General features: G+C 70.5%; 111 protein-coding genes and 2 pseudogenes (2 of these 113 cut by a window edge). 54 read left to right on the forward strand and 59 right to left on the reverse strand.

Annotated features, from left to right (window positions below):
* The 4 genes and pseudogenes from OHT76_RS37510 to OHT76_RS37525 all read right to left on the reverse strand — a co-directional run.
* A pseudogene (locus OHT76_RS37510) lies at positions 1-187 on the reverse strand (PP2C family protein-serine/threonine phosphatase); it reaches 996 nt to the left of the window's first position.
* A gap of 95 nt (positions 188-282) precedes the next feature.
* Complete coding sequence (locus OHT76_RS37515) at positions 283-936, reverse strand: zf-HC2 domain-containing protein (protein WP_328875323.1); 654 nt, start codon at positions 934-936, stop codon at positions 283-285.
* 183 nt (positions 937-1,119) lie between these two features.
* On the reverse strand, positions 1,120-1,635 hold the full coding sequence (locus tag OHT76_RS37520; RefSeq protein ID WP_328875324.1) for a hypothetical protein: 516 nt from the start codon (positions 1,633-1,635) through the stop codon (positions 1,120-1,122).
* 146 nt (positions 1,636-1,781) lie between these two features.
* Complete coding sequence (locus OHT76_RS37525) at positions 1,782-2,327, reverse strand: sigma-70 family RNA polymerase sigma factor (RefSeq protein WP_328875325.1); 546 nt, start codon at positions 2,325-2,327, stop codon at positions 1,782-1,784.
* Between the two features lie 211 nt (positions 2,328-2,538).
* On the opposite strand from OHT76_RS37525, the gene OHT76_RS37530 reads away from it, so the two are divergent.
* Positions 2,539-3,687: a CapA family protein gene (locus OHT76_RS37530; RefSeq protein ID WP_328875326.1), complete on the forward strand. Its 1,149-nt coding sequence runs from the start codon at positions 2,539-2,541 to the stop codon at positions 3,685-3,687.
* 17 nt (positions 3,688-3,704) lie between these two features.
* Here OHT76_RS37530 and OHT76_RS37535 read toward each other — a convergent pair whose 3' ends face one another.
* Positions 3,705-4,178 carry a MarR family winged helix-turn-helix transcriptional regulator gene (locus OHT76_RS37535; protein ID WP_328875327.1) on the reverse strand — a complete coding sequence of 158 codons (474 nt, stop codon included), beginning with the start codon at positions 4,176-4,178 and terminating at the stop codon, positions 3,705-3,707.
* A 57-nt stretch (positions 4,179-4,235) separates the two neighbouring features.
* On the opposite strand from OHT76_RS37535, the gene OHT76_RS37540 reads away from it, so the two are divergent.
* Complete coding sequence (locus OHT76_RS37540) at positions 4,236-5,051, forward strand: alpha/beta fold hydrolase (RefSeq protein ID WP_328875328.1); 816 nt, start codon at positions 4,236-4,238, stop codon at positions 5,049-5,051.
* Positions 5,052-5,083: 32 nt separating this feature from the next.
* Here OHT76_RS37540 and OHT76_RS37545 read toward each other — a convergent pair whose 3' ends face one another.
* Positions 5,084-5,476: a VOC family protein gene (locus tag OHT76_RS37545; protein ID WP_328875329.1), complete on the reverse strand. Its 393-nt coding sequence runs from the start codon at positions 5,474-5,476 to the stop codon at positions 5,084-5,086.
* A gap of 25 nt (positions 5,477-5,501) precedes the next feature.
* On the reverse strand, positions 5,502-5,963 hold the full coding sequence (locus OHT76_RS37550) for a universal stress protein (protein WP_328875330.1): 462 nt from the start codon (positions 5,961-5,963) through the stop codon (positions 5,502-5,504).
* Between the two features lie 175 nt (positions 5,964-6,138).
* On the opposite strand from OHT76_RS37550, the gene OHT76_RS37555 reads away from it, so the two are divergent.
* Positions 6,139-6,987, forward strand: coding sequence for a polysaccharide deacetylase family protein (locus tag OHT76_RS37555; protein ID WP_328875331.1), 849 nt, complete (start codon positions 6,139-6,141; stop codon positions 6,985-6,987).
* Positions 6,988-7,017: 30 nt separating this feature from the next.
* On the opposite strand, the gene OHT76_RS37560 is transcribed toward OHT76_RS37555, so the two are convergent.
* Positions 7,018-7,680, reverse strand: a complete 663-nt coding sequence (locus tag OHT76_RS37560; protein ID WP_328875332.1) for a class F sortase — start codon at positions 7,678-7,680, stop codon at positions 7,018-7,020.
* Positions 7,681-8,022: 342 nt separating this feature from the next.
* Here OHT76_RS37560 and OHT76_RS37565 point away from each other — a divergent pair, with 342 nt between their 5' ends.
* Complete coding sequence (locus OHT76_RS37565) at positions 8,023-8,508, forward strand: hypothetical protein (protein WP_328875333.1); 486 nt, start codon at positions 8,023-8,025, stop codon at positions 8,506-8,508.
* Between the two features lie 109 nt (positions 8,509-8,617).
* Here the strand turns inward: OHT76_RS37565 and OHT76_RS37570 are convergent, their stop codons facing one another.
* The 3 genes from OHT76_RS37570 to OHT76_RS37580 all read right to left on the reverse strand — a co-directional run bounded on the left by OHT76_RS37570 (position 8,618) and on the right by OHT76_RS37580 (position 10,290).
* Entirely contained in the window at positions 8,618-9,151 is a 534-nt protein-coding gene (locus tag OHT76_RS37570; RefSeq protein ID WP_328875334.1) for a hypothetical protein, read from the reverse strand.
* A gap of 227 nt (positions 9,152-9,378) precedes the next feature.
* Entirely contained in the window at positions 9,379-10,143 is a 765-nt protein-coding gene (locus OHT76_RS37575) for a bestrophin-like domain (RefSeq protein WP_328875335.1), read from the reverse strand.
* Between the two features lie 18 nt (positions 10,144-10,161).
* A complete protein-coding gene (locus tag OHT76_RS37580) occupies positions 10,162-10,290 on the reverse strand; it encodes a hypothetical protein (RefSeq protein WP_328875336.1) in 129 nt (42 codons plus the stop codon).
* 22 nt (positions 10,291-10,312) lie between these two features.
* Between OHT76_RS37580 and OHT76_RS37585 the strand changes: the two genes are divergently transcribed.
* From OHT76_RS37585 to OHT76_RS37600, 4 genes are all read left to right on the forward strand, one after another.
* Positions 10,313-10,795 carry a hypothetical protein gene (locus OHT76_RS37585; RefSeq protein ID WP_328875337.1) on the forward strand — a complete coding sequence of 161 codons (483 nt, stop codon included), beginning with the start codon at positions 10,313-10,315 and terminating at the stop codon, positions 10,793-10,795.
* 249 nt (positions 10,796-11,044) lie between these two features.
* Positions 11,045-12,013, forward strand: coding sequence for an SCO0930 family lipoprotein (locus tag OHT76_RS37590; RefSeq protein ID WP_328875338.1), 969 nt, complete (start codon positions 11,045-11,047; stop codon positions 12,011-12,013).
* 277 nt (positions 12,014-12,290) lie between these two features.
* On the forward strand, positions 12,291-13,103 hold the full coding sequence (locus OHT76_RS37595; RefSeq protein ID WP_328875339.1) for an SAM-dependent methyltransferase: 813 nt from the start codon (positions 12,291-12,293) through the stop codon (positions 13,101-13,103).
* On the forward strand, positions 13,100-15,235 hold the full coding sequence (locus tag OHT76_RS37600) for a putative bifunctional diguanylate cyclase/phosphodiesterase (RefSeq protein WP_328875340.1): 2,136 nt from the start codon (positions 13,100-13,102) through the stop codon (positions 15,233-15,235). The genes OHT76_RS37595 and OHT76_RS37600 overlap by 4 nt, the downstream gene beginning before the upstream one ends.
* A gap of 4 nt (positions 15,236-15,239) precedes the next feature.
* Here the strand turns inward: OHT76_RS37600 and OHT76_RS37605 are convergent, their stop codons facing one another.
* Entirely contained in the window at positions 15,240-17,975 is a 2,736-nt protein-coding gene (locus OHT76_RS37605; protein WP_328875341.1) for a hypothetical protein, read from the reverse strand.
* Positions 17,976-18,048: 73 nt separating this feature from the next.
* Entirely contained in the window at positions 18,049-18,933 is an 885-nt protein-coding gene (locus tag OHT76_RS37610; RefSeq protein ID WP_328875342.1) for a LysR family transcriptional regulator, read from the reverse strand.
* Between the two features lie 121 nt (positions 18,934-19,054).
* On the opposite strand from OHT76_RS37610, the gene OHT76_RS37615 reads away from it, so the two are divergent.
* From OHT76_RS37615 to OHT76_RS37640, 6 genes are all read left to right on the forward strand, one after another.
* Positions 19,055-19,726, forward strand: a complete 672-nt coding sequence (locus OHT76_RS37615; RefSeq protein WP_328875343.1) for a succinate dehydrogenase — start codon at positions 19,055-19,057, stop codon at positions 19,724-19,726.
* Between the two features lies 1 nt (position 19,727).
* Positions 19,728-21,674: a fumarate reductase/succinate dehydrogenase flavoprotein subunit gene (locus OHT76_RS37620; protein WP_328875344.1), complete on the forward strand. Its 1,947-nt coding sequence runs from the start codon at positions 19,728-19,730 to the stop codon at positions 21,672-21,674.
* Positions 21,671-22,420, forward strand: coding sequence for a succinate dehydrogenase/fumarate reductase iron-sulfur subunit (locus OHT76_RS37625; RefSeq protein WP_328875345.1), 750 nt, complete (start codon positions 21,671-21,673; stop codon positions 22,418-22,420). Before OHT76_RS37620 ends, OHT76_RS37625 begins: the two co-directional genes overlap by 4 nt.
* Before the next feature lie 101 nt (positions 22,421-22,521).
* Positions 22,522-23,547: a hypothetical protein gene (locus OHT76_RS37630; protein WP_328875346.1), complete on the forward strand. Its 1,026-nt coding sequence runs from the start codon at positions 22,522-22,524 to the stop codon at positions 23,545-23,547.
* Positions 23,548-23,726: 179 nt separating this feature from the next.
* Entirely contained in the window at positions 23,727-24,500 is a 774-nt protein-coding gene (locus OHT76_RS37635; protein ID WP_328875347.1) for a GNAT family N-acetyltransferase, read from the forward strand.
* A gap of 89 nt (positions 24,501-24,589) precedes the next feature.
* On the forward strand, positions 24,590-25,465 hold the full coding sequence (locus OHT76_RS37640) for a lysophospholipid acyltransferase family protein (RefSeq protein WP_328876722.1): 876 nt from the start codon (positions 24,590-24,592) through the stop codon (positions 25,463-25,465).
* A gap of 11 nt (positions 25,466-25,476) precedes the next feature.
* Here OHT76_RS37640 and OHT76_RS37645 read toward each other — a convergent pair whose 3' ends face one another.
* Positions 25,477-25,653, reverse strand: a complete 177-nt coding sequence (locus OHT76_RS37645) for a hypothetical protein (protein ID WP_328875348.1) — start codon at positions 25,651-25,653, stop codon at positions 25,477-25,479.
* Between the two features lie 135 nt (positions 25,654-25,788).
* Here OHT76_RS37645 and OHT76_RS37650 point away from each other — a divergent pair, with 135 nt between their 5' ends.
* Positions 25,789-26,772 (forward strand): BtrH N-terminal domain-containing protein, encoded by a 984-nt coding sequence (locus OHT76_RS37650; RefSeq protein ID WP_328875349.1) that lies wholly within the window; start codon positions 25,789-25,791, stop codon positions 26,770-26,772.
* 13 nt (positions 26,773-26,785) lie between these two features.
* On the opposite strand, the gene OHT76_RS37655 is transcribed toward OHT76_RS37650, so the two are convergent.
* From OHT76_RS37655 to OHT76_RS37675, 5 genes are all read right to left on the reverse strand, one after another.
* Positions 26,786-26,926, reverse strand: coding sequence for a hypothetical protein (locus OHT76_RS37655; RefSeq protein ID WP_328876774.1), 141 nt, complete (start codon positions 26,924-26,926; stop codon positions 26,786-26,788).
* 40 nt (positions 26,927-26,966) lie between these two features.
* A complete protein-coding gene (locus tag OHT76_RS37660; protein ID WP_328875350.1) occupies positions 26,967-28,238 on the reverse strand; it encodes a DUF2716 domain-containing protein in 1,272 nt (423 codons plus the stop codon).
* Positions 28,235-29,239 (reverse strand): LLM class flavin-dependent oxidoreductase, encoded by a 1,005-nt coding sequence (locus tag OHT76_RS37665; RefSeq protein ID WP_328875351.1) that lies wholly within the window; start codon positions 29,237-29,239, stop codon positions 28,235-28,237. Before OHT76_RS37665 ends, OHT76_RS37660 begins: the two co-directional genes overlap by 4 nt.
* Positions 29,240-29,273: 34 nt before the next feature.
* Positions 29,274-30,659 carry an FAD-binding oxidoreductase gene (locus tag OHT76_RS37670; RefSeq protein ID WP_328875352.1) on the reverse strand — a complete coding sequence of 462 codons (1,386 nt, stop codon included), beginning with the start codon at positions 30,657-30,659 and terminating at the stop codon, positions 29,274-29,276.
* A gap of 126 nt (positions 30,660-30,785) precedes the next feature.
* Positions 30,786-32,459: a LuxR C-terminal-related transcriptional regulator gene (locus OHT76_RS37675; RefSeq protein WP_328875353.1), complete on the reverse strand. Its 1,674-nt coding sequence runs from the start codon at positions 32,457-32,459 to the stop codon at positions 30,786-30,788.
* A gap of 404 nt (positions 32,460-32,863) precedes the next feature.
* On the opposite strand from OHT76_RS37675, the gene OHT76_RS37680 reads away from it, so the two are divergent.
* From OHT76_RS37680 to OHT76_RS37700, 5 genes are all read left to right on the forward strand, one after another.
* Positions 32,864-33,661, forward strand: coding sequence for a hypothetical protein (locus OHT76_RS37680; protein ID WP_328875354.1), 798 nt, complete (start codon positions 32,864-32,866; stop codon positions 33,659-33,661).
* Between the two features lie 142 nt (positions 33,662-33,803).
* On the forward strand, positions 33,804-34,565 hold the full coding sequence (locus OHT76_RS37685; RefSeq protein WP_328875355.1) for a DUF5819 family protein: 762 nt from the start codon (positions 33,804-33,806) through the stop codon (positions 34,563-34,565).
* 1 nt (position 34,566) lies between these two features.
* Complete coding sequence (locus OHT76_RS37690; RefSeq protein WP_328875356.1) at positions 34,567-35,745, forward strand: HTTM domain-containing protein; 1,179 nt, start codon at positions 34,567-34,569, stop codon at positions 35,743-35,745.
* 148 nt (positions 35,746-35,893) lie between these two features.
* Positions 35,894-37,117, forward strand: a complete 1,224-nt coding sequence (locus OHT76_RS37695; RefSeq protein WP_328875357.1) for an NAD(P)/FAD-dependent oxidoreductase — start codon at positions 35,894-35,896, stop codon at positions 37,115-37,117.
* A 1-nt stretch (position 37,118) separates the two neighbouring features.
* Positions 37,119-38,081 carry a sigma-70 family RNA polymerase sigma factor gene (locus tag OHT76_RS37700; protein WP_328875358.1) on the forward strand — a complete coding sequence of 321 codons (963 nt, stop codon included), beginning with the start codon at positions 37,119-37,121 and terminating at the stop codon, positions 38,079-38,081.
* 7 nt (positions 38,082-38,088) lie between these two features.
* On the opposite strand, the gene OHT76_RS37705 is transcribed toward OHT76_RS37700, so the two are convergent.
* Positions 38,089-38,706: a TetR/AcrR family transcriptional regulator gene (locus tag OHT76_RS37705; RefSeq protein ID WP_328875359.1), complete on the reverse strand. Its 618-nt coding sequence runs from the start codon at positions 38,704-38,706 to the stop codon at positions 38,089-38,091.
* Between the two features lie 109 nt (positions 38,707-38,815).
* Between OHT76_RS37705 and OHT76_RS37710 the strand changes: the two genes are divergently transcribed.
* Genes OHT76_RS37710 through OHT76_RS37730 form a run of 5 tightly spaced genes read left to right on the forward strand, consistent with a single transcriptional unit; the run spans position 38,816 to position 45,350 of the window.
* Positions 38,816-40,018: an alpha/beta hydrolase family protein gene (locus OHT76_RS37710; RefSeq protein WP_328875360.1), complete on the forward strand. Its 1,203-nt coding sequence runs from the start codon at positions 38,816-38,818 to the stop codon at positions 40,016-40,018.
* Positions 40,015-41,361 carry an MFS transporter gene (locus OHT76_RS37715; protein WP_328875361.1) on the forward strand — a complete coding sequence of 449 codons (1,347 nt, stop codon included), beginning with the start codon at positions 40,015-40,017 and terminating at the stop codon, positions 41,359-41,361. Before OHT76_RS37710 ends, OHT76_RS37715 begins: the two co-directional genes overlap by 4 nt.
* A 5-nt stretch (positions 41,362-41,366) precedes the next feature.
* On the forward strand, positions 41,367-42,542 hold the full coding sequence (locus OHT76_RS37720) for a thiolase family protein (RefSeq protein ID WP_328875362.1): 1,176 nt from the start codon (positions 41,367-41,369) through the stop codon (positions 42,540-42,542).
* Positions 42,539-44,449 carry an AMP-binding protein gene (locus OHT76_RS37725; protein WP_328875363.1) on the forward strand — a complete coding sequence of 637 codons (1,911 nt, stop codon included), beginning with the start codon at positions 42,539-42,541 and terminating at the stop codon, positions 44,447-44,449. The genes OHT76_RS37720 and OHT76_RS37725 overlap by 4 nt, the downstream gene beginning before the upstream one ends.
* Positions 44,450-44,465: 16 nt before the next feature.
* The gene (locus tag OHT76_RS37730; RefSeq protein ID WP_328875364.1) at positions 44,466-45,350 is read left to right on the forward strand and encodes an MBL fold metallo-hydrolase; all 885 of its coding nucleotides are present in this window, start codon (positions 44,466-44,468) and stop codon (positions 45,348-45,350) included.
* Here OHT76_RS37730 and OHT76_RS37735 read toward each other — a convergent pair.
* From OHT76_RS37735 to OHT76_RS37775, 9 genes are read right to left on the reverse strand one after another with little or no spacing between them, the layout of a single operon-like run.
* On the reverse strand, positions 45,283-46,092 hold the full coding sequence (locus tag OHT76_RS37735) for a thioesterase II family protein (RefSeq protein WP_328875365.1): 810 nt from the start codon (positions 46,090-46,092) through the stop codon (positions 45,283-45,285). The two genes, OHT76_RS37730 and OHT76_RS37735, sit on opposite strands and share 68 nt — an antisense overlap.
* The gene (locus OHT76_RS37740) at positions 46,089-47,183 is read right to left on the reverse strand and encodes an alpha/beta fold hydrolase (protein WP_328875366.1); all 1,095 of its coding nucleotides are present in this window, start codon (positions 47,181-47,183) and stop codon (positions 46,089-46,091) included. The genes OHT76_RS37735 and OHT76_RS37740 overlap by 4 nt, the downstream gene beginning before the upstream one ends.
* Positions 47,180-47,395 carry a hypothetical protein gene (locus OHT76_RS37745; RefSeq protein ID WP_328875367.1) on the reverse strand — a complete coding sequence of 72 codons (216 nt, stop codon included), beginning with the start codon at positions 47,393-47,395 and terminating at the stop codon, positions 47,180-47,182. The genes OHT76_RS37740 and OHT76_RS37745 overlap by 4 nt, the downstream gene beginning before the upstream one ends.
* On the reverse strand, positions 47,392-47,631 hold the full coding sequence (locus OHT76_RS37750) for a phosphopantetheine-binding protein (RefSeq protein ID WP_328875368.1): 240 nt from the start codon (positions 47,629-47,631) through the stop codon (positions 47,392-47,394). Before OHT76_RS37750 ends, OHT76_RS37745 begins: the two co-directional genes overlap by 4 nt.
* Positions 47,628-49,568, reverse strand: a complete 1,941-nt coding sequence (locus tag OHT76_RS37755) for an HAD-IIIC family phosphatase (RefSeq protein WP_328875369.1) — start codon at positions 49,566-49,568, stop codon at positions 47,628-47,630. The genes OHT76_RS37750 and OHT76_RS37755 overlap by 4 nt, the downstream gene beginning before the upstream one ends.
* A complete protein-coding gene (locus OHT76_RS37760; protein ID WP_328875370.1) occupies positions 49,565-50,587 on the reverse strand; it encodes a 3-oxoacyl-ACP synthase III family protein in 1,023 nt (340 codons plus the stop codon). The genes OHT76_RS37755 and OHT76_RS37760 overlap by 4 nt, the downstream gene beginning before the upstream one ends.
* Positions 50,587-53,619, reverse strand: coding sequence for a type I polyketide synthase (locus tag OHT76_RS37765; protein WP_328875371.1), 3,033 nt, complete (start codon positions 53,617-53,619; stop codon positions 50,587-50,589). Before OHT76_RS37765 ends, OHT76_RS37760 begins: the two co-directional genes overlap by 1 nt.
* Entirely contained in the window at positions 53,616-53,939 is a 324-nt protein-coding gene (locus OHT76_RS37770) for an acyl carrier protein (protein WP_328875372.1), read from the reverse strand. Before OHT76_RS37770 ends, OHT76_RS37765 begins: the two co-directional genes overlap by 4 nt.
* A 37-nt stretch (positions 53,940-53,976) precedes the next feature.
* Positions 53,977-55,782 (reverse strand): fatty acyl-AMP ligase, encoded by a 1,806-nt coding sequence (locus OHT76_RS37775; RefSeq protein ID WP_328875373.1) that lies wholly within the window; start codon positions 55,780-55,782, stop codon positions 53,977-53,979.
* 214 nt (positions 55,783-55,996) lie between these two features.
* On the opposite strand from OHT76_RS37775, the gene OHT76_RS37780 reads away from it, so the two are divergent.
* The 5 genes from OHT76_RS37780 (at position 55,997) to OHT76_RS37800 (ending at position 61,409) form a co-directional block, all read left to right on the forward strand.
* Positions 55,997-56,641: a 4'-phosphopantetheinyl transferase family protein gene (locus OHT76_RS37780; RefSeq protein ID WP_328875374.1), complete on the forward strand. Its 645-nt coding sequence runs from the start codon at positions 55,997-55,999 to the stop codon at positions 56,639-56,641.
* 140 nt (positions 56,642-56,781) lie between these two features.
* On the forward strand, positions 56,782-58,386 hold the full coding sequence (locus OHT76_RS37785; RefSeq protein ID WP_328875375.1) for a DHA2 family efflux MFS transporter permease subunit: 1,605 nt from the start codon (positions 56,782-56,784) through the stop codon (positions 58,384-58,386).
* 5 nt (positions 58,387-58,391) lie between these two features.
* Entirely contained in the window at positions 58,392-59,075 is a 684-nt protein-coding gene (locus OHT76_RS37790) for a TetR/AcrR family transcriptional regulator (RefSeq protein ID WP_328875376.1), read from the forward strand.
* A complete protein-coding gene (locus OHT76_RS37795; RefSeq protein WP_328875377.1) occupies positions 59,072-60,286 on the forward strand; it encodes an alpha/beta hydrolase family protein in 1,215 nt (404 codons plus the stop codon). Before OHT76_RS37790 ends, OHT76_RS37795 begins: the two co-directional genes overlap by 4 nt.
* 307 nt (positions 60,287-60,593) lie before the next feature.
* Positions 60,594-61,409 (forward strand): AfsR/SARP family transcriptional regulator, encoded by an 816-nt coding sequence (locus OHT76_RS37800; protein WP_328875378.1) that lies wholly within the window; start codon positions 60,594-60,596, stop codon positions 61,407-61,409.
* Positions 61,410-61,577: 168 nt separating this feature from the next.
* Here the strand turns inward: OHT76_RS37800 and OHT76_RS37805 are convergent, their stop codons facing one another.
* The 5 genes from OHT76_RS37805 to OHT76_RS37825 all read right to left on the reverse strand — a co-directional run bounded on the left by OHT76_RS37805 (position 61,578) and on the right by OHT76_RS37825 (position 65,048).
* A complete protein-coding gene (locus OHT76_RS37805) occupies positions 61,578-62,609 on the reverse strand; it encodes an SPFH domain-containing protein (RefSeq protein WP_328875379.1) in 1,032 nt (343 codons plus the stop codon).
* Between the two features lie 4 nt (positions 62,610-62,613).
* Positions 62,614-63,045, reverse strand: coding sequence for an NfeD family protein (locus tag OHT76_RS37810; protein ID WP_328875380.1), 432 nt, complete (start codon positions 63,043-63,045; stop codon positions 62,614-62,616).
* A gap of 179 nt (positions 63,046-63,224) precedes the next feature.
* On the reverse strand, positions 63,225-64,394 hold the full coding sequence (locus tag OHT76_RS37815) for a GTP-binding protein (RefSeq protein WP_328875381.1): 1,170 nt from the start codon (positions 64,392-64,394) through the stop codon (positions 63,225-63,227).
* A 4-nt stretch (positions 64,395-64,398) separates the two neighbouring features.
* The gene (gene rpmF, locus OHT76_RS37820) at positions 64,399-64,569 is read right to left on the reverse strand and encodes a 50S ribosomal protein L32 (protein WP_071384327.1); all 171 of its coding nucleotides are present in this window, start codon (positions 64,567-64,569) and stop codon (positions 64,399-64,401) included.
* Between the two features lie 77 nt (positions 64,570-64,646).
* Positions 64,647-65,048, reverse strand: a complete 402-nt coding sequence (locus OHT76_RS37825) for a (2Fe-2S) ferredoxin domain-containing protein (RefSeq protein ID WP_328875382.1) — start codon at positions 65,046-65,048, stop codon at positions 64,647-64,649.
* Positions 65,049-65,153: 105 nt separating this feature from the next.
* On the opposite strand from OHT76_RS37825, the gene OHT76_RS37830 reads away from it, so the two are divergent.
* Positions 65,154-65,645, forward strand: coding sequence for a phosphatase domain-containing protein (locus tag OHT76_RS37830; RefSeq protein WP_328875383.1), 492 nt, complete (start codon positions 65,154-65,156; stop codon positions 65,643-65,645).
* A gap of 12 nt (positions 65,646-65,657) precedes the next feature.
* Here the strand turns inward: OHT76_RS37830 and OHT76_RS37835 are convergent, their stop codons facing one another.
* The 5 genes from OHT76_RS37835 to egtA all read right to left on the reverse strand — a co-directional run bounded on the left by OHT76_RS37835 (position 65,658) and on the right by egtA (position 70,298).
* Positions 65,658-65,873 (reverse strand): dodecin, encoded by a 216-nt coding sequence (locus OHT76_RS37835; protein ID WP_328875384.1) that lies wholly within the window; start codon positions 65,871-65,873, stop codon positions 65,658-65,660.
* A gap of 66 nt (positions 65,874-65,939) precedes the next feature.
* Entirely contained in the window at positions 65,940-66,902 is a 963-nt protein-coding gene (gene egtD / locus OHT76_RS37840; protein WP_328875385.1) for an L-histidine N(alpha)-methyltransferase, read from the reverse strand.
* Positions 66,899-67,690 (reverse strand): ergothioneine biosynthesis protein EgtC, encoded by a 792-nt coding sequence (egtC, locus tag OHT76_RS37845; RefSeq protein ID WP_328875386.1) that lies wholly within the window; start codon positions 67,688-67,690, stop codon positions 66,899-66,901. The genes egtD and egtC overlap by 4 nt, the downstream gene beginning before the upstream one ends.
* Positions 67,690-69,006: an ergothioneine biosynthesis protein EgtB gene (gene egtB / locus OHT76_RS37850; RefSeq protein WP_328875387.1), complete on the reverse strand. Its 1,317-nt coding sequence runs from the start codon at positions 69,004-69,006 to the stop codon at positions 67,690-67,692. Before egtB ends, egtC begins: the two co-directional genes overlap by 1 nt.
* The gene (gene egtA / locus OHT76_RS37855; protein ID WP_328875388.1) at positions 69,003-70,298 is read right to left on the reverse strand and encodes an ergothioneine biosynthesis glutamate--cysteine ligase EgtA; all 1,296 of its coding nucleotides are present in this window, start codon (positions 70,296-70,298) and stop codon (positions 69,003-69,005) included. The genes egtB and egtA overlap by 4 nt, the downstream gene beginning before the upstream one ends.
* 279 nt (positions 70,299-70,577) lie before the next feature.
* Between egtA and OHT76_RS37860 the strand changes: the two genes are divergently transcribed.
* Positions 70,578-71,402 carry a TIGR02452 family protein gene (locus tag OHT76_RS37860; RefSeq protein ID WP_328875389.1) on the forward strand — a complete coding sequence of 275 codons (825 nt, stop codon included), beginning with the start codon at positions 70,578-70,580 and terminating at the stop codon, positions 71,400-71,402.
* Here OHT76_RS37860 and OHT76_RS37865 read toward each other — a convergent pair.
* Positions 71,387-71,851, reverse strand: a complete 465-nt coding sequence (locus OHT76_RS37865; RefSeq protein WP_443049883.1) for a type II toxin-antitoxin system PemK/MazF family toxin — start codon at positions 71,849-71,851, stop codon at positions 71,387-71,389. The two genes, OHT76_RS37860 and OHT76_RS37865, sit on opposite strands and share 16 nt — an antisense overlap.
* A gap of 49 nt (positions 71,852-71,900) precedes the next feature.
* Positions 71,901-73,316: an amidase gene (locus OHT76_RS37870; protein ID WP_328875391.1), complete on the reverse strand. Its 1,416-nt coding sequence runs from the start codon at positions 73,314-73,316 to the stop codon at positions 71,901-71,903.
* Between the two features lie 223 nt (positions 73,317-73,539).
* Here OHT76_RS37870 and OHT76_RS37875 point away from each other — a divergent pair, with 223 nt between their 5' ends.
* Positions 73,540-74,928 (forward strand): glycoside hydrolase family 43 protein, encoded by a 1,389-nt coding sequence (locus tag OHT76_RS37875; RefSeq protein ID WP_328875392.1) that lies wholly within the window; start codon positions 73,540-73,542, stop codon positions 74,926-74,928.
* Here OHT76_RS37875 and OHT76_RS37880 read toward each other — a convergent pair.
* Together OHT76_RS37880 and OHT76_RS37885 are read right to left on the reverse strand one after the other, a co-directional pair.
* Positions 74,847-75,731: an ABC transporter substrate-binding protein gene (locus tag OHT76_RS37880; RefSeq protein ID WP_328875393.1), complete on the reverse strand. Its 885-nt coding sequence runs from the start codon at positions 75,729-75,731 to the stop codon at positions 74,847-74,849. The two genes, OHT76_RS37875 and OHT76_RS37880, sit on opposite strands and share 82 nt — an antisense overlap.
* Positions 75,728-76,042: a hypothetical protein gene (locus OHT76_RS37885; protein WP_328875394.1), complete on the reverse strand. Its 315-nt coding sequence runs from the start codon at positions 76,040-76,042 to the stop codon at positions 75,728-75,730. The genes OHT76_RS37880 and OHT76_RS37885 overlap by 4 nt, the downstream gene beginning before the upstream one ends.
* Positions 76,043-76,077: 35 nt before the next feature.
* Here OHT76_RS37885 and OHT76_RS37890 point away from each other — a divergent pair, with 35 nt between their 5' ends.
* Positions 76,078-76,341: a fibronectin type III-like domain-contianing protein gene (locus tag OHT76_RS37890; protein WP_328875395.1), complete on the forward strand. Its 264-nt coding sequence runs from the start codon at positions 76,078-76,080 to the stop codon at positions 76,339-76,341.
* Between the two features lie 249 nt (positions 76,342-76,590).
* A pseudogene (locus OHT76_RS37895) lies at positions 76,591-76,882 on the forward strand (CoA-transferase); the annotation flags it as partial.
* A gap of 150 nt (positions 76,883-77,032) precedes the next feature.
* Here the strand turns inward: OHT76_RS37895 and OHT76_RS37900 are convergent.
* From OHT76_RS37900 to OHT76_RS37915, 4 genes are all read right to left on the reverse strand, one after another.
* Positions 77,033-78,082 (reverse strand): LLM class flavin-dependent oxidoreductase, encoded by a 1,050-nt coding sequence (locus tag OHT76_RS37900; protein WP_328875396.1) that lies wholly within the window; start codon positions 78,080-78,082, stop codon positions 77,033-77,035.
* Between the two features lie 10 nt (positions 78,083-78,092).
* A complete protein-coding gene (locus OHT76_RS37905) occupies positions 78,093-78,281 on the reverse strand; it encodes a hypothetical protein (protein WP_328875397.1) in 189 nt (62 codons plus the stop codon).
* 27 nt (positions 78,282-78,308) lie between these two features.
* Positions 78,309-78,950 carry an NAD(P)-dependent oxidoreductase gene (locus OHT76_RS37910; protein WP_328875398.1) on the reverse strand — a complete coding sequence of 214 codons (642 nt, stop codon included), beginning with the start codon at positions 78,948-78,950 and terminating at the stop codon, positions 78,309-78,311.
* Positions 78,951-79,017: 67 nt separating this feature from the next.
* Positions 79,018-79,956: an NADP-dependent oxidoreductase gene (locus OHT76_RS37915; RefSeq protein ID WP_328875399.1), complete on the reverse strand. Its 939-nt coding sequence runs from the start codon at positions 79,954-79,956 to the stop codon at positions 79,018-79,020.
* 100 nt (positions 79,957-80,056) lie between these two features.
* On the opposite strand from OHT76_RS37915, the gene OHT76_RS37920 reads away from it, so the two are divergent.
* On the forward strand, positions 80,057-80,740 hold the full coding sequence (locus OHT76_RS37920) for a TetR/AcrR family transcriptional regulator (RefSeq protein ID WP_328875400.1): 684 nt from the start codon (positions 80,057-80,059) through the stop codon (positions 80,738-80,740).
* A gap of 51 nt (positions 80,741-80,791) precedes the next feature.
* Here OHT76_RS37920 and OHT76_RS37925 read toward each other — a convergent pair whose 3' ends face one another.
* The gene (locus OHT76_RS37925; protein ID WP_328875401.1) at positions 80,792-81,085 is read right to left on the reverse strand and encodes a hypothetical protein; all 294 of its coding nucleotides are present in this window, start codon (positions 81,083-81,085) and stop codon (positions 80,792-80,794) included.
* A complete protein-coding gene (locus OHT76_RS37930) occupies positions 81,046-81,267 on the reverse strand; it encodes a hypothetical protein (protein WP_328875402.1) in 222 nt (73 codons plus the stop codon). Before OHT76_RS37930 ends, OHT76_RS37925 begins: the two co-directional genes overlap by 40 nt.
* A 355-nt stretch (positions 81,268-81,622) precedes the next feature.
* Here OHT76_RS37930 and OHT76_RS37935 point away from each other — a divergent pair, with 355 nt between their 5' ends.
* Positions 81,623-82,618 (forward strand): hypothetical protein, encoded by a 996-nt coding sequence (locus tag OHT76_RS37935; RefSeq protein WP_328875403.1) that lies wholly within the window; start codon positions 81,623-81,625, stop codon positions 82,616-82,618.
* 217 nt (positions 82,619-82,835) lie between these two features.
* Here the strand turns inward: OHT76_RS37935 and OHT76_RS37940 are convergent, their stop codons facing one another.
* From OHT76_RS37940 to OHT76_RS37955, 4 genes are read right to left on the reverse strand one after another with little or no spacing between them, the layout of a single operon-like run.
* Positions 82,836-84,851 (reverse strand): beta-galactosidase, encoded by a 2,016-nt coding sequence (locus tag OHT76_RS37940; protein ID WP_328875404.1) that lies wholly within the window; start codon positions 84,849-84,851, stop codon positions 82,836-82,838.
* 47 nt (positions 84,852-84,898) lie between these two features.
* Positions 84,899-85,783, reverse strand: coding sequence for a carbohydrate ABC transporter permease (locus OHT76_RS37945; protein WP_328875405.1), 885 nt, complete (start codon positions 85,781-85,783; stop codon positions 84,899-84,901).
* Complete coding sequence (locus OHT76_RS37950) at positions 85,780-86,760, reverse strand: carbohydrate ABC transporter permease (RefSeq protein ID WP_328875406.1); 981 nt, start codon at positions 86,758-86,760, stop codon at positions 85,780-85,782. The genes OHT76_RS37945 and OHT76_RS37950 overlap by 4 nt, the downstream gene beginning before the upstream one ends.
* 38 nt (positions 86,761-86,798) lie before the next feature.
* The gene (locus tag OHT76_RS37955; protein WP_443049884.1) at positions 86,799-88,109 is read right to left on the reverse strand and encodes an ABC transporter substrate-binding protein; all 1,311 of its coding nucleotides are present in this window, start codon (positions 88,107-88,109) and stop codon (positions 86,799-86,801) included.
* A gap of 505 nt (positions 88,110-88,614) precedes the next feature.
* Between OHT76_RS37955 and OHT76_RS37960 the strand changes: the two genes are divergently transcribed.
* A complete protein-coding gene (locus OHT76_RS37960) occupies positions 88,615-89,652 on the forward strand; it encodes a LacI family DNA-binding transcriptional regulator (RefSeq protein ID WP_328875408.1) in 1,038 nt (345 codons plus the stop codon).
* A 215-nt stretch (positions 89,653-89,867) separates the two neighbouring features.
* Positions 89,868-91,928 (forward strand): RICIN domain-containing protein, encoded by a 2,061-nt coding sequence (locus OHT76_RS37965; protein ID WP_328875409.1) that lies wholly within the window; start codon positions 89,868-89,870, stop codon positions 91,926-91,928.
* A 24-nt stretch (positions 91,929-91,952) separates the two neighbouring features.
* Here OHT76_RS37965 and OHT76_RS37970 read toward each other — a convergent pair whose 3' ends face one another.
* On the reverse strand, positions 91,953-92,303 hold the full coding sequence (locus OHT76_RS37970; protein WP_328875410.1) for a hypothetical protein: 351 nt from the start codon (positions 92,301-92,303) through the stop codon (positions 91,953-91,955).
* Here OHT76_RS37970 and OHT76_RS37975 point away from each other — a divergent pair.
* From OHT76_RS37975 to OHT76_RS37990, 4 genes are all read left to right on the forward strand, one after another.
* The gene (locus OHT76_RS37975; protein ID WP_328875411.1) at positions 92,200-92,694 is read left to right on the forward strand and encodes a MarR family winged helix-turn-helix transcriptional regulator; all 495 of its coding nucleotides are present in this window, start codon (positions 92,200-92,202) and stop codon (positions 92,692-92,694) included. The two genes, OHT76_RS37970 and OHT76_RS37975, sit on opposite strands and share 104 nt — an antisense overlap.
* 152 nt (positions 92,695-92,846) lie before the next feature.
* Positions 92,847-93,455 (forward strand): DsbA family protein, encoded by a 609-nt coding sequence (locus OHT76_RS37980; RefSeq protein ID WP_328875412.1) that lies wholly within the window; start codon positions 92,847-92,849, stop codon positions 93,453-93,455.
* 46 nt (positions 93,456-93,501) lie between these two features.
* Positions 93,502-94,308, forward strand: coding sequence for an MBL fold metallo-hydrolase (locus tag OHT76_RS37985; RefSeq protein ID WP_328875413.1), 807 nt, complete (start codon positions 93,502-93,504; stop codon positions 94,306-94,308).
* 2 nt (positions 94,309-94,310) lie between these two features.
* Positions 94,311-94,721, forward strand: a complete 411-nt coding sequence (locus tag OHT76_RS37990) for a nuclear transport factor 2 family protein (protein WP_328875414.1) — start codon at positions 94,311-94,313, stop codon at positions 94,719-94,721.
* Between the two features lie 1,076 nt (positions 94,722-95,797).
* Here OHT76_RS37990 and OHT76_RS37995 read toward each other — a convergent pair.
* Positions 95,798-96,511: a TetR/AcrR family transcriptional regulator gene (locus OHT76_RS37995; protein WP_328875415.1), complete on the reverse strand. Its 714-nt coding sequence runs from the start codon at positions 96,509-96,511 to the stop codon at positions 95,798-95,800.
* Between the two features lie 100 nt (positions 96,512-96,611).
* On the opposite strand from OHT76_RS37995, the gene OHT76_RS38000 reads away from it, so the two are divergent.
* The 7 genes from OHT76_RS38000 to OHT76_RS38030 all read left to right on the forward strand — a co-directional run bounded on the left by OHT76_RS38000 (position 96,612) and on the right by OHT76_RS38030 (position 102,091).
* Positions 96,612-97,550 carry an NADP-dependent oxidoreductase gene (locus OHT76_RS38000; RefSeq protein WP_328875416.1) on the forward strand — a complete coding sequence of 313 codons (939 nt, stop codon included), beginning with the start codon at positions 96,612-96,614 and terminating at the stop codon, positions 97,548-97,550.
* A 31-nt stretch (positions 97,551-97,581) separates the two neighbouring features.
* Positions 97,582-98,262 carry an SDR family NAD(P)-dependent oxidoreductase gene (locus tag OHT76_RS38005; protein WP_328875417.1) on the forward strand — a complete coding sequence of 227 codons (681 nt, stop codon included), beginning with the start codon at positions 97,582-97,584 and terminating at the stop codon, positions 98,260-98,262.
* A 77-nt stretch (positions 98,263-98,339) separates the two neighbouring features.
* On the forward strand, positions 98,340-98,711 hold the full coding sequence (locus OHT76_RS38010) for a DoxX family protein (protein ID WP_328875418.1): 372 nt from the start codon (positions 98,340-98,342) through the stop codon (positions 98,709-98,711).
* Positions 98,712-98,752: 41 nt separating this feature from the next.
* Positions 98,753-99,391, forward strand: coding sequence for an NAD(P)-dependent oxidoreductase (locus tag OHT76_RS38015; RefSeq protein ID WP_328875419.1), 639 nt, complete (start codon positions 98,753-98,755; stop codon positions 99,389-99,391).
* A gap of 15 nt (positions 99,392-99,406) precedes the next feature.
* A complete protein-coding gene (locus OHT76_RS38020) occupies positions 99,407-100,447 on the forward strand; it encodes an LLM class flavin-dependent oxidoreductase (RefSeq protein WP_328875420.1) in 1,041 nt (346 codons plus the stop codon).
* Between the two features lie 325 nt (positions 100,448-100,772).
* Positions 100,773-101,660 (forward strand): dioxygenase family protein, encoded by an 888-nt coding sequence (locus OHT76_RS38025; RefSeq protein WP_328875421.1) that lies wholly within the window; start codon positions 100,773-100,775, stop codon positions 101,658-101,660.
* Positions 101,657-102,091 (forward strand): nuclear transport factor 2 family protein, encoded by a 435-nt coding sequence (locus tag OHT76_RS38030; RefSeq protein WP_328875422.1) that lies wholly within the window; start codon positions 101,657-101,659, stop codon positions 102,089-102,091. The genes OHT76_RS38025 and OHT76_RS38030 overlap by 4 nt, the downstream gene beginning before the upstream one ends.
* Positions 102,092-102,558: 467 nt before the next feature.
* On the opposite strand, the gene OHT76_RS38035 is transcribed toward OHT76_RS38030, so the two are convergent.
* A complete protein-coding gene (locus tag OHT76_RS38035; protein ID WP_328875423.1) occupies positions 102,559-103,698 on the reverse strand; it encodes an ABC transporter substrate-binding protein in 1,140 nt (379 codons plus the stop codon).
* A gap of 30 nt (positions 103,699-103,728) precedes the next feature.
* On the opposite strand from OHT76_RS38035, the gene OHT76_RS38040 reads away from it, so the two are divergent.
* A complete protein-coding gene (locus OHT76_RS38040; RefSeq protein ID WP_328875424.1) occupies positions 103,729-104,037 on the forward strand; it encodes a hypothetical protein in 309 nt (102 codons plus the stop codon).
* Positions 104,038-105,037: 1,000 nt separating this feature from the next.
* Here the strand turns inward: OHT76_RS38040 and OHT76_RS38045 are convergent.
* Positions 105,038-105,688: a TetR/AcrR family transcriptional regulator gene (locus OHT76_RS38045; RefSeq protein WP_328875425.1), complete on the reverse strand. Its 651-nt coding sequence runs from the start codon at positions 105,686-105,688 to the stop codon at positions 105,038-105,040.
* A 544-nt stretch (positions 105,689-106,232) separates the two neighbouring features.
* Between OHT76_RS38045 and OHT76_RS38050 the strand changes: the two genes are divergently transcribed.
* The 3 genes from OHT76_RS38050 to OHT76_RS38060 all read left to right on the forward strand — a co-directional run bounded on the left by OHT76_RS38050 (position 106,233) and on the right by OHT76_RS38060 (position 108,443).
* Positions 106,233-106,541: a hypothetical protein gene (locus tag OHT76_RS38050; RefSeq protein WP_328875426.1), complete on the forward strand. Its 309-nt coding sequence runs from the start codon at positions 106,233-106,235 to the stop codon at positions 106,539-106,541.
* Between the two features lie 183 nt (positions 106,542-106,724).
* Positions 106,725-108,143, forward strand: coding sequence for an FAD-binding oxidoreductase (locus OHT76_RS38055; RefSeq protein ID WP_328875427.1), 1,419 nt, complete (start codon positions 106,725-106,727; stop codon positions 108,141-108,143).
* Between the two features lie 102 nt (positions 108,144-108,245).
* Entirely contained in the window at positions 108,246-108,443 is a 198-nt protein-coding gene (locus OHT76_RS38060) for an SDR family oxidoreductase (RefSeq protein ID WP_328875428.1), read from the forward strand.
* Between the two features lie 530 nt (positions 108,444-108,973).
* Here OHT76_RS38060 and OHT76_RS38065 read toward each other — a convergent pair.
* Together OHT76_RS38065 and OHT76_RS38070 are read right to left on the reverse strand one after the other, a co-directional pair.
* Positions 108,974-109,342, reverse strand: coding sequence for a DUF805 domain-containing protein (locus OHT76_RS38065; protein ID WP_328876723.1), 369 nt, complete (start codon positions 109,340-109,342; stop codon positions 108,974-108,976).
* A 296-nt stretch (positions 109,343-109,638) separates the two neighbouring features.
* Positions 109,639-110,290 carry the 3' portion of an NADP-dependent oxidoreductase gene (locus OHT76_RS38070; RefSeq protein ID WP_328875429.1) on the reverse strand. Its footprint extends 266 nt past the window's final position, so 652 of the gene's 918 nt are visible here — the last part of the coding sequence; its start codon lies off the right edge, out of view; the stop codon is at positions 109,639-109,641.

Consider the following 110,290-nt stretch of genomic DNA (forward strand, 5'->3'; position numbering starts at 1 on the left):
GCGCGGAGGCCACGTCGGTGAGCGGGACGAGCTGGTGCTGCTGGAGGTCGGCGAGGTAGACCACGGAGTGCTGCAGGCCCAGCGCCTTGGAGCAGCGGGCCACGGCGGTGGACAGGTCAAGCGCGGCGTTCGCCGGATCGGCGAGGAACTCCTCCAGCGGACCGTCGCCGGCGTCGGGCGTCCCCACCTGCTCTCCCCTCGTCGGGACCACGGCCTGTCGGGTGCGTCCCCAGCAGTGTCACCCCGGGGTGCCCGGCCCGCTCGCCGACAGAGGCCGACGCGTCAGGCGGAGGGAAGCGTCACCAGATGCTCCCCGTCCGAGGTGCGCAGCTCGTAGCGGTCGATCTCGTCGGAGTGGAAGGCGGCGGCGCCCATCATGGTGTTCTCGCGGGCGTCGTGGCGGGCCACCGTCCAGCTGGTGACCATCTGTTCCGAGCCGTCGCGGCCGACGGCGATCAGCCGGCAGGAGCGGGGGCCCGCGCCGTCCTTGACCTTCAGCTCGACCTGGGTGCCCCAGGGCTCGTTCTCGGCCGTCACCTGGGCCCACACCCCGGAGCGTTCGTCGGTGGCCGAGACCCGTCGCGCCGTCGAGCTGTCGTCCGTCGCCATCATCACGGCCCCCGGTGCGGCCAGCGCCACCGCCGCCGAAGCGGCCAGCCCGAACAGCAGCCGCCTGCGGCCCGTACGGTTGCGTCCCGCCACCTCGCCCAGCAGGCGGTCCAGGAGCCGGGGACCCGGCTTGGCCATGGGGTGGACGGAGCGGGGAGTTGCGCGGCGGTACAGCATCAACTGCCGGGTCGCGGGGCCGAATTCCGTCACGTGTGCCGCGCAACTGGGGCACTCCATGAGGTGATCCTCGAAGCGGAAGGCGTCCGCCTCGTCCAGCACGCCGAGCGCGTACGCGGCGACGTCGCGATGCCTCTCCAGGGACCTCATGCGGAATCCTCGTGCCGTTGGGTGCGGGGTGGGTTACTCCTTGCTCCCACCCGTACGCACCGGACCGCCGAATCACTCAAGGCACACACAGAATCGCAACCCAGGGATTCGGAGCGGCCAGGGCGGCGGATTGGTCCCGTTCCGGAAAAAGTTTCCGGACGACGTCTCCCGCGTCAGCTCCGCCTAGAACAGGTGGATCGCCAAGTGCCCCAGCGGCAGCCCGAGCTGCCACGCAGGCGTCCACACCTTCGGGCCCTCGTCCTCACTGCCGAGCGCGCCACCGCCCGGCACCGCGTTCAGATCCGGTGCGAGCAGCTCGGTCTCCTCCAGCCAGCGCCAGGCAGCCTCGGCGAGGTCGAGGTCGGGCGCGGGGGCGCCGGACTCGATCGCCTCGGCGGCCAGCTTCGCCATCCGTTCGCGCACCCAGTCCTGCCAGGGCTGGTCGTACGCCGTCAGCGACAGCCAGGTGTCGAGCTGGGACACGACCCGGATGCCGGACAGCTCACCCCCGGTGTCGGACAGGAAGATCGTCAGCGCCAGCGCGTCCCGTCCCGCGCGGAACTCGAAGGACGTCGGCGGCATCAGATCGCCGGTCCGCAGCAGCTCGTCGGCGATGTACTCGGCGTACAACCACGCCATGGGGACGGTGAGTTCACCGCCGCCGGTGCCGTCCGTGCTCTCTTGGCCTCTGTGCAGCATCCCTTCCTGCCTTCCTCCGGTGCGTACGCGTCGCCCGACCCGGGGCCCAAGCCAGGACCCCATCCGGAACACGGATGAAGACAGCCGATTACTCAACCATGGTCCACGGCAAGGCGCTTTACGGAGGTTTGACTCGGCTTACGGTTTCACCGCAGGTCGGCCGCGTATCCGGGAAGCACCCGGCGCAGGGCGCGCAGCGCGTAGTACGCGCGGGACTTCACGGTACCGGGCGGGATGCCGAGGGCCTGCGCCGCTTCCGCCACACTGGCCCCCTGGAAGTACACCAGCACCAGGACTTCACGGTGCTCCGGAGTGAGTGTCTTCACAGCCTCCCGCACATCGAGGGTCGCCGCCGCCCGTTCGGCATGATCGGCGCACACCCTGGCGTTCTCCAGGATCGCGTCGCCGACCTCGGGGGGCCGCGCCTGCCGGGCCCGCCGCGCATCGATCGCGAGCCGCCGGCCGACGGTGAGCAGCCAGGGCCGTACGGAGTCGAAGTCGTCGGCGCGCAGGGCCTCGGGGTGCTGCCAGGCGCGTACCAGGGTCTCCTGCACCAGATCCTCGGCGCGCTGCCGGTCTCCGTCGCAGAGCCTGAGCAGCAGCGCGAAGAGAGGCCGGCCGTGCTCGCGCTGCAGTGCGGCGAGCTCGTGCTCGGCGGTCGTCCCGTTGATGAGAGTGGTTCCGGCCGTCATGGCCGTATGGCATCGCAGGGCGACGTTCGAGGACAGGCCGCGCACACGGATCTGCGACGGACGGTCGATCGCGTCGACGAACGGTTCGACGAACGGTCCCGGCCACCGTTCGCGCGCGGCCGGACGGGCTAATGGGCGTGTCGGAACCAGGTACCGAAGCGTCGCGATTCTTACCTATTGATGTGTAAATACGACCACATCGGGGTGAGTGATGATCGCACGCAGTCGACAGGTGGCCCTGGCCCTCACGGCCGTCCTCGCCGCGGGCGCGGCCTGCCAGGCCGGCCGGCACGACTCCCCGGGGCATCCCGCCCCGTCCGCCGCCGACTCCCGCGGCTTCACCCTCGTCGCCTCCGGTGACGTCCTCCCGCACAGCTCGGTCATCGACCGCGCCCGCTTCGACGCGGGCGGCACGGGCTACGACTTCGGCCCCATGTTCGCCGGGGTGAAACCCCTCGTCGACCGCGCCGACCTGGCCCTGTGTCACATGGAGACCGTCTACGGCGAGAACGGCGACTACACCGGTTACCCCGCCTTCAAATCCCCGCCCGAGGTCGCCGCGGGCCTCGCCGCCACCGGCTACGACGGCTGCTCCACCGCCTCCAACCACAGCCTGGACGACGGCGCCGACGGCATCCGCCGCACCCTGGACGCCCTCGACCGGGCCGGGGTACGGCACGCCGGATCCGCCCGCACCGAGGGCGAGGCGCGCACCGTGACCGTGCTGCGGGCGGGCCAGGCGCAGGTGGCGCACCTCGCCTACACCTACGACACCAACGGCTATCCGCTCCCGCCCGGACAGCCCTGGGCCGTCAATCTCATCGACGAGGGCCGGATCCTCGCCGACTCCCGGGCCGCTCGCCGGGCGGGCGCCGATGTGGTCGTCGTATCGCTGCACTGGGGCACCGAATGGCAGGACGAGCCCGACCAGCGGCAGCTGACCCTGGCCCGCTCCCTCACCGCCGCCCGCACCGGCGACCGCCCCGCCGTCGACCTGATCCTCGGCACCCACGCGCATGTCCCGCAGGCCTACGAGAAGGTCAACGGCACCTGGGTGATCTACGGCATGGGCGATCAGATCGCCGGCCAGATGTACAACCACGGCGGCGCCCCCGACCCGCGCGGGAACCAGTCCACGATCGGCCGCTTCACCTTCGCCCCGCCGGCACGTCCGGGCGGGCGCTGGCAGGTGACCAAGGCCGAATTCGTGCCCCAGCTGTTCGACATCGACGCCGGGCGGGCCATCAACCTCAGCCAGGCGCTCGAACAGGGCGCCGACCTCATGGGCGTGCGGGACCGGATCCGGGATGTGGTGTTCAGCCGGGGCGCGGACAAGGACGGCCTGGTGATGGGGGAGTAGGAAGCTCCTTGGGGTTGTCAGTCGATGTCGACGTGGTCGAAGGTCTTGAGGATCTCCGTCAACACCTTGACGCACGCCCGCACTTCGGCATCCGTCAGATCGCCCCCGACCTGCCGGTTGAGCTGGTGCTCGCGGGCGAGGACGGCGGTGATGACGTCCCTGCCCCCGTCCGTGAGACGGATCAGCGAGGAGCGCTGATGCGCCGGGTTGGGGGTGACCTCCACCCAGCCGTGCTCCGCCGCCTCGTTGACCATGCGCTGCATGAACTGCCGGCTCAGCGCCAGGATCCGGCCCATCTGCGGCACGGTCAGCGGCCCGTGGCGCCGCAGCAGATCCAGTACCGAGCGCACGCCGATCGACGCCCCCTCGAACTGCTCGCCCTGCTCGACCTTGCGGAAGGCGCGCCGGTAGAGGGGGCCGATGAGGTCGTACACCTCGTTGAGGCGGTGGCCCAGTTCGTCGGGGTCCAGGGGGGCGTCCGTGTCGCTCATACGGCCATCATGACACCTTGGTTGCCAAATCCTGAGCGAGATGACACCTTGGTTGTCATGACTGGTGCTTCGGACCTTTGCTTCTTCCCGTCCTCCGACGGTGACCTCGCCTACCTCGACTCCGGCTCCGGGGACCCGGTGGTCCTCCTGCACGCCGGATACGTCGACCACCGCTACTGGGCGGACCAGATACCGGCGCTCGCCGCCGAATACCGGGTCATCGCGCCCGACGTACGCGGCCACGGCTTCTCGGCCAACGCGACCGAGCCGTTCCGCTGGGCCGACGACCTCGCGGCGCTGCTGCGCCACCTCGACGCGGGGCCCGCGGTCCTGGTCGGTGTGTCGATGGGCGGAGTGATCGCCACGGACACGGTGCTGGAGTACCCCGAACTCGTCCGTGCCGTGGTCACCTGCGGTGCGGCCACCGGCGACTTCCAGTACTCCGACTCCTGGACCCGCGAGATCCAGGCCGAGTACGCCCGCACGCTGGGCGCCGGTGACATCGAGGGCTGGCTCGCGGCCTTCTTGCGGGTCGTGCCCGGCCCGCACCGCACCGCCGCCGACATCGACCCGGAGATTCCGCGCCGCCTCAACGAGATGGCGCTGCACATGATCACCAAGCACACGCCCGACGAGAAGGACTGGCATGTACGCGTGACCGACTCCTGGTCCCGCCTGTCGACGATCGAGGTGCCCCTCCTCGCCCTCAACGGCACCCTCGAACCCGCCGAATTGATCGACGCCGCCGAACGCCTCGTCCGTGAGGTCCCCAACGGGCGGACGGAAACCGTCGAAGGAGTCGGCCACTACATCAACATGGAGAAGCCGGACGACTTCAACCGCGTCGTGCTGGAGTTCCTGCGCTCCCTGTGACCCGGTGCTCGACGGCGAGGGGCCGTGCGATCTCAGGTGACGTCCGCGTCCCTGGTCAAGTAGTCGGCCCGGCCCTCGTCGTCGAGCTCGAACGGGCCTTTGGGGATGACGCAGAACTCGGTCCCCTCGGGATCGGCCATGACGAGGAAGCCTCCGGGGTCGTACTCGGTCAGCCGCCGTCCGCCCAGCGCCTCCACCTTGGCCTGCTCGGCTGCCGGGTCCTGCGACTCCAGATCCAGGTGCAGCCGGTTCTTCCCGGCCTTGGAGCCGTCGGTGCGCTGGAGGCCCAGGCCCAGCCCGTTCTTGCGTTCGAGCCAGACGTACGGTCCGAAGCGCGCGACCACCGGCCGGTCGAGCAGCTCGCTCCAGAAGGCCGCCAGCCGGTCCGGATCAGCGGAGTCGACGATCACGCAGTTGATGTCCATGGTCACCAACCTGCCAGTAAGGGGATTACGGCACCACGGTCACCGGCCAGCGCCCCGCCTTCACCAGCCGGACCGCGACCGAGCCGACGATCCGGTGGCCGGCCTGTTCCGAGGCGCCGACCACCACGGCGTCCGCCTTGAGGTCGTCGGCCGCCTTCACCAGGCCGTTGTACGGGTCGCCGCGGAAGGTGTGGAACTCCCAGCGCACATCGAATATCCCCTTCGTGCGCTCGGTGGCGTCCCGGATCTGCGCCACCAGATCCTCGGCGATCTCGTCGGTCACCTCGGCGACCGGCGCCCCGAACGCCGCGCCCGTCGGCATCACCGGCTGGACGTACACCACGGCGAGCAGCGCGTGCTGGCGCCGGGCGAGACCACCCGCGTAGGCCGCCGCCCGCAGTGAGGAGTCGGAGCCGTCCACCCCGACCACGATGACCTTCGGCCCGTCCGTACCCCGCTCGAACCGGTGCGCGTGCTGTTCCGTCACGGCGTGAGGCTATCGGAACGGGCGGCTCCCACTGTCGACCGAGGGGATGGAGCTGGACGAGGACTTCCTCGACGCCCCCCGTCTGACGTTCCGTTATGGGCCGGGTGGGTGGAATCCTGCCGCCGCTGAGGTGTCGTCGTGGTGCGTCGGGGTCCGGCCGGGCGACTGATGAGTCATGCAGAAGGATCAGTTGCTCACCCGGCTGCTCACTCGCCGCCGGGCCCTGCTCGCCGGCGCAGCCGCCGTCGGAGCGGCCGGTACCGCCGGACTGTTCGCGCTGGGCGCGGACGCCGAGCCGGTCAGGCCCGCCGCCCAGGCCGCCGGCCCCCAGGCGCGCCGCGCCCTCAAGCCCTCCGCCTACCGACTCCAGCCCCTGACCGGCTACGGCCCGCCCCGGGCGGCGCCCGGCCGCACCCTGGTCCGCCGCACCCCGCTGCTGCGGGTGTCCGGCCGTGGCCGGACCATGGTGCTGACCTTCGACGACGGACCCGACCCCCGCTACACGCCCGCCATCCTCGACACCCTCGCCGAGTACGAGGTGCGGGCCATGTTCTTCGTATGCGGGGAGATGGTGGCCGCCCGCCCGGACCTGCTGGAGCGGATGGCCGAGGAGGGCCATGTCGTCGGCAACCACACCTGGTCCCATCCGCTGCTGACCCGGCTGACGCGCGGTCAGATCCGCTCCCAGATGGAACGCACCTGCGACATCGTCGAGGAGGCGTACGGCGACCGCCCCCAGTGGTTCCGCGCGCCCTACGGCGCCTGGAACCGCGCCGCGTTCCAGCTCGGCGCCGAGCTGGGCATGGAGCCGCTGGCCTGGACGGTCGACACCCTCGACTGGACCACCCCCGGCACCCGGACCATCGCCCGCCGGGTGGAGAACGGCGCCGCCCCCGGCGTCGTGGTGCTCTCGCACGACGCCGGGGGCGACCGCACCCAGAGCGTCCACGCGCTGCGGGACTATCTGCCCGAGCTGCTGGACGCCGGCTATCACATCACCGTCCCCAAACGGCAGTACGCCTGACGGGCCTTCGCCCGCCCGGCCGGGGAACGCTCAGCGGACCTCGACCAGGCGGGCGAAGACGACGACATTGCCGTTGTAGCCGTTCTGTTTGGAGAAACCGCCGCCGCAGGTGATGACCCGCAATTCCGCGGTGCCCTTCGAGCGGTAGACGCGGTCGCCGGGAAAGTTGTTCTTCTCGAAGACCTCGATGCCGTAGATCTCGAAAACGGTGGTCTTTCCGTCCTTGCGCGTCACCTCGACGCGATTGCCCTTCTGCAGGGCCCCGAGCCCGTAGAACACCGCGGGCCCCTGCTGGTTGTCGACATGCCCCACGACGACCGCGGTGCCCTTCTCGCCGGGGGAGACGGCGCCGCTGAACCAGCCCGCCAGGTTCGGGTCCTCCGGCGGCGGCGCGCCGACCCAGCCCGCCGCGTCCAGGCCCACCGGCATCATCGGCGCGTCGACCCGGATCGCGGGGATCCTGACCCGGTCCGGCTCGGCGTACGGCAGTGGCGCCGGGGCGTTCGTGAAGGTGCTGCCCGGCACTCGGCTGTCGGCAGCGGCGGCCGACGCGGGCTGCGGAGGGCCCACGTCGAATTCCCCCGAACCATTGCGAATGAGCGCGAGGCCGGTCAGCAGAACAAGCGCTATCACGCCCCAAGGAGCGCGCTTCTTCCGCTGCTCCTCCTCTTCGGCCAGCTCGGACGCAGACATTCGTTTCCCCTCTCGACGCGGCCGTCGCCACGTCATTCGCGCATACGAGAACGCTAAATGCCGAGCGGGGAACAGGCGACGGGTGCGGAGGCGAACGGGTGGCCCCGACGCCTTTCGGCATCCCGTGGTGCGCCATCCGAGTTGCCGTGACCAGGAAATTTCTGACGGTCCGTGACCTGCGGCAATATCCGATTGTGCGGTTTTCCTTCGGCGTGTCCTCTCACCAGGACGGACCATTCCCGAAATGCGGCCCGGTGCGGGGCATCTGAGGGTCTTTCTGGGAGGCGCTTTCTCGCCGATCTACCGGGGACGGTTCCCGGGGCGTCTTCCGCGGAGGATCAGATGCGTAACTATCGTGCCCTGGCGGTGTCAGCGGCGGCGGTCGCCGCCCTCGGGATCGCCGCCCCCGCGGCCGTCGCCTGGGACCAGCCGAGCAACATTGTCGCCCTGCCCAGTGTCATCGCCCGCGGCGGCCAGATGACCATCACCGTCGACGGCTGCCGGGACGGCGGCACCGCGAGCTCCGACGCCTTCCCCACGACGACCCTGTCACCCATCCACGGTGCCAACGAGACCGCGAAGGGCACCGCGACGATCCACAGCAACGCCCGGCCCGGCTCACACGACATCCGGGTCACCTGCGGGGGCCGGACGCTGACCCGCCCGGCCGCCTTCACCGTCATCGGCGGTGTGCAGGGCGGTATCGGCGGCAGCTCCACCTCCGGGGCGACCCCGACCGACATCGCCATCGGCGGCGGGCTCGTGGCCGCGGCGGTTGTCGGCGGTGCGTTGTTCTGGATGCGCCGCAGGTCCGAGAAGCGGATCTGAGCGCTTCTGTTACGGCTCTTTTCGGCTTCTTCGGGGATCGCACGCCAGGCCTTCGCCCCGGCCCCCTTGCGGGGAACCGGGGCGAAGGCCTGTGCGCGTCGCGGTGGCGTCAGCCGCCGTCCTCCGAGGTGCGCTTGCGGGAGAGGTGGTACGCCGCCCCGATGGAGCCCGCGATGAGCGCGGCACCGAGACCGATCTCCTTGAGATCGAACCCGGCGAAGCTGCCGCCCCCGCCCGCGTGTACGCCCTTCGGGGTGAGCGGCTGGGGAATCGGATGGCTGGTGGGCTGTCGGCCTCCGGCGATGGTCAGATCCGTCGAGCCGCTGACGTTGTCACAGGTGAACGTCACCTTGTACATCGCGCCCGGCTTGGCGTCCCAGTCCACGACGGCCGTCGCCTGGGAATGGTTCGGGTGGATGGTGACCGTGTCGAAGACCGCCGAGGTGACCGTCGCCGGACCTTTGCAGCCGCCGTCCCGGTCGATCCGCAGGGTGACCTGTCCGCCCGCGGCGATGGTGGAGGGCAGGACGCTGAAGCCGAACGGCGTGATGTTCTCGTCGCCCTTCGCCAGGGCGGCCGGCGCGGTGAGGGTCAGGGCGGTCATGCCCAGCAGTGCGGCCGAAGCGACGCGTATCGCGCGCATGGTGGTTCCTCCGGGTCCCCGAGGAGCAGCTGCGGACCTTTTCCGCTTGCGCCAGAAATGCACCTCGATGATCGAAACGCTAGGAAGGTGCGCACACCTGCGCGAACGCAGTCGTGCGAATGGGGCAAGCGTGTGGTCCGCTCAGGGGACAGCCGTTCCTGCGGCCGGGGGACGGCGGCGGCGTGGCGCCGTCGGCCCCCGGCCCTCGTGCTCCGGGTGAGCCTCCGTCAGCCCTTGACGTCCGGGAAGAGGTTCAGGAACGGATCCGCGGACGCCGTGATGCCACGGCTGTAGGGCGCGTCGAAGTCCCAGATGAGGAAGAGCAGGAAGGCGATCAGCGCGGAGAACAGCACGGCGAGGATCAGCTCGCGCGGTGTTCGCCGGATCTGCAGGGCGAGGATCATGCCGATGGTGACAATGGCCCCGGCGATCAGCCCGAACCACACCACCCCCGGCATGGTCTCGCCGGTCGAGCTGGCTCGGGCGTTGCGGGCTTGGTCCGCGGCGGCGACCTGGTCGACCAGCGGCTGGTAGGCCTGGGCCTCGAAGTCGTCGCGGGGCTGGTAGTCGGTGACGTCCTCACGGACGCGCTGCAGCAGTTCGGCGCCGCGGTCGGTGACCTTGCCGTGGTCGGCCATCGTCTGCCACTCGGTGGTCACGACGTGTCCGACATAGGCGTTGACATCCTCCCGAATACGGTCACGGACGTCCGGTGGGTACACCCGGACCCGTTCCGAGATCTCGTGCAGGGCGACCGCCTCCGCCTGGACGTGGTCCTGCGCTGCGCTGCGTCCCTCCCACACACCCGCGATGGCCAGGCCCAGGACGATGGCGTAGACCACACCGATCCACATCGTCATGTACTCGATGACGTCCGGTGTGTCGGAGGGGTCCTCGTCGTCCGCCGCCGTGCGATGGCGGACGAACGTGATGGCGACCACCACGACGCAGGCGGCCAGCATCGCGAGGGTGAGAACAAGCCATTCCGGCAAGGGATGCCTCCAGGGGGGTCAGCGCGGGCGCAGCGCGGCGACCGCGACGATCGCGGGCACGGCGATGAGCAGGACGAAGGTGAGGGGCGCGGTGGCGCTGCGGGTGACCGGCCGCTTGGCCGAGGTGCGGTAGCGCGGGTAGTGCACCGGGGCCACGGAAGGACGCGGGGTGGGCTTCGCCGACGGCGTCGGAGTCGGCTTCGGGCTCGGCGTCGGGGTGGGAGTGGGCGGCGGCGGGGTCGGCTGTGGGCGGGGGGCCGCGGGCGCGGGAGCCGGGGGTGGCGGGGGCTTCGGGGTCGGCGTGGGGGTCGGCTTGGGCGGCTTCGGGGTGGGCTTCGGCGGGGGTTCCGGGGTCGGCGTGGGCTTCGGCGGCTTCGGGGTGGGCGTCGGGGTCGGGCAGGGCGTCGGCGGAGGTGGGGGCGGCGTCGGTGTGGGGCACGAAGGGGGAGTCGGCCAGGTGGCGCTCCCGGCGACCGCCACCGCCTCGGTACCGCCCGGTCCGGTCGAGGCGTATGCGCAGGCGTCGGCCGCGGCGGTACCGGCCGGTGCCCCCACGAGCAGCCAGCTCAGCGCCAGTAGCGCCAACACCCTTGCCGCGAGGGCGGATTGGGTCGATTCGGGTCCATGCACGACACAAGATCCTGGTGCCTGACGGCTGCTCACGGGCCGTACTGTCCAGGGGATTGCCCCGAAGGAGGGACGGGGGCGGCGGGCGGCTTGATGGGCGGCCCGCTCGCGTGTCCGTCGGCCCGATCGCGTGTGCGAGTGGCGCGGGGTGTCACAGGTTTCGGAAAGAAATTTGTGCCGCGGTTGAACACGACCATGGTCCCCGTGCGTACCCAGTGTCGTGCGGCGGCGCAGCAGGGCGCTGCAACACCCGTATGAATATGGGGAGTTGACGATGAAGACCTCGTGGCGGAGCGCCTCGCTCGTGGTGAGTGCCGTGGCAACGCTGGCGCTGACGACGGCGTGCGGTCAGGAGACCACCCCGCCGGCGAGCAGCCAGAACGTCGGTGCGACGGCCGCGGCCGGAGACTACGGAACCGCTGGTACGGGCCTTGGAAACGGCACCGAGTCCGGCACCGAGTCCGGCACCGCCGGAGCCGGTGCGCAGGGCGCCGCGACCCAGACGACCCCTGCGGGCGAGCTGTCCGTGTCCACCAACGCCGAACTCGGCCAGGTGCTGACCGACAGCGCCGGGCTCACCCTCTACCGCTTCGACAAGGACACCGCCGAACCGCCCAAGACCAACTGCGAGGGCGACTGCGCCACCACCTGGCCGCCGGTTCCCGCGGACGACGCCAGCGCCGGTGCCGGCGTCGACAAGTCGCAGCTCGGCGAGGTCACCCGGCCCGACGGCACGAAGCAGCTGACCATCGGCGGCTGGCCGGCGTACCGCTATGCCAAGGACGTCAACGCGGGTGACACCAAGGGCCAGGGCGTGGGCGGCACTTGGTTCGCGCTGGCCGCCGACGGCAAGAAGGCCAAGGCGGCCGACCTGCCCGGTCTGTCCACTCGTAAGGACCCCAACCTCGGTGAGATCGTCGTCGACAAGAACGGCATGACGGTCTACCGCTTCATGAAGGACGAGGCCTGGCCCAAGCCGGTCTCCGCCTGCACCGACGCCTGCCTGGAGAAGTGGCCGGTGGTGGCTCCGGTGGCGAACAACGACACCAAGGGCGTGCAGAAGAAGGGCCTGATGAGCTTTACCCGGCCCGACGGGGCCAAGCAGCAGACGGTCAACTGCTGGCCGATCTACACCTTCGCCGGTGACAAGGCTCCCGGTGACACCAACGGTCAGGGCGTCGGCGGCACCTGGTACGCCGTGGCGCCCGACGGTAAGCCGGTCGGCGCGCCCGACAAGGAGTAGGAGGCGAAGTCTCCCCAGGTCCACCCCCTTCGCACCGCGCGGAGGGGGTGGACCTGTGTGCCTGCCAGGACCCAACTCCCCGTCCCCTTCAGCATGATTCGGAACTCTGTGGAATGCTTCGGACGCATTTCGTAGCGGATTCACGGCCGGAGAATTCGGCACGTGCCGCAGGCAGTGACCGGGAACGGATGGTCAATTTCCGTTTTGGCTCGCTCCTTTGGCAGGCGATCAGTAGCCTCAGCTCGAACACTGGATCGCCTGAGCCTTGGAGAGGTAGATGGAGCGTCCTGCCTGGGCCCCACGGAGCATCGACATCTCGGTGCCGAGCGTCTCGCGAATCTACGACTACTACCTGGGCGGTTCACACAACTTCGAGGTCGACCGGGAAGCCGCCCGCAAGGCCATGGGCTTCCTGCCGGGACTCCCCAAGATCATGCAGGCGAACCGGGCGTTCATGCGCCGCGCCGTGCGCTATGCCGCCGCCGAGGGCATCACCCAGTTCCTCGACATCGGCTCGGGCATCCCGACCTTCGGCAACGTCCACGAGGTGGCCCAGGCGGCCACCCCCGGCGCACATGTGGTCTACGTCGACCACGACCCGGTGGCCGTCGCGCACAGCCAGGCGGTCCTGGACGGCGACGAGTTCACCGATGTCGTCGCGGCCGATCTGCGCAAGCCCCAGGAGATCTTGACGAGCCCTCAGGTCGAGCGGCTGATCGACCTGAACCGTCCGGTGGCTCTACTGCTCGTTGCCATACTGCACTTCGTGGAAGACGCGGACGACCCGTACGCTGCGGTGGCCGAGCTGCGCGACGCGCTCGCGCCCGGCAGCCTGCTGATCCTCACGCATGCCTCGTACGAGGGAATCCCGCTTCCCGCGGAGCGGGCCGAGGGCACGGTGGGCGTATACAAGGACATTCGCAACCCGCTGATCATGCGCTCGCGCGAGGAGATCGCGCGGTTCTTCGAGGGGTACGACATGGTGGAACCCGGACTGGTGTCGATGCCGCACTGGCGCCCGGACACCGCACCGGAGGAGGAGGACCCATGGGCCTTCTCCGGTCTCGCGGGCGTGGGGCGCACGGCGTGAGCGCCGAGCCGGACGGGCCGGAGGACAGACTGCGCCGGTTCGCGACGATCTGGAGCCGGGCCGTGTTCCCGGTGACCTCGACGTCGTCGACCCGGCCCGAGTTCGAGGAACAACTGCTGCCGCTCGCCCGTCGGTTGAGCCACGCGCTGCGGGCCAGGACCTTCGACGCGGACGAGGGCAGGGCGGTGGGCGCCGCCCTTGTCTCAGCGCACTGCACCGACCCGGAGGCGCTCAGCCACAGCCTCGACTGCGTCGACGCCTACCTGGTGCTGTACTGCGGCGACGGCGGCGTCCAGGAGGACCTGCGGGCCCGCTCCGCGCGGCTCCAGCACGCCATGGCCGCCGGATACGCGCAGGCGCTGCGCGAACGGACGCTGGCCGAGCAGGAGGCGATCTCCGCGGCCGCCCTGAAGGCGCAGGGAGTGGTGGCGCAGGCGCTGCACGCCAGCGAGGCCCGCTTCCGCGCCGTGTTCGAGGGCGCCGCCATAGGGATCGGCATCGCCGACCTCGCGGGCAACATACTGCAGGTCAACGGCGCGCTGGTGCGCATGTTCGGCGGCGCCGAGCAGCTTGTGCGCGGCCGTAACGTCATGGAGTGGACGCACCCCGAGGACGCGCCGCAGGTCTGGAAGCTCTACGAGGAGCTGGTGCGCGGCGAGCGCGAGCACTACCACGTGGAGAAGGCGTTCTACCGCCCCGACGGAACGGTCCTGTGGACCAATCTGACGGTCTCCCTGCTGCGCGACGCCGACGGCAACCCCGAGTACCAGCTCGCCCTCATGGAGGACACCACCGAGCGGCGGCTGCTCAACCTGCGGCTGCGCTACGAGGCCACGCACGACGCGCTCACCGGACTGCCCAACCGCACGCTGTTCTTCGAGCGCCTGGAGAAGGCGCTCACCGCGGGCGAGGGTCAGCGCTTCGGCCTGTGCTATCTCGACCTCGACGGCTTCAAGACCATCAACGACAGCCTGGGCCACGGGGCCGGCGACCGGCTGCTCGTCGAGGTCGCCGACCGGCTGCAGTCCTGCGCCACCGCGCCCGGCGAGATGGTCGCCCGGCTCGGCGGCGACGAGTTCGTGGCGCTGACCACCGGCCCGGACACCGAGCGCGAGGTCGACGAGCTGGCCGCACGGATCATGAACGTGCTGATCGCCCCGATCAGCGTCGACGGCCGGGAGCTGACCGTCCGCGGCAGCATCGGCATCGTCGAGGGCCCGGCGGGCGAGCGCAGCCCGGCGGAGGTGCTGCGCAGCGCCGACATCACGATGTACCGGGCCAAGTCGGCGGGCGGCAACCGCTTCGAACTGGCGGACCCGGAGGCCGACGCCCGCGCGATCACCCGGCACGGGCTGACCACGTCGCTGCCGACCGCCCTGGACCGGGGCGAGTTCTTCATCGAGTACCAGCCGCTGGTCCACCTCGGCGACGGCAGTGTCCGGGGCGCCGAGGCCCTGGTGCGCTGGCTGCACCCGCAGCACGGTGTGCTCGGCCCCGACCGGTTCATTCCGCTCGCCGAGCACACGGGACTGATCGTTCCGCTAGGCCGCTGGGTTCTGGAGCAGTCGGTGCGCCAGGCCCGGGAGTGGCGGGAGCGCCACTCGGACGCGGGCCCGCTGCGCATCAACGTCAACCTCTCGCCGTGCCAGCTGACGCACCCCGGCCTGGTGCAGGACACGGTGGACATCCTGGAGCGCACGGGTGTCGACCCCGACGCGCTCTGCCTGGAGGTCACGGAGTCGGCGCTGATCGGCGCGGACGACGACCTCTTGAAACCGCTGCGCCGCCTGGCCGAGATGGGCGTCGACATCGCCCTGGACGACTTCGGCACCGGCTACTCCAACCTTGCCAACCTGCGCCGCCTGCCGGTGAGCATCCTCAAGCTGGACCGCTCCTTCACCCAGAGCATGCAGCAGTTCCCGGCGGACCCCGTCGACCTGAAGATCGTCGAAGGGATCGTTTCCCTTGCCCACAGCCTGAACCTCGCGGTCACGGTCGAGGGCGTGGAAACCGGCGCCCAGGCCGAGCAGTTGCGCATACTCGGCTGCGACACGGCCCAGGGCTGGTACTACGCCCGTCCGGGCCCACCGGAGCGGCTGCACGAGCTGGCGCTGGTGGACGCGACGGGGTGAGCCCTTACGGGGTGTTCGTGGCCGTGGGCGACGGCAGGCTCGGGGGCACCTCCGGTGCGGTGAGGTCCCCGGCCCAGGAGGAGGCCAGCACGGTGACCGCGGCGGCGACGGCCGCCACGAGCACCGTGCTGACCGGTGCCGCCAGCGAGGACAGCCGGCGGAAGTTGCGCACATGCCCCCACAGCAGGTCCGCGCGGTGGATCAGCCTGACCTCCCAGTACAGGGCGAGCCCCAGGGCCATCACCGCGCTCTGGGCGAGCAGCAGACACACCGTCAGCGCGGTCTGGTCGAACGGCAGGCGCAACCGGGGCCACAGCAACAGCAGTTGGACCGGCGCCATGACGGCCCACAGCCAGCCCGCCTTGGACACCGGGCCGCGTCCGCGGATCCACGGGTACAGATAGCCGTACACGAACCCGTGCGCGAGCCACACCCAGGTCGCGGCGCCCGCCACGGTCACCGCCTCGGGCAAGCCGCTGTAGCTACGGCCGTGCCAGGCGGGCCATGCGGTCCACGGCAGGGTGAGCAGACCGGAGACCAGGGCTGCCGCAACGCCGTTGGCCCAGGCGGCTGTTCCGCCGGATCCGCCGAGGGCGGCGGCGCGCAGGCGGGCGGCCTCGCGGGCCGCGTCGGGGGCCGTCGGCGCACGCAGGCTGCGCCACCGTCGCTCCCACTCCTCGGGGGAGACCTCGGAGTCGGCGAGCGTGCCCCGGGAGGCGGTGAGGAACCGGTGGCGACCCTCGGCGTACAGCAGGGCGCGGGCAAGGGAGTTGACCAGGCGGGCGTGGGCCGCACCGGTCAACGCATGTAGGCGTGCGGCCCGTTGCTCGCGCTCGGCGGGCAGCAGAACATTTGCTCCGAGCCATACGACGGCCAGGGCGGCCGCCGTTGTCCAGTGCGGCAGCCACACTTCCGGATCACCGGCGATCGGGGCGAGGGCGGCGAGGAGGAGCAGAGCCGTGCAACTCGCGCGCGCCGAGGCGCCCCAGGATCCTGGTGAGCGGCCCGCGCCGCGCAGTTGGGCGAGCAGGACGAGGACGCAGGTCAGCCAGATCACCTGGAAGGTGGGGGCGATGACGCGGATGCCGCCGAGGAAACTCTCCGCGGGCCGCTGACCGGTGAGTTGGACGAGCAGCGGGAAGGACGGCGGATGGGCGTAACCGGCGTCCAGGTACGGCGTCCACCAGGGCAGCAGGGCCGACACGAGCAGCGGGACCAGGGCGATACGAACTGTCCTGCTCAGGTGCGGGACGATGAGCACGAGGAGCGCCGTCACCCAGGGCGCCAGCAGGAGGTACGTCAGCGGCCAGGACACCAGGCCGGGGCGGAAGGGCACGCCGATGCCCTCGCTCGTACGCTCCAGTGCCACGGGGACGAACTCCAGTGCTACCGAGGCCGCCACGCCCGCGAAGACCGCGGCGGAGAGAACAGGCGCCCATGGCCGTGCCGCCCCACCGGCGAGGATCGACGCGAGGAACACCGCGCCCGCGGCCGCCGACGCGGCGAGCGCGCAGGCCACCATGGGCCACGTCCACAGTGAGCCGCCCAGCACCCTGGAGGCGATCAGCAGAGCCGCCGCGGGCAGGGTGAGGGCGACCACATGCCGCAGGGGCGGCGGTCTGTCGGTCCGTACGAGACGCTCTCCGCAGACGGCGAGCAGGGGCAGGGCGAACAACAGCGTGCCGAGGAGTACGCCCTGGAACCCGAGCTCGAACGGGGTGCCGTTGGCGGGCATCTCGTAGGCCCAGTACTGGGCGGCGGCCCGCAGCCAGTACAACTCCTCCCAGAGCTCGGTGACGAGGTCACACACCAGCAGGCCGAGACCCGCGCAGGCGAGCAGCCCGGTGCCGAGGGTGAGAGAGCGCCGCAGAGCGGAGGCGCCGACGCTCCGCGCGAAACCCAGCCCGGCGGCGATGGTCACGGCCACTGCCGCCAGCAGGGAGAGCACGGCCTTGATCCCCGTGACCGTCACGGTCCCGGCGTCGGCCTCCTCTCCCTGGTAGGTCGGCTTGAACACCACCTCTACGAACTCCGGCCGGGTCTTCGCCGACAGGACGAAGCGAACCGAATCCGTCGTCTGGACCGTGGGACTGCCGCTGAATCGGAAACCCCACGGAGCGGGTGCCTCCAGGCTCCACGACCACTGGCCGGGGGGAGGTGCCACCTTGAGTCCGTTGCTGTCCTGGACGTCGTTCACGAAGCTGTAGTTCAGCGTCTTCAAGGGGAAGAGATTGGCCTCGGACCGTGATGTCGTGTGCTCGGCCGTCACGGTCACGGTCCCGTCCTGGGGGTCTTCGCTCAACCGGCACCACCGGGGTCCGCCCTCGTACGACACGTCGAAGAATCCTGAGTTCAAGCTCGACACCAGTCCGCCCGGCAGAACGGCGATCACGTCCTCGATGAAGGTGGGGTCGATGCGCAGCTCGTCGACGAGCGGATCCGTGTGCTTCAGCGACAGGCGGTACCGGGTGGTGAGCAGCCACTCGTCCTGCCCGCGCCGGTGCAGTCGTACGGAGATCTCACCGCTGCCGCCCCGGCCTGGGCGGGCCCTCTCGGTATCCGCAGCGTCCGGCTCGCCGGAAGGCGGCCCCGGCGAGTTCCGCTCCACACGATCGTTCGCCGCGATGAGTGCGTAGGCTGCCCGATCCCACCGCTCAAGCGCCCACCACCCGCACCCGACCACGAACCCCAAGGTCACCAGCGCTCCGACGACCCGGACCCCCCACCGTACCCCCGGCATCGGTTCCCCCTTCCGTGCCCGCCGCGCCAGGGTAGGGCCGGGCGGACCGCTCCGGGGAGGGATTGACCTGGGTTCACCGCTCCAGCAGCATCCGCTGGAGTTCCCGCGCCGCCCGAGGCGGAGCCACATCGCTGCGGTGCGCCAGCGCGATCGTGCGGTGCAGCCCGGGCCGGGCCAGCGGGGTGACTCGTAGACCACGCCCTGCCCGCGCCGCCACCATCCGCGGTACGACCGCCACACCCAGGCCCGCCCGGGCGAAGCCCAGTACCGCGTCCATTTCGCCGCCCTCCACCGCGAAATCGGGCTCGAAGCCCTCCGCGCGGCAGGCGGCGACCGTGAGTTCGCGCAGGTCGTAGCCGTGGCGGAACATCACCAGGCGTTCGCCCTCCAGGTCGGCGATGCGGACCGAGCGGCTGCCGTGGCCGGGCTTGGGGGCGTCCGGGGAGGAGACCACCACCAGGTCCTCGCGGAGGAGCTCCACTGTGGCCAGGGCGGGGGACGGGGTGGGGAGGGGGAGCACGACCAGGGCCAGGTCCAGGGCGCCGCGGGCCAGCTCCCGTACCAGGTCGTGGGAGCCGCCTTCCTCGATCAGCAGGCGGATGCCGGGGTAGCGGTCGTGGAAGGCGCGCAGTACGTCCGGCAGGAGGCCCGTGCACACGCTCGGTGTCGCCCCCAGCCGGACCCGACCGCTGCGCAACTGGACCAGCTCCTGAACCTCAAGCCGTGCTGTATCCGCGTCGGCCAGGATGCGCCGGGCCAGCGGCAGCAGGGCCTCGCCCGCGTCGGTGAGCGTGATGTTGCCGCGGGCCCGCAGGAACAGGTCGGCGCCGAGCTCCCGCTCCAGGGCCTTGATCTGCTGGGACAGGGACGGCTGCGCCACGTGGACCAGGTCGGCGGCCCGGGTGAAGTGCCGGGTCTCGGCGACCGCCACGAAGTACTGGAGCTGCTGGAACTGCATAGGCCTCACGATAGCCGTTGGCTATGGAAACGAGCCGGAGGATGTCTTGGACCGATCGGGCACTGTACCCCTAACTTCTAGTGACATGGCTCTGGCAACGCGGACGGACCGACGACCGTCCATGGCACGCACGGTGTGGGACAGCTCCGTCGGCAAGAAGACCGTGATGGCGGTCAGCGGGCTGATCATGCTGTCGTATCTCGTCGTCCACATGATGGGAAACCTGAAGATCTTCTTCGGGGCCGGTGAGTTCAACGAGTACGCGCACTGGCTGCGCACGGTCGGCGAGCCCTTCATGCACTACGAGTGGACGCTCTGGCTCGTCCGGATCGTGCTCGTGGTCGCGGTGATCGCGCACGGCGTCTCCGCGTACCAGCTCAGCCGCCGTGACATCAAGGCGCGGCCCAGCAAGTACGTGCACAAGAAGCCGCGGGCGAGCTACGCCACCCGCACCATGCGCTGGGGCGGGATCATCCTCGCCCTGTTCATCGTCTGGCACATCCTCGATCTGACGACCGGCACCGTGCACTCGGGCGGCTTCGAGGAGGGGCGCCCGTACCAGAACGTCGTGGACACCTTCTCCACCTGGTACGGCAACGTCATCTACATCGTGGCGGTGCTCGCGGTCGGCATGCACATCCGGCACGGGTTCTGGAGCGCCGCCCAGACCCTGGGCGCCGGCAGCCGCAGCCGCGACCGCGCCCTGAAGGCCGTAGCCAACGTTCTCGCGCTTGTGCTCACGTGCGGCTTCCTCGCCGTGCCCGTGGGCGTCATGACCGGAGTGGTGAGCTGAGATGACCTACACCGACTACCTGACCGGCGAGCCGGTCGTCGACACCAAGGCGCCGCAGGGCCCCGTCAACGAGCGCTGGGACAAGCGCCGTTTCGAGGCCAAGCTGGTCAACCCCGCCAACCGGCGCAAGCACACGGTGATCGTGGTCGGCACCGGCCTGGCCGGCGGCTCGGCCGGCGCCACCCTCGCCGAACAGGGCTACCACGTCGTCCAGTTCTGCTACCAGGACTCCCCGCGCCGTGCCCACTCGATCGCCGCGCAGGGCGGTATCAACGCCGCGAAGAACTACCGCAACGACGGCGACTCCGTCCACCGCCTGTTCTACGACACCGTCAAGGGCGGCGACTTCCGGGCCCGGGAGTCGAATGTGCATCGGCTCGCGCAGATCTCGGTTGAGATCATCGATCAGTGCGTCGCCCAAGGTGTGCCGTTCGCGCGCGAGTACGGCGGTCTCCTCGACACCCGCTCCTTCGGCGGCGTCCAGGTGTCGCGGACCTTCTACGCCCGTGGCCAGACGGGTCAGCAGCTGCTGCTCGGCGCCTACCAGGCGCTCAGCAGGCAGATCGCCGCCGGGAACGTGGAGATGCACCCGCGTACCGAGATGCTCGACCTGATCGTCATCGACGGACGGGCCCGTGGCATCGTCGCCCGGGATCTGATCACCGGCAAGATCGACACGTACTTCGCGGACGCCGTCGTACTCGCGAGCGGTGGTTACGGCAACGTCTTCTACCTGTCGACGAACGCCATGAACTCCAACGCCACCGCGATCTGGCGGGCCCATCGGCGCGGCGCCTACTTCGCCAACCCCTGCTTCACACAGATCCACCCGACCTGCATTCCGCGCACCGGCGACCACCAGTCCAAGCTGACGCTGATGAGTGAGTCGCTGCGCAACGACGGCCGGATCTGGGTGCCGAAGGCCAAGGGCGACGACCGTCCCGCGAACAAGATCCCCGAGGACGAGCGCGACTACTACCTGGAGCGCATCTACCCGTCCTTCGGCAACCTCGTGCCCCGTGACATCGCCTCCCGCGCCGCGAAGAACGTCTGCGACGAGGGCAGGGGCGTCGGCCCCGGCGGCCAGGGCGTGTACCTCGACTTCGCGGACGCCATCAAGCGGATGGGGCGCAAGGCGGTCGAGGCCAAGTACGGCAACCTCTTCGACATGTACCAGCGGATCACCGACGAGGATCCGTACCGGGTGCCGATGCGGATCTACCCCGCAGTGCACTACACGATGGGCGGACTGTGGGTCGACTACGACCTCCAGACCTCCGTCCCCGGTCTGTTCGCGATCGGCGAGGCCAACTTCTCCGACCACGGGGCCAACCGCCTCGGCGCCTCGGCGCTGATGCAGGGCCTGGCCGACGGCTACTTCGTCCTGCCGGCGACGATCAACGACTACCTGGCCCGCAATCCGCACCAGGACACGGTGACCGGCGAACACCCCGCCGTCCAGGAGGTGTTGGCCGAGACCGAGGACCGGATCAACCTCCTGCTCTCGGTGAACGGCGACCGCACCCCCGACTCCTTCCACCGTGAAGTCGGCGAACTCATGTGGGAGTTCTGCGGCATGGCCCGCACCGACTCCGGGCTGCGCAAGGCGCTGGAGCGCCTTCCGCAGATCCGCGAGGAGTTCTGGCGGCGCATCAAGGTGCCCGGCACCGGCGAGGAGTTCAACCAGTCGCTGGAGAAGGCCAACCGCGTCGTCGACTACCTGGAGCTCGCCGAGCTGATGTGCCTCGACGCGCTGCACCGCAGCGAGTCGTGCGGCGGTCACTTCCGCGAGGAGTCCCAGACGCCCGACGGCGAGGCCGAGCGCCGCGACGAGGAGTTTTCCTACGCGGCGGCCTGGGCGTTCACCGGGACCGGCGAGGCCCCGACCCTGCACAAGGAAGACCTGGTCTTCGAGTACGTCCACCCCACTCAGCGGAGCTACGCATGAAGCTCACCCTGCGCGTCTGGCGGCAGAAGAACGCCGATGCCGACGGCGCCATGTCCACGTACGAGGTGGACGGGATCTCCTCCGACATGTCGTTCCTGGAGATGCTCGACACGCTCAACGAAGAGCTCATCCTGCGCGGTGAGGACCCGGTCGCCTTCGACCACGACTGCCGTGAGGGCATCTGCGGCGCGTGCTCACTGGTCATCAACGGCGACGCCCACGGTCCCGAGCGCACCACCACCTGCCAGCTCCACATGCGGTCCTTCAAGGACGGCGACACGATCGACATCGAGCCGTGGCGGGCGTCCGCGTTCCCGGTGATCAAGGACCTGGTCGTCGACCGGACCGCGTTCGACCGGATCATCCAGGCCGGCGGTTACATCACGGCGCCGACCGGTGCCGCGCCCGAGGCGCACGCGACTCCGGTGCCCAAGCCGGACGCGGACTTCGCCTTCGAGCACGCCGAGTGCATCGGCTGCGGGGCGTGCGTGGCCGCGTGCCCCAACGGCGCGGCCATGCTGTTCACCTCCGCCAAGGTCAACCACCTGAACGTGCTGCCCCAGGGCGCTCCCGAGCGGGAGACGCGGGTGCTGGACATGGTGGCGCAGATGGACGACGAGGGCTTCGGCGGCTGCACGCTGACCGGCGAATGCGCCACCGCCTGCCCCAAGGGCATCCCGCTGGTCTCCATCACGAGCATGAACAAGGAGTGGCTGCGGGCTACCCGCAAGGTGGGCAAGCGGTAAGACCCATGGCACGAAGCGTTCGCCGAAGACGTGCGGACGGGCGGGGTCGGGAGGTGCTCCCCGGCCCCGTTTCGCCTTTCCGGCCTCGGTAGGGTGCGCACATGATCTTCGCAAGTCAGCAGCAGGGGCGGTTCGTTCAGGCCGTCGGGCGGTTCGAGTCCGCCGTGCGTGAGCAGGAGCCGGACCGGGCGGAACACGCGTTCCAGGAGATGGGCCGGGGCTACCAGGACGCGGGACCGCAGGAGGTCGCACAGGCCGCCCCGCGCCTGGCCGCGCTGCTGCCCGAGGTGCCTCCAGGGCCACGCGGCACCATAGCCGTGCTCGTCGGCGCCTGCGTGGAGAGCGGTGCCGACCCGGGGCCCTGCGCGCCGCACATCTTCGTGGAGCTGGCCGAGACCCTGGCCGCCGCGGGGGAGTTCGCTGAACGCTGGGAGGAGACCGGCGGCGGGGACTTCCCCGATCCGGAGTCCGGCGAGGTGGATCCAGGGGTCTTCGAACGGGTGGGACCGGAGGCGGCACTGGCCTGGCTGACGCTGCCCCAGTGGGAGATGGCGTCCGTCGCCATGCTCAGCCACCCGGCCGTGCGCATCGCGCTGGACGGCTCGCTGCGGGCCCGGCTGCTGCGGGGGGTGCGGGCCGTGGCGGAGGCTTCGGGCCACGAGTTCAAGTGCCTGACATACGCCCTGTTGGTGCTCGACGACGAGCCGCTGGTCGTCCTGCACCGCCCCTCCGGTACCGGCTACCGGCTGCGGATGAGCGGGATCGGCGACAATTTCCAGCTGCACACCCTGCTCGCGGACCTCCTCGTCGGCGGCGGCCATGTGCCCGGCCGGGCGCCGTCCCCGCAGGAGGTGGCGGTGTGCCGGGACGCGCCGGGGCAGGTGCACACCGTGGGGTCGTTCAACCTGGTCACGCCCGGCGGGGAGTGGGTGTGGAACGAGGGCACGCCCACCGACATACCGGTCGTCGACGGCGTACGACTGCTCGTCCTGGACCCGCCGCCGTACGAACGCGGCTGGCCGGCCGGACGGTTCTTCCCCAACATGACGGGCGACCTCGTACTGGAACGCGTCCTCGCCGAGGAGGAGACCCGGCGCCTGCTGGCGGGCTGCGCGCCCGCCAAGTGAACTGCAGGGCACCTTCCGGCTGACGGTTCGGGCACCGGAACATGGACCGCAGGCACGTGCCCGTGCCGTTCAACATCCCCACATCCCCTCTCCTGACGATGGTCACGCGCCCGACGCCCTGCGTCGGAAGAACTGTTGCGGCCGCTCAACCGTCCCCGGCCCGTGACCAGGAGAGAGCCATGAACGGCGTATCCACGCTCGACCGCCCCCCGCAGCCCGCGGCCCCCACCCGCTACACCGTCACCGTCGCCCGCACCGAGGACGACGTACGGGCCGCCCAGCGGCTGCGGCACGACGTCTTCGCCGGGGAGATGGGCGCCCACCTGTCCACCCCGCAGCCGGGGCACGACATCGACGCCTTCGACGCGTACTGCGACCATCTGCTGGTCCGTGACACGTTCACCGACCAGGTCGTCGGCACCTACCGGCTGCTGCCCCCGGACCGCGCCGCGGTCGCCGGGCGGCTGTACTCGGAGGGCGAGTTCGACCTCGCCCCGCTCGACCCGATCCGCCCGGGCCTGGTCGAGGTCGGCCGCTCCTGCGTCCACCCCGACCACCGGGACGGCGCGGTCATCGGCCTGATCTGGGCCGGGATAGCCCGTTACATGGTCGACAACGGCCACGAGTGGCTGGCCGGCTGCTGCTCCATCCCGCTCGCCGATGGCGGCGCCCTCGCGGCCGGCACCTGGGACCGGGTGCGGGAGAAGCACCTGGCGCCCGAGGAGTACCGAGTCCGTCCGCTGCAGCCCTGGAACCCGGAGGGCGTGGCCCGGCCCGAGGGCCGCACCGAACTGCCTCCGCTGCTGCGCGGCTACCTGCGCCTCGGCGCCTGGGTCTGCGCGGAGCCCGCGCATGACCCGGACTTCGGGGTCGCCGACCTTTACGTGCTGCTGTCGATGCGCCGGGTCAACGCGCGCTATCTGAAGCACTTCCTCTCGCTCGTCCCGGCCTGATGAACATGCTGCGTACGGTGCCCGTGGGTGTGCGGGTCCTGACACCGCGGCGTGAGCGCCGGGCGGCGGCCGCCGTGCCCCGCCCGGTCATACCGACCAGTGCCTGGCTGCCCACCGCGCCCTGCTCCCCGCAGGTCTGCGTCGCCTCCGCCCGCTCCCTGGCGGACGTGCCGCGCGCGGTGCTGCGGCTCGGGGCGCTGCTGGTGACGCTCCTGGTGGGGGTCGCGCTGCTGCCGGTGTTCGGGGTCGTCCCCGCGTCCCGGCGGGACCCGCTGATCCGCGGGTGGAGCCGGGCCGTGGTCCGGGCCTCCGGAGTGCGGGTACGCATCACCGGCGCGGCGGCGCCGACCGGCGGTCTGCTCCTGGTCGCCAACCACATCTCGTGGCTGGACATCCCCCTGCTCGCCGCCGTCCGCCCGGCCCGGATGCTGGCCAAGGCGGAGATCCGGCAGTGGCCGGTGGCGGGCGGACTCACCGCGCGCAGCGGCGCCTTCTTCATCGAGCGGGACCGGCTGCGGGCACTGCCGCAGACGGTCGCCCGGATCGCCGAGGCGCTGCACTCCGGCGCCGCCGTGGTCGCCTTCCCCGAGGGCAGCACCTGGTGCGGCCGGGCCCAGGGCCCCTTCCGCCGGGCGGTGTTCCAGGCCGCACTGGACGCGGGCGTGCCCGTCCAGCCGGTGCGCCTGCACTACCGCTTCGACGACGGCCCGGCGAGCACCGCGCCCGCCTTCGTCGGCGAGGACTCCCTGCTCTCCTCGCTGTGGCGGGTGGTCACGGCACGACGACTGGTCGCCGAGGTCGAGGTACGGTCACAGATCCCGGCGGGCGCACACGCCGACCGCCGCACCCTGGCCCGGGCGGCACAGTCGGTCCCGACGGGGGGCGAACTCGCGTGGGCGCACGCGGCGTTGGCCACTGAGCAGATGCGTGTGCCGAGGGGGCTGGAGGTTTCGCAGCGCGGCTAGGCCGGTCAGGGTCAGGACGTGCACGAGTTCAGCAGCCACAGGACAGCGGCAATGAACAGGACCCACGTGAGGCAGCTGAACAGCATGTCGCCCAGCGCGCCGAGGCAATCCTCGGCCGGCTCGAACCCCACGGCTGCCAGCACGATGAGCACGCCGACGATGACAGCGATGACAAGGACCAGCGACATGCAACACCCCCTGCGACACTCCGTTTCAGTGAACCGCCATACGGACGGGCAGGGAAGGTAGCCATGCGCCGCGTCTCCAGGGGAGCCGCACGGTGTTGGGCTCACCGGTGATGCCGGGGAGGAAGAATGAGCGGCATGACCATGGTGAAAGACATCGACGTCCGTGGCATGCACCACTGCGAGACGACGGCGCTGGGCGTGCTGCTGCGGCATGAGGGACTCGACCTGTCCGAGCCGATGCTGTTCGGGCTCGGCGCCGGTCTTTCCTTCATCTACTGGGACAGCAAGGCCATGGGCTTTCCCTTCCTGGGAGGCCGGGTCAAGCCGTTCGAGCTCACCAGGAACCTGGCCGCCGTACTCGGGCTTGAGCTGCAGGTCCGGGAAACCACCTCTCCACGCAAGGCATGGCAGGACGTGGCGGCGCCCCTCGACGCGGGCCGACCGGTCGGCCTGCAGCTCGACAGCTACCACCTGGACTACTTCAGCACCAAGGTGCATTTCGGCGGGCACGTCGTCGCCATGTACGGCTACGACGAACAGGACGCCTACCTGGTGGACACCGCCCCGCAGGGCGGAGCCGTCACCACCAGCCTCGACGGCCTGGCCAGGGCCCGGGCCGAGCGCGGCCCCATGACCGCCAGGCACCGCTCCTTCACCATCACCGCGCCCAGCAGCCCGACGTCACCGCAGGACCGGATCATCCCCGCGATCAAGACCTGTGCAGACGCCTTCCTCAACCCGCCCATCGCGAACCTGGGCCACCGGGGCATCGAGAAGGCCGCGAAGCTGGTGCCGAAGTGGCTGCAGCGCAGCGGCAATCCGCGGGAGGACCTGCCACGAGCCGCCCTCCTCATGGAGAGGGCTGGTACCGGCGGCGCCCTGTTCCGCAATCTCTACCGGGACTTCCTCGCCGAGTGCGCCCAGTCCATCGACAGCAGCCACCTGCGCACTGGTCACAGCCTGTACGCCGAAGCCGCCACCCTCTGGACCCAGGTGGCTGCGCTCGTCGCGGCAGCTGGAGAATCCGGCGACGCGGAGAACCTCATGGAGGCGGGTTCCATCCTGCACGAGCTGTCCCGCATCGAACGCGACGCGATGCAGGCACTGAGCAAGCTCTAGGGGGCGCCCACCCTCAACGCGCGCGCCAGAGCGAGGACTTCCCGGAGCCGGAGACTCCGGTGAACACGGCCAGCCCGTCCCGCGGGATGTCGACGTCCACGCCCTTGAGGTTGTGCTCGCGGGCGCCTCGGACGCGAACGTACGGGTCGTGCATGGGGGAGGCTCCGTCGGGTGGGGGGACAAACCATGCGATTCTATGGGACCGGCCCGAATGTCCACACGTTGCCCACCGGCCGCCCGTCCCGTCGCAGCACCCTGCCCAGCAGCTCGGTGAGCTCCTCCTCGACTTCGGCGACCAGATCGGCGCCGAAGACGCACAGGGAGGCCTCCACGAAGTTGCCGTACGTGCCCATGCTCAGGTCATCGGTGACCTGGATGACGTTCTCGTCGGTGAGGTAGGAGTAGCTCGGCCACGGGGGCTGGCCGGGGCCGCCGACCCGTGTCGGGTCGCAGACGGTGCCGTTGATGGACCACTTGAGCCGGTAGAGCCGGTCCCCGCGGCGGCCGCGTGCCTTGAGGCCGCGGGCGATGACCGCCTCCACCCGGCGCAGCAGCGGGTCGCGCCAGTGCTCGACGGCCTCCATGTGCCAGGTGACGGAGCCGGGCGGTTCGGCGATGCCGTCGTAGGCGGTCTGGTACGTGACCTCGAACCGCTTCTCGAAGCGGCGCCAGATGTCGTCGTGCTCGGGCTCGGAGAACAGCAGGCGTGCGGGGCGTTCCCGGGCCGGTTCCCCGGGTGGCGCCCACCGGTAGGTGGTGACCTCGGCGACCTGGTGGAATCCCGCCGACCGATGGACGGCGACGAGCTCGCCGCTCGCCTCGGCCACCACGTACCGCGATTTCGGCCGCGACCAGATCTCGCGGGCTGCCCACGCGGCGGCGGCCTGCAGCAGCTCGGGGCGCGGCGCGGTGATCCCGCCGATGGAGGAGAAGTCCGTGCCATGGACCTTCTCCAGCCAGACCAGGTCCACCGGCCGTGCGTAGTGCCAGACGGACAGGATGTCCATGCCGTGCTCCAGCTCGGACACCGGCCGGCGCTGCTCGGGGGCCGCCTGGGCGAGCTGGAGGAGACTGTCCTGGTCGCTGGACCGCAGGCCCGCCCAGTGCGTTCGCAGCTTCGCGTCCGTCTCGGGTACGTCGGCCACATCGGCGACCAGCAGGGAGCGCACGGGCCCCGCGGTGAATCCGGTATCGAGCAGGGCCTGAGTGAGCCGTGGCCCGTCGCGGTCGTACACCTTCCAGGTCACCGGCTCCACGCGCTCGGCGAAGATCTCCTGCGTCCGGCGGACCAGACCAGTGAGGTCGTCGACCGTGGAGAGGTCCCGGTGGTCCACGACGCCATGGGTGCCGTAGTGGACGCGTACCAGCGGCCCGTCCCGCTCGGTGACCACGCCGAACACCTCGGGTTCGCGTGCGCGCACTTGTGTGTCGTACTTGGCCCACAACGCCGAGGCGTCATCGGTCACTCGGTCACTCCCATGATCCCGGCCAGCCGCCGATACGAATCCAGCAGTGACTGACGGTCATATGTGCTGGTGGTGACCAGGATCTCCTGCGCGCCCGTCTCCTTCAACAGGATTTCCAGCTCGTCCGCGACCTGGTCCTCGGTACCGGCGATATGCCCGGCGAGGCCCTGCTCGTAGAAGCCGCGCTCCTTGGCCGTCATCGTGAGTGCTTCGACGCGCTCGGCGTGCGGCAGGGGCGGGAAGGTGCCGTGGGTGCGCGAGTACGCCATCGACCAGGCCTCCGGGATAAGGAGGCGCCGGGCCTCATCGGGGGTCGCGACCACGGCGATCGTGCCGGAGATGACGACGTACGGCTCGCTCGCCCAGGGGGAGGGGCGGAAGTTCGCGCGGTAGTGATCGATACCGCGCTGCATCTTCGCGCGGTTCCTGAAGTCGCCGATGACCATCGGCAGGCCCGCGCGGGCCGCGATGTCCGCGCCCTCGCCCATGGCCAGCACGAACGGCGGCACGCTCAGGCCCTCGGCGGGCCGCGCGTGCACCCCCGTGGGGGAGGTGCCGCGGAACCAGCCGAGCAGCTCGTCGAGTTGCCCGGCGAAGTCTTCGGCGTCGTCCTTGTCCCGGCCCAGCGCCTTGCGCACCCCGTCGGTGAATCCGACCGACCGCCCCAGGCCCATGTCGATCCGGCCCGGGAAGAGGGACTCCAGCACCCCGAACTGCTCGGCTACCACGAGGGGTTGGTGGTTGGGCAGCATCACTCCGCCGGTCCCGATCCGGATCGTGCGGGTCGCGGACGCGACGGCGGCTGCCAGCACGGTCGGCGCGGAACCGGCGACACCGGGCACCCCGTGGTGCTCCGACACCCACAGGCGGTGGTAGCCGAGCTGCTCCAGCTCCCGTGCCAGCCGTACGGTGTCGCGCAGTGCCTCTCCGTCCGGGTGGCCCTCCCGGGTGCGGGAGCGGTCGAGGACGGAGAAGCGGGTCGCGGCGATCACGGAGCTCATACAGGGTTCAACACCTGCGAGCCCGCAGGATTCCTCACGGGGCGATGTTGTGGTTGAGGCGGAACAGGTTCCCGGGGTCGTAGTGCCGTTTCAGATCCGTGAGACGGGTGTAGTTCGCGCGGTAGTTGGCCCGGACGAGGTTCTGGTCGTCGCCGTCGATGAAGTTGACGTAGCCGCCTTCCATGGAGTGTGGTTCGAGCGCCTGGTGGAAGCCGCGTACCCAGTCCTTCTGGGCCTCGCAGTCCGCACGGGTCGTGAGGGTCCCGCTGAGTGCGAACGAGTAGTCGGCGTCCCGATAGGAGAAGGCGGTCTCCTCCGGCCCCACCCGGTGGCAGGCGCCGTCGATGGGGAAGGCGACCGTGACGCTCTGGATGGACGGGGTGGTGGCGCCGTACTCGACGCAGGCCTCGACGGCGCCGTCGGACAGGCCCTGGGTGAACGTGCCCTTCCAGTAGTGGTAGAGCCCCGGCGGCACCAGATCGTCGAAGAGGGTGTTGATCACCGGGTAGGGCATGCGCTCCACGTGCCGGCCCAGCACCGGACCGAGCGCGGCGAGGCGGTCCTGGATCCGGTCGTCCTCGTCCTCCGGGCCGGTCCAGCAGGTGACCACGCCGCACAGCGGCCGTCCGTGCCAGCGCTCGGGCAGGAACGGTACCGGCGGCCCGAGCCCGACGACGAGCAGTGCGCCGAGGTTGTCGTCCGCCTCGGCGACCAGCTCCCGATAGCGGCGGATCACGTCGCCGTCGAGCGGGAAGAAGACCGGCCCGCCGAGGATGTCGGCGATGGGGTGCAGCCGGTAGGCGAAGGACGTGACGACCCCGAAGTTCCCGCCGCCTCCGCGCACCGCCCACATCAGGTCGCTGTGCTGCTCCGACGTGCAGGTCACGAAGGACCCGTCGGCCGTCACCAGATCCACCGAGACCAGGTTGTCGCAGGCCAGTCCGCAGCGGCGGGCCAGGTAGCCCATGCCACCGCCGGTCGTCAGGCCGCCCACCCCGGTGGTGGAGACGACCCCGCCGGTCGTGGCCAGACCGAAGGCGTACGTGGCGTGGTTGACGTCCGCCCAGGTGGCGCCGCCCTCGACCCAGGCCGTCCGGGTCTCGGGGTCGACGCGGACACCGTGCATCAGGCCGAGGTCGAGGACGACACCGCCGTCGCAGGTCCCGTAGCCGGGGACGCTGTGGCTGCCGCCGCGTACGGCGAGCGGCAGGCCCTGGTCGCGGGCGAAGTCCACGGTGGCGATGACATCGCCCGCGTCGACCGCCCGCACGATGATCGCGGGCCGCCTGTCGTGCATCGCGTTGTAGACCTTGCGGGCCTCGTCGTAGTCCGGGTCGCCGGGCTCGACGATGTGGCCGCGCACGGATCCGCGCAGCCGCTCCAGCAGCTGGTGGTCGAGGGTCGGTGTGTAGGTGGTCATGGCCGCCACCTGCTTTCTGGGTCGGCGCCGGGTACATCTCCGGTGTACACGGGCAGCGGGTTCGCGCTCATCGCCGAAATCACCCATCCCGGCCCGATCGGGCATGGGCCGAACAACCCATACGCCTCACGTGAGCCCGTGCTTGTACGCATACGCCGTCGCCGCGGCCCGCGAGGACACGTCGAGCTTGGCGAAGATGTTGTTGAGGTGCCGGGCGACGGTGTGCTCGCTGATCACCAGCTCGGCGGCGACGGCCCGGTTGGTGCGGCCCGCCGCGACCAGCCGCAGCACCTGGATCTCGCGCTCGGTGAGCCCGCCGGGCGACCGTCGGCGCACATCGGCGAGCAGTGCCGCCGCCCGGCGCGCGTCGGGTACGGCGCCGAGCTGCCGGAAGGCCTGCTCCGCGGCCCGCAGCTCCATCCGGGCACCCTCGTCGTCCCCGGCGGCCCGGTCGGCGGCGGCCAGGGTCATCCGCACCTGGGCGGCCTCGTACGGCACCCGAAGCTCCAGCCAGAGTGCCAGCGCCCGGCGCAGCAGGGGCAGCGCGCGGTCGAGGTCATCGGCGGCGAAGGCGACCGCACCGGAGGCCGCCGCGGCGCTCGCGTGCAGCAGGGTCGTCTCCGAGCCGCACCGCCGCTGCCAGTCCCGGGCCAGCGCCTGGAGCCCTTCGGCGGCCGTGCGTGCCTCGTCCGTCCGGCCCAGCGCCAGGCACACCTCCACCTGGGCCGCGAGCAGCCGGCACCGTTCGAGACCGCCGGCCTCGGCTCCGTTCGCGACGGCGAGTCGCAGGGCCGTGGCCGAGGCGTCGGCCTTCCCCTGGGCCAGCCTCAGCAGGGCGAGGCCGGGCTGCGGGTCGCGACCGAGCTCGTGGGTGCGGTCGTACGACTGCTCGGCCGCTGCGAGCTCGCCGCGCCGCCGCTGGATCTGGCCGACCAGGTAGACCGCCTCGGCGGCCATCCGCCGCTCGTAGGGCAGTAGTTCCTCGCAGGTCCGCTCGGCCTCGGCCAGCGCCTCGGGCCAGCTTCCGCGCAGCTCCAGCACCTCCACCCGGTGCACCCGGCACAGTCCGCGGTAGTTGTTCTCGGCCGGCATCGCCGCGCACCACCGCATGGCCGCGTCGGTCCATTCGGCGGCGCGTTCGAGATCGACGCAGGCCATGGACTGCTGGAGGCCCAGGCAGTAGACCCACCCGGTGAAGAAGGAGCTCAGCTCGCCTGCCATGGCCGAGCACATGGCGTCGTCCAGGAGGTCGAGTCCGTCACCGACGCGCCCCTGCGCGACCAGGACGCCCGCCTGCGCCTGGACGCTCATGGCCAGCAGATCCGGGCTGCCGCAGCGCCGGGCGATCCCGGCCATGCGCTGTGCCGCGGCCATCGCTTCGTCGAATGCCCCGCGCTCTTGCGCGGCCTCCGCGTCGACCCAGGCGAGGTAGCACTGCTCGACACACTCCGGCTCCCCATGGAGCTGCTGCCGGGCCCGGCGCAGCCAGCCGGCGGCCACGGCCGTACGTCCCGCGAGCTGATGCTCGTAGAAGAGCAGCCAGGCCATCAGCCCCGCCCGCCGGGCCGCGCCCGCCGCGACATAGCCGGAGTAGGCCCGCATCCGCTGGACGATCGACTCGTCGATCCGGCTCGTCCACCAGGCGGCATCGGCGAACGCGGCACGGTCGTCGGGGCCGAGGCAGGCGGCATCCACCCGGCCCAGCAGCCGGTACGCCTCGCTCCACCCCTCACGGGCAGCGGCGTCCCTGGCCCGCCGCAAGGTGTCCGCGGCCGCCCTGTCGATCGTCCGCTCGGCCACCAGCGGCTCCCTTCTCGCGCTCCGCGAGCAGGACCGGCTCCTCACCAGGATAGGCGGGCGGGGGGCCGGGGGGGATTCGGTGAAGGGACACCGCGTGCGCCCATGAGGAAGTGGCATTCGGCCAGGTCGACAAGGTCCATGCCCCGCTGTCTTCCTTGTGCCCTTCTGGGCAAGGTGGCCGAGTTCGAGGGGCCTTGGGAGCGTTCCGTGCCGGACTCGAGGCTCCGCCCGGGAGGACCGGATGCGAGGCGCGGCTGTGTGTCCGGCCGCCCCAGTGAAGGGCTGTTCGGGCGAAACCCACGGAAAGTGACTCAATCAGCGCAATTTTTTGCATAACCATCGCTGTGACCCTTCGTTCACGAAGCGCCACGTTCATTTCCCTTCCCGACAAGCAAGGGGATTAGATGCGTTCCATCAGAGCCCTCGTCGTCGCCATTTCCGTAGGCGCCCTTACCTTGGGCGCGACCACGGTGTCGCAGGCGTTCGACCTGACTCACCCCGGCGTGAAGCAGACCAGTTCGCAACTCCCCGCCGGAGGCGGGGAGGAGAAGGGCGACAAGGGCGGCAAGAAGCTCCACGTCAAGGTGCACGACCTGGACCACAGCTGCGTCGGCAAGTCGTTCGGCTACTGCACGCAGAAGCTCGTCTACAGCCCGAAGCTGCTCGGCGACATCAATCTCACCAACGGTCTTATCGGCCTCATCGGCACAACAACCACGCCGCCGACCACCAACGGCACGACGACCCCGCCCACGACCAACGGCACGACGACCCCGCCCACGACCAACGGCACCACCACCCCGCCCACGACCAACGGCACCACCACGCCCCCCGCGAACCAGTGGTGCTCCCCCGGCTTCTGGGCTCAGCAACCCGGGGCGTGGATGGACCCGGAGCGCGGGAACACTCAGTACAACCCGGCCCTGACCGTGCCGCCCGGATCGGCCTACCTCGCGTCGTTCCCGGGCGAGGCTCCCCTTGAGCTCACGAATCCCGGCGAGAACGCGGGGGCGCCGCTCAACCCGTCCCTGAGGTACATGCTGCTGAACGCCGAGTACTACGAGGGCCCGCCGTCCCCCGGCGAGCGCCGTGAGCAGATCGCCGACCTGCTGAGCGACGCCGCCGGTCTGCAGTGGACCGACCCCGAGAACCACGCCGGGGCCACCTGCCCGTTCGACGCGGACGAGGCGAACGGCAGCTGATTCAGGTCGCGCGTGAGGTCGGCTCCCGACCGGACAACGGCTTCACGCTTCGCTGAACAGCGACAGACAGGCAGTAGACACATGGCTCGTGTGGTGGGCTCCGACCGCTCACCACACGAGCCGTCGGAGCTGAAGGAACCCGATGGAACCATCCAGGGGCTCGGGCGAACAGGCCCTCCCCCAGCACCCGGAGAGCGGAACAACCGCAACCGCGGCGTTCCCGCCACCTCGGTCCGCGCCGGAGTCCGGCGCGAGCACCGCTTCTCCCGAGGGAAGCCGCCCCCCGAGGTCCCCGTGGTCGGTCGCGGCACTCGCTCTGACCGCCGTCCTGCTGGCGGGTGCCCTGCTGACGCACCTGGCCATGGTGTTCCTGAGTCTGGCTCCGACGAATGCCGTCAGCTCGAAGCACCGGGAACGGATCGACGCCTACGTGCAGCCGGAGTTCGGCCAGGACTGGAGGCTGTTCGCGCCCAATCCGCAACAGCGCAACGAGGCCGTCGGCGTCCGGCTGCGCACCGCGGGCGAGAACGGGACTCCTGCCCTGTCCGGGTGGGTCAACCTCACCGCCGAGGACGTCGAGACGATCAGGGGCAATCTCGCGCCCAGTCATGCCCACCAGAACATGCTCCGCCGGGCGTGGGACGGCTACGTCAACAGCCACAGCCTCAAGGACCGGCCGCGGCGGGGCCCGCTCGGCGAGCTGTCCCGCACGTACCTCAAGCGCGTCGTCCTTCAGCGGATCGGTCGCGAGTGGCAGGGGCGGCGGATCGTCGGCGTCCAGGTGGCGGGTCGCTTCACCGCCGTGCCACCGCCCTCGTGGCATCACGAGAAGGCTTCGGACACCACCGAGTACCGGGTGCTGCCCTGGTGGCCGGTGACGGACCAGGACTACAGGGAGCTGTGAGTTGAGCACCGTACCCCTCCAACGGCTCGCCCGGTTCCTCTGCGCCACGCGCGCCCCCTACCAGGCCGCGGTGTTCCGGATCGGACTCGCCGCCGTCGTCGCGGCCTTCCTCCTGCGCGAATGGCCGCACCGTCGCGTGCTGTTCGGTGACCGCAGTCCCTTGTCGTACGACATGGCCCTCACCCTGATCGAGCAGGAGGGGACCTTCACCGTACTGAGCTGGTGGGGCGGCCGGCTCTGGTTCGAGCTCGTCTACGCCCTGACGATCATGGCGGCGCTCGCCGTCATGATCGGCTGGCGGACCAGGACGATGACCGTCTTGTTCATGGTGGGGGTGATGTCGCTGGAGAACCGCAACACCCTGGTCGGCGACGGCGGCGACAACATCATCCGCATCATGGTGATCTACCTCGTGTTCACCCGCTGCGCCGAGGTGTGGTCGCTGGACGCGCGCCGTGCCCGCGCCGTCCGGGCCCGCAGCGCGGAGGCGCCCGCCGACCCGACCGGGATCGTCCTGTGGTCGGTGACAGGTGCCCTGCTCTTTTGGGCCTTCGGTCTTCCCCCGCAGCCGGGCTGGCCCCTGGTCCTGTGGCTGCTGTGGGCGGTGCACGGCGTCTGGTACGTGGTGAACCGGCGGCAGCCCCGGCACGAGGTGCGCTCGGTGCTGGACGACTGCGCGTCCATGGTGCACAACGCCGCGATGCTGGTGATCGCCGTACAGGTCTGCCTGATCTACTCCACGGCCGGCTGGTACAAGATCCAGGGCCTGCGCTGGCAGGAGGGCTCCGCTCTCCACTACGCCCTGCACCTCGATTACTTCACCCCGTGGCCGTGGCTCTCGGCCGCCGTCGCGGCCAACGCCGTGCTCGTCCTGGCCCTCACCTACCTGACGGTCGCGGCGCAGGTGGCCTTTCCGTTCACTCTCGGCAGCCGCAAGGTGAAGAACGTACTGCTGGCGGTGATGATCGCGGAGCATCTGGGGATTGCGGTGCTCCTCGGCATCCCCTTCCTGTCTCTCATCATGGTCGTGTGCGACGCGGTGTTCCTGCCGACGGCCCTGCTGATGAGGGCGGGCACATGGTGCAGGCGCCTCCCCCTCGGTCGGTCCCGCCGCGCATCGGCTGCCGCCGCCACGCCGCCGCAACAATTGGCCACCCCCGAGCCCGCGCGGAGCGTCTGAGGGCACGAGCAGCAACGTCGGCGCTGCGAGTATCGTCCCGCGGTGCTCCTGTCGGTCTGTGACCCACGTCACATCCCATTCCTGTCAGCAATCGGGGCGCTGTCCCGCTCAAGTCACCGAGAGCAAGCGAACCGACAGGAGCGAAGACATGAAGCACCGCATCGTCGTCCTCGGCGCCGGCTATGCCGGGGCCTACGTGGCCGGGAACCTGGCCCGTCGGCTGTCTCCGCAGGACACCGAGATCACCGTGGTCAATGCCGAGCCGGACTTCGTCCAGCGCATGCGGCTGCACCAGTTGGCGGCCGGCCGGGAGATCGAGGCTCCGAAGCTCGTCGACGTCTTCGCGGGCACGGGGATACGGCTGCGGCTGGCCCGTGTCACCGCCGTCGACCCCGAGCGTCAGGTCGTCGCCGTGGCCGACGGCGACGGCGGCGGCGAGTTCGGCTACGACACCCTGCTCTACGCGCTCGGCAGCCAGGGCGACGATCACGGCGTCCCCGGCGTGGCCGAGCACGCGTTCGACGTCGCCGCCCGGCCCTCGGCGCGGCGCCTGCGCGAGCGCCTGGACCAGTTGGGCGGGCGGGGTGAAAGCGCGAACGTGGTGATCGTCGGCGACGGGCTGACCGGTATCGAGACCGCCACCGAGATCGCCGAGGCCCGGCCCGGCCTGTCGGTGGCGCTGATCGCCCGCGGCGAGCTGGGCACCCGGCTCTCCGCCGGTGCCCGCGACCACCTGCGCCGGGCCTGCGACCGGCTGGGCATCACTGTCCTGGAGAACACCGAGGTCGAAGCCGTCGAAGCGGCGCGGGTGCTGTGCGCCGACGGCACCGCCCTGGCGGCCGACGCGACCGTGTGGACCGCCGGGTTCATGGTCAGCCCCCTCGCCGCCGCCGGCGGTCTTGAGGTCACCGAGAACGGTCGGATCATCGTCGATCGCACCATGCGGTCGGTCTCGCACCCGAACGTCTACGCCGTCGGTGACAGCGTCTACGCCATCGGTGACAACGGTCGGCCGCTGCCGATGTCCTGCGGTTCGGCCGGCTACACCGGACGGCAGGCCGTCGAGGCGATCGTGGGACACCTGACCGGCCGCGAGATCGCGAACACCAAGCTGGTCTACGAGGGCAACCACATCAGCCTCGGGCAGCGGGACGGGATCCTGCAGATGGTCGACCACGAAGGGCGGGCGAAGCCGAAGTACATGGGCGGCCGGAAGGCGCTGCGGATCAAGGCGGTCGTCCTCAGGGGGTCGCTGTGGGCGACCTCGCACCCGACCTTCGGCCTGCCCAAGCGCAAGCGCCGCCTGGCCGCCGCCCCGTCGGACGCCGCCACCCCGTCAAACGCCTCCGCCGAGAAGCGCGTTGCCGCCTAGGGTGATCCGCGTGGACACCGCAACTGATCGCTTCGACACCAGCCGGTTCGAGGCCAGCCGTAACCGGCTGGCCTCGCTGGCCTACCGCCTGCTGGGCACCGCCACCGACGCCGAGGACGCCGTGCAGGACGCGTTCCTGCACTGGCAGGCCGCCGACCGGCAGCTGATCAAGGTGCCGGAGGCATGGCTGACCAAGGTCGTCACCAACCTGTGCCTGGACCGCCTGCGCTCGGCGCAGGTCCGCCGCGAACGCACCGCCGGCGCCTGGCTGCCCGAACCCCTCCTCGACGGCGACCCGATGCTCGGCCCGGCCGACACCTTCGAGCAGCGCGAATCGGTCTCCCTGGCCGTGCTGACCGTCATGGAGCGCCTGTCTCCCGTCGAGCGAGCTGTCTACGTCCTGCGCGAGGCGTTCTCCTACGGCCACGCCGAGATCGCCGAGATCCTCGACATCACCGAGTCCGCGAGCCAGCAGCACCTGCACCGGGCCCGGCGCCGTATCACCGCCGCGCGCCGCGGCGGCGGCGAGGTCGACGCGGCATCCGCCCGCAGGATCGTCGAGGAGTTCCTCGCCGCCGCCTCCTCGGGCCGCACCGAGCGGCTGGTGGCGCTGCTCACGGACGACGCGATCGCCGTCTCCGACGGCGCCGGCGGCACGGCCGAGAAGCTGCTGCGGTTCGACACTCCGCAGCGCATCGCCGCCGTCGTACGGGCCGGCCTCAAACCCACGGCCGCGAAGCGGCGACTGGCCGGCGGCACGCCCGCCATCCACTACGCGGTCGTCAACGGTGCGCCAGCCATTCTCTTCGTGATCGGTGACCGGGTCATCGGTTCCGCGATGTTCGACATCGCCGACGGCAGGATCGCGACCGTGCACGGCATCGCCGCCCCGGCCCGCCTCGCCCGCCTCACCGAGGCCTGGCGGCGGCACGAACCGGACACGCCGCTCATCGCCGAGTGGTGACCTGCTGTCACCGGCTGGCCGCGAGCGCCGCGAGGACGGCGTGGGTGAGGCGGGTGACGTAGGCGTCGTCGGTGGGGCCGCCCACCGCGAGCATCCTGAAGTAGAGCGGGGCGCCGAAGAGGTCGACGGCGAGAGCCATGTCGATGTCGGCGGGAAGTTCGCCGCGGTCCACCGCCTGGCGCACCAGCGTCGCCACCGCCGCGCGCCGGGGGGCGAGGACCGCCTCGTGGAGCGCGTCGCGCAGGGACGGGTTGCGGGCCGACTCGGCCACCAGATCGGGGATGATCCGGCCGACGAGCGGGTGGTGGAGGTCGGCCATGGTGTCCCGGACGAAGCGTTCGACGTCGTCGTGGAGTGAACCGGAGCCGGCCGTCTCGGGAAGGTGTGCGGCGGCGGCCTCGGAGACCAGCTCGACCACCATCGCCTCCTTGGCGGGCCAGCGGCGGTAGAGGGCCGCTTTGCCGACGCGGGCCCGGCGGGTGACGGCCTCCATCGACATCCGGGCGTACCCGGTCTCGGCCAGTTCCTCGAACACGGCCCGTCTGATCGTCTCGGTCACGGACTCCCGCAGTACCGCCGAGCCCGTGGGCCCGCGGTCGAACGCGCTCCGGCTGGTCGACTCCACTGCGGGAGATTAACACCGGACGGAACGGTTGCGTTCCGTCCGGGCCAGGAGTACGGTCCCGCCGTGACGGAACGGCCCTGTTCCGTTCCGTAGGAGGAAAGGGGGCCCGATGAGGTTCCTCTTCGACGACACGGCGTTCTCCTTCCAGGCGCTGCGCACGGCCGGGCATGCCGCTCATGGGGGCGCGGATCTGGGTGAGGTCCTGGCTACCTGTCAGCACATCCCCGACAGTGACGAGGAAGCCTGGTGCAGCGCGTGGACCGCAGTCGCCGAACGCCTGCACCGCATCGGTGACGAGGCGCTGGGCGCCGGCCACCGGGTCAGCGCCCGCGAGGCCTATCTGCGGGCCTCGAACTACTACCGGACCGCGGACTTCTTCCGCGTCGAGGACCGCGAGTCCGACGCCGAGTCGGACCGCCTCGCCGGCAACTCGCGGCAGACGTTCGCCCGGGCGGCAGAGCTGTTCGACACGCCCGTGCTGCCCTTGGAGATCCCTTACGAGGACACCACCCTGCCGGGGTATCTGTTCCTCGCGGACGGCACGGGCAGCCCGCAGCCCACCGTCATCCACCACGGCGGCTACGACTCGACCCTGGAAGAGCTCTACTTCATGGTGGGCGGCGGGGCGCTGCGCCGCGGTTACCACGTGCTCGCCTTCGAAGGACCCGGCCAGCAGTCCGTCCGGCGGGAGCAGGGACTGGTCTTCCGCCCGGACTGGGAACACGTGGTCGCGCCCGTGGTGGACCACGCCTTGTCCCGTCCGGATGTGGACCCTGACAAGCTGGTGCTCTTCGGCACCAGCTTCGGCGGACTGCTGGCCGCCCGGGCCGCCGCCTTCGAGGACCGGATCGCCGCCTGCGTCCTGCACAACGGCATCTACGACTTCTGCGAACTCCCGCTGCGGGCCATTCCGCCCTTCCTCGGCGAGTGGGTGACGGACGGCCGGGACGACGTGGCCGGCCCCGCCCTCGCCGTCACCATGGCCCAGAGCACACGGGTGCGCTGGTTCCTGCGGCACGCCATGTGGGTCTTCGGCGCCAAGACACCGGCGGAGGCGCTGCGCGCCTGCGCCCCGTACAACCTCGACCACGTCGCCGAGCACATCACCTGCGCCACGCTCGTCCTCGACGCCGAGAACGACGTGATCTGCTGCGGTGAGGCCCAGCGGGTGCACGACGCGCTGCGCTGCGCGAAGGACCTGATGGTGTTCACCGCCGCCGAAGGGGCCGGCGAACACTGCCAGGAAGGCGCGGCGCTCCGCTTCCATCAGCGGGTCTTCGACTGGCTCGACGAACGGCTGGGCCGCATATGACCCTGGAGGCCGAAAGCCGGCCGGCCGAGGCGGACGGTACCCGGCGCCGGGCCCGCACCGTCCTGGCCGTGCTGGCGCTCTTCATCGTGATCAACGCCGCCGACAAGGCCGTACTCGGACTGACCGCGGGCCCCATCAAGGACGAACTCGACCTGACGGCCACCGAGTTCGGGACCATCGCCAGCGGCTTCTATCTGCTGTTCAGCCTCTCCGCCGTCTCGGTCGGCTTTCTCGGCGACCGCATCCGCCCCCGGCCCCTGCTCGCCGTGCTCGCCCTGGTCTGGGCGGCGGCGCAACTGCCGATCCTCCTCCCCGCCGCCGGATTCGGCGCGCTCGTCGCGACCCGGGTGATGCTGGGCGCGGGTGAGGGGCCGGGCTATCCGCTGGCCAACTACACCGCCTTCACCTGGTACCCGGAGAAGCGGCGCGCGCTGCCCTCGGCCGTCGTGGTCGCGGGCGGCGCGGGCGGCAGCGTCCTGGCCGCCCCGCTGGTCATCCTGGTCAGTGAAACCCTCGGCTGGCGGGCCGCGTTCGGCCTGCTCGGAGCGGCGGGCTTACTGTGGACGGTGCTGTGGCTGCGGCTCGGCGGGGGTGGGCCGTACACCGCCCGGCTGGGGCCCGGGGACGAACCGTCAGCGGTGAACGACGCGGTGCCCTTCTGGCGCGTCGTCACCACCGGTACCTGGCTGGGCGCCACCCTCTCCACCTTCGCAGTCATGTGGACCCTCGCGCTCGGGTTCGCCTGGGTGCCGCTCTACCTGGAGGAGCAGGCCGGGTTCAGCGACGCGGAGATCAGCGCGATCGTCGGCCTGCCCGCACTGTCGATGGCCGTGCTGGTGCTCAGCGCCGGGGCTCTCGCGCACCGGCTGCTGCGGCGCGGGGTAAGTGCCCGCATCGCCCAGGGGCTGCTCGGCGCGCTGCTGCCGCTGCTCGCCGGGGTGTGCCTGCTCCTGATGACCCGGGCCGCTCCCGCCGCTCTGATGCTGCCGCTGCTGGTGGTGGCGTTCTCCGCGGGCAACGGCCAGACCCCGCTGACCAACGCGGCGATCGCGGACATCTGCCCGCCGGGCCGACGCAGCGCGGCCCTCGGACTGTCGTACGCGCTCGCCGCCCTCTCCAGCCTGCTCGCCCCCTATGTCACCGGGCGGATCATCGACGCGGCGCCCAACGAGGCCATCGGCTACGGCCGGGCCTTCGACCTGGCCGCCTGGCTGCTGATCACCGGAGCCGCGCTCTCGGTGCTCCTGATCAGACCCGACCGGGACGCCCGGGTCCTGCTCGGACACACCGCCCCAAAGCCGACCGCGTCCGCCGCGACCGCAGAGCCCTCAGCGAAGGAGTGACCCCGATGCCCGTAGACATCGCCGTCGTCGAGGGGGCCCGAACCCCGATCGGCCGGTACCAGGGCGCACTGCGCTTCCTCCCCGCCCACCGTCTCGGCGCTCTCGTGATCCAGGAGACGGTCGTCCGCGGCGGGACCGAACTCGCCGCCGTCGACGAGGTCGTCCTGGGCTGTGTCGGCCAGGTCGGCCCCGACGCCTTCAACGCCCGGCGTGCGGCCCTGGCCGCCGGGCTGCCCGTGCGGACCACCGCGTACAACGTCAACAGACTGTGCGGATCGGGTCTCCAGGCCATCTGGTCGGCCGCGCAGAGCCTCACGCTCGGCGAGGCGGACCTCGTCGTGGCCGGCGGCAACGAGTCGATGACCCGTCAGCCTCTGCTGGACTACAGCGAACGCGCCCCCGACGAAGTGCCCGGAGCGTCCACCGTCGACGGCACCCTCTCCCTGGTCACCGACCCCTTCGGGCACTACCCGATGGGCATGACGGGCGAAGTGGTGGCGGACCGGTACGGCATCTCCCGGCAGCGCCAGGACCGGTGGGCCGCCGAGAGCCAGCACCGGGCCGAAGTCGCCGCCCTTGAGGGGCGGTTCCTGGACCAGATCGTCCCCGTCGACACCCCGGACGGCATCGTCGAGCGGGACGAACACCCCCGGCCCGGCACGACGGCGGAGAAACTGGCAGCCCTGCCTGCCGTGTTCGCGCAGAACGGCACCATCACCGCCGGGAACTCCGCCGGCATCAACGACGGCGCCGCCGCCGTACTGCTGATGCGCACGGCCGACCTCGCCCCCGGCAGCACGCCGCTGTGCCGGCTGCGCGACACGGTGGTCACGGCCCTCGAACCGGAGATCATGGGCGTCGCCCCCACCGAGGCGATCCGCGCCCTGCTGCAGCGGAGCGACCTCACCCTCGACGACATCGACGTGATCGAGCTCAACGAGGCGTTCGCCGCCCAGGTCCTCGCCGTCATGGACGGACTCAAGCTCGACCCGGACCGGGTCAACCCCAACGGCGGCGCGATCGCCCTCGGCCACCCCATCGGCGCCACCGGAGCGGTACTGCTGCTCAAGGCCGCGCACGAACTGCGCCGCACCGGTGGCCGGTTCGCCGTGATCGCCCTGTGCATCGGCGGCGGCCAGGGCATCGCCGCACTGATCGAGAACCCGGGTGCCCGCCGATGAGCGCCTACGCCTGGTACCCGGCCCGCGAGCACACCGAGCACAGCAACATCGCGGCCTTCTGCCGCGCGCACGGTGTCGACGGCGGCTACCGAGCCCTGCAGGCCAGGTCCGTCGCCGACCCCGAATGGTTCTGGGAGCGGGCCGTGCCGGACATCGGCATCGTCTGGCACGAGCCCCCCAGGCGCGTCCGCGACGACACCGGAGGCATCGCGTTCACCCGCTGGTTCCCGGGCGGGCGCACCAACCTCGTGGACTCCTGCCTCGACCGCCAGATACGGCAGGGGCGCGGTGGCGCCCCCGCACTGCGCTGGGAGCGGGAGGACGGGACACGCGGAGTGCTCACCTACGGCGAAGTGGCCACGGACAGCGCCCGGGTGGCGGGCGGTCTGCGCGAGCTCGGAGTCACGGTCGGGGACCGGGTGGCCGCGTATCTGCCCCCGGGGCCCGAGGCCTTCGTCCTGCTCTTCGCGTGCGCGCGGATCGGCGCCGTCCTGGTACCGCTGTTCTCCGGTTTCGGAGCCGAGGCGATCGCGCTCCGGCTCGCCGATGCCGAGGCCCGGGTCCTGGTGACCGCGACCGCCTCCGTCCGGCACGGACGCCGGTACGACATGGAGAGCGCCGCCCGCAAGGCACTGGAGCAGGTCTCGTGCGTACGGCATCTCGTCGTCGTCCCGGAGGGCACGACCTGGCCCGATCCGGCCGCCGCCGAGCCCGCCGGAACCGTCTCACTCGCTGCCGACACCCCCTTCCTCCTGCTGCACACCTCCGGCACAACTGGCAGGCCCAAGGGCGCCGTCCACACCCACGGCGGCTTCCCGGCGCAAGTGGGCAGCGAGACGCGGTACAACCTCGACCTGCGGCCGGACGACGTCGTCTTCTGGGTGACCGACCCCGGCTGGATCATGTTCCCGCTCATCGCCGTCGGCGCCACCCTCGCCGGTGCCTGCGTCCTGGCGTACGAGGGCGCGATCGACCATCCGGACCCCGCCCGCCTGTGGCGGCTGCTCGACGACCACGAGGTCACCGTGTTCGGCAGCTCGCCCAGCCTGTCCCGCATGCTGATGGGCCGTCACCTGCCGCACCCGGGGGCACCCGCCCGGCTGCGGATCCTCGGCTCCACCGGCGAACCGTGGACCGAGGAGGCCTGGCACTGGTACTTCGCCGAGTTCGGCGGCAAACGCTGCCCGGTGATCAACATCTGCGGCGGCACCGAGGTCGGCGGCTCCCTGCTCGCCTCCGCGCCCACCCTGCCCCAGTCGCCCTGCGCCTTCGCGGGCCCGTGCCTGGGCATCGACGCGGCCGTCGAGGACGCCTCGGGCGCCGAGGTGCCCGAAGGGCAGGTCGGAGAGCTGGTCGTCCGGCAGTCGTGGCCGGGCATGACCCTGGGGCTGTGGCGGTCACGCCAACGGTTCGCCCAGGCCTACTTCGGCCGCAGGGCGGGCCGTTGGTCGCACGGGGACCTCGTCTCCCGTACCGGCGAGGAGTGGTTCGTCCACGGCCGGCTTGACGACGTCATCAAGGTGGCCGGCAAACGCCTCGGCCCCACCGAGGTGGAGGAGGCGGTCCTCGGCGACCCGGCCGTCGGAGAGGCGGCCGCGGTCGGCATACCGCACCCCGTCAAGGGCGAGGCGCTGTGGTGCTTCGCGGTCCCGGCGGCCGACGGGCCGCTCGGCGCACCGGAGTGCGAGCGGATCCGCGGGCGGGTCGCCGACGCGCTCGGCTCCGCGTTCCGGCCCAGCCGGGTGATCGCCGTGCCCCAGCTGCCCAGGACCCGCAACGGCAAGGTGATGCGGCGCCTGATCCGCGACGTGGTCACCGGCGAGAAGCCCAGCGACCTGTCCACCCTCGTCAACCCCGAGAGCCTCGACGCCCTGCGTACGGCCGTACATCACACCCCGGACCACTGACGACCAAGGGAGTTCCATGCCGACGATCGACATCCTCCTGCCCGGCTTCGCCCTCGACACCGATCAGGGCTACCCCGCCTTCTGCGGAGTGTTCCTGGTCCGTGGCCCGGATGCCGCAGGACGGCCCCGGAACATCCTCGTCGACGCCGCCCACGTCGGCCGCCGCCCCTTCCTGTGGACCGCGCTCGCCGAGCACGGCCTGTCCGCCGACGACATCGACACCGTCGTCCTCACCCACGCCCACTGGGACCACGTACAGAACATCGACCTGTTCCCCAGCGCGACCCTGGTCCTCCACCCCGACGAGCGCCGGTACGCCCACACCCCGCACGCCAACGACTGGGCCACGCCCGCCTGGACGGGACTGCTGCTCGAACAGCTCCCCGTCCGCGAGGTGCTGGACGGCGAGGAACTCATCCCCGGCGTCGCCGTCCTCGCCCTGCCCGGACACTCGCCGGGCAGCATCGGCCTGGTCGTGGACACCGAGGCGGGGCGCGCCACGATCACCGGCGACGCCCTGCACTTCGCGTACGTCGCCACGACCGGGCGCAACCCCCTCGTCTTCTGGGACGCCGACCAGGCCGAGCACAGCATCAGGCGGATCCTCGACGTGTCCGACGTGATCTATCCGGGCCACGACCGCCCGTTCCGGCTCGCCCCGGACGGCGCCATCGACTACCTGGCGCCCTTCGCGCTCACCCTGACCGGGATACGGCCCGACACCACGGGGCTCGGCTTCGCCGACTCCTCGGCCCGGCCGTCGTGGGTCATGCCGGGCATCCAGGAACAGCTCGCGCTGTACGAGAAGAACGCCGACGACAGCCGGCGCCGGATCAGCCGGGTGCCGAGGGTGGTCCGACCGGTTCCGGCTCCCCGAGCAGCCGGGCCAGGGAGCGGTTGAGCCGGGCGAAGAAGGGGCCCGGTTCCTCGCGCGGAAAGAAGTGGCCGCCGGGGACGAGGGACATACGGAAGTCGCGTACGTACCGCTCCCACGCGCGCACCCTCGCCGGGTCCACCAGCGGGTCGTCGACGCCTGCGAAGGCCTCGACGGCCAGGGGCAGCCGGGCCCGTTCGTCGTCCGGGTCCGGCAGCCCCGCCCGGGCATGGCTCGCGCAGATGCGCAGGTCGTCCCGGACGATGGGCAACAGCACCCGCAGCCAGTCCTCCCGCTCCAGGAACTGCGGGTCCATACCGCCGAAGTCGACCAGCAGACGGGCCAGTTCCCGGTCCTCGTACCGGTCGGGCGGCGGCAGTGTCGGCGTCAGATGCGGGGCCGCGTACGCGCCGAGGAACAGCGCCTCGGGGCCGCGGCCCCCCTCGCGCAGCCGGGCCGCGGCCAGGGCGACGGCCACCAGGGCACCCATGCTGTGGCCGTACGCGGCCCAGGGGCGCTCATCGAGGCAGGGGGCGAGATCCCGCCCGAGAACCTCGACGAGCTCCCCGGCGTCCTGGAAGCGGCGTTCCCGGTAGCGGGCCTCGCGCCCGGGCAGCTGCACCGGCAGGACATCCACGCCGGACGGGACGCGGGCGGCCCACGAGCTGAAGAACGAGGCCCCGCCGCCCGCGTGGTGGAAGCAGAACAGCCGCAGCCGGGCGTCGGTACGGGGCGCCCGGCTGAGGCAGGACACGGCGGCGGTGGTCATGCGGGGGCTCCGGCCGACGTACGGTTCAGGCGGCGGCGGGCGCGCAGGACGCGGGCGCGTGCCGAGGCGGCCCGGCGCACCGCCCCCGCCGTGCCCACCATCCGCAGCGCCTGCGACAGCAGCCACAGCCGGGTCTCCGCGGCCTGTTCGGGCCGGCCGCCCAGCGTGTCGTTCTCGACCAACCGCAGCCGCGGCACGGTCCGTTCGAGCAGCTGGGCATCGGAGTAGGGCACGATTTCGTCGTCGCGGCCGGCCACGCAGGCGACCGGGACGCGCAGCCCGGTCAGCCGCTCCTCGTCCACGCCCCAGTCGGCCAGGGCGGCCGGGAGCCGGTCCACCGGCGTGCGCATCACGTGGGACAGGGTGAGGTCAACCAGACGCGGCAGCGGTGTGTGGTCCGCGGCCCGGACGAAGAAGTCCCGCACCGGCGCCCCGACGGTGGCAAGGCCCCGGACGCGATCGTCCTCCAGCACATGACGCAGGGCCAGATGCCCGCCGAAGCCGAGCCCGACGACGCACGTGCGGGAGGTGTCGGCGGCGCGGCCGAGCAGATCGAGGAGGTACGTCAGCATGCGCACACTGTCCGTTCCGTAGGTGAGGGAGTTCTCGCCGACGCCCGGCAGCTCGGTGACCACGACGGCCGCGCCGAGCCGGTCGGACTCGGCGAGCACCGGGGCCCACTGCTCCTTGATGCCGGCGATGCCGCCGATGACGAGGATCAGCGGCAGCCTGTTCCGGATGGACAGGCCCGTGGCCCAGCAGGCGAAGCCCGTGTCCTCGAAGGGCAGATCGAGCCGGGAGATGCCGCGAACCCGTTTGCGCCATCGGTCGAAGGACGCCACACAGGCCTGCTGGGCCGCGAGCCGGTTCGGGCCGTCGACGTACGGGAAGCGGGCCATCGCGTAGTAGCGGACCGCGTCCAGATCGCGGCCACGGAACTCGGCCGCCATCGCGAGGGACGACCAGGCGTGGGTCCAGGCGCCCTCGTCCTCGTCGAGGCTTTGCATGACGCGGTGGATGACATCGCCGGGGATGCTCTGGGCGTACGCGTGCGGGAGGGCGAACCTGCGCAGCTCCGTCGCGGGGATCATCGTGGCACTCCTTTCTCTTCCGGGGTGCGTGTCGGGGCATCGGGCACGGCGTGGGGCGTCGGTCCGCCGCCGTGACCGGTGACGAGCCGGGCGAGACCCGCCCGCATCCGCCTGCCGAGGTCGGGAGACCAGACCACGTCCAGTTGGGTGTCGAGGAACAGCGCGCGGAAGTGCAGACAGGCTTCGGGTTCCTGGGGCGCGGGAGCGGTCATCGGCCCGTCACCACCTGGTGCATCTGCCGGAACGTCCTCGCCTGCAGCAGATCGGCCACCGGGATCCGCCCGCCGACGACGCCCTCCACCACGGTCACCAGACGCAGCAGCAACACCGAGTCCCAGTCGGGAAAGTCGTCCAAGGGCCGGTCCAGGTCCTCCTCCTCCAGGTACAGGCCGAGTTCCTCCTCCAGGAGCGTGCGGAATTCCGCCGTGTCGGCGAGGGCGGTGGTCATGTGCGGTCTCCGTCGTCGGGCCCGAACGCGGCACGCAGCCGCAGATGAGCGGGGGCGGGGGCGATGTCGCGCAGGTCGTGCCGGAAGAAGACGGCGTCGGGATCGTCCGGGTCGGTGCCGATGGGGGTGAAGCCCTGGTCGGCGTAGAACGCGGCGAAGGCGGCGTTGCGCGGCGACGGCAGATAGCGGCCGGCCACCGCCCCAGCCGCGGTGTCGCGGGCGAATTCCAGCACCGCGGCCACACAGGCGCTCTCGATGCCCCGGGCGAACACACGGCAGCTCAGGGCGAAGTTGTCGATGCGCAGCACCTCCCCGTCGCGGCGCAGGAACAGCACGCCGACCAGGCCGTGGTCGCCGAAACGGTCCCGCGCGTGCACCGCGATCACGTGACTTCCCGGCTGCTGCATCCGGTCGGCCACCTGCGGGGCGTCGAGTCGCTCGGTGGCCAGATGGAACTGGTTGGTGCGCAGGGTGAGTTGAGAGACCCGGGCGAGTTCCGGCTCGTCCGGCGGGCGGAGGGTGACTTCCAGCCCGAGGCCGTCGAGATAGTCCCGGTAGGAGGCGACGTCCTCGCGGAACTCCTGCCGCCGTGCCTCGGTGCGGTAGCGGTCGGCCCGTTCCAGGTCGGCCTCGGTGAGTTCGAACAGATCGAACCAGCCGTCGGCCAGCAGCGCGGAAGGGTGCAGGGCGGGTTCGTCGTCGACGCGGACCACGGCGACCTCGGGCAGCTGCTCACCGACCAGCCCGCATTCGAAGAGACTGTCGTCAACGAAGACAAAGCTGTCCAGGCCGAGTCCGAGCCGCTCGGCGATGTCCCGGAGATTGTCATGCTTGGCCTTCCAGTTGGCGTTGACGTGGACGAAGTCGTCCTCGCGCAGCACCATCGCCGGATGCGTCCGCAGCGCCTGGCTCACGGCGTCCGCGTCGTTCTTGCTGCTGACCGCGAGCAGTACCCCCTGGGAGCCGAGCTGCCGGATCACCCGCTGAAACTCCGCGAAGGCCTCGCCGCGCAGTCCCGCACCGAGCTCGATGCCGCCGGGCCCGTCCTCGCCGAGCACCCCGCCCCACAGCGTCCCGTCCAGATCCAGCACCAGGACCTTGCGGGTGCGGCCCAGCCGGGCGCGGACGATGTGCGCGGCCTCGCGGGCGTAGGCGGCGAGCAGCGCTTCGGACAGCCGGGCCCGGGCGTACTGGGCGGCGCGCGGTTCACCCGCGGGCACGCCCTCGCCGATCAGCGGATCGAGGTCCACGACCACCACGCCCGGGTGTTCGGCGGCGAGGGACAGCAGACCGCAGTTGAACTCCCGCCACACCGCGCCGAGCCGGGCGCGGCAGCGCAGATCGACCAGCTGGTGGGTCAAGTGGCGGTGCAACGGGACCGTGTTGAGCACGAGCAGGCCGCGACCGGCCTGCTGATGGGCGTGTACGGCGGCGGAGACCAGGGCGAGTCTGGCCCGCGCCGCGTCCTCGACGTCCTCGGCCCGCCAGGGCACGGTGAGGTCGCCGAGGACCGTGTGCGCGTCGAGCAGGCACAGCATCAGGTCTGCGTCCTGTGCCGGGTCGGCCGGCCGCATCAGGTCCTGCAGATACGACCCGTACGGGGAGACCTTCGCGTCCAACAGCAGCCCATGGCGGGCCAGTTCGGCGGTGAGCGGTCCCACCACCGGTGCCACCGTGGACTCGCCCGTCACGGCCACCGAGACCACCGGCGCGTCGGGGACGTGGCGGCGCACCTCCTCCAGGTCGAGCCGGGCCAGCAACTGGCCCGCGGCCGGGAGATCGGCCCGGGGCATACGGGCCAGCAGCGCCCGCACCGAGCCGTACTCCGCGGCCAGCTTTCCGGCGCGGTACAGGCCGCGCAGGGTGGCCAGGGCCGCCTGGTCGTGCCAGGTTGCCGTGGCGGCCGGGCTCGGGATCCGTTCCTGGGCCTGGGTCATGAGCGCTCCAGCGCGATACCGGACTTGATCCACTTGCTGGACTCGACGGCCACCGCGACGGCGCGCCCGGGCCCGTCCCACTGCTCCAGGAGCTCGGCGAGCTGCAGGAACGGCAGGGCGTTGCCGTTGTTGCCGACGGTGCGCACCACGTTGATCCGGCGGGCGCCCGGGGCGGGCATGGCCGCCGAGATTCGGTCGCTCATCCGGCCGGAGAGCTGCGGGGGCAACAGGAAGTCCACCTGGTCGGCGCCCCATCCCAGGTCGCCGAGGAGTTCCCAGAACATCTGCTGGGCCAGCAGCGGCACGGTCTCCTCGATCGCCTTGTAGTCCTCCGAGATCGCCGGACGGTCGCTGTGCCGGTCGCCGAGTCCGAACCAGTCGATGATCTGGCCGGGTTCCCGGCCCAGGCCCACCAGCCGGTTGAGCACCTGACGGATGGCGATACCCGGGCCCAGCGGTTCGGCGCTGAGCACGGCCGCGCCGGCGCCGTCGCCGAAGAGGGCGTAGTTGATGAGCTCGGCGGAAGTGCGGGTACCGGGGTCGAAGTCCCGCTCCAGGTGCTTGGCGCACACATCGCCGCCGATCACGAGCACGGTGGCGCAGCGCCGGGCCAGCAGCAGGGTGCGGGCCACGTCGAGGGCCTGTACGGCGCCGGCGCAGCCGGACTGGAGCTGATAGGTGGGGACGTTGTCGATGCCGAGCCGGTCCGCGACCAGGTTCACGGTGGCGGGCATCAGATGGTCCGGGGTGGCGGTGCCCATGACGATGCAGTCGATGTCGCGCGGATCGAGGCCGGCCTGCGCCAGCGCCCGGTCTGCGGCGGTCGCCGCGATGTCGGCCAGGCTGTGCCGCACCTGGCCGGTCGCCAGGTCGACGGCGAAGTACCGACTGGTGTTGCCGATGAACATCTCGGCCCAGGTCTCGTCGACGCCGACGAGTTTGGCGAGGGTCGCGTTGTCGACGGGTTCCCCGGGCAGGCAGGTGCCGACCGAGGCCAGGTGTGCGGTGGGAGCTGTCATCAGCCGGTTCCTTCCGGGGTCAATGTCACGGCGGCGTCGGCGAGGTCGCGGCCGCGCAGATAGCGGACGAGGTCGCCGACGGTGCGCATGCTCTCCAGCAGTTCCTCGACCGGGAGCGTGCCGAGCTGTGGCAGCTCGCTCTCGATCCGGGTCTTCAGCTCCATGGCCTGGATCGAGTCGAAGCCCAGGTCCTCGTGGAGCCGGGTGTCGTCGTGCACCAGGTCCGGGTCGTGTCCGCCGACCCGGCACACCAGACGGCGGGCCAGTGCGGCGAGGGAGTCCGGCAGGTCCTCCGCCGGGGTCGGCGGACACGATTCCCCGCGGCCCGTGAGGGGCGGTACCGCGGCGTCCGCGCCGGTGGGGGGCGCAGACGGTTCCGGATGGACCGGGGCGGAGCCGGAGCGCCAGGCGCGGAACGACTCGTCGAACAGATAGGGCGGCAGCCGACGGGGCAGCCGGTCCGACTCGGTGTACAGCACGTCCCAGTCGGGCGTGAGGCCCGCGCACCACAGCTCGCCGAACAGCTGCTGGGGCCGGTGGCCGGGGGCGTGCTCGCCCGGATGCGCGGCGTGCAGGCTCGCCGTGGAGCCGTCGGCCGACCGCAGCCGGGCCAGCAGCGCAGTGAGCACCGCGGCCGGGCCGATCTCCACCACGTGGGTGACGTCGGTGGCGAGCAGTGCGCGGGCGGCCTCGGCGAACCGCACCGGCGCGGTGATCTGGCGTGCCCAGTAGTCGGCGTCCAGGGTCTCTTCGCCGGTCAGCTCCCGGCCGTACACGGTGGAGAAGAACGCAAGGTTCGGGCGCGGGTCGGCGACGTCCGCGCAGGCGCGGTGGAACTCCTCGACGACGGGCAGCATCAGCGGCGAGTGGAAGGCGTGGGAGACCGCGAGGGGCCGGGCGGCCACCTTGCGTTCGGTCAACTCCGTGGTGAGCGCGGCGAGTTCACCCCGGTCTCCCGCGACCACCGTGCGGCGGGGGCCGTTGACGGCGGCCAGGCCGAGCCGCTGCCGCCCCGCCAGCAGCGGCTCGACCTCCGCGGCGTCCAGGGCCACCGCGAGCATCCCGCCGTCCTCGGGCAGCGTCTCCATCAGCTCCCCGCGCCGGGCGACCAGCCGCGCGGCCTCCGCCGGGTCGAGCGCTCCGGCCACACAGGCGGCGGCGAACTCGCCGATGCTGTGCCCGATGACGTACGACGGCACGATCCCGGCCTCGGCCAGGGTGGCGGCCATCGCGTACCCGACCGCGAACAGCGCCGGCTGGGCCAGGCGCGGGCTGTGGATCTCCGGGCCGCCGTCGAGGAGCAGGTCGCGCACGGACCGTCCGGTGTGTGGGGCGAGCAGCTTGTCCACCTCGTCGAGGTGCTGTGCGTAGGCGGGGCACGAGCGGTACCAGGAGGCGGCCATCCCGGGGTGCTGCGCGCCCTGCCCGGTGAAGGCGAACGCGACCGAGGGGGCCGCACGGCGCCTGGCCTCTGTCCCCTCGCCGTGTTCGGCGGCCTTGCGCAGTCCCGCCACCAGCGAGGGCAGGTCGGCGGCGGCGACGGCCACCCGTTGCGGCAGCCGGGACTTGACCCGGTTGCTGGTCCAGCACAGCTGCGCCAGCTGGTCGCCGGGACGGCGGGACAGGGCGTCCGCCTGGGCCAGCAGATTGGCGCGCAGCCGCTCCTCGCTGCGGGCGGAGACGGTGAACACACCCGGTGCCCCGGGGCGGGTCCGGTGGACGACCCGGGGCGCGGAGGCCAGCACCGCGTGGGCGTTGCTGCCGCCCATGCCGAAGCTGCTCACCGCGGCGTGCACCGTGCCGGAGGGCAGTCTGAGCGGTGACTTCAGCAGGGACAGCCGCTGGCCGGGCAGGTTCAGCCGCGGGTTCTCGTCGTGGGCGAACCTGCTCGGTGGCACCGTGCGGTGGTGCAGTGCGAGGACGGCCTTGATGAGCCCGGCGATGCCCGCCGCGCCCTCGGCGTGCCCGAAGTTGCTCTTGACCGAGCCCAGCGCGACGCTGCCGCCGCTGCGGCCACTGGTGAGCCGGCCGAGCGCCTGCGCCTCGATGAAGTCGCCGAGCAGGGTGCCGGTGCCGTGCGCCTCGACGAACCCGATGTCGTCGGCGGTGATCCCGGCCCGCTGCCACACGGACTCGATCAGCTGCTCCTGCGCCCAGCGGTTGGGCGCAGTGATGCCGTTGCTACGGCCGTCCTGGTTGCTCCCGGTCTCCTTCAGTACCGCGTACACCGGCTGACGGTCCGCCAGGGCGTCGCTCAGCCGACGCAGCACCAGCACCGCCACACCTTCGGCCCGCCCGATCCCGTCCGCCTGGGCGCTGAACGGCTTGCACCGGCCGTCGGGCGCCGAGAGGCCGGCCTGGGTGTAGAAGATGTTGATGACCGGCGTCATGATCAGGTTGGTGCCGGCCACGAGGGCGTGGTCGCTCTCTCCCCAGCGCAGCGAGTTCATGGCGAGGTGGACGGCGACGAGCGAGGAGGAGCAGGCCGTGTCCACGGCCAGACTGGGTCCCTTGAGGTCGAGGTGGTAGGAGACCCGGTTCGCGCCCATGAAGTAGCCGTTGCCGGAGCCGTAGCGGGCGGTGATCCGGTCGTAGTCCTTGAGCGCCAGATACGCCCACTCGTTGGCCATCACCCCGACGAACACGCCGGTCGCCGTGCCGGCCAGGTCCTGGGGTGCGATGGCGGCGTCCTCGATGGCCCGCCACGAGCACTGCAACAGCAGCCGCTGCTGCGGGTCCATCGCGGCGGCCTCGCGCGGTGCGATTCCGAAGAAGGCGGGATCGAAGGCGTCGGGGTCGTGGATGAAGCCGCCGCGCACGGTGTTGCTGCGGCCGGGCGGCCGGGCCTCGTGGGCGCTGTCCGGAGCGGACGGGGGAACGGCGTGATAGCGCTCGGCGTCCCAGCGCTGCTCGGGCACCCGGCCCGTGCCGTCCCGGCCGTCCATGAGGAGTGCCCAGTACTCCTGGGCGTCGCGGGCGCCGGGGAAACGGCAGTCGAGACCGACGACCGCGATCGGCTCGCGCACGCTCATGACCGGGCCCCGCCGTCGGTCGCCCGGTCGGCCAGGAGTTCGGTGACATGGGTGGCGATCGCGTGGACGGTCGGGAAGTCGTACGCGATGGTGGGGGACACCGCGATCCGGTACTCCTCCTCGATCTCCCCGCAGATGCTGATCGCCGCGACGGAGTCGATGCCGTAGTCGGCGAGAGGGGTGTCCGGGTCGATGTCCTCGGCCGGCTTGCGCAGGTGGAAGGCGACCCGCTCGGTCAGCCACAGTTCGAGGCCGGGTGCCTTCCTACGGGGCGAGGGCTCGGCGTGCCGGGCGTCGCGGGTTTCGGGGGCGATGCTCATGGTGTTTCTCTCTCTCCGGAGCTGAGGCCTTCGGATCTCAACGGCGGGTGGCGGCGGGCTCGGGCGCCGCGTCCGGGGTGGCTACCAGGGCGGCAACCGCGGGCTGGAGCCGCTGGTGCAGCACCGGCAGGCTGCCGTCGAGGAACAGCTGCCGCATGAGGGTGCGCTGTGTCTTGCCGCTGGTGGTCTTGCGGATCGCGCCGGGGCGCACCAGTACCACGCTCACGGCGGGCAGTTGGAACTGATGGCTGAGCTGGGCCTGGACGGAGGTGCCGAGTCGATCCAGGTCCTGCTCCGCGGCGGCCTGGGCCCGCAGCTCCTGCACCACGACCACATGCGGGCGCTCGGACGCCTCGTCGGTGACGGTGAACACCGCGCCGCCGCCGCGCCTGAACGCCTCTCCGGACTCCTGTACGGCCTGCTCGATGTCCTGCGGATAGAGGTTGCGGCCGTGCTGGATCAGCATCTCCTTGATCCGCCCGGTGACGTAGAGCTCCTCGTCGAGCAGGGCGCCGAGGTCGCCGGTGCGGAAGTAGCCCGCGCGGCCGTCCGCCGTCACCGCCCGGAAGGTCTCGGCGGTCAGTTCCTTGCGGTTCCAGTAGCCGATGGCCACGGAGGGGCCGCGCAGCCAGATCTCGCCGACCTGGCCGCCGGGCAGCACTCGCAGGGTCACCGGATCCACGATGAGCACCTCGGTGTCCTTCGGCCGGCCGCAGCCGACCAGGGTGCGGGCGGGCCGGTCGCTGCGGGCGGGCCGCAGCTCGTCCTGTTCCAGGGCGCGGGCGTCCACGGTGAGTTCGAGGTGGGCGGCCTCGGTGTCCCCGCTGGAGACCAGCAGGGTGTTCTCGGCCAGGCCGTAGCACGGCAGGACGGCCTGCGGGCGCAGCCCGTTGGCGGCGAAGCGGCTCACGAAGGCGCGCAAGGTCTCGGCGCGTACCGGCTCGGCTCCGTTGAGGGCGACCCGCAGGCTGGACAGGTCGAGGTCTGCGGACTGTTCCTCGGTGACGCGGCGAGTGCACAGTTCGTAGCCGAAGTTGGGGGAGGCGGTGCCCTCGACCCGGTAGTCGTGGATCATCCGCAGCCAGCGGTGCGGCTGCTTGATGAAGGCGATGGGCGACATCTGCACGCTGGTGCCGCCCATCCACAGCGGGTGCAGGGTCATGCCGATGAGCCCCATGTCGTGGTAGAGCGGCAGCCAACTGCCGGCCACGACGCCCTCCGGGGTCACCATGGCGGTGCGGATGGCCTCCTCGTTGGCGGCGAGGTTGGCGTGCGTGACCATGACGCCCTTCGGCTCGCTGGTGGAGCCGGAGCTGTACTGGAGGAAGGCCACATCCGTGTCGCGCACGCGGGGCGGCGACCACAGGTCGGGGTCGGCCGCGTTGTCGGCGTCCCCGCCGGTCGCCATGCACAGCACGTCCTGCTCTCCCGCGGCGACCAGCCACGCCCCGATGGCCTGTCGGTACTCCGGGAGCGTCAGCACCGCGCCCACCTTGGCGTCCTGCAGGATGCCGTGGACCCGGGCCAGCCGTTCGCCCGGCTCGTCGGGCAGCGGTGCGGGGATGGCCGTGCGGCCTGCGTAGAAGCAGCCCAGGAAGGCCGTGACGAAGTCCAGGGTCGGCGGGTAGAGCAGCAGGACCGGACGCGAGGGGTCTTTGGACGCGTGCTGCAGTCGGGTGGCCACCAGGCGGGCCCGGCGGTCCAGTTCGGCGTAGCTGAGCTGCTCGGGCCGCATGACCGGCCCGTCCTCGTGCAGGTACACGAACGCGGCACGCTCGGGGTGGCGGTCCACGCCGGTGCGTACGGCGTCCGTCAACGTCCGGTGCTGAAGCTGGTGTGGCACGGGCTGTCCTCTCCAGGGCGATCCTTGCGACGGCACCGAGTGCCATCCGTGCTCTCAGCCTTGGGGTGCCGTGAAAAGGCGGCGTAAAGCGAAAATTGGTGCGCACGTCAAGGGTTTGGGGTTTCACCTATGGTCGAGTGCAACGGTCGGTGCCCAAGAGGACACGTACCGTGCTGGCACGCGGTGCCTGAATGGGTGGTCTGAGGAGGACTTCGTGGCCGGACCGGACGTACGCGTCGAAGCAGGACCGCTCCCGGTCCGCCCCCTGCCTCCTGGCGGGCATGCCGTCTGCCTCGGTCGGCTGGACGAATGGGCGCCCGAGGCGCGTGAACCCGTCGTCCGGGCACGGTCGTCGGGATCCCGGCGGCTGCTGCGCCACGCGGTGGCCGCGGCCGACGGAACGCAACCCCACCGAGTCGTCGTGGGCCGCGATGGCCATGGGCGGCCGGTCCTGCGTGCTCCCGAGGGGCTGGACGTCAGCATCAGTCACACGGCCGACGTGCTCGTGGCCGGCGTGGCCCGCGGTCGCCGTATCGGAGTGGACGTGGAGGCATGGGACCGCCCGCTGCTGGCGCGCGGGCTCGCCGAGAAGTTCTGCCACCCGGAGGAACTTGCGGAGCTGCGCGAACTACCGCCCGCCGAACGCAATTCGATGCTGGTACGGCTGTGGACGCTCAAGGAGGCCTACACGAAGGCGCTCGGCGTCGGGCTGGCGTACGACTTCTCGCAGCTGCGCCCCCGGCCCGTTCCGGGGACCGGCTGGTGGCTGGATCGCGCCGCACCCGGTTGGCGCCTGCGCTGCGATCACGTCCTGGACCGCTTCGTCGTCGCCCGCGCCCTGGGACCTGACGGACTGTAACCGGCACCGCCGCAATCGAGTCAGTCATGTTTCGATACACCGTTGACTCGATTGCTCGCCGGGTCTAGCGTCAACGCCACACGGCACCAGAACGGCACTCAGCTCACGATCACCCTCTTCCTGCCGAGGAGCGGAAAACCGTGGCAACTCCGTCTAGCCGCAAGCCCCCTGACCAAACGTCGCCCACCGCGCACCCGCACCGCTGGCGCGTGCTGGCCGTACTCCTGGTCGGCCTGCTGCTCGTAGTCCTGGACACGTCGATCCTCAATGTGGCCCTGAAGACCCTGGCCGAGCCCGCGCCCGAGGGCCTCGGTGCCTCACCGGGCGATCTGCAGTGGTCGATCGACTCCTACACCCTCGTCTTCGCGGCCCTGCTCTTCACCACCGGTGCGCTCGCCGACCGCTGGGGGCGCAAACGCGTCCTGCTGGCCGGGCTGTTGGTCTTCGGCGTCTGCTCCCTGTGGTCCGCCTACGCCGGCACCGCCGACGAACTGATCGTCGCGCGGGCCGGGTTGGGGGTAGGCGCCGCCCTCGTACTGCCGGCCACCCTGGCGATCATCATGGCCGTCTTCCCGCCCGCCGAGCGAGCCAAGGCCATCGGTCTTTGGGCGGGGGCCGCCGGACTCGCCGTCGCGCTCGGCCCGATCACCGGCGGCGCGCTGCTCGAACACTTCTGGTGGGGCTCGGTGTTCCTGGTCAACCTGCCCATCGTGCTGATCGGCGCCGCCGCCGCGCTCTTCGTCGTCCCCGAGTCCAAGGACCCCCGGCGCGGCAGCCTCGACCCGCTCGGCGCCGTGCTGTCCGTCACCGGGCTCACCGCACTGGTGTACGGCGTCATCCGGGGCGGAGAATCCGACAACTGGGCGGAGGCCGTGGTGTGGGGGCCGATCCTCGGCGGCCTGATGGTCCTCGGCCTGTTCGCTCTGTGGGAGCGCCGCACCGCGCGGCCCGCGCTGGACCTCGCCCTGTTCACCGTCCGCCGCTTCTCGGCCGCCGTGACCGTCATCGGCCTGGTCTTCTTCGCCCTGCTCGGCGCCACCTTCTTCCTGGTCTTCTATCTGCAGAGCGTGCGCGGCTGGACACCGCTGGAGGCCGGGTTCCTGCTGCTGCCCCTGGCCGTGGCGCAGTTGGCCTGCTCGGCGCCGGCCACGCTGCTGGCCAGGCGGATCGGGTCCGGGCCGGTGTGCGCCACCGGCATGCTGCTCACCTCACTCGCCTTCCTCGCCGTGGCCGGCGTCGACGAGCGGACCGAGGTGTGGGTGATCGAGTGCGTCCTGTTCGTCCTGGGCATCGGCATCGCCTGTGTGATGCCGCCCGCGACCTCGGCCGCCATGTCCGCCGTCTCCCAGGACCGGGCGGGCACCGGCTCGGCGGTCACCACCACCTTCCGGCAGGTGGGCGGCGCCCTCGGCGTCGCCGTCCTGGGCTCGGTGCTCTCCGTCGCCTACCGCTCCCGTATCGAGGACCACCTGACGCCGCTGCCCGCATCGGTCCGTGACACGGCGGAGGAGTCCATCGCCACCACCCTCACCGTCGCGCAGGAGCTGGGTCCGCGCGGGGCGCCGCTCGCCGGACAGGCCGTCGACGCGTTCGTCTCCGCCATGCACCTCACGGCCCTCGTCGCCGCCGCCGTCACCTTCCTCGGCGCCCTGGTCAGCCTGCTGTTCCTGCCCTCCCGTACGGCCGCTGAAGCGCCCGACGGCAATGAGGCGACCACGCGAGAAGTCCACACCACGGAGGTCTGATACGTATGCCGCACGCCGACCGAGCCGCGGCCGCCCCGGGGCCCTCCCCCCGGGGCGGTCGTCAGCGCGACCCCGCCGCCGATGAGGCGATCCTGGACAGCACCCTGGGCCTGCTCAGCGAGGGGTGCAGCTTCGGCGACCTGTCCATGGACCTGGTCGCCCAGCGCGCTGGTGTCGCCCGGGCCACCATCTACCGGCGCTGGCGCAATAAGGAAGAGCTGGTGCTGGCCGCGCTGGGCAGCCTCGACCTGCCCGTGCCGCCGCTGGACGGACTGAGCCTGCGGGACCGTCTGGTGGCCCTCGTCGACCAACTCCGCCACCGTGGTCAGGACACCAATCTGCACCGGCTGATCGGCAGTCTGCTCGGTGAGGCGGTACGCCGCCCCCAGCTGGTGGAGCGCTTCGAGAACACGGTCGTCGCCGCCCGGCACGAGGCGCTGCTGCGGGTCCTGCGCGACGGCATCGACGCCGGTGAGCTGTGCGGGGACCTCGACCTGGACGACGCGATCGAGATGCTCACCGGGCCGATGGCCGCCCGGCTGATCCTGCGTCAACGCCCGGTGGAATCCGTGGTGTTCGCCGAGCGCATCGTCGACACGTTCCTGAACGGAACCCGCACGGTCCGTGCCGGGATCAGCCCGGGCACGACACCGGAGCACCTCCCACAACCAGAGGAGCCGCTGCCATGAAATTCCTGTTCGACGACCCCGCCTTCGACTACCAGGCGTTGCGCGCCGCCGGCTATGCCGACTACGGCGGTGCGCAGCTCGGCGAGGTCGTCGCGGTCGCCTCCCGGATCCCCGGCGGAGACACCGTCGCCTGGCGGCACGCGTGGACTGCGCTCGCCGAACGCGTCCACGGCCTGGCCACCGCGGCGCGCGGCGAGGGACGCACCGTCGACGCCCGGGCCGCGCTGCTGCGGGCGCACAACTACTACCGCACCGCCGAGTTCTTCGAGCGGGACGACCCGCACGGCGCCGAGGCCCTGCGGCTGATGCGCCTGTCCCGGGAGACCTTCGCCGACGCCGCAGCGCTCATGGAGCGGCCACCGCAGTTCACCCGCATCCCCTACGAGGACACCTCACTGCCCGCCTATCTCTACCGGGTGGACGACTCCGACGAGCCCCGGCCGACGATCATCCACCACGGCGGGCTCGACTCCACGGTCGAAGAGGGCTACTTCTTCGTGGCCGCGGCAGCCCTCGCCCACGGCTGGAACTGCCTGTGCTTCGAGGGGCCCGGACAGGGCTCCGTCCTGCGTGACCAGGGGCTGGTCTTCAGGCCCGACTGGGAGCAGGTCGTCACCCCGGTGGTGGACCACGCGCTGTCCCTGCCCGGCGTGGACCCCGACCGCCTGGCGCTGGTCGGCACCAGCCTCGGCGGTCTGCTCGCGGTACGGGCGGCCGCGTTCGAGCACCGGCTGGCCGGCTGCGTCGCCCATGACGCGGTCTGGCAGCTGGGCGACGTCGTTCCGCTGCCGCCGTTCGTGCTGGACTGGGTCGAGCAGGGACACGACGACTTCGCCAACCCGGTCATGTGGGGGATCGCCGCCCAGCAGACCTTCACCCGCTGGCTGCTGCGGCACGCCCTGTGGACCTTCGGCGTCGACACCCCGGCCGGGCTGCTGCGCCGACTGCCCGCGTTCGGCCTGTCGGAGGTCATCGGCAAGGTGCGCTGTCCCGTGCTCGTCATGGACGCGGAAGAGGACATGTTCTTCGCCGGCCTCGAACACGCGAAGAAGGTCTACACGGGACTGAACTCGCCCAAGACGCTTCAGGTGTTCACCGCGGACGAGGGCGGCGGGGCGCACTGCCACTCGGGTGCCATGCGGCTCTTCCACGACCGGCTCTTCTCGTGGCTGACGCAGAGCCTCGGGACGGGACGGGCGGTCGCGGTCTGACCGTCGCCACAGCAAGCGCGCGGTGCCCGGTCCGCTCGTCCGCGGGCCGGGCCGTTCGCGTGACACGATTCATGGCCGATTCAATTCGAGCGGCCGAATTTCATTCCCGAAACTCGTATCCGGGCGGCCCGAGTTCTATTGTCCTTAATAGCGGTGTAACGGGGAGGGGGTGGCACCGAAGGAGGAGCTAGCATATGCTTCACGCACTAGTGGCGATATTGCCGACTATGTGGCGTCCCAGACCTGAGGGCGGACGGGGGAACCAGAATCAGTTGAATGCGTACCTACGCATTCTGGGGGGTTTGCTGTGGCCCTGTCCTCTGTACAGGCTGACCAGCCACTGCGCTATGACCTGCTCGGGCGCCTGCGGGTGACCCGGGACGGTTTCGACCTGACGCCCGAGCCACCGAAGCTCGCGAAACTCCTCGCCCTGCTCCTGATCAGGTCGGGTGAGCCGGTGGCCGGCGAGAAACTCGTGGCAGAACTGTGGGAGCAGGATCCGCCGCGCTGCGCGTTCGCCAGCCTGCGGGTGTACATCTCACAGCTGCGAAAAATTCTGAGCAGTCCGAATGGCATCTCACCCATCATCACGACGCCACTCGGATACATTCTCGACACGACGGGGACGGTGACGGATCTCCACGAATTCGAGCTGCTCTACACCCGTGGCCGGGAACGCTATGTGTCGGCTGATTTCTCACATGCGTCCGAACTTCTCCGCCGGGCGCTGTCCCTGTGGCGAGGCCCCGTTCTGGAGGGCATTCCCGGCTCGCTGGTCATCGATTCGTTCACCGCTGTCCAGGACGAGAGACGGCTGAATTGCACCGAACTGAGGATGCACGCGGCGCTGGCTCTCGGCTGCCATCACGAGACGATCGAGGAACTGCGCGGCCTGGTCCTCCAGCACCCGCTGCGGGAGCCCTTCCACCACCAGCTCATGGTCGCCCTGTACCGGGCGAACCGCCAGGGAGACGCGCTGGCCGTGTACCGCAGCGCCCGCCGGGTGCTCAGAGAGGAACTGGGAGTCGAGCCGGGCCCGTCACTGCGCCTCGCCCATGAGGCGATCCTGCGGGCGGACCCGGAGCGACTGGAGGCCGCCGGGGTCATTCCGGCCCTGCGCTGAGCGGGTACGTGGCCTGGATGAGTCGTCCTGGGTCGTTCGTGGCCGCCGGACGGAGATCGAGCCCGGCGCCGAAGAGCCCTCGGTGTAGGGCACGAGTTCGGGTGTGGCACTGAACAGGTGGCGGAGGCGGCCGGGGATCTCCATCCCCGGCCGGTTCCGCGCCCTTGGTCAGTGTGGGGGATTGGACCGGAGGGCATCCGGGGTGATGCCATCGGCCTCGGCCGCGTCGGCAAGGGCCGCGGCAGCGGCTTCCTCGGCCTGAGCTTTGTCGTCGGCGGCTTGGGCGGCGCTGTCGTCCGAGGGCTTTTCCCGGGTCGCCGGCGACTGCGGCAGCACCTCGCTGAAGGCGCGGGACACGCCTTGGAGCGCGGCGGTCACCTCGCTGGGAATCACCCAGAACGTACTGCCCGAGTTCTGCGCGATCTGGGGCAGCATCTGGAGGTACTGGTAGGCGAGCAATTTGGGGTCCGGGTCGTTGCGGTGCACGGCCTGGAACACCTCGTCGATGGCTCGGGACTGCCCCTCGGCCTGGAGGATCGCAGCGGTACGGTTGCCCTCCGCGCGCAGGACAGCGGCCTGCTTGTCGCCCTCGGCGGTCAGAATCTGTGACTGGCGCTGCCCCTCGGCCCCGAGAATCGCGGCCCGCTTGTCCCGCTCGGCCCGCATCTGCTTCTGCATCGCGTCCTTGATGGACTGGGGAGGGTCGATGGCCTTGATCTCCACCCGGTTGACCCGCAGCCCCCACTTGCCGGTGGCCTCGTCCAGCACGCCGCGCAGCTGGCTGTTGATGGTGTCCCGTGAGGTGAGGGTCTTCTCCAGGTCCATGGACCCCACGACGTTGCGCAAGGTCGTGACGGTGAGCTGCTCGACCGCTTGCAGGAAATTCGCGATCTCGTAGAAAGCCGCTCGTGGATCGGTGACCTGGAAATACAGTACGGTGTCGATTTCGACGACCAGATTGTCTTCTGTGATGACTGGCTGCGGTTTGAAGGAGACGACCTGTTCCCGAAGGTCGATCACCGGATGAACGCGGTCGATGTAAGGGATGACGAGGCTGAGGCCGGGAGTCAGGGTCCGGTGATAGCGGCCGAGTCGCTCGACATTGCGAGCGCGTGCCTGTGGCACGATACGGACCGCCCGTATCACGGTGAAAACCGCGATCAGCGCGACGATGAGTCCGGCGATGAGCAATGCGTCCATGGTTTCAGTCCCGTGGGTAGACGATCGCGGTGGCGCCGTTGATCTCTATGACGTCGACGGTCTTACCGGCGGGAATCACCAGCGTCTCGTCGTACGCGCGGGCCGTCCACTCCTCGCCGTCGATCCGGACCCTGCCGTCCAGGCCCGTCACCTCGGAGATGACGTAGGCACCCCTGCCGACCAGCGCATCTATACCGAACCGCTCGGTTTGAGGCTGGAGCACATGGCGCAACGCAATGGGGCGCACGAATACCACGGTGACCGTGGAGACGAGGGCGAACACCAAGAACTGGAAGGGCGGCGACAGCCCGATCGCGGCGGACCCCGCCGTGACCAACGCGGCCACACTCAGCATTCCGAGCGCAGCCGTCAGGGTGAAGATCTCCGCCCCAGCCAACACAGCTGCGATGATCAACCAGATCAGCCATGGATCCATTGCGTGCCTCTTCTGACCGATACGGGGACGGAAGGGCTTGACTCTCTCCATTGGACCCCGATACGGCTGCCGGCGATACCCCCGGGACCGGAATCCCCATCGAGCGATCGAGTTGTACTGACGCAACGCCCCGCAAAGACGCTCCACCAGGTCAGCCACTGTTTCCGCGTCAGCCGGTCTCAGTGCGCGGCCACGCCGGCTTCGTGGTCGCAGGCCTCGTCGATACCGTAGGTGTCCCAGTCGGGGAACGGGTCGGCGGGTGGGAGGCTCTCGCCGGGGGCCATCAGGCAGCCGGTGAGAGCCGATTGGAGTGCCTTCGCATCCAACTGCGTGCCGATGAAGACCAGTTCCTGGGCATGCGGGGCCTCGTCGTCGCGGGCTGCGGAGGGCTCGAAACGGGCCACCGAGCCGGCCTGCGACCACAGCCCCGTCACCCGAGGGCGGCTGGCGAGGGTGAAGAACCCCTTGGAACGCAGCACCTTCCCGTACGCGCCGCTGTCGAGCTCCTCGGTGACGAGCGCCCACAACCGCCCGGGGTGGAAGGGGAGTTCGGAGCGGAACACCGTCGACGAGATCCCGTACTCCTCGGTCTCGGGGACGTGGTCGCCGTTGAGTTCCCGCACCCAGCCGGGGGCCTGCTGGGCGCGCTCCAGGTCGAACAGCCGGGTGCCGAGCACCTCTTGGAGACGTACGTGTCCCTGCACGGCGTCGACGATCCGCGCGGCCGGGTTGAGGCGGCCCAGTGCCGCGCGCAGCCGGTCCGCCGTCACCTCGTCGACGAGGTCCAGCTTGTTGAGCACGATGACATCCGCGAACTCGACCTGGTCGACGAGGAGATCGCTGACCGTGCGCTCGTCGTCCTCGTACGGGGCGAGGCCGCGCTCGGCGAGTTCGTCGCCACTGTCCAGCTCGGTCAGGAAGTTGGCCGCGTCGACGACCGTGACCATCGTGTCCAGGAGGGCCAGATCGCCGAGGGTGGCGCCGTCGTCGCGGGCGAAGGCGAAGGTGGCCGCGACAGGCATGGGCTCGGAAATGCCCGAACTCTCAATGAGTAGATGGTCGAAGCGGCCCTCGCGGGCCAGCCGGTCGACCTCCTCCAGCAGATCGTCGCGCAGGGTGCAGCAGATACAGCCGTTGGTCATCTCGACCAGGCGTTCCTCGGTCCGCGACAGCGCGGCCTCGCCGCCGCGCACCAGCGCCGCGTCGATGTTGACCTCGCTCATGTCGTTGACGATGACGGCCACCCGAAGGCCCTCGCGGTTGCTGAGGACGTGGTTGAGCAGCGTGGTCTTGCCCGCCCCGAGGAACCCGGAGAGCACGGTGACGGGCAGGCGGCGGTCGTCGGTCATCCGCTCAGCCCTCGGGGCGCAGCAGCCCGCGCTCGTACGCCTTGACCAGGCGCTGCGGTACGAGGTGCTGGACGCCGTCGACGGTGACCGGCACCAGGGTGGGGGTGGCGGCCTTCCACTGCGCTCGGCGGTGGCGGGTGTTGCTGCGGGACATCTTCCGCTTGGGGACAGCCATGACGAACCTCCTCGGTGGGTGAACACCGAGGACGCTACATGAAAATGGATCCCATTAACAATCAGTGCTTCCGCAGGTCAGCGCCGCGAGCGCACCCTCGCATCCTTCGGCGCCTCGATGAACTGCAACTCCAGCGTCACCGGCGGCTGCGCCACGCCCGGCCCGCCGGCCGCCACCCAGCGCACGACCTCCTCGGTGCTGTCGTCGTCCGTGGCGAAGCCGATCCACGTCGGCCGTCCGCCCGCCCGTCGCCCCGCCGCCGAGGGGCCGACGACCATGACGTTCGCCTGGTCGCAGGGGCCCAGACAGTCCGTCGTACGGATGCGGAAGCCGTGCTCGGCGGCCGCGGCGCGCAGCAGCTCCAGTTGGCCCGCGTGGTCCGTACCCGGGTGCTTGCGGGCGTTGCCGCAGCAGCAGCCCCGGCAGACGACGAGCGAGCAGGCGGAGCCGGTCATGGATGTGCGGGGCGTCGAAGGCATGACAGAAGTGTGAGGCCTGCGGAGATCGTTCTGATCACCGGGCCCGCCCGCTGCGGACAGAGATCGTTCTGATCACCGGGCCGCCCGCTGCGTAGAGTTGGCGCCGTGACCGACAGCAGCAAGCGGCCGCTCGCCGTGTTCGACCTCGACAACACCCTCGCCGATACCGCCCACCGGCAGCGGTTCCTGGAGTCCAAGCCCCGTGACTGGGACGCCTTCTTCGCCGCCGCGCCCGCGGACCCGCCCATCGCGGAAGGGATCGCGCTCGTACTGGCCGGCGCCGAGGAGTGCGAGGTGGTCTACCTGACCGGGCGCCCCGAGCGCTGCCGACCGGACACGCTGGAGTGGCTCGCCGCCCAAGGGCTGCCCGAAGGGCGTGTGTACATGCGCCGCAACGACGACCGCAGGCCCGCCCGGCGCACCAAGCTGGAGATCCTCCGCCGCCTGGCCAGGACCCGGGAGATCCGGGTCCTGGTGGACGACGACGAGCTGGTGTGCGAGGACGCCGAACGGGCGGGGTTCACCGTCGTACGGGCGCGGTGGGCCGCCCCCTCCGCCGCGCTGAAGACCGCGCAGGAGCGGGAGGGGCGGACCTGAGGTCCGGCTTGCTCAGTCGTTGTCCTCCAGGCGGAAGCCGACCTTCATGGTCACCTGCCAGTGCGCGATCTGCCCCTCCTCGAGCTGGCCACGCACCTCGACCACCTCGAACCAGTCCAGATTGCGCAGGGTCTGCGAGGCCCGCTCGATGCCGTTGCGGATCGCCTGGTCCACGCCCTCGGGCGAGGTACCGACGATATCCGTGACCCGGTAGGTGTGGTTCGACATGTGGGTGCTCCTCTCACACGCGTCACTCCACCGTGCCCCAAGGCGGGACATCGCGCGAGCCGTCCGTCACCGTGCCACGCTCAGCGACAGCGCGAACCGGCCATCGCCGTCCGTCCACCAGTGGGTCAGCTCAAGACCCGCAGCGGACAGTTCGGCGCGCACGCCCTCCTTCCGGAACTTCGCCGACACCTCGGTGTGCAGCTCCTCCCCGGCCGCGAAGTCGACGGCGAGATCCAGCGCGGGCACCTTCACCGTCTGTGCGGTACGGGCCCGCAGCCGCATTTCGATCCACTCGTTCTCGGCGTCCCACAGCGCCACATGGTCGAAGGCGCCGGGATCGAAGTCGGCGCCGAGCTCACGGTTGACGACCGTCAGGACGTTCTTGTTGAACGCGGCCGTCACCCCGGCCGCGTCGTCGTACGCCCTGACCAGCACTTTCTCGTCCTTCACCAGGTCGGTGCCGAGGAGCAGCGCGTCGCCGGGGGTCATCAGACCCCGCACTCCGGCGAGGAAGGCCGCGCGCTCGGCAGGGAGCAGGTTGCCGATCGTGCCGCCGAGGAACGCCACCAGCCGGGGACCCGGCGTGTCGGGCAGGGTGAGCCCGCCGGTGAAGTCGGCGATCAGCGCGTGCACGTCCAGTCCTGGCCGCTCCTCGATGAGCGCCTGCCCGGCCTGGGTGAGGGCGCTGTCACTGACGTCGACGGGGACGTACGTGTGCAGTTCGGTGAGCGCGTCGATGACGTACCGCGTCTTCTCCGAGGAGCCGGAGCCCAGTTCGACCAGGGTGCGGGCGTGTGTGGCGGCCGCGATCTCGTCGGCTCGGGCGATGAGGATCTCGCGTTCGGCGCGCGTCGGGTAGTACTCGGGCAACTCCGTGATCTGCTCGAAGAGTTCGCTGCCGTGGGCGTCGTAGAACCACTTCGGCGGGAGGGTCTTGGGGGTGCGGGTCAGGCCCTGCAGGACGTCGGCGCGCAGAGCGGCCTCCGTGGCGTCCTCGGGCAGTTGGCGGGTGAGAAGGAACGGGCTCACGTGCGGGGCTCCTTGGAGGCTGCGGGTGCCGAGGTCTCGCCCGGCTCCTTCAGGGGAGTGAGAATGACGTCCGTGCGGCTCGCGACGAGGAGCGTGCGGTCCGGGACCTCGTGCCAGAGCGGATCGTCGTCGTACGGTTCGGAGGCCACGACCGTGCCGTGGCCGGGTGTCGTGAGGTACCACAGCGTGTCGCCCCAGGCGGTCGCCGTGATGGTGTCGCCGCTGGTCAGCAGCAGGTTCAGACGGGCGCCCGGCGCGGCCTCGGCGACTTCCCGGACCGTGTCGGCCAGCGCCTGTCCCTCGTCGTCCCCGGCGCGCAGCCGGGCCAGGACCAGCGCCCACACGAACGCCGAGTCGTTACGGGCCTCCAGCGACAGCAGATCCGTCGCGGACAGGGTCCGGGTGAGCGGCGCGAGGGAGTCGGGCCAGCCCGGTACGGCGCCGTTGTGGCTGAACAGCCAAGCGCCGGAGGCGAAGGGCGCCGCCGCGGCCTCCGCGTCCGCACCGGAGAGGGTCGCGTCGCGGACCGCCGCCAGCAGGGAGGTCGTCCGTACGACGCGGGCGAGATCGGTGAAGGACAGGTCCGCCCAGATCGGCCCGGCCCGCCGGTAGCGGGCCGGTACCGGATCGCCTTCCGCATACCAACCGACGCCAAAACCATCGGCGTTGACCGTGCCGTACCGCTGCCGCCTGGGTGCCCAGGATTGGCGGTACAGGCCGTGCGGGGGCTGCACGAGGTATCTGCCGAGCGGCTCCTCGGGCCCCAGATACGCCAGATGACGGCACATCAGACGGCCTCCGAGCGGGCCGTGCGGAACCCGGAGAAGATCTGCCGGCGGATCGGGTAGTCCCAGTTGCGGAACGTGCCCCGGCAGGCGACCGCGTCCACGGCGAACGCACCGCCGCGCAGCACCTTGTACTCCGGCCCGAAGAACACCTCCGAGTACTCCTTGTACGGGAACGCCACGAACCCGGGGTAGGGCAGGAAGTCGCTCGCCGTCCACTCCCACACGTCGCCGATCAACTGGCGTACGCCGAGCGGCGATTCGCCCTCCGGGTAGCTGCCGACGGGGGCCGGGCGCAGATGGCGCTGGCCGAGGTTGGCGTGCTCGGGGGACGGGTCGGCGTCGCCCCAGGGGTAGCGCGTGGAGCGGTCGCCGGCCGGATCGTGGCGGGCGGCCTTCTCCCACTCGGCCTCGGTGGGCAGTCGCCGTCCGGCCCAGCGGGCGTAGGCGTCGGCCTCGTACCAACTCACATGCAACACAGGCTCGTTCGGCGGCACGATCTCGGTGACGCCGAAGCGGCGGCGCAGCCACTGCTTGCCGTCGCGGTGCCAGAACAGCGGGGCGTGGATGGAGTGCTGCCGGATGTGCGCCCACCCCGCCGGGTCCCACCAGCGCTCGTTCTCGTAGCCGCCGTCCTCGATGAACGCCTGGTAGGCGCCGTTGGACACGGGTGTGGTGTCGATGTGGAAGGGTGCCACCTCGCGGCGGTGCGCGGGGCGTTCGTTGTCCAGTGCCCATGGCTCGTCCGAGGTGCCCATGGTGAACGGGCCGCCGGGGACGAGGACTTCGGCCGGTCCGGTGAACAGCGGGGCCGGTTCCGGGTCAGGGGCGGTCAGGGCCTGCGGGCCCTTGCGAAGCTGATGGGTGATCAGCATCGTTTCGTCGTGCTGCTGTTCGTGCTGGGCGATCATCCCGAAGGCGAAGCCCGCCTCGGTCAGCCGGGTCCCGTGGAACGCGGTGCTCTCCAGCAGGTCCAACACCCGGCCGCGCACGTCGGCAGCGTAGGTGCGGGCCTCGGCGGGCGGCAGCAGCGGCAGGGTGGGGCGCTCGGAGCGCGGGTGCTCGAAGGCGTCGTAGAGGCTGTCGATCTCGGGGCGCATGGCCTCCCGGCCCGCGACGGCCCGCAACAGCCACTGCTCCTCCTGGTTGCCGATGTGCGCCAGGTCCCACACCAGCGGCGACATCAGCGGGGAGTGCTGCGCGGTGAGGTCGGGGTCCTCGACGCAGCTGGTGAGCAGGGTGGTGCGGTCGCGGGCGGTGACGAGTGTGGTCACGGCCCGTTCCCTCAGCGCCTCGGTGTCGATGGCGGGGTCGGTCATGTGCGGATGTCCTTCCCGTGCAGGCGGTCGAGCAGATCGTCGGCGGGGGAGCGGCCCCGGCTGATGTAGCGGTCCCGGTACGCCGCGACAGCCGCCGTGACCTCGGGTGTGGCACCGAGCCGGGGCAGCGCCTCCAGCGCCGCCCGGAAGCATGTGACAGCCGCCTCGTGCAGCTCGGGGTCGGACAGGCCGTGCCGGGCCGCGTCCGCCCACAGCGGGTTGTGCGGCGCGGGCACCGGCTGGGCCCGCTCGGCCAGCGGCTTGACCGCGCGGTAGGCGGTCTCGGCGGCCTCCGCGTCGTCGAACAGTGCGGCCGTCACGGCGAGCGGGACGATCCAGCCGTCCTCGCCCGGCTGTGCGTCGATCATGCGCAGTTCGAGATGGCCGCGTGGTCTGACCGGCGGAAACAGGGTCGTGAGGTGATAGCCGAGGTCCTCCTGGGTGGGCGGTCTCGGCACCGCCGATCTGGTCCACTCCCGGAAGGTGAGCTCGTCCGGGACCTCCCACGGCCCGCTGTCCCGGCGTACGCACATCACCGGCGCGTCCAGGACGTGCCGGGCCCATGCGGCGCGCGGATCGCCGTCCAGCGGGGGAGCGCCCGCCCGGTCCGCGCCGATCTCCATCCACATCAGCTGACGGGTGGAGCGCCAGCCGGTGGGCTCGTTCCCGGCGAGGGGGGAGTTGGCGAAGGCCGCCACCAGGACCGCGCCGAGCTGATGGGCGAGCCACCAGCGCCGTACATGGCCGAGCGGTCCCGGCTCCTCGTGGCCGGCGTCGAGGCAGACCTGGACGGAGGCCGAGGTGCACATCATGGCGCGGCCGGCCGGACCTCTGCGGTCCAGACAGGCCTCCATGGCGTCGTAGCGGGGTTCGCGCAGATAGCGGCGGGGTTCGTGCCAGGGATCCTGGCCGATGCCGACCAGTCCGAGACCGTGCTCGCGCAGGGTCGCGCGGACGGCGTCGAGGTCGGCGGAGACGGTACCGATGCACTCCATCAGGGAGGCGGCGGGCGGCGAGCTCAGTTCCAGCTGGCCGCCGGGCTCAATGGTGAGCGCCGACCTCAGAGGCACGGTCCGCAGGGCGGCGTAGGCCGCTCGCAGTCGTTCGGGTGTGACGGGGAGCTGCGGGCTGCGCAGCTCATGGACGAGCCATTCCACCTCGACACCGAGGGTGCGGGGCGGGCCGGTCTTGAAACAGATACCGCGGACCAGGGCCTCGACCTCGGCCTCGGAGACCGAGGTGCGGGGCTTGGTACAGCCGCTCGGTGAAGAGCCGCTGGATGAATCGGGCATATCGGAATCCTCCTGATATTCCACCATGCCACCGGCCCGGCATTTCGGGTGGGCCGGGACAGCACACTCGTCCCACCCAAGACGGTGAACCGGCTCCGCACAAGGGCGCGTCTCGGGATGTTCCGGATCGGTCACATCCAGTTCCCGCACGTTTTCGGGGGCGTTCGCGGACCCGGAAAATCTGTTGCACCACCTGTCGAGCATCGCCCACGATGCGTGCATGAGCACGACGGGGGAGCACGCCCGGCGCGCGCTCACGGCGCTCACGGGGGTGGCGCCATGAGCGCGCGCCTGCGGGGCATCGCACAGCAGACGGAACAGATCGTGGCGGCGGGTTTCTACGGCGCCTCCGACGGCCGCGAGGTATCGATCGCGGCGGAGGTGTCAGCCGCCCGGCGAGGGACGCGCATGTACGGGCCGGGTGCGGTCCCGGTGCCCTCCGCGCCTTCCGTGGAGACGTTCTTCGAGGTCACGGGCGAGAGCAGCCTGGAGGCTGCGCGCCGGCTCGGCGCCGGGACAGCCGTACTGAACTTCTCCTCGGCCCGCAACCCCGGCGGCGGCTACCTCAACGGCGCACAGGCCCAGGAGGAGGCCCTGTGCCGCGCCTCCGCGCTCTACACCTGCCTGATCGAGGTCCGCGAGTTCTACGACCACCACCGAGCCCACCGCGACCCCTTCTACACGGACCGTGTCATCCACTCACCCGCCGTGCCCGTCTTCCGCGACGACCGCGGCCGACTGCTGGACTCGCCGTACACGGCCGGCTTCCTGACATCCGCGGCGCCGAACGCCGGAGTTGTCAGGCGTACGGCACCGGAGCGCGCCGCGGAACTCCCGCGGGCCCTCGCTGTCCGCGCCGAGCGGGTGCTGGAGGTGGCCGCAGCCCACGGCTACCGGCGACTGGTGCTGGGCGCCTGGGGCTGCGGGGTGTTCCAGAACGACCCGGTGCAGGTGGCGGGGGCGTTCCGGGCGTTGCTCGGGCCGGGCGGACGGTTCGAGGGCCGTTTCGAGCACGTGGTGTTCGGAATCCTGGACCGCACGCCAGGGGCGACGACCAGGGCGGCCTTCGAACGGGCGTTCCCGGAGCCTCAGCTCCAGCCATAACGCTCCCGCAGCCGATGCCGGACCGAGTTGAACCGCATCCGGTCCAGCGCACACGCCTCGCGCCGCATACCCCGCTCGTGCAGCCGCAGCACCCGCTCGACGTCGACCCAGGAGTCCCGCCCGGACTTGTCCCAGGGGCCGTTCCCGATCGGCACCCACTCGCGGTCCCCGTCATGCCGCTTGCTGGACAACTGCACGGCGAGGAAGGTGCCACCCGGCTCCCGGGCCACGACCAGCACCGGCCGGTCCTTGCCCCGGCCGTCGTTCTCCTCGTACGGCACCCAAGTCCACACGATCTCCCCGGGATCCGGGTCGCCGTCGTGCGCGGGCGAGTACTCCGTGCGCACCCGGCCCACCTCGCGGGGGTCGGCCTCGACGGTGGCGAAGGGGCCATGTCGGCCGGGGGCGTTCTCTTCGGTCTCTTCGGTGGACGCAGTCACGGGGATCACGTTAGAGCGTGCCGCCGGGCGAACCGACGCCGGGCACCCCGCCGTTGACCTACGCCATCGAGGCGACCTGCTCCGGTGGCCAGGCCTCGTGCCAGCGCAGCTCCGCTTCCAACTGGGCGGCGAGCGACAGCAGGAGGGGCTCGCTGTGGGACGGTCCGAGGAGTTGGGCGCCGACGGGAAGGCCGTCCGCGACGAATCCGGCCGGGACGTTGACGCCGGGCCAGCCCAGCACGTTCCACGGCCAGGCGAAGGGACAGGCGGCGATCATCGCGCGGTCGGTGGCGAGCCCGCCGAGCCCCAGCATCGCGCCGATGCGCGGCGGGGGAGCGGCCGTCGTGGGGGCGAGCATGACGTCGTACGACTCGAAGAAGGTGCCGATACGGCGGTGCAGTACGGCTTCGGCGCGCCGGGCCGCCCGCAGGGGAGCCCCGCCGAGCAGTCGGCCGAGGCGGGCGGCGTCCAGGGTGCGCCGGTCGAGGAGGGCCGGGAAGGGTGACTCGGTCACCCACTCGGCGATCCCGACGGTCGCCCGTGGCACGAAGGTCAGCCCGATCTGCCCGTACGGCGGATCGGCCTCCTCGACGGTGTGCCCCAACGCGGCGAGTTTCTCCGCGAGTTCGACGACCTTCGCGCGGACCTCGGGCTGGAGCCGGGCGGGCAGTGCGGTGAAGGGCGGTTTGAGGGAGAGGGCGATGCGGAGGCGGCCGGGTTCGCGGCGGAGGGCTGCCGAGGCGTCGACGGCGGGTGGCCGGTGCGGGTCGTTGTCGTGGTTGCCGCTCGCCGCGTCCAGCAGCAGGGCCGCGTCGGCGACCGTACGGGCCAGGGTGCCGTTGACCGTGATGCCCTGGAAGGACTCGCCGCGCGGCCAGGTCGAGATCCGTCCGCGCTGCGGCTTGATGCCGACCAGGTTGGTCCAGGACGCCGGGATCCGCACCGACCCGGCGCCGTCCGAACCGAGGGCGGCGGGCACCAGCCCGGCGGCGACGGCGGCGGCGGAACCGCCCGACGATCCGCCCGGGGTGTGCTCGGGGTGCCACGGGTTGCGGGTGTCACCGAAGGCGGGGCCCTCGGTGAACGGCCACTGCCCCAGCTCGCAGGTGTTGGTCTTGCCGACGATCACGGCCCCGGCCGCACGCAGCCGCCGTACCGCCTCACCGTCCTCGGCGACCGGCGGAAACTCCCCACGGCAGCCGAACGCGGTGGGCTCCCCGGCGACATCCATGTCGTCCTTGACGGCCACCGGCACCCCGAGCAGGGGGCGCCGCACGCCTTGGGCCAGCTCCTTGTCCGCCGCGTCGGCCTCGGCGAGCGCCGCCTCGGCCCGGACGATCCGGAAGGCGTTCAGCGACCCCTGCGTCGCCTCGATGCGCGCCAGTGCCTGCTCGACCAGCGCCCGGGACGTCACCTCCCCGTCGGCCAGCGCACGGGCGGATTCCGCGAGGCCTGCGGAACGGTCGAACGTCATGCGGGACACCTCCGGTGACGGCGTTGTCTACCGAACAGTAACCTCCAGGGGCCCCGGGATGGAACGACCTCGGGGCGAGCCGAAGTTGGCTGCATGCTGCAACTTTTCGGTCGTGCGCGAACCATTGACGCACTCTCGCCCCACCCCTACCTTCTGATCGACTTTCCGAACCACGTTCGGAATATCGGACGATTCATGTCATGTATCAGAGGGAGAGCCGCCCATGACCGCAGGACCCCCCACCCCGTCCCGCCGCACCCTGCTGCGCGCGCTGACCGCCGTACCCGCCTCCGCGCTGCTGCTGTCCGAAGCCCCCGGACTGCTCGGCACGGCAGTGGCCGCCGCGCCGCCGAGCGGCTCCGCCACCCGCTACACGATCGTGCCGTTCCTCAACAGCAACGACGGCACGGTGAACGTCTACCAGTCCGACGACGCAACGGACTTCCGCCTGCTCCGCTCCTCCGCCTACACCCCGCCCAGCAACCGCATCCGCGACGCCAGCGTCATCAGGCATACGGACGGCTACTACTACGTCACGTACACGACGCACACTTGGCAGGACACGAGCACCACGATCGGCTTCGCGCGCAGCGCGGACCGGCTCAACTGGACGTTCCTCTACGACTATCCGGTCCCGATCGCGAACCTCTCCCGAGCCTGGGCGCCGGAGTTCTTCGTCGACAGCGACGGCAGCGTGAACATCATCGTGTCCTGCTCGACGACGAACGACGAGTGGATCTTCACCCCTTACCGGCTGAGGGCGACCAACTCCACGCTGACGGCGTGGAGTTCACCGGTGGCCCTGTCGGGCATAGGCGCCAACCACATCGACACCTTCATCGTGAAGCTCGGCTCGACGTACCACGCCTTCACCAAGAACGAGACGACGAAGTACATCGAGTACGGCACGGCGTCGAACCTGACGGGCCCTTATGTGATCTCCCGTACCGGCAACTGGGCGGGCTGGGGCAGCTACCGCGAGGGCCCGGCCCTGATCCAACTCGACAACGGCGCCTGGCGCCTGTTCTTCGACGGCTACGGCGACGGCCGCTACTACTACAGCGACAGCTACGACACCTTCGCGACGTGGTCGGCGCCGACGGCACTCCCCGCGATCTCGGGTACGGCACGCCACTTCACGGTGGTGAAGGAGACGGTGTCGGGCGGCCCGAGCCTGGCTCGGAACGTCACGCGCTCCTTCCAGTCGGCCAACTACGCGACGCGGTATTGGCAGCAGCAGTCGGCTTTGGTGAACCTCCCGGTGGTGAGCGCCTCCAGCACGACTGCGGAGAAGCAGGCATCGACCTTCACAGTCACCGCCGGCCTGGCCGACGCAAACGCCTACTCCTTCCGCGACGCCTCCGGCAACTACCTCCGCCACTGGGACTTCCGCGCCCGCTTCGACGCGAACAACGGCACGTCGACGTTCGCGCGGGACGCGACGTTCATCGCCCGGACGGGCTCGGGGACGGGTTCGCTGCGCTTCGAGTCGTACAACTACCCGGGGTATTACCTGCGGCACTACGGCTATCAACTGCGCGTGGAGCGCTCGGACGGGACGGACCTGTTCCGGCAGGACAGCTCGTTCGTGCCGGTGGGGGCCTGGGCATGAGCTGTGCTCAAGCAGACTACGGAGCAGCCCCGGTCAGTCGTGTGCCAGCGCTGGTCCACGAATGGGACGGTCGTGCCGGCCTTCTGCCGTTCGGCGACTTCCGCTACAGCGGGATCGACGGCGAAGGACGTGTTGGGAATGGCGGGCAGGGTGGCTCCGGAGCGGTTGTACAGGTTCTGTCCCTCCTCGGATCCCAGGAAGTCGATGAACCTGAGCGCCGCCGTGCGATGCGCGCTGTCGGCGTTGAGTCCATACGCGGCCGACACGGCGCCGGGCATCCGGGTCTCCTCGGGATCGTCGGTGGCCGGCAGCGCGGTCATGCGCAGATCCAGGTCGGGAGCGGCGGCCCGAAGGGCGGAGAGCGTACTGGCGACCTGCACCACGCCCACTGCGCCGCCCTCCGCGACCTGGTCCAGGGCATCCTCGTAGGTGGTGTCGAGCGGCTGGGAACTGAAGCAGCCACGGTCGTTCATCGCGAGGTACTTCTCCATGGCGGTCCGCCACCCGGACGCGGCGAGGGTCCGCTTGTCCCGATCCATCAGCTCGTCGAAATCGGGCTGATCCGCGTACACGGTCGTCGCGACCAGGGCATAGTCGAAGAGCTGGGTCACCCAAGGGGTGGCGTTGCCAAGAGCGAACAACACTTTGCCGTGCTCCCGTGCGGTTGCGCACAGGTCGAGCAGTTCGCTCCAGGTGGTGGGGACAGCACCGCCGATCTCGTCCAGAGTGCGCTCGGAGTAGATGGCACCGATCGCGCTGAAGCTCATGGGCACCGCGTAGGTGATGCCCAGCACTTCGGTCACGGGTCTGACGCCTTCCGGAACGGTCCCGCTGAAGCGGCGCAGGGCCAGATCCTCCAGCAGGTTGTCGCGTTCGAGCGCCGTGACGGAGGCCGGGTTGTGTCGGCGTAGACGACGCTGACGTGCATGTCGGCGTTCTGCCGATGGAGGGCCGTGACGACACTGCTCATGGAGGACTTGTCGGTGACGTTGGCCATGACCGTGATCACCGTGTCCCGCCCCTCGGACGTGTCGAGGAGGGAACAACCGGCCAGCAGTGCGGATGCGCAGATGATCGCGAGCGCTGAGCGCGAAAGGCGTGTGGTGACGGGCACGAACGGACTCCGGAAGCGAGAGGGGAGGTCAACCGATGCTCAGGATCCGCTGTGCCGTCAGGCTGCGGGACGAGCGCGTCGCCTTCCGAAAGGTCATCCTCCCCGCCGCGGGGTCCAAGCGGCTCGCCCTGACCATCCCGGCGCAGGACCTCACCGTTTGGAAAGCGGGTGCCTGGACGCTCGTCCCCGGCTCCTACACCTTCGCTACGGCAGGCGGCGCGGTTCGGCCTCCGCCGCTGTCGGCAGGGCGGCGTACACCTGGACGACGTCGGTGCCCTGGCGGCGGCCCGTGTTGGTGACCGTGACGCTGAGGGTGACGCTCTGGGCCGCCTGGTCGTAGGCGGCTTCGACGGAGCCGTGGGCGAAGTTCGTGTACGACAGCCCGTGGCCGAAGGGGAAGCGGGGCTGCTGGCCCTGGGCGTCGTAGTAGCGGTAGCCGACGGCGATGTCGTCGTCGTAGGAGACGGTGCCGTTCGTGCCGGGATAGTGGTCCAGAAGGCACGCAGGATGCCGGCGCCGTCGATGGTGGCCGCCTCGAACAGTTCCCGAAGATGGTCAAGGGCATGGGCGGCGCGATGGACCTGGTCCACGGCGCCCGCCGCGTCATCGTCCTGATGGAGCACACCGCCAAGGACGGACGGGGCACCGAAGATCCTCAAGGACTGCACCCTGCCGCTGACCGGCGAGCGCTGCGTGCACCGCATCATCACCGACCTGGGCGTCCTCGACGTCACCGACGACGGCCAGGCCCTGGTGGAGACGGACGCGGGCGTCACCGCGGAGGACATCGCGGCCCGTACGGCCCGTACGGACGCACCGCTGCGCATGGACGTCTTTTGATGCGCGTTCCGCGTGCGCCGAAGGCCGGTGAGGTGGCGAAGCCGCCGAAACGGTCCGGGCCACTCCGCCACATCCGTGGGGGTGCCGGACCAGCGGCGTGACCATTTCGGAGGCTCTGGCTCAGCCCGGTTGGCTGGGTGCGGTACGCGGTCAGGCGGTGGTCACCCGGGTTGCGGTTTCCTTGCGGATGGCGGGGGCGACTTCGGTGGCCAGGAGCTCGATGGAGTCGTGAACCATGCCGGGCGGCATGCCACCGAAGTCGATCTGCCCCATGAACCGGTCGATGCCGAGAAGTTCGCGTTCGGTGAGGACCTTGTCGATGACTTCCTGCGGGCTGCCGGTCATCAGCGCGCCAAGAGGGCTCGCGACGGCTTCGAACTGGTCGGCATCGATGAGCCAACCGCGGCCATTAGGGGTCTTCGGCCGCAGGTACTCGCGGTAGTACGGGTAGAGGGCATCGCGGGCGCCCTGGGAGGTCTTGGCGACGTAGAAGTGGCTGGTGAGGCCTAGGCGGAGCGTGTCGGGGGTGTGGCCGGCGGCCTGGCCGGTGGCGCGGTAGTGCTCGGTGAGGGGCCGAGCGCGGCGGATGTCTCCGCCGATGAGCCCGAGGGTCATGGGCAGGCCGAGGCGTGCGGCGCGTTCCGCGCTGGCGGGGGTGCCGCCGACGCCGAGCCACAGGGGCAGTTTCTTCTGCTGGGGGCGGGGCGGGACGGGCACGTTGTCGAGGGCGGGGCGGTGGCGGCCGGACCAGGTGACGTGCTCGCCTGCGCGGATGGCGAGCAGGAGGTCGAGCTTCTCGGCGAAGACGTCGTCGTAGTGGGCGGGGTCGATGCCGAAGAGGGTGAAGGCTTCGAGGAAGGCGCTGCGTCCGGCGATGATCTCGGCTCGGCCCTGGCTGAGGTGGTCCAGGGAGGCGAAGTCCTGGTGGAGGCGGACGGGGTCGAGGGTGGAGAGGACGGAGACGGCGCTGGTGAGGCGGATACGGGTGGTGGCCTGGGCTATCGCGGCCAGCGGGACGGCGGGGTTGGCGACGGAGAAGTCGGGACTGTGGTGTTCGCCGAGGCCGAAGACGTCGAGGCCGGCCTGGTCGGCGGCGATGGCGTAGGAGACGATCTCGCGGGTGCGGCGGGCCGGGTCGTGAAGGCGGCCGGTGGCGGGGTCGGTCTGCAGGTCGGACAGGGAAAGGATGCCGAGTTCCACGGCACGCTCCTTACGGGGGAAAAGTCCCGTCGCTCAGGTCGACGGTGGCCGTGCGCAGCCCGCGCTCGGCGAGTCCGGCGAGTCGGTCGGTGGTGCGGCCGAGGGCCAGGATGTCGTCGGCGGCGGTGCCGCGCTGGAGGAGGGCGTCGATGGTGAAGGCGCCGAACCTGCCGGTGGCGCCGATGATCGCGACGGTCACGGGGATGGTCTTCCTCGTGTGCGGGGGTCAGTTGCTGATGGCGGGTGCGCGGCCGATGTAGGTAGTGTCGTCGACCTGCGCAGCGGTGAAGGCGGCGATGTCGGCGCGGCTGACGGCGAAGCCGAGCTTGTCGGTGCCGAAGAAGCCGGTGCGCACCCTGGACTGCCTGGGGGTGTCCTTGGGGGCGATGAAGCGGACGATGGTCCAGTCCAGGCCGGAGTCCATGATCCGGCTCGACATGCCAGTGATCTCCTCGTAGGCGCGCGGCATGAAGGTGCGCGGCATGAAGGCGATCAGGCGGGTGACGAGGGTCGGCTTCTCGTGCGGGTCGAGGATCGCCGGGGTGGCGTGGCCGATGTAGCGGCGCACGCCGTGGTGTTTCATGGCGGCGAGGATGTGGCCGGTCCCGGCGACGAGCGGCAGGCCGGTGGCCTTGCGGTCAAGGCTCGGCCCCAGCGCGCTGACGACGGCGTTCGCTCCGGCGACGGCCGAGTCGATGGCGTCCTTGTCGGACATCTCACCGGCCACCACGCGGACGCGGTCGCCCCAGGAAGCGGGGATCTTCTGCGGATTGCGGGCGTAGGCGGTGACCTGGTGGCCGCGGTCGACGAGTTCGGCGACGGTCAGGGAACCGATCGCGCCGGTGGCACCGAAGACAGTGACGTTCATGCGGGTTCGTTCCTTCAAGGGGAGTGGAGAGGGGCGGCGGTGGCCAGGCCGCGGGACGGCGTGGTGGTCAGGCGCAGGTGACGGTGATCTTGCCGAGGGTCCCGGCGCCGAAGGCGTCGAATGCCTCGGGCCCCTGCTCCAAGGAGTAGGTGGCGGTGACCGGGACGCGCAGCGCCTCGGAAGCGGCATGGCCGGCCAGCGTGTCCAAGGTCTGGGTGCTGGGGTCGGCCGTGATCGAGTGGACAGTGACACCTTCGGTCCCGACGGCCTCCTGGGTCAGGCCCAGGGTGGAGGCGATCCGGCCACCCTCGCGCAGCAGGCCCACCAGCTGCGCGGCGTCGCCCGCCATGTGCAGCACCGCGTCGATGCCCTCGGGGGCCAGCGCTCGGACCTGGGCGCCGAGATCGGCCGTGTAGTCCACGGCCGTGACATCGGCGTCGGTCAGGCCGGTGACGAAGTCGGCCCCGGCGCCGGGGCGGGCGGTCGCGATCACCCGGGCACCGCGGGCGGCGGCCAACTGCACGGCCAGCGCACCGACACCGCCGGTGGCGCCGGAGACCAGCACCGTCTCACCCTTCTCAAGAGCTGCCGCCTCCACGCTGTTCAGCGCGGCCGTGCCCGCCAGCCCGAGCGCACCCGCGTCCTTCACGTCCAGGCCCTCGGGGATCCGGGCGACGCCGTAGCCGGCGCTGACAGTGACGTACTCGGCCAGCGCACCGCCGCCGAGGTACGGCTTCATCGCCACACCGAAGACCGCGTCTCCGGGCGAGAAGGCGTCCACGCCCTCACCGACGGCCTCGACGGTGCCGGCGAAGTCCATGCCGAGCACCAGCGGGAAGCGGTGCTCCATCATTCCCTCCAGCAGGCCCGAGGTGACCGACAGGTCGAAGCCGTTGACCGACGATCCGGCGACCTTCACCAGCAGCTCACCAGCCGCGGGCGTGGGGGTCTCGACCTCGGCGAGGGCCGGGGCGGAGGGGACCTTGCTCAGTGTGAGTGCACGCATGACAACAACCTCTCGACAATTGGAACGGCCTTCCCGTTTCCATATTGTCCAGCGTAGCAACACAAGTGGGCCGCTTGTTCCACTTCGGTAGGGTGTTTCCATGACTTCTTCCGCAGCTTCCGAAGCAGCCCCGGCCGAGCGACCCGGAACCGGGCTGCGCGTCGACGCCGAACGCAACCGCGACCGCATCCTCGCCGCCGCCCGCCGTCTCTACGCCCGCGAGGGCCTCGGTGTCTCCATGGCCTCCGTCGCCCGCGAGGCCGGTGTCGGCAAGGCCACCCTTTCCCGCCGCTTCGCCACTCGGGAGGACCTGATCAACGCGGTCTTCGCCGACCGCATGGACGCCTATGCGGCGGCCGTCACCGTGGCCCTGGAGGACCCCGACCTCTGGCACGGCTTCACCGGCTACCTCTACGCCATCTGCGCCATGCAGGCCGCCGACCGGGGATTCGCCGACGTCCTGACCATGACCTTCCCCGCCGCCAAGGCCCTGGAGGCGCGACGGGCCGAGGCGTACCACGGCGTCCTGGAACTCATCTCCCGCGCCAAGGAGACAGGACACCTGCGCGAGGACGTCACCGACCGGGACCTGCCCATCCTGCTCATGGCCAACGCCGGGGTCGTGAGCGCCGCGGGTGCCGCCGCTCCCGACGCCTGGCGCCGCCTGGTCGCCCACATGATCCGCTCCTACGCCGCCCCCGGCGCCCCGATACCGCCCATGCCGGAGGCGCCCGCACCCACCGCCCTCTACCGCGCCATGGTCCGCCTCGGCCGGCCCGGCTGACGCGAAGGCCCGCGGCCGGCGATGCCGCTCCGGCAGGCCTCCCTCCGAGCGTCAGGGGCGCCCGACAGCCCGCAGAAACGCCTCGGCGAAGATCTCCACCGTGTCCTCCGTGGCGGGCAGGTCCGCGCCGTCCAGGTGCTCGGCGACGGGACGCAGGCGGAGGTGGAGCGCCAAGGGGCCGATCATCTGCTGGAGCAGCGGTACCACCGGCAGGTCACGGATGCGTCCGGCGGCGATCTCGTCGGCCGGCCAGCGTCCGACGCCATCGAGCATGCGGGGGAAGTAGCGCTCATGCAGGGCCTGCATCACCGGATCGCCGGGCCGGGCGAGGGCATCGGCGAGCATGGCGGGCCACGCTTCAGGGCGTCGGTCATGAGGCGGTAAACGGTACGGACGGTCTCCGGCAGATCCCCCCGCGGGCCGGACAGCATGTTCTCGATGTCCAGCACAGGGTTGTAGCGCTCGTAGACGGTGAACAGCAGCTCGTTGCGGCCACCGAAGGTGGCGTACAGGCTCGGCAGGAGCACTGGGCCTCGGCGGCGACCTTCTCCAACGTGGCGGCGGCGAGACCCTCGGCACTGATGAGCGTGGCCGCCGCCGCCACCGCCCGCTCACGGAGAGCCGGTGCCCGCCCGGGTCCACGCCGGCGGCACGCACCGCCTCGTCCAGCGCATGACGGGTTCCCCCCAGGCGCCGCAGCAGGGTGCTGCGGGAGATGCCCGCCTCCGCGGCCACCACGTTCACAGGGATGTCGGCGACGGGCACGCCTCGTCCCTGGGAGGCACGAAGCGCCGCTCGCACCACGTCCTCCAGTCCGCGCCCGGCCGACGCGCTGCCACCGCACCCCCGCTCTGGCCCCGCCCGCCCCCTTCTCAGCGGCGAGTGAGCAGGGCCGAAGGAGATCACGAACCGCATGTCCGATCTCTCACCGCCACGACCGGGCCGGCGACCCGGCGGTCCGGCAGCAAGCGGAAGCTCGTCGCCGTCCTGCTGGGACTGACCGCCGTGGTCACCCTCATGCTGTGCGCCTTCGCCCTGCCCAGCGTCAACAGCGGCCCGCACGAAATGCCGGCCGACGTCACCGGCACACACGCCACCGCCGAAGAGCTCGCGCACAAGCTGAACGGCTCCGAGTGGGACGTCACTGTGTACGACAACACGGACGCCCTCGCGTCCGCCATCAAGGAGCGGGACATCACCGGCGGCATCGCGGTGATCGAAGGCCGCGTCGACGTCTACACCGCCACCGCTGGCGCCCCCATGGGCAGCAGCGCGCTCACCACCCTGGGCAACACCCTCGCGGCGCAGCTGGACACCAAAGCCACCGTGCACGACCTCGTGCCCTTCCCTGACGACGACCCACGCGGTGCCGCCGCCGCCGCACTGCCGTTGATATTCGGTGGCATGGTCCCCGCCGCCCTGCTGAGCCGCCTCTTCCCCGGGCACGCCGGGCTGCGTACCCGCCTCGCGGGCGCCATGCTGTTCTCGCTGCTCGCCGGCGCCGCCGTCACCGCGTTCCTGCGGTACGGCACCGGATCGCTCAGCGGCACCTACTGGCTCACCGCCCTCGGCGTCAGCCTCGGCATGGCCGCCCTCTCCATGATGTTCCTGGGCAACCCCCTGTCCGGACTGAGCAGCGGCCCCCACTGGCTGCCCTCCGGCTGGTCCACCTTGGGTCAGCTCCTGCCGCCCGGCGCCTCCGGCAGCCTGCTGCGCGCCAACGCCTACTTCGACGGAACCGGCGCCATGCCCCCGGCCCTGGTGCTCACCGCGTGGGTCGCTCTCGGACTCGTGCTCGTCTTGATCGCCGACCGCCGAGGCCCGAAGGCTGTCGCCCCGACCGCGACCGTCTCGCCGGCACAACCCATCACGGCCTGAACCGGGTACGGGAGGCAATCTCCTGGGGGATCAACGAGCACGTCCCGCTTATCACCTGGTACTCGGTCAGTACTCGGTCATGCTCGACGAGAAAGGCAGTCGTCAGACCCGCGCAACCCCACGAAACCGCAGGTCAGGCGTACGCACCCGGTCCCGCGGAAGTGACCGGGCTGCGCACCCCGCGCCGTGCCGCAGTCCAGTCACCTCGGGGGACCGGTCAGCGTGGCTCGCGGATCACCGTGACGCCTCCCGGTGGGACGGTGACGGTTCCGGTGATCGGTGTTCCGGTGAGGAGTTCGACGCCTTCGGCGGGTGCTTCGGCGCCTTTTCCGGTGTGGTCGATGAGGAACAGGTAGTCGGCCTCGGTGCCGCGGCGCCGGACGACCTCGACTCCGGCAGGCGCCTCGTGTTCCGGTGCCACGTCGGCCTCCTGGCGCATGCGTTGGAGCAGCGCGGCGAGCGTGTCCTGGTCGGGGTGCGTGGCCACGTACCAGGCGGTGCCGTTGCCGTGCTGGTGCCGGGTGACGGCAGGATGGCCGGCCAGGGGGCCGTCGGCGTAGGAGGCGACGGCCAGCGCGCCGGTGAGCCGGATACGCTCCGACCACAGGTCGGCCGTGGCGGCGGGCGGTACGTCGCCGGTCAGGCCGGTTGTCTCGCCCGGCAGCAGAGGGAAGAGTTCGTCGGTGACCACGCCGAGGACGTCGCGGAACGCGCCGGGGTAGCCGCCCAGGTGCACGTGGCAGTTGGCGTCGACCATGCCGCTGTGGAATCCCACGGCCAGTGTGCCCCCGCGTTCGGTGAACCGGGCGAGGTTCGCGGCGGCTTCCTCCGTCACCAGGTAGAGGGACGGTACGAGGACGAGTTTGTAACGGTCGAGTCCGGGGTCGTCGGGGCGTACGAAGTCGACGGCGACCCCCGCCCGCCACAGGGGCGTGTACCAGTCCCGCACCAGGTCCTGGTAGCGCAGTTCGCCGCTGGGCTGGGAGGGCAGTTCCAGGGCCCACCGGGCGTCCCAGTCCCACACGATCGCCACCTGTGCCGTGCTGGTGGAGTCCCGCACTTCGGCCAATGCCCTTAGGTCCGCGCCGAGTTGGACGACGTCGCGCCAGATCTGGCTGTCGGTGCCGGCGTGCGGAAGCATCGCCGAGTGCCACTGCTCGGCGCCCGCCTTCGCCGCCCGCCACTGGAAGAACGCGATGCCGTCGGCACCGTGGGCCACGTGCGCGAGCGCGTTGCGGCGCATCTCCCCAGGGAGCTTGGCGCGGTTGACCGGCTGCCAGTTGACGGCGCCGGTCGAGTGCTCCATGAGGAACCACGGGCCGCCCGCGAGCGAGCGCATCAGGTCGCCGTGGAGCGCGATGTCGACCTCGGCCTCCGGGTCGTCGGACATCAGGTAGTGGTCGTTGGAGAGGATGTCCAGCTTGGGTGCCCAGCGCCAGTAGTCGAGGGCGTCGATGGTGCGCAGGACCAGGAAGTTGGTGGTCGCCGGGGTATCCGGAGCGGCCCGGCGCAGTACCTCGCGTTCGGCGGTGCACAGCGAGAGCAGCTCGTCGGAGCAGAAGCGCCGCCAGTCGAGTTGGTGGGTGGGGTTTGCCGGAGCCGCGGTGGTGCGGGGCGGCAGGATCTGCTCCCAGTCGTAGTACCACTGGCTCCAGAAGGTGGTGCCCCAGGCGTGGTTGAGGGCGTCCAGATCGTCGCCGTAGCGGGCGCGCAGCCAGGTGCGGAAGGCGGCGGCGCTGGTGTCGCAGTAGCAGGCGTCGTTGTGGCAGCCGTACTCGTTGTGGATGTGCCACATGACGACGGCCGGGTGGTCGGCGTAGCGCTCGGCGAGGGCTCCGGCGATCCGCAGCGCTGCTCGGCGGTAGGCGGGGCTGGACGGGCAGAAGGTCTGGCGGCTGCCGTACGACAGTGTGCGGCCGTCCCGGTCGACGGGCAGTGCCTCCGGGTACGCCTTGAAGAACCAGGCGGGCGGGGCGGCGGTGGGGGTGGCCAGGTCGGCGGCGATGCCGTTCTCGTGGAGCAGATCGAGGATCTTGTCCATGCGGGCGAAGTCGTAGACGCCTTCGGAAGGTTCGAGCAGCGCCCAGGAGAAGATGCCGACGCTGACCATGGTGACCCCGGCCTCGCGCATCAGGCGCATGTCCTCGGCCCAGACCTCCTCGGGCCACTGCTCGGGGTTGTAGTCACCTCCGTAGGCGATTCCGGGAATGCGAAGACGGCGTGCGGTACTCACTGGTGGTGCTCCGGGAGGGGTGTAGGGGAGGGGCAAGTGGGGGCGCTTCAGCCCTTGTTGGCGCCGAGGGTGAGACCGCTGACGAACTGCCGCTGAAGCACGAAGTACACGATCAGCGTCGGGATCGCGGTGAGCAGCGCGCCGGCGGCGACCAGGTTGGGGTCGGTGAAGTACGTCCCGGTGAGGTTGTTCAGCGCCGAGGTGATCGGCATGTTCTCGCCGGTCGAGATCAGGACGAGGGCCCAGAAGAAGTCGTTGTAGATCCAGATGGACAGCAGTGTCGCCAGGGCCGCCATCGCCGGACGGCACAGCGGCAGCACGATCTGCCAGTACATGCGCCACACCGAGGCGCCGTCCACCAGCGCGGCCTCGGTCAGCTCGTGCGGCAGCGTGCGCATGTAGTTGCTGAGCACGAAGGCGCAGAAGCCGGACTGGAACGCGACGTGGATGAGGACGAGGCCGAGCGCGGAGTCGTACAGCTTGCCGCTCATCGTGATGCCCGGCAGGTCGATCAGCAGGTAGAGGCGGTACAGCGGGGTGATGATGACCTGCTGCGGGAGCAGGTTGCCGGCCGTGAAGACCAGCAGCAGGGCTAGGTTGAGGCGGAAGTCGAAGCGGCTGACATAGAAGGCGACCATCGACGACAGGAACAGCGTCAGCAGCACCGCCGGGACGGCGATGACCAGCGTGTTCACGAAGTAGTGCGTCATGTCCGACTGCTGATACGCGTTGGTGAAGTTGTCGAAGTTCAGCGTGTCCGGCCAGGACACATATCCCTTCTCGCTGGTCTCGGCGTACGGCCGCATCGCCGCGTAGACGGCCCAGAGCAGCGGCGCGAGCCAGGCCAGGGCGGCGCCCGCGAGGAAGAGGTGCAGCAGGATCCGGGCGGGGCGGATCGGCGTCTTCGGCTTTTTCAGAGCGAGAGTGCTCATGCGCGCCGCTCCTTCCGGAAGGTGGCGACCAGGTACGGGACGATCACGACGAGCGAGATCAGCAGCAGCACGACCGCGATGGCGGAGCCGTATCCGATCCGGCTGGACTCGCCGATGATGTTGCTGGTCACGAGGATGGAGAGCAGCTCGGTGCCCTCGGCGCCGCCGTTGAAGACGTAGACGAGGTCGAAGGCGCGCAGGGCCTCGATGATCGTGACGACCAGGACGACCGTGTTGGTGGGGCGCAGGGTCGGGAAGATGACGTTCTTGAACGTCTGCCACTCACTCGCCCCGTCCAGCGCGGACGCCTCCCGCAGCGAGGGGTCGACGCCCTTCAGACCGGCCAGGTAGAGGATCATCATGTAGCCGGCGTGCCGCCAGGACGCGGCGATCAGGATCGCCCAGAGGTTGAGGTCCGGGTCGCCGATCCAGTCGATGTACTTGCCGGGCTCGTTGGCGCCGATGAGGCTGTTGATCAGGCCGGTGTCGGGGTTGTAGATCAGCTGCCAGACGAAGCCGATCACGGCCATCGACATCACGACGGGCAGGAAGAAGGCCGTCTGGTAGACCCGGCTGAAGCGGATCTTCTTGTCCAGCTGCACGGCCAGGAACAGGCCGAGCGGGGTCGGGATCACGATCAGTACGGCGAACCAGATGACGTTGTGCTGGACGGCGGGCCAGAACTGCGGGTTCTGCTCGAACAGTTCCTTGAAGTTCTGCAGGCCCACCCACTGGATCGAGTCGAAGCCGATGCCGTCCCAGGTGGTGAAGGCGAGCGCGATCGAGGCGAGGGCGGTGACCCAGACGAGGGCGATGTGCAGGATCGTCGGCAGACCCGCCATCAGACCGAGAGTGAGCCGGTCGCGGCGGGTCAGCAGGCGCTGGTGGCCCTGCGGAACCCGCCTCTTCGGCGTCGCGGCGCCCGGAGGCGGCACCGTGGCCGCCTCCGGGATCTTCGTGGTCGTTTCGGAGCTCATGGTGTCGGTGTTCATCCGCTTCAGAAGGGGGGTCGGACTCAGTCGGACGCGAAGATCGTCTTCTTCTGGCGCTCGATCGAGGACAGCAGGCTGTCGATCCCCTTGGGGTCGCGGATGAACTTCTGCAGCGCCGGCTGCATCACCGTGGAGGTGAAGTCCGGGCGGCTGTCACGGTCCATGAACTGGGTGAGATGCTTCGCCTGGGTGATCATGTCGTAGCCCTTCTTCTGAAGGGTGCTGTAGCCGGAGGTGTCGGCCTTCGAGGAGGCGGCGATGAGGCTCGGGTCGGCCTTCAGGTAGATCTCCTCGGCCTGGGCCGTGCCCAGGAATTCGAGCAGCTTGACGGAACCGGCGTGGTTCTTGGGCTTCTTGCTGAGCATGATGCCGTCGGTCGGCGCCTCCACGGTGTCCTGACCGTACGCCGGGTCGATCTCCGGGAAGGCGAAGAAGTCGAGGTCGTCCAGGTCCGCCTTGTTGCTGAACTGCTGGGCCACGAACATGCCGAGCATATACATGCCGGACTTCTTCGCCACCAGGGTCTGGGCGGCGTCCTGCCAGGTACGGCCGACCGCGCCCTCCTGGTGGTAGGGGAGGGACTCGGCCCAGGTGTCGAAGACCTTGCGGACCTTCGCGTCGGTCCACGAAGCCTTGCCCGCCATCAGCTCGACGTGGAACTCGTAGCCGTTGAGGCGGAAGTTGATCTGGTCGAAGGAGCCCATCGCCGGCCAGGCGTCCTTGTCACCGTACGCGATGGGAACGAGGCCGTCCTTCTTCATCTGCTTGCAGAGAGCAACGTACGCGTCCCACGTGGTGGGGACCTCGTAGCCGTACTTCTGGAAGACGCTCTTGCGGTAGAAGACCGCCCACGGGGACGTGGTGAGGGGCACCAGGTAGTACTTGCCGTCCTGACCCTTGCTCAGGTCGTGCATGGCACTGGGGAAGTTGCCCCCGATCGTCTTCCACACATCGTCGATCGGGGAGGCGAGCCCCTTGGCCGCGAAGAACTGCATCCGGTAGCCGGCGAACCACTGGAACACGTCGTCCGGCGTGCCCTGCAGGTAGGTGTTGATCTGCTCCTGGAACGTGTTGTGGTCCTTGGTGTTGATGTCGACCGTGATCCCGGACTGCTTTGTGAAGGCCGCGTAGACGTCGCCGTATCCCTTCTTGGGGACGGCGTCGGACGCGTTGGAGCCCACGGTGACGGTCTTGGGGTCCGACGAGGCGGAACTGCCGGCGCAGGCACTCAGCAGGGGGATGCCGGCACCCAGTACCGCGGCTCCGCCGAGCCCGCGGAGCACGGTGCGGCGGCTGGTGCCAGGCATGGGCTGACCAAGGGATGAAGGGTGCATTTCGACTCCTGACAGGGCTGGCGGTACCCAGACTTGGCGCGTCAGCCGGAAGAGGGTTGGCGGAGAGACAGCCGCTGAGTGACCAGAATCAAACACGATCAAACAAACACGATCGGTGGACGCCAGGAAGCGTGAACGCTCTGTGTCCTCGCTGTCAAGACTCCGCGTCCGCCAACTCGTGATGGATCAGGTCCGGTCAGTAGCCCGACGCGCGGGCAACCGGAGCGGACGGACAGTACTGGCATGGCTGGCCGTCGAGTCGTCCCGTACGGAGTAGTAGGCGCTTGAGCTGCAGCAATGCGTGCCGGGCGTGCTTCCTCGGCCACTTGCGGGACCCCCTCCGCCCGGTCGCGGGCCCCGGTGTCCGCTCGCACCGGAGGCAATCGGCATTGCGGGAACTCTTGACGCGGGCTCGGCGGATGCGTACACATTGACCGCGCGGTCAGACCGCGCGGTCATGCAACTGACCTCGTTCGATGGAGAACACACGGCCAGGGGAGACTTCATGACAACAGGGGTGGAGCGCGGTGGCGGCTCCTCCGCGCCGCGCAGTGAGGACGTGGCCAGGCTGGCCGGCGTCTCACGCAAGACGGTCTCCCGGGTCCTCAACAACGAGCCGTACGTCTCCGACGAGTCCCGCCGACGCGTCCTGGCCGCCGCCGAGGAACTCGGCTACCGGCTGAACCACGCCGCCAGGGCACTGGCCTCCGGCCGTACCCGCTCCATCGGTGTGGTCGCTCTGGGAACAGCCGGGTATGGAACCGCCTCCCTGCTCGTGGGCATCGAACAAGCCGTACGGGACGCCGGTTACGCGCTTCGCGTGGTCAACACACCGGACGGCAACCCGGAAAGCATCGCCGCCGCGCTGGAATCACTCCTGGAACAGGGCGTGGACGGGATCGTCGTCTCCGAACCCATTGTCGAAGGTGAAGTCCCGCTCGGCGTCGACGTGCCGGTCCTCTTTCTTGGAGCCCCGCCCGCCTTCGCTGCCGCCCGGACCCTGACCGTCGGGGTGGGCGCCCATCAGTTGGCGCGCGCGGCCACTGATCACCTCCTGGACCTGGGGCATGCGACCGTCCATCATCTCGCCGGGCCGCGGCGGTGGTACGCCACGACGGACCGCATCGAGGGATGGCGGGCCGCTCTGGCGGCCCGGGGCGCGCATGAACCGCCCGTGCTGAACGGCGACTGGTCGGCGGCCTCCGGGTACGCCGCGGGTCGCGAGCTGGCCGCGGACGGCTCGGTGACCGCGGTGTTCGCCGGGGGCGACGAGATGGCCATCGGCCTGATCCATGCCCTGCGGGAAGCCGGGTGCCGGGTGCCGGAGGACATCAGCGTCGTCGGTTTCGACGGAAACCCGGTCTTCGCCTACGTCTCCCCGCCTCTGACCACCGTCCGTCAGCCCTTCGAGGCCGCGTCGAGCGAAGGAATCCGGCTTCTCCTCCACGCCATCGAGAAGCCCGACACCGCTCTGCCGCCGGCGAACGACCCACCGGTCGAACTGATCGTCCGCGGCTCGACCGCGCCTCCGCCCTCCCACTGACCAACCCCACCTAGTACCACTGCTCCGGCCCCCCACACGCCGGGGCGCCCCACCCGCCCTTCCGCGCTTGTCGCGCCGCACCCCCTGCGCTCGCGCGTCGCGCCCGGCAGCGGCGCCCGGCTGCCCCCGGGGCCGCGCCCAACGAACTCCGCCGCGTCACTCCGGGCCGTTCCGAGCCGGCGGAAACCGAAACACACCTTCCCCTGGGAGCCGCAATGTCCCCTGCGCAGACAGGCGCCAGACCCGGCGCCGCTCCGCGTTCCCGCCCAACCTCCTTCTTGGCCTTGGCCTTTATCCTGCTCGTCACGGCGATGACCATGGTCCTGCCCGTCGGCCGGGCGGACGCCCTGGCCCGCCCCTCGCAGACGATGTACACCCCGCCGTCGGGCGCGCCCTCGCCCGGGTCGCTTTACCCGCGGGCGATGCGCATGCAGCACAACGGCTCCGCCAATGGCACCATCCTCGCGACGTTCGAGCAGTACACCTCCGGCAGACCGGTCCTCCCGATCTACCGCAGCACCGACAACGGCGACTCCTGGTCGAAGATCTCCGAGGTCGCCGACACGCAGAACGGCTGGGGCATGCGCTGGCAGCCCGAGCTGTTCGAACTGCCCACCGCGGTGGGCGGCTTCCCGGCGGGCACGATCCTGGCCGCCGGCGCTTCGGTCCCCGCCGACCGCTCCGCCATCAAGATCGATGTCTATGCCAGCACCGACCGTGGACAGACCTGGACTTTCGTCAGCAACATCGCCACCGGCGGCCCGGCATACGACCAGAACGGCAACGGCAACACCCCCGTATGGGAGCCCTTCTTCCTCTACGCCAACGGCAAGCTGATCGTCTACTACTCCGATCAGCGCGACCCCGACCACGGACAGAAGCTCGTGCACCAGGTCACCACGGACCTTCGCACCTGGGGTCCGGTCGTGGACGACGTGGCGATGCCCACCTACAGCCAGCGCCCGGGTATGGCCACCGTCGCGAAGCTGCCCAACGGCAACTACATCATGACGTACGAGTACGGCGGCTCCCCCTCGGGCAACTTCGCCGTCTACTACAAGATCTCCTCCGACCCGGAGGCGTTCGACTCCGTCACGGGCATTCCCCTGCGGTCGACGGACGGCGTGGTCCCCACCAGCACCCCGTACGTCACATGGCTGCCCACCGGCGGTCCGAACGGCACGCTTGTCGTCGGCGCCTACAGCACCAGCGACCTGTTCCTCAACACCCAGAACGGCGCCGCGAACACCTGGACGCGCATCAGCTCCAACGTCGCAGGCGGCTACAGCCGCGGCATGCTGCCCCTGCCCGACGGCCACAGCCTGCTCGTGCTCAGTGGCGGCAACGGAGGCAGCAACCTCTCCAACCCCGTCACCTACAGCACCATCGACCTGGGTGGCGGCATCTCGGACGGTGCGACCTACACCGTGTCGAACGCTGGCAGCAACCTCCTGCTGGGCATCGCGGGCGGCTCCACCGCCAACGGCACGAACGCCACCCAGCAGAACGCCGACAACGCCACTGACCAGCAGTGGCGCTTCGTGCAGCAGCCCTCCGGCTACTTCAAGATCCTCAACATCGCCAGCGGCAAGGTCCTCGGCGTGGAGAACCAGTCCACCGCCGACGGAGCCAAGATCCTCCAGTGGGACGACAACAGCACCCTGGACCACGAGTGGGCCGTATCCCCGCACCAGGCCGGCGGGTACAGCATCACCAACCGTGTGACCGGCAAGTACCTGGAGATCCCGAACGCCTCCACCGCGCCCGGCACCGCCGCCGTCCAGTGGAGCGGCACCAGCTGCGCCTGCCAGCGCTGGAACCTCACCCAGACCGCTCTGCCGCCGCTGGGCACCGGACAGTACGTCCTGGTGAACAAGAACAGCGGTAAGTACCTCGACATCCCCCAAGGCTCCACCGCCTCTGGAACGGCCGCGAACCAGTGGCAGAACTCGGCCTGCTTCTGCCAGCTGTTCACCTTCCAGTCCGCCGGCGGTGGAGCCTGGACCATCAGGAACGTCAACAGCAACCTGAACCTGGACATCCGTAACGGCTCCACCACCGCCGGAGCCGCCGTCGTCCAGAACACGCCGTCCGCGGCGAACTCACAGAAGTGGACCCTCACCGACGCGGGCAACGGCTACTACGAACTCAAGAACGTGGGCAGCGGCCTCAATGCCGCCATTGCCCAGTCCTCCACCAGCAACGGCGCGGCAGTCGTGCAGTGGAACGACCTGAACATCGACGACCAACTCTGGAAGATCGTCCGCATCAACTGAGTTGGCCGTCCGAAGAAGGACGTGTCAGGCGGTTGTGCCGGTCACCGAGTTCCCGGACTCGGTGACCTGGTACGTCACCGTGGCGCCGCTCCAGAAGTGGAACGTGAGCGTGATGGCGTCGCCGGTGTAGGCAGTGTCCCCTTGCGTGGCCGGCAGGTCGCCGCGGAACCGGGTGGGGATGGTGTACGAGTCGGTTGCCCCGTGGCTGTGCCGGCCGTCCCCTCCGTGATCGGTACGGTGGTGCCGGGACGACGAGAGGGGCGGCGCGGCCGTGGGTGAGGAAACGGGGATCGGGACGGCGAAGGATGCTGCCGACCATGAGCTGATCCTGGCGTTCGGGCGGTTGCAGGGGGCGGCGAACCGACTGGAGTACATCCTCGGCCGGGCCCTTGAGGTGGAGTGCGGCATCAGCCATCTGGTCTTCGAGGTGCTGCTGATCCTCGGACGGGCGGGCGAGCCCGGGTTGTCCATGCGGGCCATCGCCCAGGAGCAGGTCCTCACGACCGGCGGCGCCACCCGGCTGGTGGATCGCATGGAGACGGCTGGTCTCGTGACGCGCGCGGAGTCCCCCGACGACCGGCGCGGGAGGCTGGTGCGCCTGACCCCGCTGGGCGAGGAGACCGCCGTACGCGCTGCCAGGGTGCACCTGGAGAACATCAAGCGGTACTTCGTGGAGCCCCTCCCGGCGGCGGACCGCGAGCGGTTCGCGGAGGATCTGCGCATCCTCAGCCACACAGCCCGGGACGTACTGCCTCGGCTTCCCTGACCTGCGGACCGACAGCAGCACGGGGCTGATGGTGTTGGCGACACTCGTGTGTCCCAGTTCACACAGGTCGAGAAATATCTGACGAGTCAGCTACTGTTTGGTCAGATGAATCGCTCGCAGTCGGCGGGCGCCCTTCTCTGCCGAGGTCTCCGATGAAGCTCGTCTACGTCTTCGACGCCTATTGCGGCTGGTCGCACGGATTCACCGCGACTCTGCGCGAGATCACCTCGCGCCATCCCGACCTGCCAGTAGAGGTGGTCTCCGGGGGTCTGTTCACCGGGGCGCGCCGGGTGCCGATCCGCGAGTTCGGGTACGTCCAGGGCACGAACGCCAAGATCGCCGAGTCGACTGGTGCCACATTCGGCCAGGCATACGAGGAGTTGATCGCCGACGGCTCGTTCGTGATGGACTCCGAGGCCGCCGCCCGCGGTGTCGCGGCCCTGCGCCAGGTGGCCCCCGACCGCGCGGCGGAGCTGGCCGCGGCCTTGCAGCACGCCTTCTACGTCGACGGCCTGAGCCTGTCGGAGGCTGCCACCTACCGGACGGTCGCCCAGGCGGTCGGGCTCGACGCCGATGCCGTCGTCGCCGCCTTCGAAGCGCCCGAGGCACAGACCGCGGCCCGCGCCGACTTCCGTCGCGCGGCCCAGCTCGGGGTCACCGGTTTCCCCACCCTGCTGGCCGTCGACGGCGATTCCGTCACGCCACTGGCCTACGGTCACGCCACCGCCGACGAGGTCGACGAACGCCTCGCCGCTCACTGAACTTCCCCCGTCCCCACCCCATCCCTTGCGAAAAGGAGCGCCCAGCATGAGCACCCTCGACTTCAAGGTCCTCGACCTGGACTTCCCGGCCGGCAGCAAGAACAAGACCGCCACCCTCGTCACCGGCGAGAACGAGGCGCTGCTGGTCGACGCCGCCTTCACCCGCGCCGACGGCCACCGTCTGGCCGCCGAGATCCTCGACTCGGGCAAGAAGCTGACCACCGTGTTCGTCAGCCACGGCGACCCGGACTTCTACTTCGGCGCCGAAGTGATCGCCGACGCCTTCTCCGACGCGAAGTTCGTCGCCACGCCGATCGTCATCGAGCACATCAAGCACTCCTACGAGGGCAAGCTGAAGGCCTGGGCGGCACTCGGCCCGAACCTGCCCACCCGCCTGGTCGACCTTGAGCCGCTGACCGGCGACCTCACCCTGGAGGGCCACCGCTTCGAGCTCAAGGGTGGCTCCGAGGAGCTGTCCGACCGGCACTACCTGTGGCAGGCCGAGTCCCGCGCCGTCCTCGGCGGTGTCCTGCTCTTCCAGCAGGAGCACGTCTGGGTCGCCGACACCGCCACCCCCGCCTCCCGCGCCGCCTGGATCAAGCTGCTGGACGAGATGGCTGCTCTCGACCCGGAGCTTGTTGTCCCGGGCCACCGCCTGCCCGGCGCCGCGGCCGACGCCTCCGCGATCACCGCCACCCGCGACTACCTGGTCGCCTTCGAGGAGGCGCTCGCCAAAGCCGCCGATGGTGCCGCGCTGACCGAGGCGCTCGTGGCGCGCTACCCGGACAACGGCATGCTGATCGCCGCGCAGATCGGGGCGAAGGTCGCCAAGGGCGAGATGAAGTGGGGCTGACCATGAGCGAGTTCGCCACTTCCACCGCCCCCGCCGACGTCGTACGCCGCCAGTATCTGGCCTCGGCCGCGGGCGACCTGGAGGCCCTGCGCGCCACTCTCGCCCCCGACGTGGAGTGGAAGGAGATGGCCGGCTTCCCCCTCGCCGGCACCTACCGTACGCCCGACGGCATCACCTCCAACGTCATGGAGCAGCTCGGCAAGGAGTGGGACGGCTGGACCGCGCACGACGACACCTATGTCGTCGACGGTGAGAACGTCGTCGTCCTGGCCCGCTACACCGCGACCAACAAAGCCACCGGCAAGCCGATCGACGTCCGCGTGGCCCACCACTTCGTCGTCCGCGGCGGGCTCATCGTGCGGTTCGAGCAGTTCGTCGACACGGCGCTGGTGCGCGAGGCCATGACCGACTGACGCGGGCGTACCACCGCAAGGCACAATCCCGACGCGCAGGACGGCCCGCGGGCGTTTGTCGGCTACGTCCACTGCGCGAGCAGTTCCCCGAGCTGCGCCTGGACATCAAGCGCCCGATCGCCGAAGGGGACCGGTGCCGAACTGACGGCGCGTCACCTCATCACCAGTCAGCTCTTCCACACCGTCGGGGACACGACCGCCCAGGGCACCGTCTCCCTGCTCGGCTACGGCGGACCCACCCCCGTCCGCAAAGGCCCCGCCCTGTATCCGGTCGCGAGACCGCACTCATCGTCGAACTGAACGACCACTACGGGCTCGACAACGGACACTGGAAGATCACCTACCACGCAGCCCACCCGATCCTCGCCCCAGCCACGGACTGATCGCCCCCACGGGCGAAGAGCCGCGACCGCATGGAAGCAGACCTTCGCCCTGCACTTCGGAGAGGTCAATGGCGACCCGTCACCCGGCTGACTCGGGCTGCCCCCGGGAGCCTGACGCGGATCGCGGCGGCACCCAGGCCACGGCCGTCCTCCCGGCAGAGGAGGGAAGGCCGTGGCCCGGGGCGGTACCTCGTGCATCGGCACGGAGTGCCGGTTCCGCCGGCGTCACCGGTTGGCTTCCCGACGCCGACCCTGCGTGTCTGGGCTCGTCGACGCCCCCGGCCGCGCCGTCCGGCAGATCCCGGCCAGTGTTGACCAGGGCAGCACTGCAACGTCGTCGTGTGCGGAGGCGGCAACGACGGTACGTCGACTTCGGGATGGCGCGGCGGGAAGCGCAGACGTGACACGGCCAATGGTCGACTCCAACCGCCCGGGTCTGGGCGCAACGGCGCGGGAAAGCTGGGCGAAGGGTCGTACAGCATGGCCCATGTATGGCTCCAGGAGCGCGAGTTCGCCACCGCCGTCGGAGAGGACTCCGCGCCGGCCCGTGCCCCAGTCGGCGCCCTCCTTGCCGGCAATCGCCATATCGCCAGGCCATGGTCGTCTCCGCACCCGCATCGCCATCGCCTGCGTGCCGGCGGACACGGGACGGTCCCTCGCTGTCGGCAGACTCGGCCACGGCGTGAATGCGTACTACCGGCCAAGGCCGCCGCCCTGGGCGGTGCCCGGGCCGGTTTGTGAGAGGCGGACCATGGCGCGGTAGAGGGCAGTGGGCCTCGGGGCTTCGGGTAGTGGGGGTATAGGTGCGCCGGGAGCGGCGTAGGAGCGGAGCATGTGGCCGACGAGGCGGCGCCAGGTGTCGGGGGCGGAGTCGCCGGTGGCGGTGACGACGCCGGCGTTGGCGATGAGCAGGATGACGACGTCCTGGTGGGTGAAGTCGTCGCGCAGGTGCCCGGTGTTCTTGGCGCGTGTGATGAGTTCGAGCAGCCGGTCGTACGCCTCGGCGCGGCAGGCCTCCAGGGTCTTGGCGGCGGGGAAGGTCATGGTCAGGACGTCGGCGAAGCCGCGGTCGGCAGCTTGCATGGCGCAGACGGCGTGGAGGTAGCCGATGAAGCCGTGCCAGGGGTCGGGGTCGGCGAGCGCCTCGTCGACGGCGTCGACGTAGGCATCCATGCGGTCGGTGAAGACCGCGTTGACGAGTTCCTCCCGCGTGGCGAAGCGGCGGCCGAGCGTGGCCTTGCCGACGCCGGCCTCGCGGGCGACGGAGGCCATGGAGACTCCGAGCCCTTCAGTGGCGTAGAGGCGGCGGGCGGCGGCCAGGATGCGGTCGCGGTTGCGCTCCGCGTCGGCGCGCAGTCCCGTACAGGGCTGCTGGCACGGCGTCTGGTCGGAAGGCGGGGAGGTCATGCGCCCACTCTACCCAAGTGGAACGGGCGGGCCGGTTCTGCTGTACGGTGGGTGGTAGTGAAAGTGGGAAGCCTGTCCCAGTTATTGAAAGGGTGCTGCCATGCGCGCTGTCACGCTCGAATCCGTCCCTTCGACCCCGGCCGTGACCGAGGTGGACACGCCTCGCCCGGAGGCCGGCGAACTGCTGGTCAAGGTGGCCGCCGCCTCGTTGAACGGCATCGACCTTGCCACCGCCGCCGGCTACACGCAGGCGTTTATGGAGCACCGGTTCCCGCTGGTCCTCGGCCAGGACTTCGCGGGCTCCGTCGAGGCGCTCGGCGAGGGCGTGGAGGGCTTCGTGGTCGGCGACGCGGTCTTCGGCGTCGCGCTGAAGCCGTACCTGGGCGCCGGGTCGCTTGCCGAGTACGTCACCGTGCCCGCCGCGCACGGCGTCGCCCGCATCCCCGCGGGCGTGAACGCGGGGGACGCGGGCGCGCTGGGCGTGGCCGGGGCCACTGCCGTGGTGAGCCTGGACGCGGTGGCCCTGTCCGAGGGCGAGACGGTGCTGATCGTCGGGGCCTCCGGCGGGGTGGGTTCACTGGCCGTGCAGCTCGCCGCCGCCCGTGGTGCGAAGGTGATCGCGACCGCCCGCCCCGGCGCGCAGACCGACTTCGTCACCGGCCTGACCGGCGCGGAGGTGCACGTGGTCGACTTCACCGGTGACCTGGAGGGGCAGGTTCGCGCGATCGCCCCGGAGGGGGTGGACGCGGTGCTGCACCTGGCGGGCGACGGCGCCCAGCTGGCCGCTCTGCTGCGGCCGGGCGGACAGCTCGCCTCTACCACCGGCCTGACCCAGGACGACGTCAAGGGTCACGACGTCACCGTCCACACGATCATGGCCAACCCCGACGCCCGGATCCTGACCTCCCTGGCCGAGCAGGTCGCCTCCGGTGCGCTGCGTGTGCCGGTCACGGCCACCTACCCGCTGGAGCAGGCCACGGAGGCCTTCGCCGCCTTCGGCGCCGGGACCCCGGGCAAGATCGCCGTCTCCTGCTCCTGACATTCATCGCTTCACGGAAAGAGATCTGACTGTGCCCACTCTTGCCATCGTCGGCGCCGGCCCCGGTATGGGCCTGGCCATCGCCCGCACCTTCGGCAGCCGCGGCTTCGACGTCGCTTTGATCGCCCGCACCAAGGAGAAGCTGGAAACGCTGGTCGACCAGCTCGGCCAGGAAGGCATCACGGCCGAGGCGTTTCCCGCCGACGTCCTCGACCGCGCCTCACTGACGGACGCCCTGGACGCCGTGAAGGACCGCTTCGGCGGTATCGACGTACTGGAGTACTCGCCGGCGCCGCACTCCCCGGTGCCCGGTCACGCCCTGGCCACTCCTTCGGAGGTCACGGTGGACAATCTGCAGCCGCAGATCGAGTACCTCTTCTACGGCGCCGTCACGGCGGCCCAGGCAGTCCTGCCCGCGATGCGGGAGGCGGGCGCCGGGACCCTTCTGTTCACCACCGGCGGCGGGTCGGTGGATCCCATTCCCATGCTCGGCAACGTCAATGCGGCCGCGGCAGCCCTGCGCAACTGGGTCATCAACCTGGACAAGGAGCTGGCAGGCAGCGGCGTGCACGCCGCGCACGTGGCGATCAGCGTGTGGATCGGCGGGGGCGGCCCGGAGGGCATTCCTACGGCCACGCCCGAGCAGATCGCCCCCCTGTACTGGGACCTGCACGAAGACCGTGATCGCTCCGAGGCCGTCTTCACCGCCTGACCGGTCGGGCCCACCCCGCTCATGGGGAGGGGGCATCCGCTCTCTCCCCATCCCGTCCCCTCTGTCAAGGACCGTACGTGAACGTCTTCTTGTGGATCGTCCAGGCCGTGCTGGCCGCCATGTTCGCCATGGCCGGCGTGATGAAGTCCACGCAGCCCAAGGACAAGCTGGTCGGCCAGCTGCCCTGGACGGCCGACTTCTCCCAGGGCACCGTCCGCTTCATCGGCATCGTGGAGTTCGCCGCCGCCCTCGGGCTGATTCTGCCCGCGGCCACCGACATAGCCCCCGTGCTGACCCCACTGGCCGCGACCGGCCTGGTCGTGGTGATGGTGCTGGCCGCGATCACCCACGCTCGCCGCAAGGAACCCAGCGCCATCGGCTTCAACGCCGTCCTGCTGATCCTGGCCGCCCTGGTGGCCTGGGGACGCTTCGGCCCCTACAGCCTCTGACCCTCCACCCTTTCGATCACCACCGCGAGGAAGCATCCCTGATGCGTGTCACCGTCTTCGGCGCGACCGGCGCCATCGGCCGCCTGGTCGTCCAACAGCTGCTGGACGACGGCCACCAGGTCACCGCCCTGGTCCGTACCCCCGCCAAGCTTGTCCTCACCCACTCCCATCTCACGGTTGTCACCGGGCAGTTGTCCGACCGGGCTGCCGTCGAGCAGGCCGTCACTGGCGCCGACGCGGTGATCAGCGCGCTCGGCCCGTCCCTGAAACGGTCCACGACCGGCACCCAGGTGACCGACGGCACCCGCACCATCGTGCAGGCCATGCAGGCGCAGAAGGTGGCCCGGTTCATCGGCCTGGCCACGCCCTCACTTGCCGATCCGCGGGACAAGCCGCACTGGAAGCACAAGGTGCTGCCCGTCATGGCCAGGCTGATGTTCCCCAACGCGCTGGCCGAGTTGAAGGGCATGACCGCGGCCGTCACCGACTCCGATCTCGACTACACCATCGCCCGTATCAGCAACCCGACGAACAAGCCCGCCACCGGCCGTGTCCGCTCCGGCTTCCTCGGCCACGACAAGGTCGCCTCCGCCATGAGCCGCGCCGACATCGCCGCGTTCCTCATCTCCCAGCTCACCGACACCCGCTACCGACGGGCCCTGCCCGCCATCAGCAACTGAAGCCAGGACCCCGCCATGACCTTCGAACTCGGCGTCTACTCCTTTGCCAACACCCCGCGCCTGCCCGACGGCAGCCGCGGCCCCACCGCCCAGGCCCTGCGCGATGTGCTGGAGGCCATCAAGCTCGCCGACGAGGTGGGTCTGGACTTCTTCGGGGTGGGCGAGCACCACATGCGGGCGATGCCGCTGTCCTCACCCACCTCCGTGGTCAACGCCGCCGCGGCCACAACCAGCCGGATCAAGCTCAGCACCGCGGTGACCGTCCTGTCGACCGATGACCCGATCCGGGTCTTCCAGCAGCTCGCGACCGCCGCGTCCCTGGCACCCGGACGCATCGAGCTGGTCGCCGGACGCGGATCGTCGACGATCACGTTCCCGCTGTTCGACCACAACGAGCACGACTACGACATGCTCTACGCGTCCAAACTCGCCCTGCTGATGGCCGTCAACTCCGGTGAGAACGTCACCTGGCACGGCCCGCACCGCAGGCGGCCACTGGAGAACGTCACCGTCTTCCCCCGCCCCGAGGAGCCGCTGAAGATCTGGCTGGGCACCGGCGGCAGCCCGGATTCGGTCTACCGCGCCGTCGAGCTCGGGTTGCCGATGTTCCTCGGCGTCCTCGGCGGCACTCCCGAGCACTGGGCGCGCTACGGGCACGCCTACCGCGCCGCCTGGGCCGAGGCCGGTCACCCCGCCGAGCGGGCCGACATCGCGGTCTCCGCGCACGGGTTTGTCGCCGACACCGGCGACAAGGCCCGGTCGACTTACCTGGAGTACGAGCACCGCATGATGGCCGAGGGCATGGCCGAACTGGGCCGCCCCGCCCCCTCCCGCGCCTCCCGCGCCGCAAACTACGGCCCCGACGGCATGGTCTTCGTCGGCAGCCCCGACGAGATCGCCGACCGCATCCTCCACCTGCACGGACTCCTCGGCCACACCCGCCAGATCCTGCAGATGGACGTCGGCGGCATGCCACAGCGCGACTTCCTGCGCGGCATCGAACTGCTCGGTACCAAGGTGCTCCCTCAGATCCGGGCCGAGCTGGCGAAACCATGAGCTGGAGCCGTCCCGCCACGGCGGCCTCCACCTGCCGCCCCGGTATCTCCGGCATACGGCCGGCTCGGCGCCCCTGACCACGGAGTGAGGCGTCTGCGGTCCCTGCGGTCTGCCCCAGGGCCGACAGCCGACGACCCCGTCGAAACTTCTCACCACCGAAGTCGCCCCCGTCGTCCGCCGGGAGTTCGCCGCGCCGCCCGAGGCGACCGCGGCGTAAAGACCGTTGCCACCGGCTTGCACACCCGCGCCCCTCCGACTCTCCTCACACCCCGGGCGGCTGATGTCCGCCCTCAGTGATCCCCCCACCACGAAGGAGCAGACAGCAATGACCACGATCACCGACCCGTCCTACGTCAACTCGGCGCTGATCAACCCTCGTGCCTTACGTCTCGTCGAGGCGTTCAAGGACGCCCTGGCCCGCCTCCGCGACGAGGAGGGGCTGACCTTCGACGACATCAACGCCGTCACCGATGTGCTGCAGCAGATGCAGCAGGCCACCGGCGTCCCCCTCGCGCTGGCCGCCATGCCTCTGTACGGCGAGCTCTTCCAGGGCGGCCAGGACGGCTACACCCCCTCCGAGGATGTCAACAGTCCCACCTTCGTCCCCGGCTCCCCGCGTATCGACAACCCCGGCACCCTGCCGATGCGGCCGGACGAGCCCGGCATACCGCTGGTCGTGTCCGGCCGCGTGCTGGACGGCCACGGTCAGCCGCTCACGGGCGCCAAGCTGGACATCTACCACGCGGCCAACAACGGCAACTACTCCGGTCTGTGGGACGACGGACAGCCCAAGTACAACCTGCGCGGGCACCTGTTCACCGACGAGGACGGTCGCTTCACCTTCACCACCATCACCCCCGTCGCCTACGCCGATGCCACCACCATGGCGGTCGACAGGGTCGTCGAGGCCGCCGCCGCCCTCGGCCGCAGCCTCTACCGTCCGGCCCACATCCACTACGAGGTCCACCACCCCGACCTGATCACCCCCTGGCGCGGCGAGACCTACTTCAAGGGAGACCCCGTCATCCCCGTCGACTTCGTCGGCGCGAAGATCGCTCACCCGGCCCTGCAGGGGGACACCAGCTTGCACGAGGACCCCGAGGACATCGCCGGACACGGTTTCCAGGGCCCCTACCGGACCATGGAGTTCGACTTCGTCCTCAAGACCCGCACCAGCCCCGACACCATCACTCCGAAGGCGGGGAAGGCATGACTCCCGAGGACGCCACGGCCTGGTCCCTGGCCCGGCTGAACACGGCCTTCTTCCACCACTACGACCGTCGCGAGTACGACGAGCTGCTCGAACTGCTCGTCCCCGACGCCCGGTACGAGGTCCGTGGACGCAAGCTGCGAGGCCATGCCGAGATCCGAGCCGCGCTCAACACCCGTTCCGGCCCCGAGATGACGGTCCGCCACCTTGTCACCAGCCAGCACGTGCACAGCATCGGGGACGGGACCGCCCAGGGCACCGTCTCCGTGATCGTCTACGCCGGACCCACCCCCGTCGGCGAGGGCCCCGCCCGCTACCCGGCCGCGAATGCCGGACAGCTCTTCGAGATGAACGACCACTACCGGCTCGACAACGGGCACTGGAAGATCACCCAGCGCACAGCCCACCCGATCCTCGCCCCGGCCACCGACTGATCGTGGCCGCCCGCGGGGGTGCTGGTCGCGGGTGGACTGTCCATGGCAACTCTGCTGGGCGCGAGCGGAGCTGCCGGTGCGGTCGGCTCCTTCTCGGCGACCGGTAGCGGACCGATGCCGTAGGCGGCGAACGACGCTGCGGCGGCGACCGCGAGCGCTGTCTGTGGCGGCCGCTACGTCTACGACAGCCAGGGCAGTCTCGTCGGGAACCCGGGCGGCACCTGGTGGACCGCCACCATGTGGATCGAGTGCATCTGACACCGGGTAACCGCCGTCAGGTAGGCGGATGAACCCCTGACACTCCCGCCCCCCCCTCGTGCGAGCGGGAATCATGTGGGAGTCAACGCGACGTCTCCTGTGCGGCCGCACGGGGGCATCCCCACCCGCCGAAGGGCTGGTGGGGATGCGAGGACGTTGTTATACGGCCCGGAATCCTTCGGGCCGACCCGTACGGGGCCTGTCGGGGGTCAGGCGCCGGGGTGCAGACCGGGCCACCCGGGTGTCGGGTCGCCCTTGACCTCGCCGAAGTAGAGGGCGAAGGTCTGCTTCAGCCGCTCGACCTGGGACCGGTCCTCCATGAAGCGCGGGAACCCGTCCACGTTGGCGTTCGGGTACTCCCAGATCGGCTTCAGGCCGGTGGGCGGCGCGATGTCGGTGCGTACCGACCAGCTGTTGGAGGTCTGACGCTCGGTGGACAGCTGCCAGTTGAGGTAGAGCTTGGCCGCTGTGGGGTTGGCGGCCTGCTTCAGGATCGCGATCCGCTGTCCCCATGCCATGAACGGGTGCCCGTCGGTCATCATCCAGCGGTTCGGGGTCGTGATGAGCGGGCTGCCACCCGTGCCGACGCCGATGATCTTCTCCTTGTTGGTGACCGCGGTGCCGGGGGAGAAGGAGCCGCGGGCGAACTGCGGTTGCTGGGCGGCGAAGTCGGCCATCCAGTCCCAGCCGTAGGTCTCCGCGTAGAGGGCGAAGAGGTAGAGCACAGCGTCGTCGTCGTGCGGGTAGGAGGAGGCGATGGCGCCCTTCCAGCGCGGGTCGACCAGGTCCAGCGGCGTCTGCGGCGCGTGGGCCCCAGCCGCCGCCACGTCGTACAGGTAGCTGAAGGCGATGACCATGCCGGCCACCCAGGCACCGTCCGGGTCCCGGAACTTCTTGTGGAGCTTGCTGAAGCCGGCGGGCTTGTAGTGCAGCAGGCGTCCCTGGCGCTTCCAGCGGGTGAAGTCGTGCAGCGTCTGCAACTGCACCACGTCGGGGACCAGGGTGTCGGTCGCGAACTGGTTGTCCACGCGGACGTCGTGGTACTTGCTGTAGTCCACGATGAGGTTGAGGTCGATCTGCGGGAACCGCTGGCGGAAGGCGGTCCGGGCGCCGGCGCCGCTGCCGGAGTTGGCGAGGTCGCCGCCCGCGTAGATCACGAGCTTGCCGCCTTCGGCGATGGCGGCCTGGTACAGCTCGTCGAGGCTTCTGGTCTCCTCGGCGCCGGCGCCGCGTGCGGATGTGGACGGGGCGGCCGCGGCGGGGGTCGCGGTGGTGCCGAGCGAGCCGAGTCCGATTGCGGCGCCCGCTCCGGTGGCAAGGAGGCGCCGTCGACTGGGGAGGTTGGTCACTGGGGTAACCCTTTCTGCGTGGGGGCAGCGATGTTCCCGGAGTACGGGCGGCGGACCGCCTCGGCCGGGACAGCGGGAGGGGAAACGGCGAAGCCGGTGTTCTGGTACGGCGTGCTCAACAGGCCCATATCAACCCCATGTCATCTCGCCCCGGCGTCCGTGGCCGTGGCTGGCGAACACGGTCGTGAGCTTCTTGCCGGGATTGAGGAGCTTGGCGGCGAGTCGGCGATGTTCGCGGGTGGGACCGACGTTGACCGGCATCGCCTCCTGCTCGCCGGTGGCGAGGGTGGTGGTCTTGTTCGTGCCGCCGACCGGAAAGTTCAGGCCGAGGACCTGTGAATTCGAGCGTGCGCATCAGGGCTCTTCGCTCTTCGTACGAGAATGGGGCTCGCTGGGCGCGAGCGGGTCACTCGATGGTATCTGACGAGTCAGATGTTCTCGTGCTGGATGCGCACGGTGTGATCCGAGTCGCATGGCCTGCTGTGTGGTCAGGGCGGCTGGCGTGGGCGCCGCGCCCCCAGGCGTCGGGGTGGGATCAGATCGGCGGGGCGACGGAGACACCGCGGTCGGGGTCAGCGGGCCACCAACACAGCGAGTTGACGGTGCGTCAGGCAAGCTCGCCGCCGCGCGGAGGGGAGTGTGCGTGACGTGCACCTTCGCTGTGATTGCTGCTTCCCGCTGGTTGTTCTCTGTCGTCGGCGACAGCTGTTCGGGGAAGGTCACGCCTGTCAGTCCAGATGCCGGCTCTCGCCGACCTGATGATCGAGGAGGGGCAGCGCAGGGGCGAGGTCCGCCAGGGCCCGGCGGACGAGATCGGCCTGTCGGTCGTGGCCGCCCTGCACGGCTACGCCCCCTAGCGATCGCCGGAGCTGTCCCCACCGACAGAATCGAACGGGGCCTGGAGGACATGGTGGCCTTCGTGCTGCGCGGGTGCGCGCCGTAGCGGACGCGCGCCCGTCACTCCCGTCTGCGCTGCCAGCCCCTCGCTCTCGTCAGCGCCGGCCCCTGAACTCCCACGCCCGTGTCGACCACTTGCTACTGCGTCCGCGTCGAGTGGGGCTCAGCTGTTCTTCTCGGGCTTCGTGCGGTACTGCGGGCCGGGCTGGCGCGGAGCATGGACTTGCAGAGAGCGTCGTGCTCGGGCGGGGCGGGCAGGGGTCTCGATCGAGGGGCTGCATCATCCGGGCGACGACGCGCCGCCAGGTGTCGGGGGCGGCGTCGCCGGTGGCATTGACGACACCGGCGTTGGCCATGTGGATCAGTACCAGGTCCGAGGGGTCGAATTCCTCGCCAGGCACTCCCACCTGACGACGCGGCCGCGGTTTGACGGTCCGTTCTGTCAACTACGGCCGAACAGCGCCACGAGGAGAGCGTCCCTCGCTTCGTCGAGGTCGGCGGCGCCGGCCGCTTGGGACACGTTCCGCCACAGGCCGAGCTGGCCGTGCAGGCCGCTCCACAGAAGCTTGGCGGCGAGTTCACTGCGGTCCGGGTCGCGGCCGGTGGCGACCAGGTAGGGGGTGACGGCCGTGCGCCAGGCGTCGAGGAGCCGGTCCATGGGGTGGTGGGGGAGGCCCTCGGGCGGCGGCAGTCCGGGGCCGATGCGGAAGAGCAGGTCGTACTGGTGCGGAGCGTCGGTGGCCAGCCGACAGTAGGTGTCGACCGCGGCGCGCAGCCCGGCCCAGGCATCCTCCGCGGGAGCGGCCTGCTGAGCGGCACGCATCGTCTCGGCCAGCGTCGCATAGACCGAGTCGAGCAGTGTCCACATCAAGTCGGCCTTGTCCTTGAAGTGGCTGTAGACCGCCCCGGCGGTGATTCCGGCCTCCCGGGCGATGCCCCGCAGGGAGATCTCGTCCGGGCTGTTGGCCTGTTGGAGGAGGCGTCCGGCGGCGTCGAGAATTTCCTGGCGCAGCTGCTGGCCCTCTCCCCAGCGGTTGGGGACCCGAGTCCGGCTCGTCCTCTCGGCATCCAGGTCGGGCTCTGGGGCGCTCATCTCGCTCTGCTCCACTCTTCCTGCCGGCCGTGCCGGGCTCCGGTCTGCTCGTTCCCAGTGTGATGCCGACGGCTCGAAGTACTCAAAGCGGCTCCTGACTTTTCAGATCACGCCACACGCTATACAGTGTTCAGCAAGTTACTGAACACCGTACAGCGACTTCCGTTCCCGCACGGAAGCAGAGGAGTTGCGTGTGTCACCGACCCCCCACCGCCACGCGAACGCTCCGGTCGACCTTCCACTGCCGTGCCCCGGCCCTTTCGGCCCTTTGGCCGGCCACGCCCGGCTTCGGCGTGAGCGTCCGGTCGCATCGGCCCGGCTGCACGGGTGCGACGTGTGGCTGGTCGGGAGGCACGACGATGTCCGCCAGCCCCTGTCACACCCGCGGCTTGGCTCGGACCGCACACGGCCGCACGCCGATCCGGATAGACGCTCATCGTCTCGGGACGGGCGCGCTGCAAGGACGGCACACCCATCTCGGGTGCCGAGATCGATCTGTGGAGCGCCAACAACGCCGGCGACCGCTCAGGACTGACCTCCCGACATGGGCGCACCCTTGGCCCTGGAACTCGCGACCGTGTGCCCAAGGGCAACTTGCGCTGGAGAGCCTCGGCGTGCCGGAGGGCAGCCCACTGGACCGGGCCGGGGGTCCGCCCCGCTGCACATCCACGCGATCATCAGCGCCGACGGTCTCCACATCCTGGCGGCACATTCCCGCTGCTCCGGTGACCAGATCGCCGACCGCACCTCCGAGCCGTTGTCGCCGCCGGCGTCGACCGTGTTCGACACCCAACTCCACGAAAAGCTGCAGGAGTTCAAGGCCCTCGGCCTCGCCGCCCCTGCTACCCGATGACCAGCGACCCCGTTCTGCGCCGGTCGCTCCGGCGATCTGCGTCCACACCCGCACAAGCCTGGCCCAGTGGCCGAACCCTGCCGGCCACTGGGCCGCCGTACCGAAGTCCGGCCCGTCCGCGCACCTCGGATCCGTTTCACCGCCGCCCGCGGTCGCGGGCTGCCTACCACCAGGGAGAGACGAATGAGCCCCATCAGCACACCCCCTGTCCACGACGATTTCCCCGCCGCCTTCCGCGGCGCCGTCCTGCGCCCGGGCGACGACGGCTTCGACCAGGCCAGGGTCATCTGCAACGGCCGGGCCGGCGACACCGTCCCCGCCTTGATCGCACAGTGCGTGGACGAGGACGACGTCGCCACCGCCCTGCGTTACGCCTCCGCACGCGACCTCCCGGTCGCCGTCCGTGGCGGCGGTCACGGCTCCGACGGTCACGCCATGCCGGGAGGCGCCTTCGTCCTCGACCTGTCCGGCATGCGCGGGATCACCGTCGACCCGGACACGCGCACCGTGCGAGCCCAGGCCGGTGTCCTCCTCGGCGAACTGGACGCGGCCACCCAGGAACACGGTCTGGTGGTGCCGTCCGGCACTGTCACCAGCACCGGTGTCGCCGGACTGACCCTCGGCGGCGGCATCGGTCACCTCCATCGGCGCTTCGGCGCCACCGTCGACAACCTGATCGCCTGCGAGATGGTCACCGTCGACGGCCGGAAGGTGCGCGCGGACGAGACGGAGAACCCGGACCTGTTCTGGGCACTGCGCGGAGGAGGCGGCAACTTCGGTGTGGTCACCGCGTTCGAGTTCCGCGCCCACCCGCTGGGCCCGGACGTCTGTTCCGGCATGATCGTCTTCCCCGGAGAGGAAGCCACGTCGGTTCTCAACCAGGTGTCCGGCTACATGGCGGGCGCTCCGCGCGAACTCGGCCTGGCGACCTCGCTCACCATCGCGCCGCCGCTGCCCGACCTGCCCCACGAAGTGCACGGCAGGTTGATCCTGATCCTCCTCCCCGTCCACACCGGTGACGCCGAGGAGGCGGAGAAGACCATCGCGGACCTCGCCGCGCTGGGAACACCGTTGCTCAACACCGTGCGGCGCGCCACGTGGCTGGAGACGAACAGTCAGCTGGACGCGCTCTTCCCCTACGGTCTGCGCGCCGGGGCGCGCGGCGGCTATCTCGCGTCACTCACCGAGGAGACGGTCACCGCACTGATCGAACGCGCGAGCGCTTCCCCGAAACTGCCGGGCACCGCCACCGTGTGCAACGTGTGGGCGTTCGGCGGCGCGTTCTCCGAGGACGTCGACGAAGACGCCACCGCCTTCTCCCGTGCCGGGGCCTCCTGGCTCTGGGAGGCAGGTTGCCAGTGGGCGGAGCCGGAGCACGACGCGCGCATGGACGCCTGGGCCGACGCCACCTTGGCCGCCATGCGACCGCACACCCTGCCCAACTCCTACATCAACCTCACCGAGGACCAGGGCGAGGAGTGGCGCCGCGGCGTGTACGGAAGCGAGGCCAAGTACCGGCGCCTCACCGAGATCAAGGCCGCCTGGGATCCGAAGAACCTGTTGCGCCACAACAAGAACATCACTCCCACCACGAACAGGTAAATCGGTAGTTCGGTGTTGCCGCCGCCTCCGGCGCGCCCGCCACCCATAGAAGGCACCCTGGGCCGGACGGCTCGGCCGTAGTCGGCCCGGGCCAGCCCCGGCGTGGTCTACACACCCGCCTACGAGGTCGCGGGGGTGAACCGCGAGCAGGTCGAGTCCGTCATACCCCTCATACCTGCCGGGCGACTCGGTCTGGAATCGGACATCGCTGCCGCGATCGTCTTCCTCGCCTCCGACGACGCCTCGTTCGTCAACGGTGCCAACCTGGTGGTCGACTGCGGGCAGACAGAAATCGTCTGACCGTTCCACGGCAGCTTGCCCATTAGCCGGTGGGCAAGCTGCCCGGGAGACCGCTACCGCAAGGCTTCGGCCAGCCGTTCGATCTCGTCGAGGTCGTCAATGGTCGGGTTGAAGAACAGCTCGTCGCCCACGACGTAGGTCCGTCCCCTCTTGGACTCGTCCAACGCGAAATGGACGGTCCCGACGAGGTACGGCCTGCCCTCCCGACCCGCATCCGTCCATGCCCGGAGGGCGCCCGTCGGATCACTTGCCCTACTTGGTCATCCGCTTCAGCGCTGCCAGTTACGGACCGTGTGCAGCGTGGTTTTGACGTTGTTGCTGACTGTCGAAGTGTTCGTCAGTGATTTCTTCGAGCTCGACTGCTTCGGAGGTTCCGGCGGTCATGTCCACCTTCGTCGCAGCGGCCTCCAACGCCCGCTGCCCGCGGCCGGTCACGTGCCGGCTTCGGTGAATCGGCGTGCCGTGGCGAGTCCGACACGTGCACCGTTGCCGGTGGTGACTGCGACCTACCGTCGCACTACGTGACCGACTCAGCCGGCGCGCTGGTCGGCGGCCTTGGGGGAGGGGCCGTACTGGTTGGCGCCCGAGGCGCTGTCCACCGTCATGCCCACGAGGTAGAGGACGGGGCCGACGGCCGGGATCAGGGCGATGAGCATTCTCCACCCGGACCTACCGGTGTCGTGCAACCGGCGGACGGAGACGCTCAGCATGGGGACGATGAAGGGCACCAGCAAGACGCTGAGCAACAGAACCCCGATCGCGAAGCTGACCCCGACGATCACGGCGGCGGCGCCCATGTAGAGCACCGAGAACCACCAGTACTCCGCGCGCCGTGCGCGACCGGAGAACGTGGCGAACTTGGAGGTGAGGCACGTGCGTGCCGCATCGGTGAACGACATGCTGGTCACAGCGGTCCTTTCGCAGAAGTGTCAGGGGGTGTGGTGGATCGGGCGGCGAGAGTGCGGCCGTGCCCTCAGCGCCGGGACCACCTCCGCGGAGTAGGCCGTACGAGTCGTACGACCGGGCTCGACTTGGACAGCTCTATCCACTCGGCCTGCCGGGGTGGGGTCACCGGAATGCTGACACCGTCCCGCACGTGCGGCGAGGTGCGCGGTCCGGGGGCTTTTTCTGCCACCGGCATGCGACTCTGCGACGGACGCCGCGGAGCCTCTGTGGGCCGGTTGCACCGCGTCCGTTAGCGCACTTTCAGGACGGTCTTCCCCAGAGCGTGGCCGGCTTCGACCGCGGCAAGAGCCGTCGCTGCCTCAGCGAAGGGCACGACCTTTGTGACGTGGGGGGCCAGCGCGCCGGACGCGACCAGTCCGGCGAGGGTGGAGAGTGCCTCCCCGTTCTGCGTCACTTGGAAGTAGCCACCGCCGAGCTCGGACGCTGCCGTCGGATCTGCAGCAGTGATGACCCTGGACCTGTCCGCGGCGAGACCGGCGACGGCGTGCAGGGCGTCGCCGCCGACCAGATCGAAGATGGCGTCCACACCGTTCGGGGCGACCGCCGTGACCCGGTCAGCCACTCCTTGTCCGGAGGAGACATGGGTGGCTCCCAGGGAGGAAACGAACTCCGCCTTACCCGGACTGGCGGTGCCGATCACCGTGGCGTCCAGGTCACGGGCGATCTGCACGGCGGCAACGCCGATACCACCACCGGCTCCGTTCACCAGAAGGGTGGCACCGGGCTTGAGGTTCAGCCGGCCTATGCCCTGGTGGGCGGTGGCCGCCGACACCGACAGGGTCGCGGCGTCCGTGAACGACACGGCGGCCGGCTTGTGGGCCGCCGCCTGGGCGGGCAGCAGCGCGTATTCGGCGTAGCCGCCGGTCAACGGCAGGGCCCCG

Origin of the sequence: Streptomyces sp. NBC_00287, from assembly GCF_036173105.1 — a bacterium.
Taxonomy (GTDB): Bacteria; Actinomycetota; Actinomycetes; order Streptomycetales; family Streptomycetaceae; genus Streptomyces.

What these genes read in the sequence shown, in the direction of transcription:
- OHT76_RS37515 (WP_328875323.1), bottom strand. Translation starts at nt 936, where the DNA reads ATGAGGTCCCTGGAGAGGCATCGCGACGTCGCCGCGTACGCGCTCGGC.
- OHT76_RS37520 (WP_328875324.1), bottom strand. Translation starts at nt 1,635, where the DNA reads ATGCTGCACAGAGGCCAAGAGAGCACGGACGGCACCGGCGGCGGTGAA.
- OHT76_RS37525 (WP_328875325.1), bottom strand. Translation starts at nt 2,327, where the DNA reads ATGACGGCCGGAACCACTCTCATCAACGGGACGACCGCCGAGCACGAG.
- OHT76_RS37530 (WP_328875326.1), top strand. Translation starts at nt 2,539, where the DNA reads ATGATCGCACGCAGTCGACAGGTGGCCCTGGCCCTCACGGCCGTCCTC.
- OHT76_RS37535 (WP_328875327.1), bottom strand. Translation starts at nt 4,178, where the DNA reads ATGAGCGACACGGACGCCCCCCTGGACCCCGACGAACTGGGCCACCGC.
- OHT76_RS37540 (WP_328875328.1), top strand. Translation starts at nt 4,236, where the DNA reads ATGACTGGTGCTTCGGACCTTTGCTTCTTCCCGTCCTCCGACGGTGAC.
- OHT76_RS37545 (WP_328875329.1), bottom strand. Translation starts at nt 5,476, where the DNA reads ATGGACATCAACTGCGTGATCGTCGACTCCGCTGATCCGGACCGGCTG.
- OHT76_RS37555 (WP_328875331.1), top strand. Translation starts at nt 6,139, where the DNA reads ATGCAGAAGGATCAGTTGCTCACCCGGCTGCTCACTCGCCGCCGGGCC.
- OHT76_RS37560 (WP_328875332.1), bottom strand. Translation starts at nt 7,680, where the DNA reads ATGTCTGCGTCCGAGCTGGCCGAAGAGGAGGAGCAGCGGAAGAAGCGC.
- OHT76_RS37565 (WP_328875333.1), top strand. Translation starts at nt 8,023, where the DNA reads ATGCGTAACTATCGTGCCCTGGCGGTGTCAGCGGCGGCGGTCGCCGCC.
- OHT76_RS37570 (WP_328875334.1), bottom strand. Translation starts at nt 9,151, where the DNA reads ATGCGCGCGATACGCGTCGCTTCGGCCGCACTGCTGGGCATGACCGCC.
- OHT76_RS37590 (WP_328875338.1), top strand. Translation starts at nt 11,045, where the DNA reads ATGAAGACCTCGTGGCGGAGCGCCTCGCTCGTGGTGAGTGCCGTGGCA.
- OHT76_RS37595 (WP_328875339.1), top strand. Translation starts at nt 12,291, where the DNA reads ATGGAGCGTCCTGCCTGGGCCCCACGGAGCATCGACATCTCGGTGCCG.
- OHT76_RS37605 (WP_328875341.1), bottom strand. Translation starts at nt 17,975, where the DNA reads ATGCCGGGGGTACGGTGGGGGGTCCGGGTCGTCGGAGCGCTGGTGACC.
- OHT76_RS37610 (WP_328875342.1), bottom strand. Translation starts at nt 18,933, where the DNA reads ATGCAGTTCCAGCAGCTCCAGTACTTCGTGGCGGTCGCCGAGACCCGG.
- OHT76_RS37615 (WP_328875343.1), top strand. Translation starts at nt 19,055, where the DNA reads ATGGCACGCACGGTGTGGGACAGCTCCGTCGGCAAGAAGACCGTGATG.
- OHT76_RS37620 (WP_328875344.1), top strand. Translation starts at nt 19,728, where the DNA reads ATGACCTACACCGACTACCTGACCGGCGAGCCGGTCGTCGACACCAAG.
- OHT76_RS37625 (WP_328875345.1), top strand. Translation starts at nt 21,671, where the DNA reads ATGAAGCTCACCCTGCGCGTCTGGCGGCAGAAGAACGCCGATGCCGAC.
- OHT76_RS37630 (WP_328875346.1), top strand. Translation starts at nt 22,522, where the DNA reads ATGATCTTCGCAAGTCAGCAGCAGGGGCGGTTCGTTCAGGCCGTCGGG.
- OHT76_RS37635 (WP_328875347.1), top strand. Translation starts at nt 23,727, where the DNA reads ATGAACGGCGTATCCACGCTCGACCGCCCCCCGCAGCCCGCGGCCCCC.
- OHT76_RS37645 (WP_328875348.1), bottom strand. Translation starts at nt 25,653, where the DNA reads ATGTCGCTGGTCCTTGTCATCGCTGTCATCGTCGGCGTGCTCATCGTG.
- OHT76_RS37650 (WP_328875349.1), top strand. Translation starts at nt 25,789, where the DNA reads ATGACCATGGTGAAAGACATCGACGTCCGTGGCATGCACCACTGCGAG.
- OHT76_RS37655 (WP_328876774.1), bottom strand. Translation starts at nt 26,926, where the DNA reads ATGCACGACCCGTACGTTCGCGTCCGAGGCGCCCGCGAGCACAACCTC.
- OHT76_RS37665 (WP_328875351.1), bottom strand. Translation starts at nt 29,239, where the DNA reads ATGAGCTCCGTGATCGCCGCGACCCGCTTCTCCGTCCTCGACCGCTCC.
- OHT76_RS37670 (WP_328875352.1), bottom strand. Translation starts at nt 30,659, where the DNA reads ATGACCACCTACACACCGACCCTCGACCACCAGCTGCTGGAGCGGCTG.
- OHT76_RS37680 (WP_328875354.1), top strand. Translation starts at nt 32,864, where the DNA reads ATGCGTTCCATCAGAGCCCTCGTCGTCGCCATTTCCGTAGGCGCCCTT.
- OHT76_RS37685 (WP_328875355.1), top strand. Translation starts at nt 33,804, where the DNA reads ATGGAACCATCCAGGGGCTCGGGCGAACAGGCCCTCCCCCAGCACCCG.
- OHT76_RS37695 (WP_328875357.1), top strand. Translation starts at nt 35,894, where the DNA reads ATGAAGCACCGCATCGTCGTCCTCGGCGCCGGCTATGCCGGGGCCTAC.
- OHT76_RS37710 (WP_328875360.1), top strand. Translation starts at nt 38,816, where the DNA reads ATGAGGTTCCTCTTCGACGACACGGCGTTCTCCTTCCAGGCGCTGCGC.
- OHT76_RS37715 (WP_328875361.1), top strand. Translation starts at nt 40,015, where the DNA reads ATGACCCTGGAGGCCGAAAGCCGGCCGGCCGAGGCGGACGGTACCCGG.
- OHT76_RS37720 (WP_328875362.1), top strand. Translation starts at nt 41,367, where the DNA reads ATGCCCGTAGACATCGCCGTCGTCGAGGGGGCCCGAACCCCGATCGGC.
- OHT76_RS37725 (WP_328875363.1), top strand. Translation starts at nt 42,539, where the DNA reads ATGAGCGCCTACGCCTGGTACCCGGCCCGCGAGCACACCGAGCACAGC.
- OHT76_RS37730 (WP_328875364.1), top strand. Translation starts at nt 44,466, where the DNA reads ATGCCGACGATCGACATCCTCCTGCCCGGCTTCGCCCTCGACACCGAT.
- OHT76_RS37735 (WP_328875365.1), bottom strand. Translation starts at nt 46,092, where the DNA reads ATGACCACCGCCGCCGTGTCCTGCCTCAGCCGGGCGCCCCGTACCGAC.
- OHT76_RS37740 (WP_328875366.1), bottom strand. Translation starts at nt 47,183, where the DNA reads ATGATCCCCGCGACGGAGCTGCGCAGGTTCGCCCTCCCGCACGCGTAC.
- OHT76_RS37745 (WP_328875367.1), bottom strand. Translation starts at nt 47,395, where the DNA reads ATGACCGCTCCCGCGCCCCAGGAACCCGAAGCCTGTCTGCACTTCCGC.
- OHT76_RS37750 (WP_328875368.1), bottom strand. Translation starts at nt 47,631, where the DNA reads ATGACCACCGCCCTCGCCGACACGGCGGAATTCCGCACGCTCCTGGAG.
- OHT76_RS37755 (WP_328875369.1), bottom strand. Translation starts at nt 49,568, where the DNA reads ATGACCCAGGCCCAGGAACGGATCCCGAGCCCGGCCGCCACGGCAACC.
- OHT76_RS37760 (WP_328875370.1), bottom strand. Translation starts at nt 50,587, where the DNA reads ATGACAGCTCCCACCGCACACCTGGCCTCGGTCGGCACCTGCCTGCCC.
- OHT76_RS37765 (WP_328875371.1), bottom strand. Translation starts at nt 53,619, where the DNA reads ATGAGCGTGCGCGAGCCGATCGCGGTCGTCGGTCTCGACTGCCGTTTC.
- OHT76_RS37770 (WP_328875372.1), bottom strand. Translation starts at nt 53,939, where the DNA reads ATGAGCATCGCCCCCGAAACCCGCGACGCCCGGCACGCCGAGCCCTCG.
- OHT76_RS37790 (WP_328875376.1), top strand. Translation starts at nt 58,392, where the DNA reads ATGCCGCACGCCGACCGAGCCGCGGCCGCCCCGGGGCCCTCCCCCCGG.
- OHT76_RS37795 (WP_328875377.1), top strand. Translation starts at nt 59,072, where the DNA reads ATGAAATTCCTGTTCGACGACCCCGCCTTCGACTACCAGGCGTTGCGC.
- OHT76_RS37805 (WP_328875379.1), bottom strand. Translation starts at nt 62,609, where the DNA reads ATGGACGCATTGCTCATCGCCGGACTCATCGTCGCGCTGATCGCGGTT.
- OHT76_RS37810 (WP_328875380.1), bottom strand. Translation starts at nt 63,045, where the DNA reads ATGGATCCATGGCTGATCTGGTTGATCATCGCAGCTGTGTTGGCTGGG.
- OHT76_RS37815 (WP_328875381.1), bottom strand. Translation starts at nt 64,394, where the DNA reads ATGACCGACGACCGCCGCCTGCCCGTCACCGTGCTCTCCGGGTTCCTC.
- rpmF (WP_071384327.1), bottom strand. Translation starts at nt 64,569, where the DNA reads ATGGCTGTCCCCAAGCGGAAGATGTCCCGCAGCAACACCCGCCACCGC.
- OHT76_RS37825 (WP_328875382.1), bottom strand. Translation starts at nt 65,048, where the DNA reads ATGCCTTCGACGCCCCGCACATCCATGACCGGCTCCGCCTGCTCGCTC.
- OHT76_RS37835 (WP_328875384.1), bottom strand. Translation starts at nt 65,873, where the DNA reads ATGTCGAACCACACCTACCGGGTCACGGATATCGTCGGTACCTCGCCC.
- egtC (WP_328875386.1), bottom strand. Translation starts at nt 67,690, where the DNA reads ATGTGCCGTCATCTGGCGTATCTGGGGCCCGAGGAGCCGCTCGGCAGA.
- egtB (WP_328875387.1), bottom strand. Translation starts at nt 69,006, where the DNA reads ATGACCGACCCCGCCATCGACACCGAGGCGCTGAGGGAACGGGCCGTG.
- egtA (WP_328875388.1), bottom strand. Translation starts at nt 70,298, where the DNA reads ATGCCCGATTCATCCAGCGGCTCTTCACCGAGCGGCTGTACCAAGCCC.
- OHT76_RS37860 (WP_328875389.1), top strand. Translation starts at nt 70,578, where the DNA reads ATGAGCGCGCGCCTGCGGGGCATCGCACAGCAGACGGAACAGATCGTG.
- OHT76_RS37870 (WP_328875391.1), bottom strand. Translation starts at nt 73,316, where the DNA reads ATGACGTTCGACCGTTCCGCAGGCCTCGCGGAATCCGCCCGTGCGCTG.
- OHT76_RS37875 (WP_328875392.1), top strand. Translation starts at nt 73,540, where the DNA reads ATGACCGCAGGACCCCCCACCCCGTCCCGCCGCACCCTGCTGCGCGCG.
- OHT76_RS37890 (WP_328875395.1), top strand. Translation starts at nt 76,078, where the DNA reads ATGCTCAGGATCCGCTGTGCCGTCAGGCTGCGGGACGAGCGCGTCGCC.
- OHT76_RS37910 (WP_328875398.1), bottom strand. Translation starts at nt 78,950, where the DNA reads ATGAACGTCACTGTCTTCGGTGCCACCGGCGCGATCGGTTCCCTGACC.
- OHT76_RS37915 (WP_328875399.1), bottom strand. Translation starts at nt 79,956, where the DNA reads ATGCGTGCACTCACACTGAGCAAGGTCCCCTCCGCCCCGGCCCTCGCC.
- OHT76_RS37920 (WP_328875400.1), top strand. Translation starts at nt 80,057, where the DNA reads ATGACTTCTTCCGCAGCTTCCGAAGCAGCCCCGGCCGAGCGACCCGGA.
- OHT76_RS37925 (WP_328875401.1), bottom strand. Translation starts at nt 81,085, where the DNA reads ATGCTCGCCGATGCCCTCGCCCGGCCCGGCGATCCGGTGATGCAGGCC.
- OHT76_RS37945 (WP_328875405.1), bottom strand. Translation starts at nt 85,783, where the DNA reads ATGAGCACTCTCGCTCTGAAAAAGCCGAAGACGCCGATCCGCCCCGCC.
- OHT76_RS37950 (WP_328875406.1), bottom strand. Translation starts at nt 86,760, where the DNA reads ATGAGCTCCGAAACGACCACGAAGATCCCGGAGGCGGCCACGGTGCCG.
- OHT76_RS37955 (WP_443049884.1), bottom strand. Translation starts at nt 88,109, where the DNA reads ATGCACCCTTCATCCCTTGGTCAGCCCATGCCTGGCACCAGCCGCCGC.
- OHT76_RS37960 (WP_328875408.1), top strand. Translation starts at nt 88,615, where the DNA reads ATGACAACAGGGGTGGAGCGCGGTGGCGGCTCCTCCGCGCCGCGCAGT.
- OHT76_RS37965 (WP_328875409.1), top strand. Translation starts at nt 89,868, where the DNA reads ATGTCCCCTGCGCAGACAGGCGCCAGACCCGGCGCCGCTCCGCGTTCC.
- OHT76_RS37970 (WP_328875410.1), bottom strand. Translation starts at nt 92,303, where the DNA reads ATGTACTCCAGTCGGTTCGCCGCCCCCTGCAACCGCCCGAACGCCAGG.
- OHT76_RS37980 (WP_328875412.1), top strand. Translation starts at nt 92,847, where the DNA reads ATGAAGCTCGTCTACGTCTTCGACGCCTATTGCGGCTGGTCGCACGGA.
- OHT76_RS37985 (WP_328875413.1), top strand. Translation starts at nt 93,502, where the DNA reads ATGAGCACCCTCGACTTCAAGGTCCTCGACCTGGACTTCCCGGCCGGC.
- OHT76_RS37990 (WP_328875414.1), top strand. Translation starts at nt 94,311, where the DNA reads ATGAGCGAGTTCGCCACTTCCACCGCCCCCGCCGACGTCGTACGCCGC.
- OHT76_RS37995 (WP_328875415.1), bottom strand. Translation starts at nt 96,511, where the DNA reads ATGACCTCCCCGCCTTCCGACCAGACGCCGTGCCAGCAGCCCTGTACG.
- OHT76_RS38000 (WP_328875416.1), top strand. Translation starts at nt 96,612, where the DNA reads ATGCGCGCTGTCACGCTCGAATCCGTCCCTTCGACCCCGGCCGTGACC.
- OHT76_RS38015 (WP_328875419.1), top strand. Translation starts at nt 98,753, where the DNA reads ATGCGTGTCACCGTCTTCGGCGCGACCGGCGCCATCGGCCGCCTGGTC.
- OHT76_RS38020 (WP_328875420.1), top strand. Translation starts at nt 99,407, where the DNA reads ATGACCTTCGAACTCGGCGTCTACTCCTTTGCCAACACCCCGCGCCTG.
- OHT76_RS38025 (WP_328875421.1), top strand. Translation starts at nt 100,773, where the DNA reads ATGACCACGATCACCGACCCGTCCTACGTCAACTCGGCGCTGATCAAC.
- OHT76_RS38030 (WP_328875422.1), top strand. Translation starts at nt 101,657, where the DNA reads ATGACTCCCGAGGACGCCACGGCCTGGTCCCTGGCCCGGCTGAACACG.
- OHT76_RS38040 (WP_328875424.1), top strand. Translation starts at nt 103,729, where the DNA reads ATGTTCCCGGAGTACGGGCGGCGGACCGCCTCGGCCGGGACAGCGGGA.
- OHT76_RS38045 (WP_328875425.1), bottom strand. Translation starts at nt 105,688, where the DNA reads ATGAGCGCCCCAGAGCCCGACCTGGATGCCGAGAGGACGAGCCGGACT.
- OHT76_RS38050 (WP_328875426.1), top strand. Translation starts at nt 106,233, where the DNA reads ATGGGCGCACCCTTGGCCCTGGAACTCGCGACCGTGTGCCCAAGGGCA.
- OHT76_RS38055 (WP_328875427.1), top strand. Translation starts at nt 106,725, where the DNA reads ATGAGCCCCATCAGCACACCCCCTGTCCACGACGATTTCCCCGCCGCC.
- OHT76_RS38065 (WP_328876723.1), bottom strand. Translation starts at nt 109,342, where the DNA reads ATGTCGTTCACCGATGCGGCACGCACGTGCCTCACCTCCAAGTTCGCC.